The sequence below is a fragment of the Streptomyces roseirectus genome (assembly GCF_014489635.1).
Taxonomy (GTDB): domain Bacteria; phylum Actinomycetota; class Actinomycetes; order Streptomycetales; family Streptomycetaceae; genus Streptomyces; species Streptomyces roseirectus.
Genome location: NZ_CP060828.1, coordinates 3,499,625 through 3,612,349 on the forward strand (window position 1 = coordinate 3,499,625; position 112,725 = coordinate 3,612,349).

At 71.4% G+C, this 112,725-nt stretch carries 105 protein-coding genes and 3 pseudogenes (2 of these 108 only partly in view); 59 read left to right on the plus strand and 49 right to left on the minus strand.

Features of this window, described 5'->3' with window-relative positions; all coding sequences use genetic code 11:
• The 3 genes and pseudogenes from IAG44_RS14410 to IAG44_RS14420 form a co-directional block, all read left to right on the plus strand.
• Positions 1-736, plus strand: partial view of an MFS transporter gene (locus IAG44_RS14410; RefSeq protein ID WP_187747526.1) — the end only. Its footprint begins 800 nt before the window's first position; the window shows 736 of its 1,536 coding nt (coding positions 801-1,536); the start codon falls outside the window, past its left edge; it ends in the stop codon at positions 734-736.
• Between the two features lie 5 nt (positions 737-741).
• Complete coding sequence (locus IAG44_RS14415) at positions 742-1,386, plus strand: TetR/AcrR family transcriptional regulator (protein WP_187747527.1); 645 nt, start codon at positions 742-744, stop codon at positions 1,384-1,386.
• 19 nt (positions 1,387-1,405) lie between these two features.
• Positions 1,406-1,778, plus strand: a pseudogene (locus IAG44_RS14420) (Mut7-C RNAse domain-containing protein); the annotation flags it as partial.
• Positions 1,779-1,870: 92 nt separating this feature from the next.
• Here the strand turns inward: IAG44_RS14420 and IAG44_RS14425 are convergent.
• The 5 genes from IAG44_RS14425 to IAG44_RS14445 all read right to left on the minus strand — a co-directional run bounded on the left by IAG44_RS14425 (position 1,871) and on the right by IAG44_RS14445 (position 11,553).
• Entirely contained in the window at positions 1,871-4,288 is a 2,418-nt protein-coding gene (locus IAG44_RS14425; RefSeq protein WP_187747528.1) for a galactose oxidase family protein, read from the minus strand.
• A 954-nt stretch (positions 4,289-5,242) separates the two neighbouring features.
• Positions 5,243-6,424, minus strand: a complete 1,182-nt coding sequence (locus IAG44_RS14430; RefSeq protein WP_187747529.1) for a glycosyltransferase — start codon at positions 6,422-6,424, stop codon at positions 5,243-5,245.
• On the minus strand, positions 6,421-8,034 hold the full coding sequence (locus tag IAG44_RS14435) for an ArnT family glycosyltransferase (RefSeq protein WP_187747530.1): 1,614 nt from the start codon (positions 8,032-8,034) through the stop codon (positions 6,421-6,423). Before IAG44_RS14435 ends, IAG44_RS14430 begins: the two co-directional genes overlap by 4 nt.
• Positions 8,031-9,287 carry a glycosyltransferase gene (locus IAG44_RS14440; RefSeq protein ID WP_187747531.1) on the minus strand — a complete coding sequence of 419 codons (1,257 nt, stop codon included), beginning with the start codon at positions 9,285-9,287 and terminating at the stop codon, positions 8,031-8,033. The genes IAG44_RS14435 and IAG44_RS14440 overlap by 4 nt, the downstream gene beginning before the upstream one ends.
• Positions 9,288-9,525: 238 nt before the next feature.
• Complete coding sequence (locus IAG44_RS14445; protein WP_187747532.1) at positions 9,526-11,553, minus strand: thioredoxin domain-containing protein; 2,028 nt, start codon at positions 11,551-11,553, stop codon at positions 9,526-9,528.
• Positions 11,554-11,714: 161 nt separating this feature from the next.
• On the opposite strand from IAG44_RS14445, the gene IAG44_RS14450 reads away from it, so the two are divergent.
• Positions 11,715-12,704 (plus strand): trypsin-like serine peptidase, encoded by a 990-nt coding sequence (locus IAG44_RS14450; protein ID WP_187747533.1) that lies wholly within the window; start codon positions 11,715-11,717, stop codon positions 12,702-12,704.
• Here IAG44_RS14450 and IAG44_RS14455 read toward each other — a convergent pair.
• Positions 12,691-13,047: a hypothetical protein gene (locus IAG44_RS14455; RefSeq protein WP_187747534.1), complete on the minus strand. Its 357-nt coding sequence runs from the start codon at positions 13,045-13,047 to the stop codon at positions 12,691-12,693. The two genes, IAG44_RS14450 and IAG44_RS14455, sit on opposite strands and share 14 nt — an antisense overlap.
• Positions 13,048-13,275: 228 nt before the next feature.
• Here IAG44_RS14455 and IAG44_RS14460 point away from each other — a divergent pair, with 228 nt between their 5' ends.
• Genes IAG44_RS14460 through IAG44_RS14475 form a run of 4 tightly spaced genes read left to right on the plus strand, consistent with a single transcriptional unit; the run spans position 13,276 to position 20,880 of the window.
• Positions 13,276-16,476 (plus strand): tetratricopeptide repeat protein, encoded by a 3,201-nt coding sequence (locus IAG44_RS14460; RefSeq protein ID WP_187747535.1) that lies wholly within the window; start codon positions 13,276-13,278, stop codon positions 16,474-16,476.
• Positions 16,477-16,489: 13 nt separating this feature from the next.
• Entirely contained in the window at positions 16,490-18,682 is a 2,193-nt protein-coding gene (locus tag IAG44_RS14465; protein ID WP_187747536.1) for a tetratricopeptide repeat protein, read from the plus strand.
• Positions 18,683-18,685: 3 nt separating this feature from the next.
• On the plus strand, positions 18,686-19,933 hold the full coding sequence (locus IAG44_RS14470; RefSeq protein WP_187747537.1) for a CHAT domain-containing protein: 1,248 nt from the start codon (positions 18,686-18,688) through the stop codon (positions 19,931-19,933).
• A complete protein-coding gene (locus IAG44_RS14475; RefSeq protein WP_187747538.1) occupies positions 19,930-20,880 on the plus strand; it encodes an alpha/beta hydrolase family protein in 951 nt (316 codons plus the stop codon). Before IAG44_RS14470 ends, IAG44_RS14475 begins: the two co-directional genes overlap by 4 nt.
• Positions 20,881-20,913: 33 nt before the next feature.
• Here IAG44_RS14475 and IAG44_RS14480 read toward each other — a convergent pair whose 3' ends face one another.
• Together IAG44_RS14480 and mca are read right to left on the minus strand one after the other, a co-directional pair.
• Complete coding sequence (locus IAG44_RS14480) at positions 20,914-21,174, minus strand: hypothetical protein (protein WP_187747539.1); 261 nt, start codon at positions 21,172-21,174, stop codon at positions 20,914-20,916.
• The gene (mca, locus tag IAG44_RS14485) at positions 21,167-22,027 is read right to left on the minus strand and encodes a mycothiol conjugate amidase Mca (RefSeq protein ID WP_187752680.1); all 861 of its coding nucleotides are present in this window, start codon (positions 22,025-22,027) and stop codon (positions 21,167-21,169) included. Before mca ends, IAG44_RS14480 begins: the two co-directional genes overlap by 8 nt.
• A 193-nt stretch (positions 22,028-22,220) precedes the next feature.
• On the opposite strand from mca, the gene IAG44_RS14490 reads away from it, so the two are divergent.
• Together IAG44_RS14490 and greA are read left to right on the plus strand one after the other, a co-directional pair.
• The gene (locus tag IAG44_RS14490; protein WP_187747540.1) at positions 22,221-22,619 is read left to right on the plus strand and encodes a DUF4307 domain-containing protein; all 399 of its coding nucleotides are present in this window, start codon (positions 22,221-22,223) and stop codon (positions 22,617-22,619) included.
• Between the two features lie 141 nt (positions 22,620-22,760).
• A complete protein-coding gene (greA, locus tag IAG44_RS14495; protein ID WP_187747541.1) occupies positions 22,761-23,261 on the plus strand; it encodes a transcription elongation factor GreA in 501 nt (166 codons plus the stop codon).
• Between the two features lie 71 nt (positions 23,262-23,332).
• Here the strand turns inward: greA and IAG44_RS14500 are convergent, their stop codons facing one another.
• From IAG44_RS14500 to ilvA, 3 genes are all read right to left on the minus strand, one after another.
• A complete protein-coding gene (locus IAG44_RS14500) occupies positions 23,333-24,118 on the minus strand; it encodes an ABC transporter permease (RefSeq protein ID WP_246563996.1) in 786 nt (261 codons plus the stop codon).
• A 92-nt stretch (positions 24,119-24,210) separates the two neighbouring features.
• Complete coding sequence (locus IAG44_RS14505) at positions 24,211-25,197, minus strand: ATP-binding cassette domain-containing protein (protein WP_187747542.1); 987 nt, start codon at positions 25,195-25,197, stop codon at positions 24,211-24,213.
• Between the two features lie 211 nt (positions 25,198-25,408).
• Positions 25,409-26,638, minus strand: coding sequence for a threonine ammonia-lyase (gene ilvA / locus IAG44_RS14510; protein WP_187747543.1), 1,230 nt, complete (start codon positions 26,636-26,638; stop codon positions 25,409-25,411).
• A 163-nt stretch (positions 26,639-26,801) separates the two neighbouring features.
• Between ilvA and IAG44_RS14515 the strand changes: the two genes are divergently transcribed.
• From IAG44_RS14515 to IAG44_RS14525, 3 genes are all read left to right on the plus strand, one after another.
• Positions 26,802-27,308 (plus strand): MarR family winged helix-turn-helix transcriptional regulator, encoded by a 507-nt coding sequence (locus tag IAG44_RS14515; RefSeq protein WP_187752682.1) that lies wholly within the window; start codon positions 26,802-26,804, stop codon positions 27,306-27,308.
• A 71-nt stretch (positions 27,309-27,379) separates the two neighbouring features.
• Positions 27,380-27,829 (plus strand): sigma factor-like helix-turn-helix DNA-binding protein, encoded by a 450-nt coding sequence (locus tag IAG44_RS14520; RefSeq protein ID WP_187747544.1) that lies wholly within the window; start codon positions 27,380-27,382, stop codon positions 27,827-27,829.
• The gene (locus tag IAG44_RS14525; RefSeq protein WP_425508448.1) at positions 27,826-28,077 is read left to right on the plus strand and encodes a hypothetical protein; all 252 of its coding nucleotides are present in this window, start codon (positions 27,826-27,828) and stop codon (positions 28,075-28,077) included. The genes IAG44_RS14520 and IAG44_RS14525 overlap by 4 nt, the downstream gene beginning before the upstream one ends.
• A gap of 22 nt (positions 28,078-28,099) precedes the next feature.
• Here IAG44_RS14525 and IAG44_RS14530 read toward each other — a convergent pair whose 3' ends face one another.
• A complete protein-coding gene (locus IAG44_RS14530; RefSeq protein ID WP_187747545.1) occupies positions 28,100-29,254 on the minus strand; it encodes a cystathionine gamma-synthase in 1,155 nt (384 codons plus the stop codon).
• A gap of 123 nt (positions 29,255-29,377) precedes the next feature.
• Here IAG44_RS14530 and IAG44_RS14535 point away from each other — a divergent pair, with 123 nt between their 5' ends.
• The 4 genes from IAG44_RS14535 (at position 29,378) to msrA (IAG44_RS14550) (ending at position 34,406) form a co-directional block, all read left to right on the plus strand.
• Positions 29,378-30,496 (plus strand): hypothetical protein, encoded by a 1,119-nt coding sequence (locus IAG44_RS14535; protein ID WP_187747546.1) that lies wholly within the window; start codon positions 29,378-29,380, stop codon positions 30,494-30,496.
• Positions 30,497-30,733: 237 nt separating this feature from the next.
• Positions 30,734-32,341, plus strand: coding sequence for a M48 family metallopeptidase (locus IAG44_RS14540; RefSeq protein ID WP_187747547.1), 1,608 nt, complete (start codon positions 30,734-30,736; stop codon positions 32,339-32,341).
• 128 nt (positions 32,342-32,469) lie between these two features.
• On the plus strand, positions 32,470-33,570 hold the full coding sequence (locus tag IAG44_RS14545; RefSeq protein WP_187747548.1) for a DUF4034 domain-containing protein: 1,101 nt from the start codon (positions 32,470-32,472) through the stop codon (positions 33,568-33,570).
• Between the two features lie 170 nt (positions 33,571-33,740).
• Positions 33,741-34,406 carry a peptide-methionine (S)-S-oxide reductase MsrA gene (gene msrA / locus IAG44_RS14550; protein WP_187747549.1) on the plus strand — a complete coding sequence of 222 codons (666 nt, stop codon included), beginning with the start codon at positions 33,741-33,743 and terminating at the stop codon, positions 34,404-34,406.
• Here msrA (IAG44_RS14550) and IAG44_RS14555 read toward each other — a convergent pair.
• On the minus strand, positions 34,343-34,951 hold the full coding sequence (locus IAG44_RS14555; protein WP_246561714.1) for a hypothetical protein: 609 nt from the start codon (positions 34,949-34,951) through the stop codon (positions 34,343-34,345). The genes msrA (IAG44_RS14550) and IAG44_RS14555 overlap by 64 nt on opposite strands.
• Positions 34,952-35,917: 966 nt before the next feature.
• On the opposite strand from IAG44_RS14555, the gene msrA (IAG44_RS14560) reads away from it, so the two are divergent.
• From msrA (IAG44_RS14560) to IAG44_RS14585, 6 genes are all read left to right on the plus strand, one after another.
• On the plus strand, positions 35,918-36,565 hold the full coding sequence (gene msrA / locus IAG44_RS14560; protein ID WP_187752684.1) for a peptide-methionine (S)-S-oxide reductase MsrA: 648 nt from the start codon (positions 35,918-35,920) through the stop codon (positions 36,563-36,565).
• A gap of 98 nt (positions 36,566-36,663) precedes the next feature.
• On the plus strand, positions 36,664-37,893 hold the full coding sequence (locus IAG44_RS14565) for a serine hydrolase domain-containing protein (protein ID WP_187747550.1): 1,230 nt from the start codon (positions 36,664-36,666) through the stop codon (positions 37,891-37,893).
• 31 nt (positions 37,894-37,924) lie between these two features.
• A complete protein-coding gene (locus IAG44_RS14570) occupies positions 37,925-38,518 on the plus strand; it encodes a hypothetical protein (RefSeq protein WP_187747551.1) in 594 nt (197 codons plus the stop codon).
• Between the two features lie 156 nt (positions 38,519-38,674).
• The gene (locus IAG44_RS14575) at positions 38,675-39,742 is read left to right on the plus strand and encodes an ABC transporter substrate-binding protein (RefSeq protein WP_187747552.1); all 1,068 of its coding nucleotides are present in this window, start codon (positions 38,675-38,677) and stop codon (positions 39,740-39,742) included.
• Positions 39,739-40,728 carry a FecCD family ABC transporter permease gene (locus tag IAG44_RS14580; RefSeq protein WP_187747553.1) on the plus strand — a complete coding sequence of 330 codons (990 nt, stop codon included), beginning with the start codon at positions 39,739-39,741 and terminating at the stop codon, positions 40,726-40,728. The genes IAG44_RS14575 and IAG44_RS14580 overlap by 4 nt, the downstream gene beginning before the upstream one ends.
• Before the next feature lie 173 nt (positions 40,729-40,901).
• Entirely contained in the window at positions 40,902-41,855 is a 954-nt protein-coding gene (locus IAG44_RS14585; RefSeq protein WP_425508449.1) for a FecCD family ABC transporter permease, read from the plus strand.
• A gap of 81 nt (positions 41,856-41,936) precedes the next feature.
• Here IAG44_RS14585 and IAG44_RS14590 read toward each other — a convergent pair whose 3' ends face one another.
• On the minus strand, positions 41,937-42,977 hold the full coding sequence (locus IAG44_RS14590; protein WP_187747555.1) for an NAD(P)-dependent alcohol dehydrogenase: 1,041 nt from the start codon (positions 42,975-42,977) through the stop codon (positions 41,937-41,939).
• Between the two features lie 182 nt (positions 42,978-43,159).
• Between IAG44_RS14590 and IAG44_RS14595 the strand changes: the two genes are divergently transcribed.
• The gene (locus tag IAG44_RS14595; RefSeq protein WP_187747556.1) at positions 43,160-44,164 is read left to right on the plus strand and encodes a helix-turn-helix transcriptional regulator; all 1,005 of its coding nucleotides are present in this window, start codon (positions 43,160-43,162) and stop codon (positions 44,162-44,164) included.
• A gap of 249 nt (positions 44,165-44,413) precedes the next feature.
• Here the strand turns inward: IAG44_RS14595 and IAG44_RS14600 are convergent, their stop codons facing one another.
• Both IAG44_RS14600 and IAG44_RS14605 read right to left on the minus strand, forming a co-directional pair.
• Entirely contained in the window at positions 44,414-45,202 is a 789-nt protein-coding gene (locus IAG44_RS14600; protein ID WP_246561717.1) for a hypothetical protein, read from the minus strand.
• Between the two features lie 45 nt (positions 45,203-45,247).
• The gene (locus tag IAG44_RS14605; RefSeq protein ID WP_187747557.1) at positions 45,248-45,559 is read right to left on the minus strand and encodes an LAETG motif-containing sortase-dependent surface protein; all 312 of its coding nucleotides are present in this window, start codon (positions 45,557-45,559) and stop codon (positions 45,248-45,250) included.
• Between the two features lie 107 nt (positions 45,560-45,666).
• On the opposite strand from IAG44_RS14605, the gene IAG44_RS14610 reads away from it, so the two are divergent.
• The 4 genes from IAG44_RS14610 to IAG44_RS14625 all read left to right on the plus strand — a co-directional run bounded on the left by IAG44_RS14610 (position 45,667) and on the right by IAG44_RS14625 (position 49,869).
• On the plus strand, positions 45,667-46,011 hold the full coding sequence (locus IAG44_RS14610) for a hypothetical protein (RefSeq protein ID WP_187747558.1): 345 nt from the start codon (positions 45,667-45,669) through the stop codon (positions 46,009-46,011).
• Positions 46,012-46,260: 249 nt separating this feature from the next.
• Positions 46,261-47,526 (plus strand): L,D-transpeptidase, encoded by a 1,266-nt coding sequence (locus IAG44_RS14615; protein WP_187747559.1) that lies wholly within the window; start codon positions 46,261-46,263, stop codon positions 47,524-47,526.
• Positions 47,527-47,691: 165 nt separating this feature from the next.
• Entirely contained in the window at positions 47,692-49,149 is a 1,458-nt protein-coding gene (locus tag IAG44_RS14620) for an ABC transporter permease (protein ID WP_187747560.1), read from the plus strand.
• A 36-nt stretch (positions 49,150-49,185) separates the two neighbouring features.
• Entirely contained in the window at positions 49,186-49,869 is a 684-nt protein-coding gene (locus tag IAG44_RS14625) for an ABC transporter ATP-binding protein (protein ID WP_187747561.1), read from the plus strand.
• Between the two features lie 53 nt (positions 49,870-49,922).
• Here the strand turns inward: IAG44_RS14625 and IAG44_RS14630 are convergent, their stop codons facing one another.
• Both IAG44_RS14630 and IAG44_RS14635 read right to left on the minus strand, forming a co-directional pair.
• Positions 49,923-50,276 carry an ATP-binding protein gene (locus tag IAG44_RS14630; RefSeq protein ID WP_187747562.1) on the minus strand — a complete coding sequence of 118 codons (354 nt, stop codon included), beginning with the start codon at positions 50,274-50,276 and terminating at the stop codon, positions 49,923-49,925.
• A complete protein-coding gene (locus IAG44_RS14635; RefSeq protein WP_187747563.1) occupies positions 50,273-50,494 on the minus strand; it encodes a hypothetical protein in 222 nt (73 codons plus the stop codon). The genes IAG44_RS14630 and IAG44_RS14635 overlap by 4 nt, the downstream gene beginning before the upstream one ends.
• A 126-nt stretch (positions 50,495-50,620) precedes the next feature.
• On the opposite strand from IAG44_RS14635, the gene IAG44_RS14640 reads away from it, so the two are divergent.
• Positions 50,621-51,484 (plus strand): helix-turn-helix domain-containing protein, encoded by an 864-nt coding sequence (locus IAG44_RS14640; RefSeq protein ID WP_187747564.1) that lies wholly within the window; start codon positions 50,621-50,623, stop codon positions 51,482-51,484.
• Positions 51,456-51,662 carry a DUF397 domain-containing protein gene (locus IAG44_RS14645; protein WP_187747565.1) on the plus strand — a complete coding sequence of 69 codons (207 nt, stop codon included), beginning with the start codon at positions 51,456-51,458 and terminating at the stop codon, positions 51,660-51,662. Before IAG44_RS14640 ends, IAG44_RS14645 begins: the two co-directional genes overlap by 29 nt.
• 14 nt (positions 51,663-51,676) lie before the next feature.
• On the opposite strand, the gene IAG44_RS14650 is transcribed toward IAG44_RS14645, so the two are convergent.
• Entirely contained in the window at positions 51,677-52,969 is a 1,293-nt protein-coding gene (locus tag IAG44_RS14650; RefSeq protein ID WP_246561718.1) for a helix-turn-helix transcriptional regulator, read from the minus strand.
• A 187-nt stretch (positions 52,970-53,156) separates the two neighbouring features.
• On the opposite strand from IAG44_RS14650, the gene IAG44_RS14655 reads away from it, so the two are divergent.
• On the plus strand, positions 53,157-53,594 hold the full coding sequence (locus tag IAG44_RS14655) for a hypothetical protein (protein ID WP_246561719.1): 438 nt from the start codon (positions 53,157-53,159) through the stop codon (positions 53,592-53,594).
• Positions 53,572-53,952, plus strand: a pseudogene (locus tag IAG44_RS14660) (class I SAM-dependent methyltransferase); the annotation flags it as partial. The gene IAG44_RS14655 and the pseudogene IAG44_RS14660, both read left to right, overlap by 23 nt.
• A 99-nt stretch (positions 53,953-54,051) precedes the next feature.
• On the opposite strand, the gene hutH reads toward IAG44_RS14660, so the two are convergent.
• The 3 genes from hutH to IAG44_RS14675 all read right to left on the minus strand — a co-directional run bounded on the left by hutH (position 54,052) and on the right by IAG44_RS14675 (position 57,713).
• A complete protein-coding gene (gene hutH / locus IAG44_RS14665) occupies positions 54,052-55,590 on the minus strand; it encodes a histidine ammonia-lyase (RefSeq protein WP_187752686.1) in 1,539 nt (512 codons plus the stop codon).
• Between the two features lie 95 nt (positions 55,591-55,685).
• Positions 55,686-56,828: a GGDEF domain-containing protein gene (locus IAG44_RS14670; RefSeq protein WP_187747567.1), complete on the minus strand. Its 1,143-nt coding sequence runs from the start codon at positions 56,826-56,828 to the stop codon at positions 55,686-55,688.
• Positions 56,829-56,909: 81 nt separating this feature from the next.
• On the minus strand, positions 56,910-57,713 hold the full coding sequence (locus IAG44_RS14675; RefSeq protein WP_187747568.1) for an enoyl-CoA hydratase/isomerase family protein: 804 nt from the start codon (positions 57,711-57,713) through the stop codon (positions 56,910-56,912).
• Positions 57,714-57,902: 189 nt separating this feature from the next.
• Here IAG44_RS14675 and IAG44_RS14680 point away from each other — a divergent pair, with 189 nt between their 5' ends.
• Entirely contained in the window at positions 57,903-58,631 is a 729-nt protein-coding gene (locus IAG44_RS14680) for a hypothetical protein (RefSeq protein WP_187747569.1), read from the plus strand.
• Positions 58,632-58,653: 22 nt separating this feature from the next.
• Here the strand turns inward: IAG44_RS14680 and IAG44_RS14685 are convergent, their stop codons facing one another.
• Together IAG44_RS14685 and IAG44_RS14690 are read right to left on the minus strand one after the other, a co-directional pair.
• Positions 58,654-59,766: an adenylate/guanylate cyclase domain-containing protein gene (locus tag IAG44_RS14685; protein WP_187747570.1), complete on the minus strand. Its 1,113-nt coding sequence runs from the start codon at positions 59,764-59,766 to the stop codon at positions 58,654-58,656.
• A gap of 122 nt (positions 59,767-59,888) precedes the next feature.
• On the minus strand, positions 59,889-60,743 hold the full coding sequence (locus IAG44_RS14690) for a biotin--[acetyl-CoA-carboxylase] ligase (protein ID WP_187747571.1): 855 nt from the start codon (positions 60,741-60,743) through the stop codon (positions 59,889-59,891).
• Between the two features lie 143 nt (positions 60,744-60,886).
• On the opposite strand from IAG44_RS14690, the gene IAG44_RS14695 reads away from it, so the two are divergent.
• The 4 genes from IAG44_RS14695 to IAG44_RS14710 are packed head-to-tail and all read left to right on the plus strand — an operon-like array spanning position 60,887 to position 63,535.
• Complete coding sequence (locus tag IAG44_RS14695) at positions 60,887-62,491, plus strand: acyl-CoA carboxylase subunit beta (RefSeq protein ID WP_187747572.1); 1,605 nt, start codon at positions 60,887-60,889, stop codon at positions 62,489-62,491.
• A gap of 8 nt (positions 62,492-62,499) precedes the next feature.
• Entirely contained in the window at positions 62,500-62,703 is a 204-nt protein-coding gene (locus IAG44_RS14700; protein ID WP_187747573.1) for an acyl-CoA carboxylase subunit epsilon, read from the plus strand.
• A gap of 48 nt (positions 62,704-62,751) precedes the next feature.
• Entirely contained in the window at positions 62,752-62,880 is a 129-nt protein-coding gene (gene mmpB, locus IAG44_RS14705; RefSeq protein ID WP_425508523.1) for a morphogenic membrane protein MmpB, read from the plus strand.
• A gap of 52 nt (positions 62,881-62,932) precedes the next feature.
• Positions 62,933-63,535, plus strand: coding sequence for a Maf family protein (locus IAG44_RS14710; RefSeq protein WP_187747574.1), 603 nt, complete (start codon positions 62,933-62,935; stop codon positions 63,533-63,535).
• Here IAG44_RS14710 and IAG44_RS14715 read toward each other — a convergent pair.
• Positions 63,504-63,989 (minus strand): hypothetical protein, encoded by a 486-nt coding sequence (locus tag IAG44_RS14715; RefSeq protein ID WP_187747575.1) that lies wholly within the window; start codon positions 63,987-63,989, stop codon positions 63,504-63,506. The genes IAG44_RS14710 and IAG44_RS14715 overlap by 32 nt on opposite strands.
• A gap of 374 nt (positions 63,990-64,363) precedes the next feature.
• On the opposite strand from IAG44_RS14715, the gene IAG44_RS14720 reads away from it, so the two are divergent.
• Positions 64,364-66,139: an acetyl/propionyl/methylcrotonyl-CoA carboxylase subunit alpha gene (locus IAG44_RS14720; protein WP_187747576.1), complete on the plus strand. Its 1,776-nt coding sequence runs from the start codon at positions 64,364-64,366 to the stop codon at positions 66,137-66,139.
• 116 nt (positions 66,140-66,255) lie between these two features.
• On the opposite strand, the gene IAG44_RS14725 is transcribed toward IAG44_RS14720, so the two are convergent.
• The gene (locus tag IAG44_RS14725) at positions 66,256-67,233 is read right to left on the minus strand and encodes a DeoR/GlpR family DNA-binding transcription regulator (protein WP_187747577.1); all 978 of its coding nucleotides are present in this window, start codon (positions 67,231-67,233) and stop codon (positions 66,256-66,258) included.
• Positions 67,234-67,400: 167 nt separating this feature from the next.
• Positions 67,401-68,867, minus strand: a pseudogene (locus IAG44_RS14730) (NAD(P)H-quinone dehydrogenase); the annotation flags it as partial.
• Between the two features lie 205 nt (positions 68,868-69,072).
• On the opposite strand from IAG44_RS14730, the gene IAG44_RS14735 reads away from it, so the two are divergent.
• The 3 genes from IAG44_RS14735 to IAG44_RS14745 all read left to right on the plus strand — a co-directional run bounded on the left by IAG44_RS14735 (position 69,073) and on the right by IAG44_RS14745 (position 72,993).
• Positions 69,073-69,510, plus strand: coding sequence for a gamma-glutamylcyclotransferase family protein (locus tag IAG44_RS14735; protein WP_187747579.1), 438 nt, complete (start codon positions 69,073-69,075; stop codon positions 69,508-69,510).
• Between the two features lie 102 nt (positions 69,511-69,612).
• Positions 69,613-70,449: a purine-nucleoside phosphorylase gene (locus IAG44_RS14740; RefSeq protein ID WP_187747580.1), complete on the plus strand. Its 837-nt coding sequence runs from the start codon at positions 69,613-69,615 to the stop codon at positions 70,447-70,449.
• A gap of 912 nt (positions 70,450-71,361) precedes the next feature.
• The gene (locus IAG44_RS14745) at positions 71,362-72,993 is read left to right on the plus strand and encodes a phospho-sugar mutase (protein WP_187747581.1); all 1,632 of its coding nucleotides are present in this window, start codon (positions 71,362-71,364) and stop codon (positions 72,991-72,993) included.
• A gap of 96 nt (positions 72,994-73,089) precedes the next feature.
• On the opposite strand, the gene IAG44_RS14750 is transcribed toward IAG44_RS14745, so the two are convergent.
• Complete coding sequence (locus IAG44_RS14750; RefSeq protein WP_187747582.1) at positions 73,090-73,758, minus strand: PH domain-containing protein; 669 nt, start codon at positions 73,756-73,758, stop codon at positions 73,090-73,092.
• Between the two features lie 182 nt (positions 73,759-73,940).
• On the opposite strand from IAG44_RS14750, the gene deoC reads away from it, so the two are divergent.
• Genes deoC through IAG44_RS14765 form a run of 3 tightly spaced genes read left to right on the plus strand, consistent with a single transcriptional unit; the run spans position 73,941 to position 77,205 of the window.
• The gene (gene deoC, locus IAG44_RS14755; RefSeq protein ID WP_187752687.1) at positions 73,941-74,891 is read left to right on the plus strand and encodes a deoxyribose-phosphate aldolase; all 951 of its coding nucleotides are present in this window, start codon (positions 73,941-73,943) and stop codon (positions 74,889-74,891) included.
• Positions 74,892-74,897: 6 nt separating this feature from the next.
• Entirely contained in the window at positions 74,898-76,328 is a 1,431-nt protein-coding gene (locus tag IAG44_RS14760) for an aldehyde dehydrogenase family protein (protein WP_187747583.1), read from the plus strand.
• The gene (locus tag IAG44_RS14765) at positions 76,321-77,205 is read left to right on the plus strand and encodes an aldehyde dehydrogenase family protein (protein ID WP_187747584.1); all 885 of its coding nucleotides are present in this window, start codon (positions 76,321-76,323) and stop codon (positions 77,203-77,205) included. The genes IAG44_RS14760 and IAG44_RS14765 overlap by 8 nt, the downstream gene beginning before the upstream one ends.
• An 88-nt stretch (positions 77,206-77,293) precedes the next feature.
• Here the strand turns inward: IAG44_RS14765 and IAG44_RS14770 are convergent, their stop codons facing one another.
• Positions 77,294-77,701 (minus strand): hypothetical protein, encoded by a 408-nt coding sequence (locus IAG44_RS14770; protein ID WP_187747585.1) that lies wholly within the window; start codon positions 77,699-77,701, stop codon positions 77,294-77,296.
• A gap of 161 nt (positions 77,702-77,862) precedes the next feature.
• Here IAG44_RS14770 and IAG44_RS14775 point away from each other — a divergent pair, with 161 nt between their 5' ends.
• A complete protein-coding gene (locus IAG44_RS14775) occupies positions 77,863-78,504 on the plus strand; it encodes a uridine kinase family protein (protein WP_246561723.1) in 642 nt (213 codons plus the stop codon).
• A 265-nt stretch (positions 78,505-78,769) separates the two neighbouring features.
• Here IAG44_RS14775 and IAG44_RS14780 read toward each other — a convergent pair whose 3' ends face one another.
• The gene (locus IAG44_RS14780; RefSeq protein ID WP_187747586.1) at positions 78,770-79,507 is read right to left on the minus strand and encodes a SigE family RNA polymerase sigma factor; all 738 of its coding nucleotides are present in this window, start codon (positions 79,505-79,507) and stop codon (positions 78,770-78,772) included.
• A 336-nt stretch (positions 79,508-79,843) separates the two neighbouring features.
• On the opposite strand from IAG44_RS14780, the gene IAG44_RS14785 reads away from it, so the two are divergent.
• The 7 genes from IAG44_RS14785 (at position 79,844) to IAG44_RS14815 (ending at position 87,214) form a co-directional block, all read left to right on the plus strand.
• Positions 79,844-80,929, plus strand: a complete 1,086-nt coding sequence (locus tag IAG44_RS14785; protein ID WP_187747587.1) for a methyltransferase — start codon at positions 79,844-79,846, stop codon at positions 80,927-80,929.
• 107 nt (positions 80,930-81,036) lie between these two features.
• Positions 81,037-81,714: a two-component system response regulator AfsQ1 gene (afsQ1, locus tag IAG44_RS14790; protein ID WP_010352555.1), complete on the plus strand. Its 678-nt coding sequence runs from the start codon at positions 81,037-81,039 to the stop codon at positions 81,712-81,714.
• Positions 81,711-83,258 (plus strand): sensor histidine kinase, encoded by a 1,548-nt coding sequence (locus IAG44_RS14795; RefSeq protein WP_187747588.1) that lies wholly within the window; start codon positions 81,711-81,713, stop codon positions 83,256-83,258. The genes afsQ1 and IAG44_RS14795 overlap by 4 nt, the downstream gene beginning before the upstream one ends.
• A complete protein-coding gene (locus IAG44_RS14800; protein WP_187747589.1) occupies positions 83,255-83,875 on the plus strand; it encodes a hypothetical protein in 621 nt (206 codons plus the stop codon). Before IAG44_RS14795 ends, IAG44_RS14800 begins: the two co-directional genes overlap by 4 nt.
• A 769-nt stretch (positions 83,876-84,644) precedes the next feature.
• Positions 84,645-85,196 carry a VanZ family protein gene (locus IAG44_RS14805; protein ID WP_187747590.1) on the plus strand — a complete coding sequence of 184 codons (552 nt, stop codon included), beginning with the start codon at positions 84,645-84,647 and terminating at the stop codon, positions 85,194-85,196.
• 100 nt (positions 85,197-85,296) lie between these two features.
• On the plus strand, positions 85,297-85,497 hold the full coding sequence (locus IAG44_RS14810; protein WP_187747591.1) for a PspC domain-containing protein: 201 nt from the start codon (positions 85,297-85,299) through the stop codon (positions 85,495-85,497).
• A 19-nt stretch (positions 85,498-85,516) separates the two neighbouring features.
• Positions 85,517-87,214, plus strand: coding sequence for an immunity 49 family protein (locus IAG44_RS14815; protein WP_187747592.1), 1,698 nt, complete (start codon positions 85,517-85,519; stop codon positions 87,212-87,214).
• 61 nt (positions 87,215-87,275) lie between these two features.
• Here the strand turns inward: IAG44_RS14815 and IAG44_RS14820 are convergent, their stop codons facing one another.
• Together IAG44_RS14820 and IAG44_RS14825 are read right to left on the minus strand one after the other, a co-directional pair.
• Positions 87,276-87,629, minus strand: coding sequence for an ATP-binding protein (locus IAG44_RS14820; RefSeq protein ID WP_187747593.1), 354 nt, complete (start codon positions 87,627-87,629; stop codon positions 87,276-87,278).
• A gap of 158 nt (positions 87,630-87,787) precedes the next feature.
• Positions 87,788-88,951, minus strand: a complete 1,164-nt coding sequence (locus IAG44_RS14825; RefSeq protein ID WP_187747594.1) for an adenosine deaminase — start codon at positions 88,949-88,951, stop codon at positions 87,788-87,790.
• A gap of 113 nt (positions 88,952-89,064) precedes the next feature.
• Between IAG44_RS14825 and IAG44_RS14830 the strand changes: the two genes are divergently transcribed.
• The gene (locus IAG44_RS14830; protein WP_187747595.1) at positions 89,065-89,826 is read left to right on the plus strand and encodes a prolyl oligopeptidase family serine peptidase; all 762 of its coding nucleotides are present in this window, start codon (positions 89,065-89,067) and stop codon (positions 89,824-89,826) included.
• Positions 89,827-89,842: 16 nt separating this feature from the next.
• Here the strand turns inward: IAG44_RS14830 and IAG44_RS14835 are convergent, their stop codons facing one another.
• The gene (locus IAG44_RS14835) at positions 89,843-90,793 is read right to left on the minus strand and encodes a LysR family transcriptional regulator (RefSeq protein WP_187747596.1); all 951 of its coding nucleotides are present in this window, start codon (positions 90,791-90,793) and stop codon (positions 89,843-89,845) included.
• A 62-nt stretch (positions 90,794-90,855) separates the two neighbouring features.
• Here IAG44_RS14835 and IAG44_RS14840 point away from each other — a divergent pair, with 62 nt between their 5' ends.
• Both IAG44_RS14840 and IAG44_RS14845 read left to right on the plus strand, forming a co-directional pair.
• Entirely contained in the window at positions 90,856-92,121 is a 1,266-nt protein-coding gene (locus IAG44_RS14840) for an MFS transporter (RefSeq protein ID WP_187747597.1), read from the plus strand.
• A 187-nt stretch (positions 92,122-92,308) separates the two neighbouring features.
• Entirely contained in the window at positions 92,309-93,316 is a 1,008-nt protein-coding gene (locus tag IAG44_RS14845) for a sigma-70 family RNA polymerase sigma factor (protein ID WP_187747598.1), read from the plus strand.
• Here the strand turns inward: IAG44_RS14845 and IAG44_RS14850 are convergent.
• On the minus strand, positions 93,224-93,523 hold the full coding sequence (locus tag IAG44_RS14850) for a hypothetical protein (protein ID WP_343075735.1): 300 nt from the start codon (positions 93,521-93,523) through the stop codon (positions 93,224-93,226). The two genes, IAG44_RS14845 and IAG44_RS14850, sit on opposite strands and share 93 nt — an antisense overlap.
• A gap of 176 nt (positions 93,524-93,699) precedes the next feature.
• Here IAG44_RS14850 and galE point away from each other — a divergent pair, with 176 nt between their 5' ends.
• From galE to IAG44_RS14865, 3 genes are all read left to right on the plus strand, one after another.
• On the plus strand, positions 93,700-94,695 hold the full coding sequence (gene galE / locus IAG44_RS14855) for a UDP-glucose 4-epimerase GalE (protein ID WP_187747600.1): 996 nt from the start codon (positions 93,700-93,702) through the stop codon (positions 94,693-94,695).
• 208 nt (positions 94,696-94,903) lie between these two features.
• Positions 94,904-95,818 carry a helix-turn-helix domain-containing protein gene (locus IAG44_RS14860; RefSeq protein ID WP_187747601.1) on the plus strand — a complete coding sequence of 305 codons (915 nt, stop codon included), beginning with the start codon at positions 94,904-94,906 and terminating at the stop codon, positions 95,816-95,818.
• Entirely contained in the window at positions 95,815-96,084 is a 270-nt protein-coding gene (locus IAG44_RS14865) for a DUF397 domain-containing protein (RefSeq protein ID WP_187747602.1), read from the plus strand. Before IAG44_RS14860 ends, IAG44_RS14865 begins: the two co-directional genes overlap by 4 nt.
• A gap of 63 nt (positions 96,085-96,147) precedes the next feature.
• Here IAG44_RS14865 and IAG44_RS14870 read toward each other — a convergent pair whose 3' ends face one another.
• From IAG44_RS14870 to IAG44_RS14920, 11 genes are all read right to left on the minus strand, one after another.
• The gene (locus tag IAG44_RS14870) at positions 96,148-96,729 is read right to left on the minus strand and encodes a Uma2 family endonuclease (RefSeq protein WP_187747603.1); all 582 of its coding nucleotides are present in this window, start codon (positions 96,727-96,729) and stop codon (positions 96,148-96,150) included.
• 63 nt (positions 96,730-96,792) lie between these two features.
• Positions 96,793-98,076, minus strand: coding sequence for a thymidine phosphorylase (locus tag IAG44_RS14875; RefSeq protein ID WP_187747604.1), 1,284 nt, complete (start codon positions 98,074-98,076; stop codon positions 96,793-96,795).
• Between the two features lie 59 nt (positions 98,077-98,135).
• Positions 98,136-98,525: a cytidine deaminase gene (locus IAG44_RS14880; RefSeq protein WP_187747605.1), complete on the minus strand. Its 390-nt coding sequence runs from the start codon at positions 98,523-98,525 to the stop codon at positions 98,136-98,138.
• Entirely contained in the window at positions 98,522-99,784 is a 1,263-nt protein-coding gene (locus IAG44_RS14885; protein ID WP_187747606.1) for an ABC transporter permease, read from the minus strand. The genes IAG44_RS14880 and IAG44_RS14885 overlap by 4 nt, the downstream gene beginning before the upstream one ends.
• Positions 99,784-100,905: an ABC transporter permease gene (locus IAG44_RS14890; protein ID WP_187747607.1), complete on the minus strand. Its 1,122-nt coding sequence runs from the start codon at positions 100,903-100,905 to the stop codon at positions 99,784-99,786. The genes IAG44_RS14885 and IAG44_RS14890 overlap by 1 nt, the downstream gene beginning before the upstream one ends.
• Complete coding sequence (locus IAG44_RS14895; RefSeq protein ID WP_246563998.1) at positions 100,902-102,521, minus strand: ABC transporter ATP-binding protein; 1,620 nt, start codon at positions 102,519-102,521, stop codon at positions 100,902-100,904. The genes IAG44_RS14890 and IAG44_RS14895 overlap by 4 nt, the downstream gene beginning before the upstream one ends.
• 247 nt (positions 102,522-102,768) lie before the next feature.
• The gene (locus IAG44_RS14900; protein WP_187747608.1) at positions 102,769-103,824 is read right to left on the minus strand and encodes a BMP family lipoprotein; all 1,056 of its coding nucleotides are present in this window, start codon (positions 103,822-103,824) and stop codon (positions 102,769-102,771) included.
• A gap of 189 nt (positions 103,825-104,013) precedes the next feature.
• Positions 104,014-105,090, minus strand: a complete 1,077-nt coding sequence (locus tag IAG44_RS14905; protein ID WP_187747609.1) for a BMP family lipoprotein — start codon at positions 105,088-105,090, stop codon at positions 104,014-104,016.
• A gap of 217 nt (positions 105,091-105,307) precedes the next feature.
• Complete coding sequence (locus IAG44_RS14910; protein ID WP_246563999.1) at positions 105,308-106,822, minus strand: amidohydrolase; 1,515 nt, start codon at positions 106,820-106,822, stop codon at positions 105,308-105,310.
• Positions 106,823-107,025: 203 nt separating this feature from the next.
• A complete protein-coding gene (locus IAG44_RS14915; RefSeq protein WP_187747610.1) occupies positions 107,026-108,309 on the minus strand; it encodes an MFS transporter in 1,284 nt (427 codons plus the stop codon).
• Positions 108,306-108,890: a helix-turn-helix domain-containing protein gene (locus IAG44_RS14920; RefSeq protein ID WP_187747611.1), complete on the minus strand. Its 585-nt coding sequence runs from the start codon at positions 108,888-108,890 to the stop codon at positions 108,306-108,308. Before IAG44_RS14920 ends, IAG44_RS14915 begins: the two co-directional genes overlap by 4 nt.
• Positions 108,891-108,986: 96 nt before the next feature.
• On the opposite strand from IAG44_RS14920, the gene IAG44_RS14925 reads away from it, so the two are divergent.
• Positions 108,987-109,634 (plus strand): class I SAM-dependent DNA methyltransferase, encoded by a 648-nt coding sequence (locus IAG44_RS14925; protein WP_187747612.1) that lies wholly within the window; start codon positions 108,987-108,989, stop codon positions 109,632-109,634.
• 33 nt (positions 109,635-109,667) lie between these two features.
• Here the strand turns inward: IAG44_RS14925 and IAG44_RS14930 are convergent, their stop codons facing one another.
• The 4 genes from IAG44_RS14930 to IAG44_RS14945 all read right to left on the minus strand — a co-directional run.
• Complete coding sequence (locus IAG44_RS14930; protein WP_246561727.1) at positions 109,668-110,171, minus strand: MarR family winged helix-turn-helix transcriptional regulator; 504 nt, start codon at positions 110,169-110,171, stop codon at positions 109,668-109,670.
• A 71-nt stretch (positions 110,172-110,242) separates the two neighbouring features.
• A complete protein-coding gene (locus IAG44_RS14935) occupies positions 110,243-110,830 on the minus strand; it encodes an NADPH-dependent FMN reductase (protein WP_187747613.1) in 588 nt (195 codons plus the stop codon).
• An 80-nt stretch (positions 110,831-110,910) separates the two neighbouring features.
• Complete coding sequence (locus tag IAG44_RS14940; protein WP_187747614.1) at positions 110,911-112,020, minus strand: hypothetical protein; 1,110 nt, start codon at positions 112,018-112,020, stop codon at positions 110,911-110,913.
• Positions 112,021-112,068: 48 nt separating this feature from the next.
• Positions 112,069-112,725 carry the 3' portion of an N-acetylneuraminate synthase family protein gene (locus tag IAG44_RS14945; protein WP_187747615.1) on the minus strand. The gene runs 282 nt beyond the window's last position, so the window shows 657 of its 939 coding nt (coding positions 283-939); its start codon lies off the right edge, out of view — the gene reads right to left on this strand; its stop codon occupies positions 112,069-112,071.

Sequence of the window (112,725 nt, forward strand, 5' to 3'; positions counted from 1 at the left end):
GTTCAACACGCTCGCGGCGACGCTGGTGATGTTCGTGCTGTCCGGGCTGCTGTTCGTGCTGCCGCAGTACCTCCAGGCCGTCCTCGGCAACGACGCGCTCGGCACCGGGGTGCGGCTGCTGCCGATGATGGGCGGGCTGATCGTCGCGGCGCGCGGCGCGCAGCCGGTCGTGGCGCGGTTCGGGGCGCGCGCGGTGGTCAGCGCGGGCCTCGCGGTCCTCGCGTTCGCGGCCCTGCTCGGGAGCCGGACGACGGTGGACTCCGGGTACGGGTTCACCGCGCTGTGGCTGTCGATCACCGGCCTCGGCTTCGGGTTCGCGCTCGTCCCGGCCATGGACGGCGCGCTCGGCGCCCTGCCGCGCGAGCGGGCCGGCAGCGGCTCCGGGCTGCTGATGACGCTGCGGCAGGTCGGCGCCGCGATCGGCATCGCGCTGCTCGGCAGCCTCGTCGCGAGCGACTTCCGCGACCGGCTCGATGTCACCGGACTGCCGCCCGACCTCGCGCACACGGCCGGGGAGTCCGTCGTCGCCGCGCACGCGGTCGCCGAGCGGGCCGGGTCCGCCGCGCTGTCGGCGTCCGCGAACGGCGCCTACGTCCACGGCATGAACCTCGCGCTGCTGGTGTGCGGGGTGTCCGCGCTGGTCGCGGCGCTGCTGGCGGCGGCGTTCCTGCCGGGGGCGGCGACGGCCGGGAAGGCGGCGGACGTGGCCCCCGACCAGGTCGATGCACGACAATGACGCCCATGACCCCCGCACGGACCTCTCCCCCCACCGGCGCCCCCCGACTGGGACTCCGCGAACGGAAGAAGATCAAGACCCGGACGGCGATCCGCGACGCGACCTACGCGCTGATCCAGGAGCAGGGCTACGACGCGACCACCGTCGAGCAGATCGCGGACCGCGCCGAGGTGTCGCCGTCGACGGTCTTCCGGTACTTCCCCACGAAGGAGGACATCGTCCTCACGGACGAGTACGACCCGATCCTCCTGGCGGAGCTGCGGGAGCGGCCCGCGGACGAGCCGTGGCCGGCGTCGCTGCGGCACGTGGCGCGCGGGGCGCTGCTCGCCGCCACCGGGGAGGAGCCCGAAGTCCTGCGGCTGCGGTCCCGGCTGATGGTCGAGGTGCCGTCCGTCCGGGCCCGGATGATGGAGAGCATGGCCGTCACCAGCCAGATGTTCGCCGAGGCGGTCGCCGCGCGCACCGGGTGGCCCGCCGACAGCTTCGAGGTCCGCGTCCACACCCGCTCCGTCATCGGCGGCCTCGCGGAACTCACTCTCCACTGGGCCGAGAACGACTTCCGCGACGACCCCCTCGACCTCCTCGACCGCGCGCTCGACGTCCTGGAGCACGGCCTGAAACCCCTTGCGGGACGCCCCCAATCCCCTTGAGAGAAGCGCCCCTTGCCCTGTCGTGGAATCGGCCGGGGTGCCACTCACCGAGGTGGGGGCGTTGATCGTCAACGGCCGTGAGGTGGCCGCCACTTACGTCCCCGGCGCCGGGGACGCGGTGGAGGTCCGGGCGCACCGGCATCCCCAGCGCGTGCCGGGGGCGCCGCTGCGGTTCCTGCTCGACGTCCATCTAGGCACCCTGGCGCGGGGGTTGCGCCTGCTCGGGGTGGACGCCGCGTACGAGTCCACGGACCTCGGGGATCCCGCGCTCGCGGCGCTGTCGGCGGCGGGAGAACTGGGCGGGGGCGTATGTGTACGACACGTCGCCCGACGTCCAACTCCGGGAAGTCCTCGGGCGGTTCGCGCCCACGCCGGCTCCCTGGACACGATGCTGCGGGCGGCCGGCAAGGACGAGGTCGCCGATCGCCCCCAACAAGGGCGCATCATGAGCGGTTGGAGGCGATCGTGGCGGAGGTGTTGAGTTTTACCGGCGGTTGTTGACGTCCTTCTTCGTGTCGCAGGCCGTGCCGTTGCCGTCGGGGTCGAGGGCCAGGGGGTCGGCGCCGTTGACCTTCAAGGTGCCGTAGTCGTTCTTGGCGAGCCAGGTGCAGCGGGCGGCGGTCGTCTTCTTGACGTCGGGCGGGAAGGCCGTCGGGACGCAGACGTTGGCGGAGCCGTAGTGGCGGTCGCAGCCGGAGAGGGTCGGACTGACCTTCTGGGAGGGCTTCTTGACGCCGGGGCCGGTGAGCTTGCCGGTCAACTTGGCGGCGAAGTCGTGGACATGGGGCGCGGCGTCGGTCTTGGCGAGGGCCTTCGGGCCGGTGAGGTGGACCCACTTCGCCACGGAGGGAACCCCGTTGGCGTCGACCGCGAAGAGCATGTACCAGCCGGGGGGCGCGAGGTTCGGGTTGCTGGTGACGTTCAGGTCGACGTTGTTTCCGTCCACCGACAGCGGCAGGTCCACGAAGCGCTGGTTGGGGTCGGAGGAGTGGGTGACCGCGGCCGGGCGGATCAACTCGGCCTTGGCGATGGGCCGGTCGACGGTGATGCGCTGGGTGTCGCCGTACTGCCACTCGGTGTCGATCAGCGAAGTGATCTGCGGGCGGGGGCCCTTGAAGAGGTAGGGCGGGGAGTAGACGGACACGTCGTGGTTCCAGGTGCCGTTGCCGGGGTTGTCGCCGGTCGTCAACACCCGGCCGTCCGGCAGGAGTACGGCCGAGGAGTGGTAGCCGCGGGCCTCGGGGTCGGTGGCCACCTGGTCGAAGGTGCCGGTCGCCGGGTCGTACAGGGACGACTCGAACACCGGGTTCGCGCGGTTGTGGAGCGCGCCGCCGGTCTCCAGGACCTTGCCGTCGGGCAGGAGGACCGCGGAGACGTACATCTTGCCCTGGTTCCCGGTCTGCGGGACCGGGCCGTTCCCTAGGTCGACGGTGCCCTGCGGGATCGGCGGGCCGGCCACGTACGCCGGGTTCGGCTGCTTCAGGTCGATGACGTCGGTGAGGCGGTTGCCCTCCGGGTTGGAGTCGATGTTGCCGCCGCCGAGGGTCAGGACCCTCTGGTCCTGCGCCGGGGGCAGCAGGACGCTGGCCGACTGGTCGCGCTCGTCCTTGTTCCGCAGCCCCGGGACCTGGGTGACGGTGTTCGCGTCGTAGTCGTAGACCGCCGCGCCCGTGCCGGGGATGTTGTTGCCGAAGACGTGGCTGCCCGTGTAGAAGAGGCGGCCGTCCTGCATCAGCACCATCGACGGGTACAGGCCCCAGTACGACCACGTCTGGTTGACCCGCCACAGCGGCAGCCACCGCTGCTCGGCGTCGGACCAGCGCTCGGCCGTCACGGACCCCGAGGAGTCCTCGCGCAGGCCGCCGAAGGACAGGACGTCACCGTCGCCGAGGACCGTCGCCGAGGGGTACCAGTGGCCGTCGTTCATGTCGTTGGTCTTGCTGTACGTCTCGGTGACCGGGTCGAAGACGTACGAGTCCTTGAACCCCTCGTACCCGTGCGAGCCGTCCGCCGCCGGGTACGCCTTGTTCCCGCTCATCACCAGCACCCGGCCGTCCTGGAGCTGGACGTGTCCGGCGCAGAACATGTCCTTCGGCGTCGGGACGACCTTGTAGGTGCCGTTCTCCGGGTCGTACACGGCCGAGGTGAACGTCCCCGCCTCGAACTGCTCCTCGCTGTTCCCCGAGCCGGCGATCATCAGCACCTTGCCGTTGTTCAGCACGACGGAGTGCATCGACCGGACGGGGTTCTGCGTCGGCAGCACACTCCAACTCCCGTCCGCGCACTGGACGTCGGTGCCGGTGCAGGTGGCCGGCGGGGTGACGTCCGGGACCTGTTCCATCGTGTAGTCGTCCGTCGTCGCCGAACCCGTGCCGTACACGGAGACACCCCACGCGATCCGGTCCGTCCCGGCCGGCACCTCCGGCGTCCGCACACTCGCCTGCGCCCAACTCGCCGACACGTCCAGCGTCTTGAGGTCGGTCCAGTACTGCCAGCCGGCGGTGGCGTCGTGCCGGAACAGGGTGACGGAGGTGTCGGGCGTCGTCGACTTGTACCAGAGCGACAGGTCGTACTGCTTCCCCACCGAGACCGCCGGCGCACACGCCGCGGACTCGGTGATCAGCGCCTTCCGGTCGCCGTCGACACGCCGGGTCAACTCGACCTTCATCGCCTTGCTGCCACTGTGCGCATCGGAGGTCGTCGTGAACGTGAAGTCGTTGTCACCCCAGCCGGACTTCTCCCAGCAGTAGGGCATGTCGCCCGAACCGGCCGTCTCGAAGCCGGGGTTGAGGATCAGGTTGGCGGCGGACGCGGGCTGCGGCGTGCTCAGCAGCAGGCCACCGGCGAGGCTGCCGACAGCCAACAGAGCTGTTCTTCTGCGGTACTTGAGGGGCAGTTTCATGCGGCTCCCTTCGGGTCGGTACGGCTGTCCCCACGGCCACCGGACGGCTCGTGACCGGTGGAGTGGGGGTGTTGCGTTGTGGGGCTCAAGCGGGCCGGTCTCAGCGGAGGCCGGGGTCCGGCGAGTTCGTGACCGGGGTCGCGGGGCGTCCGCGCCCCGGCGGGTGGCGTACCGGCGGGTGGTGTACCGGCGGGTGGCGTACCGCCCCGTGGTGCGGGCGCTCGGCCGTCGCGGCTCCGCCGGTCGCGGCCGAGTTCCGCCCGTCGGCCCGGGGCCGGGCGGCCCCGCCGCGCCGACCGGCTCGCACGGCGACGCGGGCTTCGGCCGAACCGGCGATCGCAGCGCTCGGACGAACGCGGTCCGGACGGCTCCGCGCCACCCGACGGGAAGCCACCCCCCGGCACCGCGCGATGGTAAGGCCCCACCGGATGGTGCGGCAGCACGAAATCCGTACCCCGGCGAGACAACCGACTGAAGAACACCGCCGCACCGCACCGGAGCGCCGACACCGACGAACGACAGGAAAACATCCAAGCCACCGGGCCCCCGGCACCGCGCGATGGTGAGGCCCCGCCGGGTGGTGTGGTGGCGCGGAGTCCGTGCCCCGGTGGGACAGTCGGCTGAAGGGCACCGCCGCACCGGAGCGTCGGCGCCGGCGGGCGGCGGGCGGGTGTCCGAGTCGTCGGGCGCCGCACCGGCGCCGCGCGGAGTCGGCCGGCTCGGGGGCGCCGCCCCGGGTTGTGCCCCGCGTCGCGGTGGAGGGGGCCGGGCGGTGCGGCGCGCGGCCCGTGACGGTGCCGGTCGGGGCGGGCGCCCGTGCGGCGTCCTGGTGCGGTGGGCCGGATGCCCGTGGGAGCGGTGGCATCGTCCCTGGCCCGCGGGTTCCGGTGTGTGGACGCCGTGCGCCACTCGGCGGGACGCCGGCCCGCGATGCGCGACTCCGGCGCCCCGGCCTCACGCCGGCCCCTTCCCGCTCCCCCGCTTCCCCCGCTTCTTGCGCGGCAGGTACACCAGCGCCTCCGTCCCCGCGAACCGCAGCACGAACGTCGTCACCAGGGCGAGGGCGGTCGCGGAGAGCGCCCCCATGCCGAACCGGTGCACGAACAGGGCGATCAGGGGGATGCGGAGGACGAGGTCGGCGTTGGCCAGCAACGCGAACCTGCCGACCCGGTCCCACCACCGGCGGTGGGCGCGGCGGTCGCGGAAGAGGAGGTGTTCGATGAGGACGAAGTTCCAGGCCACGCCGAACTGGTTGGCGAGGATCTCGGCGGGGAGGTAGTGGAGGCCGGTGCGGGTGAGGGCCCAGAGCGCGAGGAGGTTGGGGAGGAAGCCGGTGAGGCCGATGAGGCCGAAGCCGATCATGCGGGCGACCGGGGACGCGGCGCGCAGGCCGAGGAGGTGGCGGAGGAAGCGGGCCCCCTCCGCGGCCGTCGACTTGGACTCGCCGGCGTAGCGGTCCTGGAAGACGAAGGGGACCTCGGCGACCCGCTCCGGCCTGCTGCGGACGGCGAGTTCGAGGAGGATCTTGTAGCCGAGGGGCTTGAGCGCGTCGGCGCTGACGGTGCTCCGGCGGATCGCGAAGAACCCGCTCATGGGGTCGCTGATGCGGTGCAGCCGGCGGGGGAAGAGGGACTTGGTGAGCCAGGTCGCCCCCTTGGAGACGGCGACCCGGTACCCCCCGGCGAGCCCGGCCCGGCTGCCGCCCTCGATGTACCGGGAGGCGACGACGAGTTCGGCCCCGGCCCGCTCCCCGGTGGCGACCAACTCCGGTACGAGGGACGGCGGATGCTGGCAGTCGCCGTCCATGACGACGACCCAGTCCGACCCGGCCGCCCGGATCCCCTCGACGACGGCCCCGCCGAGCCCGCCGACCGGTTCGTCCCGGTGCAGCACGGTCACCGGGAACGGGCAGTCCTTCGCGGCGTCCCGGATCACCTCGGGTGTGTCGTCCGTGGAGTCGTCGACGAAGACGACCTCGCAGGGCAGCCGCCTGGGCACGGACTCCCGGATCTGGCGCAGGAGTTGGCGCACGTTGGCGGACTCGTTGAAGGTGGGGACGACGATGGTGACGGCGCCGGGTTCGGGTACGTCGTCTTCCCTGATGTCCGGTACCGGCGCGGTGTACTCGTGGCTCAACGCTGGCCCCCGATACGGCGGATCTCGATGCGGTCGTCGCCGGCGCCGAAGACGGCGACGGGAGTGGAGTGGGTCAGCGCGGCCTTCACGGTGGGCAGGTCGCGCGCGTCCCGGCGTACGGTCGGCGAGGCGACGACGTAGTCGACGTCCTTCCAGCCGTTGGGGAGGGTCTTGGTGACCGCCGGGTCGAGGTCGGCCTTGTAGAACCAGATCGCCCCGAGCCCGGGTTCGTACCCGGCGTGGACGAGGTCGAGCCAGAGGGCGTCGTCGACGAGGACGCGGGTGCGCGCGGGGTCGTCCACCTCGCGCGCGAGCCAGGAAGAGGCGGACCGGTAGGGGCCGTTGGCGTCGGCGGTGACGGCGGTGCGGTCACCGTCGTACCAGCGCGGCACGACGTACACGGCGGCGGCGAGCGCGAGCCCGGCGGCGAGCGCGTACCGCGCGTCACGCACCCAGCGCCGCTCCCCCGGACGCCGCCCCTTGTGGACGACGGTGTGCGCGACCGACGCGACGGCCCCGGCGAGGACGAGCGCGAGGAACGGCAGCGCCTGGATGACGTACATCGCGGGCAGGTACCCGCCGGGCCGCAGCGCGACGGCCGCGAGGATCGCGACGGCGAGGGAGGGCCCGGCGAGCGCGCGGGCGGTGACGGACCAGCGCCAGGTGAGCAGGAGCAGCAGCGCGCCCGCGAGCCCGCCGACGATCAGGACGCGGTCGTAGTAGAGCCAGGACCGCAACACCCCGTGCGCACCGGACCCGTTGTCGAGGATGAACCCCGAACCGGGCCTGGTCATCTGGTACTTGACGCCGTCCCAGAGCGAGACGTGTCCGCTGCCCGGCAGCAACTCCCCTTTGAGGAGGGCGAAGAGGGGGTAGGAGACGCCGATCAGGACGCACGCGGTGACCGCGCCGGTGAGGGCGAACTTGCGGGTGTCGCGGTGGCTGTGCCGCCACATCGTGAGCAGCACGGCGGGCAGGACGAAGAGCATCGTCTCCTTGGTGAGGACGGCCGTCGCGGCGGCGATCCCGGCGCCGAAGTGGTGCCAGAGGTGGCGGCTCGGGGAGGCGGCCAGCGCGAACGCGAGGAGCGTCCACATGACCGCGAGGTTGTCGAGGAAGATCTCGCGCTGGAGGACGACGGACAGCGGCGAGAGCCCGAACAGGGCCATGCCGAGCCCGGCGGCCCAGCGGGGCAGGGAGAGCCGTCGTCCGAGGACGTAGAGCAGGACGGCGCTGGCGGCGGTGACCACGAGCATCACCGCGCGCATCGACCCGACGGTCATCGCGCCGGCGCTGAACGCCTTCGGGATCCAGGTGAGCAGGGCGAGTTGGAGCCAGCCGAGGGGCGGGTGGTCGTACCAGTAGGTGTAGTGGGCGAGCCCCTTGCCCTCCTGGACGGCCCACGCCTGCGCGAGGTAGGTGCCCTCGTCGTCGCTGAAGGTGGGGTAGGCGGCGATGTTCCAGCCCTGGACGGCGAGGATCGCGGTCAGCAGGGCGGCGCAGAGCAGCAGGTCGGGCCGGCGGGAGGGGCGTGCCGGGCGGGGTGCGGGCACGACGGTGTGTCGCGCGGTGACCTTCGGGGCGGTCACCGCGGGGAGGGTGGAGGTCACGCGGGGACGTCCTCTCGGGTGGTCAGGTGCGCGCCGGTGTGCTCGGTCAACTCCCATTCGTTGCGCCCGCGTTGCTCGCGCCAGACGGCACGGATCGCGGCGCCCGCGAGGAGGACCTGGTAGAAGGGGCCGCCCACGACGAGCTTGACGTAGTGGACGAACCGCACGCGCAGGCCGTACTGCTTGCCGAAGTCGTGCAGCCCGACGAGTTCGAAGACGAAGGTGACGAGCGCGGTGACGGCCGGCAGGAAGGTGACGAAGGCGATGCCGACGGGGACGTCGAGGAAGAGCGCGATGGCCACGTTCAGCGGGATGACGACGCCGGAGGCGGCCTGGAGGAACGGGGTCATGAGGGTGTAGCGGGCGAGCAACCGCTGTCCGAAGCCGGGGAGTTGCTTCCAGTCCTTCTTCCGGTAGACCTGAAGGAACCCCTGGTTCCAGCGAGTTCGCTGTTTGAGCAGCGACATGAGCGTGCCCGGGGTCTCCTCGCGGGTGACCATGTCGGAGTCGTAGGCGACGACGACCTTCTTGCCGACGGAGGAGAGCCGCACACCCAAGTCGCAGTCCTCGGCAAGGCAGTTGGAGTCCCAGCCGCCGGCTTCCCGCAGGGTGTCGGTGCGGACGAAGACGGTGTTGCCGCCGAGCGGGATGAACCCCTTCTGCGCGTGCAGGTGGAGGCGGGAGCGGAACCAGAAGAAATACTCCAGGCAGTTGCGCAGGCTGTACCAGCTGGAGTGGAAGTTGATGAGCTGGACGCCGCCCTGGACGACGTCGGCGCCGGTGGTGCGGAAGGCGTGGTCGACGTGGGCGAGGAGTTCGGGGTGGACCTGGTCCTCGGCGTCGAAGACCCCGACGACGCTGCCGCGGCAGTGCGGGAGCGCCGTGTTCATCGCCTTCGGCTTGTTCTTCTTCTCGTGGGTGTCGACGACGACGCGGACGCGCGGGTCGCGGGCGGCGGCGCGCTCGGCGACCTCGGTGGTCTCGGGGTCGTCGTGGCCGACGATCACGATGATCTCGAAGTCGGTGTGGCTCGACTCCAGGAGGCGGCGGATGGTGTGGTCGAGGACGGCCTGCTCGTGCCGGGCGGGCAACAGCAGGGAGAACGAGGTGTGTTGAGCCCCGTCCGGTTGTCCGAAACGGGTGGCGGCGAGCACTTCCGGCGTGCGCCAGGCGTGCATCTGCCACCAGAGGGTGAAGGCCGCCATCCCGAACAGGGCCAGCGAGACGGCGGATATGAAGACGGACGTGAACAAGAAAAGATCCCCCCAGATCTCAGGGCCCCCTGTCGCGACAGCGCGTCACGCGGGTCGCGTCATGTGCTGAGGCTAAGTGGAAACTGTGAACCCGGGGAGGTCTTCCGATAAATAGCTTGTTTCGGAACTGACTTGTTCTTGCCTGCCCATATCAGGACATGTGCTCACGCTTTTGACCATAAATGATCAAGAGGTGTGACCGTTCTCTCAGGTCAGCCCAGGTCGGCTCGGGTCGGCCTCAGGTCAGCGAGGCCCGCAGCCGGTCGGGGTCGGTCGTCGGGAGGTCGCACGTGAAGTTGCGGCAGACGTACGCCGTGGGTTCACTTCCCGAAAGATGGCGGTCCACGATCAAGGGAAACTCGTCACTGTCCGTCACACCGTAGGCCACGACCGCGCCGGGAGCGGTGGCCAGAAGTGCTCGCCGGTGCAGTTCCTTTCCGGCCGGATTGGCCAACTCCGGTGTCACGACGGCGACTTCGCGCGGTCCGTCGAGCAGTGCCTCGGCGGCGGCCAGGCCCCAGCCGATGAAGCGGGGGACGCGCGGGCCGAGCGCCTTCACGACGCCGAGGGCCTTCTCGGCGGCGGCGCGGTGGGGTGCGGCGCCGGTGTGGGCCGCGTACGACAGGAGCGCGGAGGCCGCCGCCGTCCACCCGGAGGGGGCCGCGTTGTCGGTGGGGTCCTGGGGGCGCCGGATGAGCTGTTCCGCGTCGGACGCCGTGTCGTACAGGTCGCCCGTCTCCGGGTCGGTGAAGCGGGCCAGGACGTGGTCGAGGAGGAGCCCCGCGAAGTCCAGCCACACGCCCTCACCGGTCACGGACGCGAGCGCGAGGAAGCCCTCGGCGACATCGCCGTAGTCCTCCAGTACTCCCGCGTTGGTACCGGCCTGGCCGTCCTTGCTGGTGCGGGAGAGGTGGGCGCGGTCGTCCAGGTGGACGCGGACGACGAGGTCGGCGGCGGCGACGGCGGCCTCGACCAGGTCGGGGCGGTCGAAGTAGGCGCCGGTCTCGGCGAGCGCGGCGACCGCGAGGCCGTTCCAGGCGGCGACGACCTTGTCGTCCCGGCCGGGCGCGGGGCGCTCGGCACGCTTCGCCAGCAGGAGGCGCCGGATGCGCTCGACCCGGTCGGCGTCGAAAACGCCCTCGGTCTGCGGGAGTTGGAGGACGGAGGCGCCGTGCTCGAAGGTGCCCTCCTCGGTGACGCCGAAGTACTGGGCGGCCAAGTCGGCGTCCGGGCCCAGGGTTTCGCGCAACTGTTCGGGCGTCCACACGTAGTACGCGCCCTCCACGTGCTTGCCGGTGCCGTCGTCACTGTCGGCGTCCAGCGCGGACGCGAAACCGCCCTCGGGGGTGCGCAGTTCGCGGACCATGAAGTCGGCGGTCTCCAGCGCGACGCGGCGGGCCAGTTCCGAGCCGGTGGAGCGCCACAGGTGGGCGTACACACGGCACAGCAGGGCGTTGTCATAGAGCATCTTCTCGAAGTGGGGCACGATCCACTCCCGGTCCACCGAGTACCGCGCGAAACCGCCCCCGAGCTGGTCATAGATCCCGCCCCGGGCCATCCGCTCACAGGTGTCCACGGCCATCTGCAGCGCGCCCTCCGCGCCGGTCCGCGCGTGATGCCGCAGCAGGAACTCGACGACCATGGACGGCGGGAACTTGGGCGCACCCCCAAAGCCGCCCCGTTGCGGGTCGTACTCCCTGGTCAGCCCCAGCAGCGCCGCGGCCGGCTCCTCCTCCCCCGGCGGCCTCTGATCCCCGAACGACAGCTCCCGCTCCCCCAGATCCCGCACGATCCGCCCCGCGACCTCCGCGACCTCCTCCCGCCGCCCCTCCCACGCCACCCGCACCCCTTCCAGCACCTGCCGGAACGACGGCGACCCATGCCTGGGCTCCGGCGGAAAATACGTCCCGAAATAAAACGGCTCCGCATCCGGCGTCAGAAACACCGTCATCGGCCACCCACCCTGCCCCGTCGCCGCCTGCACCGCCTCCATGTACACCGCGTCCACATCCGGACGCTCCTCACGGTCCACCTTCACACTCACGAAGTGCTCATTGAGGAAGTCGGCGGTCTCCTGATCCTCGAAGGACTCGTGCGCCATCACATGGCACCAGTGACAGCTCGAATACCCCACGCTCAGCAGCACCGGCCGGTCCACCCGCCGCGCCTCCTCGAACGCCTCCCTCGACCAGGGCCACCAGTCGACCGGGTTGTCGGCGTGCTGCAGCAGATACGGCGAGGTCTCGTTCACGAGGCGGTTCGACATGGGTCCATCCTCGCGCACGAGGGGGACGGCGGGGGTGCGCGGCGCAGTCGTACCGCCTGCCGCGGTCCGGTCAGCCCGTGCTTACACTTGCCGATTCGATGACCTCTCCAAGACGGGAAGACCTCCTCTTGCGTTTCAGACATGGATGGATCCCGGTTGTGGTGTTCGGCCTGAGTGTGGGGGCGCTCGGTGGGGGGCCGGCGGCTGCGGAGGCCGGTGGGGCGCAGGGGCAGCGGGTGTTGCGGGAGGAGGAGCGGTACTGGACGGCGGACCGGATGGCGGACGCTGTTCCGGCCGGTGGGGCGCCGGTGGTGCATGGTGGGCCGCGGGCCCATGTCGACGCCGGTGTGACCGCTGTGCGCAAGCCGCCGCCCGGGACCCCGGCCCCCGTACGCTTCGCGGGGCATCCGACGGTGGGGACGTTCTTCTTCGACAGCAAGCCGCTGGGCGGCAGGAGCACGTTCTGTACGGGCAGCGTCGTCCACACGGCCGCCAGGGACATCGTCCTGACGGCCGGACACTGCGCGGTGAGTCTGACGAGGGCCACGCACCGGGTCTTCGTGCCGAAGTACGTGAGCGGAAGGCCCGCCTCCGGTCAGCCGTACGGTGTCTTCCCGGTCACCCGGCTCTACATCGACCCCCGCTATGTGGCGAACACGAAGAAGGCGGTCTCCGATCTGGACCTGGCGTTCGCGCAGACCGGCCCGAACAGCCGGGGCAAGCGGGTGGAGGACGTGACGGGAGCCCTGACGTTCGCGCCGGCCACCGGGTACACCCACCGTGTCACCGTCCTCGGCTACCCCAGCGCCGAGAGCGTCAACCCCCGTCACAGCCTGGTCCGTTGCCCCGTCACCACCAAGCGGCTGACGGGGTATCAGCAGCTCAGCATGGCCTGCACCGGCTTCTACGGCGGCGTCTCCGGCGGGCCCTGGATCGAGGGCTACGACCCCGTCAAGGGCACCGGCAAGGTCATCGGCAGCACCGGCGGCTACAACGGCGGCGGCAACGACACCAACGACCACTGGGTGACGTACGCGCCGCTCTACGGCAAGGACGCCCAGGCCCTGTTCAACGACGCCGCAGCCCACCGCGCCGTGGCTCCGAGGCCGCCTTACCGCCCGTCGGCGCCCAAGCCCCTCACACCCCGCTGAGCAGCAGCGACGCCAGCACGAACTGACCGACCCACTGCACCGCGAGCGCGCCGTACCTGACGCCCGGCGCCTTGGCGCGCGGCCACACCAGCGCGGCGATCCCGGCGGCCGTCGCGAGGAGGAAGAGGGAGGGGAGCGCGCCGTCGGGCAGGGTGGAGCAGCCGACGCCGTTCATCAGGCACTGGGTGCCCCGCTCGGTGGCGAGGTGCGCGAGGTAGCTCAGGACGGTCATGGGGAGCAGGAGGCCGAGGCCCCAGCCGGCGAGGATGCTGACGTGGCGGTCGGTGGCGGTGTCCATGGGCCTATTCCAGCGTCCGGCGGGGCTGCGGTGATCGGCGGACATGCTCAACTTCCCTGAGTACACGCTCTCTGAGTACACGCACGCACCCTCACGCTCGTACTCCCCCTCACCCCCGCACGCGCCCTCGCCCCCTCAAACCCGTGCGCCCCCTGTTTGCCGCATCCCGGCAAGGAGTTGTGACAGGACGGTGCCAGTCCGCCCCTTCGCATCCGGCCGCCCCCACCGCACACTTGACCAAGGGCAGCTGTTGCCGCCGGAGGGGGACGGGACATGCGGGACAGTCATCGGGTGGAGGCCGAACGGTTGGTGGTTCGGGCCGTCGAGGAGGAGGTACGGCGCTCGGGGGGCCGTACGGACGGAAAGGTGCTGCTGGGCAGGGCACGCGCCGCGCTGGACGCGATGGCGCAGACCGCCGGCGCGGAGTACGAGGCGTACACGCGCGCACTGAACGAGGCCGAGGCCGCGCACATGAGCTTCGGGAAGCGGTACGCCGAGGAGGGCGGCCGAACTCCCTTGCTGGTGGCGGGGGTCGCCGCGATCACGACGACCGTCGCCGACCTCGCGCTGGGGACGGGGACGGGGACGGCGCTGGGCGCGGGCCTCGCCGTCGGGGTGGTCGGCGCCGCGGCGACGGTCGTGAAGGTCGCCGGCACGCATCTACCGGCCGCGCACAGAAGGGCCGGTGCCGCCGGACAGCCGGGCGGCGCCGAGCAGTTGAGGCTCCAGTGGCTGACGGCGCTGGAGGTGCGCGGCATCCGCCCGTTCCTCGACCAGCAGCGTGTGCTGAGCGCGTCGACCGGCCCGAAGCAGCCCGGCCCCAAGCTGCTGGGCGCCGACAAGAGCGCCGCCGCCCGGGGCCGTACGCTGCTGGAGCAGTCGTACGCCCAACTCCCCGAGGCGACGGGCGTGTTCGCGGGCCGGCGGCAGGAGCTGGCGAAGATCAGGCAGTGGGTCCAGGCGGGCCGCGCGAGCACCCGCACCCGCCCGACGGTGGTCGTCCTGCACGGCGAACCCGGCACCGGACGCACGACGCTCGCGGTCCGCGCGGCACACGATCTGCGCGACCAGTTCCGGGGCGCCTGCGTCGTCGACCTGCGCGGCGGTTCGGACGAGGCCCCGCTGTCGACGCGTGACGCGCTGCTGCACCTCCTCAACCGGCTCGGCGCACCCCGCGAACAACTCCTGTTCCGGGAGCGCTCGTCGGCGGACCAGCAGGTGAAGCGGCTGAGCGAGCTGTACTACCAGCACCTCACCAAGCTCCCGGTCACCGTCATCCTCGACGACGCCAGTGATCCGGCCCAGGTCCGCGCCCTGATCCCGGAGCGCTCGGACAGCCTGATCCTGGTGACGTCCCGCTCCCCGCTCCCCCTGCCCGCCGAACTCGGCGCCTGGGTCCACGAGTTGCCCGTCCGCCCGCTGGAGGCGGCCGGCGCCGAGGAACTGCTCGCCGCCACCGCGCAGGACAGCACGGGCCCCTACGACGCGGAGGCCACCGACCAGCTCCTCGACCTGTGCGACGGACTGCCGCTGGCACTGCGCGTCGCCGGCTCCGCGCTCGGCCCGCGCACCCCCCGCCAACTGGCCCAGGAACTCGCCGCGTACGGCCCCGTAGCGCCCACGGACCGTGCCCTGTGGCTGCGTTACACCGACCAGCCCGAGCAGACCCGTCGCCTGCTGCGCCGTCTCGCGCTCGCCGGACGCGCCTCGCTGGGGGCCGCCGCGGCGGCCGCGCTGCTCGCCACGGACCGCTCCGAAGCGGCCCGTCTGCTGGGCGAGTTGGCGCGCGCCGGGCTCGTCGACCGGGTGCGCGGCGACCGTTTCCGGCTGCACGACGTCGTCCGCGCGTTCGCCGCCGCCCGCCTCCACGACGAGGAGGACAGCCACGAACTCGCCGCCGCCAAGGAGCGGTTGATCGTCAGCTACTCCGAACTCGCCGATTCGGTGCTGCGGTTGGTGGACGGCAACATGTCCACCCGCTCCGACCGGTTCAGCCCGCACGGTTTCACCTCCCTCGACGAGGCGTTGCGCTGGCTCGACGACGAGACCAGCTTCATCACCGCGACGCTGCGGCACACCGACGGCGTCGACCGGGCGGCCGTGCTCAACCTGCTGGGCGCGCTGTGCGACTACTGCCTGCTGCGCGGCGACCTCTACCGGCTCGGTGAGATCAGCGAGTTGGCCCAGTCCATCGACCAGAGCCTGCTCGTGCGGTCCGTGCAGTGGCGCACCGGCATCGCCGCGCGGCAGCTCGGCGAGCTGGACAAGGCGCGCACGACACTGACGTCCGTCGTCGACCTGTACCTCCAGTCCCATCACGACGCCGGGGCGGCCCGCGCGCTGTGCTCGCTCGGGATCACCCTCCACCACCAGGGCAACCTGATCGAGGCGGCGGTGAAGCTGCGCGAAGCCCTCGACCTCCAGCAGGCGCCGGAGCTGGCGACGGACCGGGCGTGGACGCTGCACGCGCTGGCCGCCGTCGAACGGGACCGGGCGCGGCTGCCGGAGGCGCTGGAACTGCTCACGCAGTCGCTGGTGCTGCACCGGCGGGGCGGGTCCGTCCACGGAGAGGCGTGGGCGCACTACCAGTTGGGCCAGCTGAACCTGCGGCGCGGTGAACTCGACGCGGCCGTCGAGGAGTTGAACCGGGCGCTCGAACTGTACGGCCGCACCAGGGATTCCCGGGGCGAGGCGTGGGCGCTCACCCAGCTCGCCCGCGCCCGCCTCATCGACGGGGACGCCTCCCTCGCCGTCGAGGAGCTACGGGCGGCCGCCGCCCGGCACCGGGAGAACGAGGACGCGCGGGGCGAGGCGTGGACCGTCTACTACCTCGGGCTCGCCCTGGAGGAGACCGGTCAACTCGATCGTTCCGTCCGCGAGTTGGAGCGTTCCCGGACCATGTTCTCCCGGATGCGGGACGTGTACGGGCTCGCCTGCGCGCGGCACCAGTCCGCCCGTGTCACCCGCGACCAGCGGGCCGCGCAGACCGGGTCGCTGCGCAACTCCGGGTTCGCCCGGCAGCTCCTCGTCGACGCCCGCGCCGACTTCCAGCGCATCGGCGTCGCCCACGGCGAGGCGTGGACCTGCCTCGAACTCGCCGTCGTCGACGCGGGCAACGCCCGTACCGCGCAGGCGCTTTCGCTGTGCGACGAGGCGATCTCCCTGTTCGCGTCCTACGGGGACCGGCGAGGCGAGGACTGGGCCCGCTTCCTGCGCTGCACGCTCCTGCCGTACGCCTCGCCCGGCGGGGTCGAGGTCGGGACCGCCGTCGCCCAGGAGGAACTGCTCCAACTCGGGCGCGAAGGGCACGCGTTGCGGGACGAGAAGCTTGCCGACTTCGTCGAGGCGTACGGGCTCGCGCTGGAACGGGGGGTGAACCTGGAGGCCGGCTGGCAGGCTTGGCGCCTGCGGATGGTGCCGGGGCGGCATGCGCGGGAAGTCATGGGGGTGACGGTGTCGGCACAGGCGGCTTGAGGGGGGGGCGGGCATGGACGGTGAGGAGCTGGTCCGGCGCCGGTTCGTGGTGCTGGAGGGCGAGTTGAGCGACGTCCGGCTGCCCGCCGGGGCGACGGTGATCCGCGTCGAGGACATCGGGGTGTCCGAGCCGCCGGAGGTGACGTTGCTGCGGCTGCTGGGGGCGGAGGGGTTGCGGGGGCGGGTGGGTGAGGAGGAGATGGAGCAACTGGTGGGCTCGGGGGCGGAGTTCACGGAGCGGGTGGTGGAGCTGTGCGAGCGGGTGCTGCGGGGCGCTCCCGAGGACACGGTCCTGCTCTTCGACGGGGCGAGGCGGCCCCTGATCGACGTCGTACGGGCGCTGGCGGAGCGTACGGGGGTGGCGGTGCTGGCGGTCATCGCGCCCGCGCCGAGACTCCTCGGGCCCGTACAGGCGGACCGGCCGCGGACGTTGGCCGTCCTGGTGGCGACCGGCCCGCTCTTCCTGCCCTTCGGGCTGTTCCACGGCTCCCTGATGAGTTCCGCCCTCGAACTGCTCGACGCCGACCTCGCGTACGTGGTGGACGACGACGGCATCCGGCTGCGCGGGGCGGCTGCCGAGGTCGTCCGGGGCCGGCCGTCCGAGGGGGTCCGCGCCCAGACGATCGCCGTGCTCACCGAACTGCTGCGCACGCTGGGCCCCGGCTCGGTCGACCGGTACCCGTGGACGTACGTCCAGCTCGCCGGACGGCTCCACGCCCTCTCCCGGAGCAACGAGACCAAGACCCTGATCCGGTCCCTGGCCGAGGAGTTGGAGCGGGGGCGGCGGACACTGGAGCTGACGGCGCTGCGCCGGTACGCCGGTTCACCGCCCGTCGCCGTCCCGAGGCTGAGCCTCGCCATGGAGAAGCGGGAGCGCGGTCAACTCCGGGCCGCTGAAGCCCAGTTGTCCGCCATCCCCGAACGCCGCCCCGCCGACGGCTGGTTGCTGCACACCCGCGCCGCCGTCGCCTGCGACAAGGGCGACCTGCGCGGGGTGGGCCCGCTGCTGCGGCGCGCGATCGAGGCGCACCAGGTCGCCGGGGACCTGCGCGGTGAGGCGTGGGCGATGCTGCACTACGGGCGCTGGCGGCTGCTGAGCGGGGACTTCGACGAGGGGGAGAAGGTGATCGACGCCGCGCGGGTGGCGTTCCAGGACGCCGCCGACTTCGCGGGGGTGACATGGGCGGAGACCGAACAGCAGCGCCTGGCCCTGCTGTTGGCCGTCAGCGGGCTCGGCGGAAGCGTGACGCGCCCCAGGGAGCAGCCGCCCAGCAGTATGAGGAGCCGGCGCGCCCATGCCTGGCACGCCCTGTTCCACTCCGTCGCGCACGGTTCTCACCAGGGGCTCTGGGCCCGGTACATCACCCCGGACCTGTTGTGCGTGGCCTGGGTGAACCACTGCAGGGCCCTGCGGCTCTGGCCCTCCTCGACGCGCCGCGCCTCCGACCTGGTCGACGGCAGCATCTCCGAACTCTCCAAGAACCTCACCGAGTTCACCCGCCTCGGCTGCCCCCACGGCGAAGCCTGGACCTCCCTCGAACTCGCCGTCCGCACCTCCCTCCCGAACTCCTTCGCCAACGCCCGCACCCGTTTCGCGGACATCGGCGACGAGGCCGGCCTCGCCTGGACCACCCTCGCCCAGGCCCTCGCGAACAACGAGGACCCACCCCCCGAGGCCCTGCGGGAACTCGCCCGCCGCTACTCGCCCGCACTCCTCGCCGCCACCGAATGGCCTTGGGAGCACGGCCGTTTCCGCATCCCGTTCGCGGCGCGTCTCATGATCCCGGAGCCCCGTTACGAGCACGCCGAACTCCGCCTGCCCACAACGGAGTCGCACGTCCGTCTCACCCTGCACGACGACACCGTCCCGACCCGCCTGACCCTCCAGGTGATCCCGGGCCCTCGCCACCCGTGGTCCACGGCCCCCACCCTCCCGTGGCTGTCGGCACGGGCCACCCCCCTCACCCCGGCCGACGTGGAGCCGGAGCACGCCGTGACGGTCAGACCGGGCCCCGCCGACGACACGGACGCGGGCGCGGAGTTCCGGTTCACGCCGCGCAGGCCGGGCCGGCACCGCGTCCGCTTCACGGTGGAGCACCAGCTGACCGGCACGGTCCTGCAGGAGGTGGAGACGGAGTTCGACGTCACGGACACGACGGCGGCCGGTCTGACCGGCACCACCCCGACCGCCCTGCGGAGGCCGTGACCGGTGCCGAAGGAACTCCCTCTGCGCGTCACCCAGGACCCGAGCCACGGCTTCACGCGGCACCCGGCGCCGACGATCCGCCACCCTGACCTGGTCCTCACCCTGGACACGTACGCGGGTGACCACATCAGGGCCCGCGCGTACGGCACGGCGCTGCCGCCGTCCCCGCACGAGTACACGGCCCGCCTGGACGTCTCCCCGGCGGCGATCCGCGCCAGCGCGGCACGTCTGCGGACGCTGTGGAAGAAGGAGTTGGTCGCGTACGAGCCCGTCGACGCGCACGGCATCCCGGCGGGCGCCCCGTACGCGACCCGCACGGACCTGACCGACGAGTCCGAACTCGCGGGCATCCTGGAGGAGTTGGCGGAGCAGGGCGCCTACCTGCTGTGGCGGGAACTCCTCGGCGCGGGCGGCCGGGGCGCGGACCGGCTGCGGGCGGTCGTCCAGGGCGCGCTGGACAGCGAGAAGCCACTGCGGATCCGGATCGACTCGGCACTGTTCCTGCCGTGGCCGATGCTGGCCCTCCCGGCTCCGGACGCGGACCCGTTGCACCGTTTCCTGGGCTACCGCCACCAGTTGGAGCAGACGGGCGGCAGCTACGCCGACTTCCCCGACGAGGCCGAGCCCCAACTCGCCCCGCCCGTCCCGGTGGTGAGCCTGAACCATGACAGGAACATCGACCCGGACGGCCGGACGCGGGCGGCGGACGTGGCGGCGGCGCTGGCCGAGGGGACGGTGTGCGTGGAGCGTTCGCGCCGGGACGAGTTCCTGGCGGCGCTCAAGTCGGGCCGGTTGGACGACCAGTTGATGTACTTCTGGTGCCACGGCAGGTTCGAGGCGGCGCAGGACGCGGGTGAGCCGCTGCTCGTCGTCAGGCTGACGGACAGTCAGGACATCGACGCGCACACGGTGTTGGCGCGGCACCGGGCGGGTCTGCTGCCGCACCGGCCGCTCGTGCTGTTCAACGCGTGTTACGCGGGGCTGCCCGGCGGGGCCGATCTCACCTATCTGGGCGGGGCGTTGATCGCGGCGGGCGCGGGCGGGGTGCTGGGCCCGCAGATCGAGATGCCGCAGGTGTTCGCGGCGGAGTACGCGTACGCGTTCGTCACCCGCTACCTGGGCGGCACCGACACGGCCGGGGAGATCGCCCACACGCTGGCCCGGCACTTCGCGGACGCGTTCCGCAACCCCCTGGGTCTCGCGTACGCGTTGCACTGCGGGATGGACCGGCGACTGGAGCGGGCGGCGTGAGGATCGTGGACCTGGACGAGCGGGGCTGGCTGGTGCGGCCGGACGGGCGCCCGGTGCCCGCCGCGCGCCTCGGCGAGTACTTCGCGGAGCACCTGGTGCCGCCCGAGGGGGCGACGGACATCGTGGTGTACGTGCACGGCTGGCAGACGTCGGCGGAGGCGGCGCAGTCGGCCGTCCGGCGGCTCATGGGGCTGGTGGACGGCCGGATCGGCGCGTGTCCGCAGGCGTATCCGAGGGGTTTTACGCCGTGGCCGGTGCTGGTGCGGTGGCCGTCGCGCTCGCTGCCGTCGCTCGGCGGGTACCGCAGGATCCGGGAGCGGGCGCACGCGATGTCGCGGGAGGGGTTCGCGGGGCGGGTGCTGGGGTCGCTGCTGGGCTATCTGGACGCGCGGCGGGGCGATCCGGCGTCGAGGGTGCTGCGGACGCGGGGCGGGCAGTATCTGCACCTCGTCGGGCACTCGTTCGGCTGCCGGTTCCTGTGCGAGGCGGTGCTGTGGGCGGCCGGGGGGCCGCCGACGCTGGGCTGGAGCATGCCGGGGCCGGTGGGGCGGCCGTTCACCGTGGACTCGATGCTGCTGTTGCAGATGGCCGCGCCGCGCGACGCGTTCGCGACGGCGTTCGGGGCGCTCGGCACGGCACCGCTGCACGGCCCGGTCGTCGCGACGTACTCGCACCACGACCGGGCCACCGGTTTCTGGCATGTGCGCGCCGAGCATCGGGCGGGCGTCGGGTACGCCGGGATCGGCACCGCGCCCGCGCCGGTGTCGTCGATCCGGATGCGGGCCTGTGACGACCCGTATCCGGCCGGTGAGCTGGATCACCGGTTCGTCAGTGTCGACGCGAGCGAGGTGTTCACGCGGGGCCGGGGACCGGCGGGGGCGCACTCCGACCATCTGCGGCCGGAGACGGCCCATCTGCTGCTGTCGCTGGCCGCGGGCGCCCGGTGATTCAGCCCTTGATCAGCTCTTGGCCAGCTCTGGTCAGCCCTTGTCGGCGGACGGCTCCGAGGCGGCCTCGGCCTTCGCGGAACCGGCCTTCGCGGAACCGGTCTCCGGTTCCTTGAAGTCGACCCTGCTCATGTGCTTGTTCATCGACTTCATCAGGGCCCACACCGCCAGCGCCATGACGGCGAAGACGATGAAACCGAGGACGCCGGGGGTGACCTTGTTCTCGTCGACCTCCTTGGCGAGGGGGACGAGATGCGTCATTGCCAGGCTCACGCTTGCGCTCATGTCAGGCATTGTCGCGGATGCCCGCAAAGAGGTCGTCCTCGGGGATGGAACTGTCGACGAGGGACTTCGCCAGCTCGTACTCCTCGGTCGGCCACACCTCCTTCTGGATGTCCATCGGGACGCGGAACCAGCCGCCGTCCGGGTCGATCTGCGTGGCGTGCGCCAGCAGGGCCTTGTCGCGGATCTCGTAGTACTCGGCGCACGGGATGTGCGTGGTCAGGACGCGCTCGACGCGCTCGAACTCGTCCCACCGCTTCAGCCACTCCTCGTACGGGGACTCCATGCCGCGGGCGATCATCGCGTCGTGGAGCGCCTGGGTGCGGGGGCGGTTGAAGCCCTGGTTGTAGTAGAGCTTCTGCGGCTGGAACGCCGGGCCGTACTCGGACTCGGGGTACTTCTCGGTGTCCGCCGCCGCCTCGAAGGCGATCATCGAGATCTTGTGGGTCATGATGTGGTCGGGGTGCGGGTAGCCGCCGTTCTCGTCGTAGGTGGTGATCACTTGTGGACGGAACGAACGGATCTTGCGGACGAGTTCCCCGGCGGCCTTCTCTTCGTCCTCAAGGGCGAAGCAGCCCTCGGGGAGCGGGGGCAGCGGGTCGCCCTCGGGGAGGCCGGAGTCGACGAAGCCGAGCCATTCCTGCTTGACGCCCAGGATCTCGCGGGCCTCGTCCATCTCCTTCTTGCGCACCTCGTGGATGTGCTCCTCGATGTACGTGTCGCCCTGGAGCTTCGGGTTGAGGATGGAGCCGCGCTCCCCGCCCGTGCAGGTCACCACAAGGACGTCCACCCCCTCGGCCACGTACTTCGCCATGGTGGCCGCGCCCTTGCTCGACTCGTCGTCGGGGTGGGCGTGGACGGCCATCAGTCGCAGCTGGTCAGTCAAGACTCATCCTCAGTCGGTCGGCACCCCGGTCGCCTGGGGTGCATTCATGTGGGACCACGCCCCCGTGGGACCCCGTGGGAACGTCGTCGAGGGGCGGTGGTCGCGCTCTCGCGGGGGGCTTCTATAGTGACCGAATCGGGGGACGAATTGTTCCGGGGCCCGGAGGACCGACATGAGTACGGCAAGTGCGCGCACGCCCGAGGGGCGGTACGGCCGTACGTCGGACGCGCGGGCCGATCACCGGCTGAAGATTCTCGGCGGGGTCCTCGGGGTGCTGTTCCTCGGGCTGATCGGCTGGTTCGGCTGGCACTACGTCGGTGAGAACGAGATCAGCGGTGAGCTGATCGCCTTCCAGGTCTCCGACGACTCCGTGCAGGTCCACCTGGAGGTCCGCAAGGACTCCGGGGCGAGCGGCTACTGCACGGTGCGCTCGCAGGCCGAGAACGGCGCCGAGGTCGGGCGCGCGGACTTCCGCTTCTCCGGTTCGGACACGCGGATCGACAAGGTCGTCACGCTGCGGACGACGTCGCGGGGGACGACGGCCGAGCTGCTGGGGTGCCACCCCTCCTGAGCCGGGTCTGTGTCCGCCGGTGACTTTTGTCCTCCCCCTTCCGGCGTCGAATTGTTAGGCTCGTGGTTTCGCCCGTCCCTGAAGGAACATGCTTCGGGGTAGGGCGATGCTTTGTATTCCCAGTACCGACGAGGAGCACCTGTGACCCAGACCAGCGAGAACGTCACCTGGCTGACCCAGGAGGCGTACAACAAGCTCAAGGATGAGCTTGCGCACCTTACTGGTCCCGCGCGCACGGAGATCGCCGCGAAGATCGCGGCCGCGCGCGAGGAAGGTGACCTGCGCGAGAACGGCGGGTACCACGCGGCCAAGGAGGAGCAGGGCAAGCAGGAGCTTCGCGTGCGCCAGCTCACGCAGCTGCTGGAGAACGCGCAGGTCGGCGAGGCCCCGCGGTCGGCGGACGGCACCGTCGCCCCCGGCATGGTCGTCACCATCGCCTTCGACGGCGACGAGGACGACACCCTGGAGTTCCTGCTGGCCTCCCGCGAATACGCGAGCGCCGACATCGAGACGTACTCGCCCCAGTCGCCCCTGGGCTCCGGCGTCATCGGCCACAAGGTCGGGGAGGACGCCGAGTACGAGCTGCCCAACGGGAAGAAGGCCGCGGTCCGCATCCTGAAGGCGGAGCCGTACAACGGCTGACGCCGTCCCCCTCATCGCCCCCGACAGCCCCCGGCGCCCGCACGACGCCGGGGGCTTCGTCATGTGCGCGCTCACGCCGTCGCCGAGCGGTACTTGCGGACCGCGAGGGTGCGGAAGACGAGGACGATGAGGACGGAGTAGATGACGGAGGCCCACACGGGGTGCTGCATGGGCCAGGCGTCGGAGTGCGAGAGGCCGGGGTCGCCGAAGAGCTGACGGCACGCCTGGACCGTCGCGCTGAAGGGGTTCCACTCGGCGATGTGGCGCAGCCAGGGCGTCATCTGGCCGGAGTCGACGAACGCGTTGGAGATGAAGGTGACCGGGAAGAGCCAGATCAGGCCCCCGGAGGTGGCCGCCTCGGGCGTGCGCACGGAGAGCCCGATCAGCGCGCCGATCCAGGTGAAGGCGTAGCCCAGCAGGAGCAGGAGCCCGAACCCGCCGAGGATCTTGCCGATGTTGGTGGGCTGCGCGGTGCCGAGCCGCCAGCCGACGAGGAGGGCGACGACGGCGAGGACGACCAGGGTCAGCGCGGTCTGGACGAGGTCGGCGACGGTCCGCCCGGTGAGTACCGCGCCGCGCGCCATCGGCAGTGACCTGAACCGGTCGATGAGCCCCTTGTGCATGTCGTCGGCGATGCCCGCGCCGGCGCCCGCGGTCGCGAAGGTCACGGTCTGCGCGAAGATCCCGGCCATCAGGAAGTTCTTGTAGACGTCGGGGTCGGTGCTGTTGCCGATCTTCATGGAGCCGCCGAAGACGTAGGCGAACAGGACGACGAACATGACGGGCTGGATGACGCCGAAGAGGACCATCTCGGGGATGCGGGACATCCGGATGAGGTTGCGCTTGGCGACGATCATCGAGTCCCGGAAGGACTGCACGGCGGGGTGGGGCGGGGCGGGGACGACGTGCGTGTCGGTGGGGGTGGTGCCGGTGGTGCTGCGGCTGGTGGTCATTTCGCGGCCCTGCCCTTCTTCTCGGTGCCCGCCTCGTCCTGCTCCTCGGCGACGTGGCCCGTCAGGGAGAGGAAGACGTCGTCGAGGGTGGGCCGGCGCAGCCCGATGTCGTCGATCTCGATGCCCCGCGTGTCGAGTTCGCGGATGATCTCGGCGAGGAGTTTGGCGCCGCCGGTGACGGGGACGGTGAGCCTGCGGGTGTGCTCCTCGATGGTGACGGAGCCCTTGCCGGAGGCGGCGAGGAGTTCGGCGGCGGCGGACATGCGCCCCCGGTCGTGGACGACGACCTCGACGCGCTCGCCCCCGGTGCGCGCCTTGAGCTGGTCGGAGGTGCCGCGCGCGATGACGCGGCCGTGGTCGACGACGGCGATGTCGTGGGCGAGCTGGTCGGCCTCCTCCAGGTACTGCGTGGTGAGCAGGAGCGTCGTGCCGCCGGAGACGAGGTTCTTGATGACGTCCCACAGGAGCAGGCGGTTGCGGGGGTCGAGGCCGGTCGTCGGCTCGTCCATGAACATCACCGGCGGGGAGACGACGAGGGCCGCGGCGAGGTCGAGGCGGCGGCGCATGCCGCCGGAGTAGGTCTTGGCGGTGCGGTCGGCGGCGTCCGCGAGGTCGAAGCGGTCGAGGAGTTCGGCGGCGCGGTCCTTCGCCTGCCGGGCCGTCATCTGGTAGAGGCGGCCGACCATGACCAGGTTCTCGCGGCCGGTGAGGTATTCGTCGACCGCGGCGAACTGGCCGGAGAGGCCGATGGCTCGGCGTACCTCGTTGGGCTGCTTGACGACGTCGAGGCCGGCGACGACCGCGCGGCCGCTGTCGGGGCGGAGCAGGGTGGTCAGGCAGCGCACGGCGGTGGTCTTGCCCGCGCCGTTGGGCCCGAGCAGGCCCAGGACCGTGCCCTCCGGGACGTCGAGGTCGACGCCGTCGAGGGCTTTGACGTCACCGAAGGTCTTCACGAGTCCTTCGGCGTAGATGGCACCCGGCATTGGGCTCTCCACGTCTTCGGGGGTTCTTCGGATCGTGCGGTTCGTGCCTTGCGAGAAGCGTAGGTTCGTGGCTCGCGGCTCGCCCGGCAAACGTTCGAGCGGCGTGCGACTCACCATAACGCGATGTATCGCGTCTCTCAACACACTTCACCCTTGCGGGTGAGGGGGCCTTGCGTGAGCCGGGATTTCCCGACGGTTCCGGCTCGGTCTCCTACTCGATGACGGTGTAGCCCGCGTCCCGCAGGGCCCGCCCGACCTCGGTGCAGTGGGCCGGGCCCTTCGTCTCCAGGTGGAGTTCGACCTCGGCCTCGGCCAGCCCGAGCCGCGGGTCGGTACGGACGTGGCTGACGTCGAGGACGTTCGCGTCGGCCCCCGACAGCACCCCGAGCAGCGTGGCGAGGGCGCCGGGGCGGTCCGTGAGCCGCAGTCGTACGGCGAGGTATCGGCCCTGTGCCGCCATTCCGTGCCGCAGGACGCGTTGCATCAGCACCGGGTCGACGTTCCCGCCCGACAGGACCGCGACGACCGGCCCCTCGAACGCGCCGGGCTCGCTCAGCAGCGCCGCGACGGGGCTCGCGCCCGCCGGTTCGACGACCAGCTTGGCCCGCTCGAGACACAGCAGCAGGGCCGCCGACAGCGCGTCCTCGGAGACCGTGCGCACCTCGTCGACCAGGTCGCGCACGAGCGCGAACGGCACGTCGCCGGGGCGGCCGACCCGGATGCCGTCGGCCATCGTCAGCGTAGAGCGCACCGATACCGGCCGCCCGGCTTCGAGCGACGGCGGGTACGCGGCGGCACCGGCCGCCTGGACGCCGACGATCCGCACGTCGGGGCGCAGCGCCTTCACGGCGACCGCGATCCCGGCGGCGAGCCCGCCCCCGCCGATGCCGACGACGATCGTCCGCACCTCGGGGCACTGCTCCAGGATCTCCAGGCCGACCGTGCCCTGACCTGCGATGACGTCCGGGTGGTCGAAGGGGTGGATGAACACCGCGCCCGTCTCGGCGGCGTACTCCTGGGCCGCGGCCAGCGTCTCGTCGACCACCTGGCCGTGCAGGCGGACCTCCGCGCCGTACTCGCGGGTCGCGCTGATCTTGGGCAGCGGGGCGCCCTGCGGCATGAACACCGTCGCGTGCACGCCGAGCAGCGCCGAGGCCAGGGCGACGCCCTGCGCGTGGTTGCCGGCGCTCGCGGCGACGACCCCGGCGGCGCGCTCCTCCGGGAGGAGACCGGCGATGCGCACGTACGCGCCGCGCAGCTTGAAGGAGCCCGTGCGCTGAAGGTTCTCGCACTTCAGGTGGACGGGGGCGCCGACGAGCTGGGTGAGGTGCCGGCTGCCTTCCATGGCCGTCGCGCGGGCCACGCCCGAGAGCATCTTCTGGGCGCCCCGGACGTCGTCCAGGGTGACGGGCCGAAAGGAGTCAGCCGTGCGGTAGCTCATGACTCAAGCATCGCAGTTCACAGGCGGGAACGGGTCGTCCGACCGAGGCGCGGAACGGGTTTGCGCAGCGCCGGTACGGCTGCCCGCCCGGCCGCGTACCCTGTCCCCCAACCCAGCACCCCCATGATGGAGCGAGCCCCCGGCCATGCCCACAACACCTGAAATGTCGATGGACATGACGACCGTCGGTGACACCGGTCTTCTCGACGCCCTCCAGCACGAGGTCGCCCTCTTCGCCCGCCGCGCGGAACAGACGCGGCTCGGGGGCGTGGGCCAGGTCCGCAACTCCATGGACCGTGCGGCCTACCTGCTGCTCAACCGCCTCGACAAAGAGGGACCGATGGGCGTGAAGGCGCTCGCCGCGAGCATGGGCATCGACTCCTCGACGGTCACCCGTCAGGTCGCGCCCCTGGTCGACACCGGCCTGGTCAAGCGGACCTCGCACCCGGAGGACGGGCGTGCGGTGGTCCTCCAGCTGTCCCCGCGCGGCAAGTCCCGTCTGGAGGAGGTGCGTTCCTCGCGCCGCCAACTGATGGACGAGCTGACGCAGGACTGGCAGCCCGCCGAGCGCGAGGCGTTCTGCTCCCTCCTGACGCGCTTCAACACCGCGCTCTCCGCGCGCATGTCCCCGCAGGGGATGGCGGGGGCCGAGCCCGCGCAGGAGTCCTGAGCACGGGGGTTGACCGGCGGGGGTCCGCTGTCCTCAGATGAGGCGGTCGGGACCGTCGGGGGAGGTGCGGGGTGCGGGAGTTCGAGGTGTTCGTGGCGGCGGCCGGGGGGCGCCTGCTGTGGACGGCCACGCTGATCACCGGTGAGGTCGCGGACGACAATCCACGCGCGCGGAGACTGCTGGCGCTCGCGCTGGCGCGTACGTACGCGTACTGGGACCGCGTCCAGGGCGGCGACCCCTACGACCACGCGCGCGGGCAGCTCGCCACCCGTTTCGTGCACTCCGCCTGGCGCCACCACGCTACCCATCCGGACTCGCCGCTGGCCCGGCTGAGCCCCCAGGAGCGGCTGGTGCTGGTGCTGCGGCACCACGAGGGCGTCGCCGAGGAGCAGATCGCCGCCCTCCTGGGCCTGTCCCCCGAGCGCGCCCGCGCGATCTGCCACCGCGCCACGACGAACCTCCTGCACGCGCCGCGCGGGCCCGCGCCCGCGGTGTCGGGGGCGAAGGCGGTGCCGTCGTGAGCGCCCGCTCGAACCGGGAGCTGACCGTGGCCCGGCTGATGCGGGGGCCGACGCTCGTGGTGCCGCCCGAGGTGACGGCGGAGGCCGTGCGCAGGGGCGCGCGGCTGCTGCGGTGGCGCAGGGTGCTGCGCCGGGTGCTGTGGACGGTTCTGTTCGCGGCGGCCGTCGCGTTCGCCGTGTGGGCCGCGCTGGCGCACCCGTGGGTGGCGCCGCCGTCGGAGACGACGCCACCCGTCACGGGCTGGTGAGTCAGGCGAGGGCCTGCGTGAGTCAGGCGAGGGCCTGCTTCAGGTCCTCCAGCAGGTCCTCGACGTTCTCGATGCCGACGGACAGGCGCACGAGGTCGGCGGGGACCTCCAGCGCGGACCCGGCAGCGGACGCGTGCGTCATGCGGCCCGGGTGCTCGATCAGGGACTCGACGCCGCCCAGGGACTCGCCCAGGGTGAACACCTTCGCGCGGTTGCAGACCTCGACAGCCGCCTCCTCGCCGCCGGTGACCTGGAAGGACACCATGCCGCCGAACGACCGCATCTGCTTGGCGGCGACCTCGTGCCCCGGGTGGTCGGGCAGGCCGGGGTAGAGGACGTTCGTCACGCGCGCGTGGCGGGTCAGCATGTCGGCGACCTTCGTCGCGTTCTCGCTGTGCCGGTCCATGCGCACGGACAGCGTCTTCGCGCCGCGCAGCACCAGCCAGGAGTCGAAGGGCCCGGCGACCGCGCCCATCGCGTTCTGGTGGTAGGCCAGTTCCTCGCCCAGCGCCTCGTCGGCGGTGACCAGGGCGCCGCCGACGACGTCGGAGTGGCCGCCCATGTACTTCGTCAGGGAGTGCACGACGACGTCCGCGCCGAGCGCCAGCGGCTGCTGGAGGTAGGGCGTGGCGAAGGTGTTGTCGACGACCAGGCGCGCGCCCGCGTCGTGGGCGATCTGGGCGACGGCCGCGATGTCGGTGATGCCGAGGAGCGGGTTGGAGGGGGTCTCCACCCACACGGCCTTGGTCTTCGGGGTGATCGCGGCGCGCACGGCGGCCGGGTCGCTGGTGTCGGCGACCGACCATTCGACGCCCCAGCGGGCGACGACCTTCGCGAACAGCCGGAACGTGCCGCCGTACGCGTCGTTCGGGATGACCACGTGGTCGCCCGGGGCGAGGAGCGTGCGCAGCAGGCAGTCCTCGGCCGCCAGCCCCGACGCGAACGCGAGTCCCCGGCGGCCGCCCTCCAGCGCCGCCAGGTTCTCCTCCAGGGCGGTCCTCGTCGGGTTGGCGCTGCGGCTGTACTCGTAGCCGCCCCGCAGGCCGCCGACGCCGTCCTGCTTGTAGGTCGAGACCTGGTAGATCGGCGGTACGACCGCCCCGGTGAGGGGGTCCGCCGTGTTGCCCGCGTGGATGGCGAGCGTCTCGAAGTGCTGACTGATGTGCCTGTCGCTCATGGGTTCCGAGGGTAGTGCGCCGGGGGCGGTGGTGCGGCACGGGTTTCCACAGGCTGGGAAGTTGTCCACAGGCCGGAGGGAGGGGGTTGGCCTTTTGTCGGTGGGTTCTGGTTCGCTTGAGGCATGGAGATTCTGTTCGTCCTGATCGGGGCGCTGCTGCTGAGCTTCGTTCTGCTGCCGTATCTGCGGCGCAGGCGGGGCGGGATCGAGCTGGTCCAGCCGGGGCACCCGGACGCGGCGGACCCCGCGGACTACGGCTTCGTCCGCGAGGAGGAGCTGGACGTCCGGATGCCGGGCCCCGACCGGGACCTGGTGGACGTGCTGGACGTGGTCCAGCGCTCGCAGGAGTACCGCGCGGCACAGCAGTTGCTGGCGGGCACCGAGAAGGACGGCGAGGTCCGCTGGCAGCGGGTGCAGGCGTTCGCGGGGGCGGCGGCGCTGGAGCTCCAGCAGCGGCCGGGCGGGGTGAGCGACAACCCCGGCGGGCAGTGGCTGCGCGTGTGGCGGGCCGAGCAGCCGAAGGACGCGGGGGGCGCGGCGGTGCACGCCGAGTTCCTGGTGCAGCAGGCGTGGCGGACGTCCGCGCCGGGGACCGACGACTTCCGGATCATCATGGAGGAGGCGAAGGAGGCGTGCGGGCAGGCGGCGCTGCTCTCCCCCGGTGACCCGGTCCCCTACCTCGTCGAGCTGTCCATCGCGCGCGGGCTGAACTATTCGCGCGAGGAGTTCGAGCAGCTGTGGCTGAAGATCCTCGACCGCGCCCCGAACCACATGGGCGCGCATCTGGCGGCCCTGCACTACTGGTGCGAGAAGTGGCACGGCTCGCGTGAACTCGCCCAGTCCTTCGCGGAGGCCGCCGCCGCCCGCGCGCCCCAGGGTTCGCTGCTCTCGGCGATGCCCCTGTTCGCGGTCTTCGAGCACCTGCCCGAGGTCAACCTGGTGCGCGGCTTCTACCAGAGCGAGGTCGTCTCCAAGGCGATCCACGGCGCCCTGCACGCCGTGCACTCCGCGCGCCGCGACGACCCGATGCTCGCCCACGTCCGCCACCTCCTCGTCTTCTTCCTCGTCCGCAGCGAGCGCTGGGCCGAGGCGATGAACCAGCTCGTCCACGTCGACGGCCACGTGGGCGCCCTCCCCTGGACCCTCTCCGAGGACCCGGCCGGAGAGTTCGCGGTGTACCGGGCGCTGGCGGTCGCGGGGTACGAGGCGAACGGGGGGAGTCCGGCGACGTTGCAGGCGTGAGGGTGGGGCGCGGACGGCGCCGGGTACGCGGCCGCTTCTCCTGACGGCCCCTCCGCCGGCCCCTCTGACGCCCCTCGCGCACGACACCTTGAAATTGTCAGGAACATTCCACCCTTACCGGACCCCGGGATTGCCCATCTGACCTGCGCCGATGGATAATCCGCTGCCCCCCACTTCCACTGGACGGCCCGACCAGGCCGCCCGGTCTGTTGACGATCTCGTGGGGGGATCCGCCCGATGGGCCCAACTTCGCGCGCGCTGCGCGCCCTGATCCTGCTGGCCGGTTTCTATCTGCTCGGTGTGGTACTGCTGGCCGCACTCGCGGGCGTGGACGCGGCGGCGTTCGCGTGGCTGCCCGTCTCGGTCTCCGGGAAGCTCGCGATCGTGTCGTTGCTGCTGGCGATCCCCGTCGTGCGCGGCATGTTCATGATCCGCAGGCCGAAGGAGGACCCGCCGTCCGGGCTGCGGGTCGGCGAGGCGGACGAGCCCCGCCTGTGGGCGCTGGTCCGGGAGTTGGCGCAGGCGTCCGGCACGCGCGCGCCGGACGAGATCGTGCTGACGGCCGACGTCAACGCCGCGGTCGGCGAGCACCCGCGTCTGCTCGGCCTGCTGCCGGGCCCGCGCCGCCTCCTGCTCGGCGTCCCTCTGCTCACCGGGCTCAGCGAGGCCCAGCTCAGGGCCGTCCTCGCGCACGAGTACGGGCACTTCACCGGCGGCGACACCCGGCTGTCCGCGCTGGTCGTGCGGGGGCGCACGCAGATCGGGCGCACGATCGAGCAGTTCCACACCAAGGCCGACGCCAAGCGCGACAAGGAGCGCGCCCGGCAGGAGGAGGCCGACGCCAAGCGGCTCGCGAAGGGCAAGAAGGCGCGCGGCACCGACGTCTCCGGCACGGGCGCGACGTACCGGGCGATGGCCCGCGTCTACACCTGGTACGGCAACCTCTACCTGCGCGCTTCCCTCTCCACCGCCCGTGACCAGGAGTTCGCCGCCGACCTCGCGGCCGCCCGGATCGCGGGGCGCGACGCGGCGGCCTCCGCGCTGCGCGAGATCCCGGCGCTGGACTCGGCCCACGGCTTCTACCTGGACGCGTACGCCACTCTCGGCGTCCCCGCCGGACTGCTGCCGCCGCGCGGCGAGTTCTTCGGCGGCTTCGGCCGGCTGCTCAGCGCGCGTGAACTCCAACTTGCCGAGGCCCGCGCGGAGTTGCGCACAGAACCGGCCTCGCCGTACGACTCCCACCCGCCGATCGCCGAACGAGTCCGGCGCATCGAGGCCCTGCCTGCGGACGGCCGCACCGACGAGGCGAAGGGCGCCGCGATCGACGTCCTCACCGACCCGGCACGGACCCTCGCCGCGCTGGAGGACGCCACGCTCTCCGACGAGGCCGGCGCGCTGCGCCGTGCGGACGGCTGGCAGGAACTGCTCGACGCGGCCATGGCCGAACGCCTCACCGGCCTCGACACCCCACTGCACCGCGCCCTCGCCATGCACACGAAGGCCAGGCCGACGCTGGGTCGCCTGCTCACCGTCATCGACGACGGCCAGGTCTGGCGCATGGCCCGGCGCCTGCCGCTGTCCGACGAGGCGGTCGCGGCGAAGGGGCGCGCGTTCCGCGAGTTCGCCCGGCCGCCGCTGCACAGTCTGCTGACCACGATGGTCCTCGCCGAGCTGAGCGCGCAGTCCCTGCTGACCTGGGAGTTCTCCTGGGCGGAGGCGGCCGTGGTACGGCTGCCGGGGGACTCGGGCGGAGCGCTCGACGCGGCCGTCGAGGCGGCGCTCGCGGACCATCCGGACACGGGGCCGCTGCGGGCGCTGCTGCCGCCGACGGTGGCGACCGTGTGAGGGATACCCGCGGTGTACGGGACGCCCCGTAGTACCGGAGAGCCACCCCGCCAGAACCCGCCCGGGAGCTGCGGGAACCCCCGTACCCCTCAAGTCTTCACTGCTCACCCCCTGCAGAAAGCGACCCCATGACCGTCCTTCTCTGGATCCTCGGCATCCTCGCCACGCCCGTGCTCCTCGCGGGCCTCTGGCTGACCTGGGTCTTCCTGAAGGAATTCTTCTCGCCGAGCGCGGACGACGGCTCCGGCGACCTGGACGCCGCCGACACCGCGTACGTCGGACGGCTGGGCCTGCTGCCCGCCGAGCGGCAGAACACCGAGTACGCCGGTCCGCTCCCGGCCGACCAGCGGGCCGGCCTCGACGCCGCGCGCCGGGGCGACTGGCAGGGCGTCGCCGAGGTGATGACCGGCATCGGGCGGGACTGGGAACGGCGGTCGGGGTTCGCGGCGCTGGTCGGGGAGCAGGCCGCCGAGGAGGACGACTGGCTGCTCGCCTGGGAGCGGGAGCGCCCCGGGAACCCGGACGCGGCGGTCGTCCGGGCCCGTTCGACAGTGATCCTGGCGTGGCACATCCGGGGCGCGAAGAAGGCGAAGTACACGACGGGGGAACAGTTCGCCGGGTTCCACCGGACGCTGGAGAGCGCACGGGCGGAGATCGCGCGGGCCGCCGAGCTGAACCCCGACGACCCGACGCCGTTCGTCGCGGAGATCTGGGTGGCGCTCGGCCTCGGCTACCCCAACTTCGAGATGGACAAGCTGTGGGACGAGATCGTCGCGCGCGCCCCGCACCACTACGAGGCGCACTTCTCGGCGTTGCAGTACTGGTGCGCGAAGTGGCGGGGATCCGAGCGGCTGGCAATGGACTTCGCCGAGCGCGCCGCCGCGTCCGCGCCCCTCGGCAGCCTCCTCACCGCGCTGCCCCTCATCGCGCACTTCGAGCACGACGAGTCGGACGACGCCGCCGTCGACCAGACCCCCGAGATGGTTGCCCGCGTCAACGCGGGCCTCGCGGACGCGGCCGCCGCCGACCCCGGCCACCCCCGTCTCCCCGAGCTCCGCCACCTCCTCGCGTTCTACCTCGCGATGCAGGACCGCGCGGAGGCGGCGCTGGAGCAGTTCCGGCTGGTCGACGGTTACGTGGACGCGCTGCCGTGGCGGTACCGGAACGACATGGCGGCGTACTACTGCCGTATCAGGGACCTGGCGGCGACGGCGGCGCGTACCGCTTGAGAGGTAGGGGGCGTACGCCCCGCGCGGCTCCCACTCGGCCCTCATCCGGCCCCCGCCCGGCCCTCGTCCGCCCCGTCCTCCGCCCCCGGAATTCACACGGTCCCCCGGACGTTCTACGGGACGTCGCCCGCGCCGGCGGCGGATCCGCCCATGACCGACAGGGAGAAGCGATGCTCTTCGGCCGTACGCCCCAACTGCCCACCCCCGAGCAGGCGCTCCCCGGCCGGTCCGCGCCGGTGTTCCAGGTTCCCGAGCGGCACACCGTGCTGGGCACGGCGCTGCTGGGCCCCTACCCCGAGGGCTATGAGATCGCCGACTTCGGGATGGGCTGCTTCTGGGGTGCCGAGCGCAAGTTCTGGCAGCTCCCGGCGGGGGTCCACACGACCCTCGTCGGCTACCAGGGCGGTCACACCGAGCACCCCACGTACGAGGAGGTCTGCTCCGGGATGACCGGCCACACCGAGGTCGTCCGCGTCGTCTTCGACCCCGCGCGCATCTCGTACGGCACTCTCCTGCGGACCTTCTGGGAGTCCCACAACCCGACCCAGGGTTTCCGCCAGGGCAACGACGTCGGTACCCAGTACCGGTCGGCCGTCTACACCCACTCCCCCGCGCAGGCCGCCGAGGCCGAGTCCTCCCGGGTCTCCTACCAGAAGGTCCTCACCGAGGCCGGACACCCCGAGATCACCACCGAGATCCTTCCCGCCGACTCCCTCCCCTTCTACCCCGCCGAGTCCTACCACCAGCAGTACCTCGACAAGAACCCGGCGGGCTACTGCGGCATCGGCGGCACGGGCGTGTCCTGCCCGGTGGGAGTGGCGCGGACGGGTGACTGACCCGAGCGGTCCGGGGCCGGCGTGACGGGCTCGGCGGTGACGGGCACGGGGGTGACAGGCACAGCGAGATAGCGGAACTCCCCTCCCGGCCCGCCGAGTTGTGAGTACGGCCGCCAGTCGAGGTCGTACGTGCCGCGCAGCACGCAGGTGTTGCGCTCGTACGTCCCTCCAGCCCACAGCAACGTGCCGCTGAGCCTGCGCCCTTGGTGGATCCTGAAGTCCCGGTCACGCGTCTCCTCGTGACCGGGCGCGGGCGGGGTCCACAGGGACGCGGCATTGGTCACCATGACGGCGAGACCGTCCTGACCCGTCCCCCGGCAGAAGCGCTCCAGCCTCGCCACGTCCCGCACGAAGTGCAGCCGGGCCAGGTCCGTCGCGGCGTGGTTCTTCAACGCGTACTCCTCGGGCGGTACGCCCACGGTCCCCGTCCAACGCCGCGTGAAGTACTTGAACTCGATCGCGGTACGGGCCTCGCCGATGCACAGAAGATCCAGGTACCGCGTCCTCCCGGCATCCCGCTGCGGCACCTCCAGCCTGGACTCCACCCCCGGCGCCATCTCCCACAACACCCGGGCGAAGCCATGCTGCAGATCAGCCTCGGAATGAAAAACGGGCCTCCGCCGCCCGAGCCCCACCATGACGTCATCGAGCAGAACACATCCAGCCACGGCCCCACCACCGGCCAAGGGTGTCGCAGTCACCGGACCATTGAAGCCCTCACCCACCGACCCCCTCAACACCCCGCCCCTGCAAGGCCGTTCCCCTCACCGCCCAGGACCGGCACGAGGGAAGCCGCGGCGCGGCAGGAACGCATTGGCACCGCACGGGCGTCGCTGGTCACGGCCTCCGTCCGGTGGGCGGCTGGTGCCGTCGCGGATGTGGTGATCAGCAACGGCGCGCCGATGCCTGTCGCCGACGTGGAGCTGCTTGAGGTACGTGCGGAGGGAGCCGCGTCGGGTCATGGGTGGCGGCTCGATCCGAGCGTTCCGCCCGACGACGCGAAGGCGTGTGTCCTGCAGCCGCGCGAATCCCTGCGGTGTCGCGTGGAGTTGCTCGGCCCGTCGGGGGTTCCCGCGCCTCCAGGGCCGGGCATGGGGCTCGTGGTCACTTTCGGTTTCCGCGACGCGGACGGTCAGTGGTGGCGGGACATCGGCAGGCCCCCGCAGCGTCGCGAGGGTGGCGTCCCGCCGAGTGGTGTAGAGCCCTCCGGACCGCGCTCGCCGAGCGCCCCGCGATCGCCGGCTCGGCCGAAGCCCGCGCCGCCGCGTGAGCCGGTCGGCGCAGCGGGGGCCGCCCGGCCCTGGACTGACGGGCGGAACTCGGCCGCGAGCTGCGAAGCCGTGACAGTCGAGCGGCTGCACCACTTGGCGGGACGCCACCGTCGCGAGCGGTGGCCTGTGCGGGGTGACGGCTGAAAGGGGGCCTCTCGCGGCCGGTGGTGGTCTGGGCAGGGCGGGGAGTGGTGGGGGAGGATGGGAAGTTCGGGTTCGGGCGGGACGGGAGGGGGCGTTGTGGTGTTCGGGCGGCGGGAGTTGAGGTTGCCGGGGCGGGACGAGGCGCCGGTGGGGCGGGCTGGGTTGGCTTATGAAGTGCCGGAGCGGCACGCGGTGTTGGGGACGGAGTTGCAGGGGCCGTATCCCGAGGGGTTCGGGGTCGCCGAGTTCGCGTTGGGGTGTTTCTGGGGGGCCGAAAGGCGGTTCTGGCAGTTGCCCGCGGGCGTGTGGACCACCGTCGTCGGGTTTCAGGGCGGGTTCACGCCGTACCCGGTGGACGACGAGATCCGCACGGGCATGACCGGGCACGCGGAGACCGTGCGGGTGGTGTACGACCCGGCCCGGATCACGTACGACGACCTTCTGCGGACCTTCTGGGAAGGTCACGACCCCACCCAGGGGTTCCGGCAGGGCAACGACGTGGGCACGCACGTCCGTTCGCTGCTGTTCCCCCGAACTCCCGCCGAGACCAAGACCGCCGAGGCGTCCCGCGACGCCTACCAGAAGTGCCTCACGGAGGCGGGCTACGGCGCGATCACGACGGAGATCGTGCCGGCGGAGGAGTACCCGTTCTACCCGGCGAGTTCACTGCACCAGCAGTACCTGGCCCACAACCCGGGCGGATACTGCGGGCTGGGCGGCACAGGGGTGCTGTTCCGGGCGTGAGCCCGGCCGCAGGGCCACCCGCCGAAGATCACCAACTCCCTTTCCCCGCACGGTAATTCAGTTGCCACCGCCCCGCCCCACCCCCGCTAATGCCCTACATGGCTGACATCCAGGGCACCTACGACGACCTCTTCCTCGCCGTCCCCACCCTCCTCGCCCGCCTCCTCGACGAGGGCGACGCCGGAGGCTCCGTCGCGGTGTTCGTCGACGGGGAGCCGGTCGTCGACGTGTGGGGCGGCCACGTCGACGGCGCCCGCAGCGCCCCCTGGCAGCGGGACACGATCACGAACGTGTGGTCGGTGACGAAGACGATGACGGCGCTGTCGGCACTGCTTCTGATCGAGCGGGGACAACTCGACCCGGACGCTCAAGTCGCCCACTACTGGCCGGAGTTCACCGCCAAGGACGTCCTCGTCCGGCACACCCTCTCCCACACCGCCGGCCTCCCCGACTGGACCGGCCCGGTCGGCGAGCTGTACGACTGGACGGCCGCGACCGAACGCCTCGCGGGCCTGACCCCGCAGTGGAAGCCGGGCACGGAGGCGGGCTACCACTCCCTGACGCAGGGCTACTTGGTGGGCGAGGTCGTCCGCCGGATCACCGGCCAGACCGTCGGCGAGTTCTTCGCGACGGAGATCGCGGGCCCCCTGGACGCCGACTTCCACATCGGACTGGCGCCCGAGCACGACCACCGCGTAGCGGCGAGCGTGCCACCGCAGGGTGAGACGGAGAACTACGCGGCGAGCGCGCCGGGTGCGGGCAACGCGGAGGCGGACGGCGGTAGTTCGGCGACCGTCGACTCGACCACACCGTCCGGCGAACCGGCGAACGCCCCGACCCCGACCGGCGCGCCCTCGACCGGCGCGGCCTCGACCGGCACAAACCCTGCCGACACCCCGGCCGATCCAACCCCTCCGGCCACCCCCGGCACTCCCGCCCCCGCTCCCACCCCCATCCGAGTCCGCGACGGCAACTCCCTCCCCTGGCGCCGTTCCCAGATCCCCGCCGCCGGCGGCTACGGCAACGCCCGTTCCGTCGCCCTCGCGCAGACCCGCCTCACCGGCCGCGTCCTCGACCTGGCCCGCGAACCCCAATTCGCCGGTGAGGACAGCCGGTTGGGGATGCCGGTCCAATACGGCCTGGGATACGGCCTGTTCGGCAACACGCTGGGCTGGGGCGGCTGGGGCGGTTCCCTGGTCGTCGTCGACCCCGACGCCCGGATGGTCGTCGCGTACGTCACGAACCAGATGCGTGAACCGGCGCAGGACAACCGGGGGTTGGAGATCGTGGGGGCGGCATACGAGGGGGTGCAAGGGCTGACCCCCTGAGACGGCGGGCGCCCTGAGCTACCGTCCCTCCATGTCGCCCTCCACCAGCGCCCTCATCGTCGCCGTCGTCGGCGTCGCCGGCACGCTCCTCTCCGGCATCCTGGCCCACCGGGGCACACTGCGCTCCACGTCGATGGAGCTGGAGCACGCCCGCAAGGAGCGGGAGGAGGAGCGGGCCGCGGCGGAACGCCGGGAGAGCGCCGAGGCGCGCAGGGCGTCGTACGTCCAACTGAACAAGGCGATCAGGGAGTTGCACCTGATCCTGTGGCAGCACAGGGAGGCGTTGGCCGCTGCCGCGAGCAACACCGCTGACCTCGCGGCCCAGACCGCCGACCGCGCCGACGCCCTCCGCGAACTCCGCGAGGCATACGCGACGGCCCAACTCGTCGTCACGGACGATGTATTGGGCGCGGCAAGCAAAGTCGTCCACCAGCTCCAGCGCATCCACACCCACCTGGAGCGCCACGAGAACCCCTCCCACCGCACCCCGCCCTCCCTGGAAACCATCCTCGAAGAGCTGCAAAGCGCCTCCGAGGGCCTGTACGAGGTGCGCCAGCACATGCGCAGGGACCTGGGCATCACGAACCTCCCGATCGAGCGCCCCCGCAACCACGGCGCCGTCTGACCAGGGCACCCCGCGCCAGCCCCGCCCGCCGCCCCGCCCTTTTCCCCACAGAAAGGCAGGTTAAGGTAAGCCTTGCCTTAACAAGCCCCAGGGCCCCGAGGCACCCCAAGACCCAGCCAGACCCCGTAATACCCGTACCGCCCCCGGAGCCCCCTCGTGCGCACGTCCAAGCCGACCGCAGCCCTGACCACCCCCCTGGTCGCCACCCTGATCGGAGGCATCCTCCTCACCGGCTGCTCGACCGACTCGGACACCACCGCCGCCACCCAGACCCCCGGCACGGTGAACAAGGTCGCCGGCGCCCAGGAGGGCCCCGCATCGGCCCCCGCCGCCCTCGCCGACGGCATGGGCTCGAACGTCGCCACGGACGGCACCTTCCCCCGCACGGTCAAGCACTTCGAGGGCGCCACCACCCTCAAGGCCCAGCCGAAGCGCATCGCCGTCCTGAGCACGGGCCAGCTCGACGACCTCCTCACCCTCGGCCTCGTCCCCACCGCCTCGACCCGCGCCCAGAACGCGGGCCTGGTCCCGGACTACCTGAACGACGCGTTCCCGCAGTACAAGAGCGCGCTGAAGGCGATGACGGACGCGGGCACCCGCCAGGCCCCGAACCTGGAGTCCCTGGCGACGGCGAAGCCGGACCTGATCCTGGTCAACAAGTCCCTCGCGGACCTCTACCCCAAGCTCACGAAGATCGCCCCCACGGTCGTCACCGCAGGTCAGGGCATCAACTGGAAGCGGGATCTGCTGCTCGTCGGCGACGCGACCGGCAAGGGCCAGGCCGCCCGGAAGCTGCTCACCGCCCTCGCCGCCGACGCCAGGACCAAGGGATCCGGCGTCAAGGCGAAGGGCTCCCCCACCGTCTCCATGATCCGCTTCACCCCCGACCGCACCCGCATGTTCGGCGTCTCCTCCTTCACCGGCTCCCTCGCCGTCGACATGGGCCTCGCCCGCCCCGCGTCGCAGCGGTTCAAGGCCATCTCGCAGGACATCAGCAGCGAGAAGATCGACACGGCGGACGGCGACTGGATCTTCTACTCCGTCCAGGGCGACCCCGCGAAGACGGACGCCGCGAGCACGACCGCGGGCCCGCTCTGGAAGGGCATGAAGGCCGTCAAGGCGGGTCACGCGGTGCGGGTCGACGACGACCCCTGGTACCTGAACGCCGGTCCCACGGCCGCCCGCCTCGTCATCGACGAACTCGCGGAGCACCTGACCAAGTGACCCGGCGCCTGATCGTCTGGCCGGCGGCCGCCCTCGGGGTGGCCGCCGCCGTCGTGCTCAGCCTCGCGGTGGGGACGCGCGCGGTGCCGCCGTCCGCCGTCCTCGACGCGCTGCTGCGCGACGGCGGCTCGCCGGACGCCCTGGTCGTGCGGTCCCTGCGGCTGCCGCGCACCGAGATCGGGCTGACGGCGGGTGCCGCGCTCGGCCTCGCGGGGGCGGCGCTCCAGGCGGTCACCCGCAACCCCCTCGCCGACCCCGGCGTCCTCGGGCTGAGCCAGGGCGCGGCGGCGGGCGTCGTCGTCGCGATCGCGTTCGGCCTCGCGGACGGGTTCGGCGGCTACGTCTGGTTCGCGTTCGCCGGGGCGGTCGTCGCCGCGTGCCTGGTGTACGCGGTCGCCTCGCGCGGCCGGGGCGGGGCCTCGCCGGTCAAACTCGCCCTCGCGGGGACGGCGCTCGCCGCGATGACGGCGGGCGGGACGACCGTCGTCCTCACGTCGTCGTCCGCGACGCTCGACCAGTTCCGGTTCTGGCAGGTCGGCGCGCTCAGCGGGCGTGACGCCGACAGCGTCGTCCGGATGCTGCCGTTCCTGCTGGTCGGGGCGGTGCTGGTGACGGTGTGCGCGCCGGGGCTCGACGCGTTGGCCCTCGGCGACGACACGGCCCGCGCGCTCGGACACCGCGTCCACCTCGTACGGGGCTCGGCGGCGCTCGGGGCGACCCTGCTGACGGCCGCCGCCGTGGCCGCCGCCGGGCCGATCGTGTTCGTCGGCCTGGTCGTCCCCCACGTCGCCCGCCGCCTGGTCAAGGGCGGTCACCGCACCCTGCTGCCGCTGTCCGCCCTGCTGGGGGCGACGCTCCTGGTCCTCGCGGACACCGCCGGACGGGTGATCCGCCCACCCGCCGAGGTACCGGCCGGGGTGATGACGGCGGTGGTGGGGGTGCCGGTGCTGGTGGGACTGGTGCGGCGGAAGAAGGAGATCGCGTGAACGCGGGCTCCCCCGGAGGTCGTACGGGTACGGGGTCCCCCGGAGGTTCTACGGGTACGACGCCCCCCACGCCTCCCTCCCCTCCCTCCCCTCCCTCCCCCGTCCACCCTGGCTCCCTCCTCCTTCGTCCCACCCCTCACCTCTCCCTCCTCCTCCACCGGCGTTCCCTCGCCGTGGCCGTCGGCCTTCTCGTGCTGCTGGCCGGGGTGATGCTGGCCTCGGCCTGTCTGGGGCAGACCGTGGTGTCGCCGGCGGAGGTGTGGGCGACCCTGAGGGGGACGCCGGGGCCGTACGACCTGGTCGTAGGGGAGCTACGGGTGCCCCGGATCGTGCTGGGGGCGTTGGTGGGGGTGGCCCTGGGGGTGGCGGGGGCGTTGGTCCAGACGGTGACGCGCAATCCGCTGGCCAGCCCGGATGTGATCGGCGTCGGGCACGGGGCGGCCGCGGCGACGGTCGGCGCGCTGGCGACGGGCCTCGTGTCGGCGCCGTCCGCGCTGCCGGTCGTCTCCGTCGGCGGCGGACTCGCGGCGGCGGCTCTCGTGTACGCGCTGGCCTGGCGCAACGGGCTCCAGCCGAATCGGTTCGTGCTGACCGGCGTCGGCATCGGGGTGGCCCTCTCCGCCGTCGTCCAGATGTATCTCGCCGATACCGAGCTGGACGCCGCCGAGCAGCTGAAGCTGTGGCTGACGGGGAGCCTGAACGGGCGTGGCTGGGAGCAGGCGGGCCCGCTGGGCGCCGTCCTCGTGCTGGCGCTCCCGGCGCTGGTGTGGGCGAGCCGGGCGGTGCGTCCCCTGGGGCTGGACCCCGAGACGGCCTCGGGGTTGGGCGTCAGGGTCGACCGGGTGCGGCTGGGGCTGACGGTACTAGGGGTCGTACTGGCCGCCGCCGCGACCGGCGCCGCCGGACCGATCGGGTTCCTGGCGCTGACGTCACCCCAGTTGGCGCGGCGCCTGACCCGTACCCCGCACCTCCCGCTCGTCGCGTCCGGGCTGACCGGGGCGGTCGTCCTCGTGGCGGCGGACCTGGTCGCGCGGACGCTGGTGCCGCCGCTGGAGATCCCGGTGGGCGCGCTGACGGCGCTGGTCGGGGGTCCGTACCTGCTGTGGCTGCTGGGGAGACGACCATGAGGCTTGGCTCTCCGGTAGGGGATACCGGAGAGCCAAGCCTCATGGGGTGGTCGTACGACCGTCAGGGCCGGATCGTGGCCGTCAGATCGTGGCCGTGTCGATCACGAACCGGTACCGGACGTCGCTGTTCAGCACCCGCTCGTACGCCTCGTTGATCTCCGACGCGGAGATCAGCTCGATCTCGGCGCCCAGACCGTGCTCGGCGCAGAAGTCCAGCATCTCCTGCGTCTCGGCGATGCCGCCGATCATCGAACCGGCGAGGGTCTTGTTGCCGCCGATGAGGGAGAAGAGGTTGAGCGCGATGGGCTCCTCGGGCGCGCCGACGTTGACGAGCGCGCCGCCGGTCTTGAGGAGGCTGAGGTAGGCGCCGAAGTCGAGCGGCGCGGAGACCGTGGAGACGATGAGGTCGAAGGTGCCCGCGAGCTGCTTGAACGTGTCGGCGTCGCTGGTCGCGTAGTAGTGGTCCGCGCCGAGCTTGAGGCCGTCGTCCCGCTTGCTGAGGGTCTGCGAGAGGACGGTGACCTCCGCGCCGAGCGCGTCGGCGATCTTGACGGCCATGTGGCCGAGCCCGCCGAGGCCGATGACGGCGACGTTCTTGCCGGGGCCCGCGCCCCAGTGCTTGAGCGGGGAGTAGGTGGTGATGCCGGCGCACAGCAGGGGCGCGGCGACGTCGAGCGCGAGGCCGTCGGGGATGCGGACGACGAAGTTCTCGTCGACGACGACCTTCTCGGAGTAGCCGCCGTAGGTGGGCTCGCCGTCCTTGCCGATGGCGTTGTACGTGCCGACGTTGCCCCGCGTGCAGTGCTGCTCGATGCCGGCCTTGCAGTTGTCGCACTCGCGGCACGAGTCGACCATGCAGCCGACGCCGACCCGGTCGCCGACCTTGTGCTTCGTGACGCCGGAGCCGACCTCGGAGACGATGCCGGCGATCTCGTGGCCCGGGACCATCGGGAAGATGGCGGTGCCCCAGCCCTCCTGGGCCTGGTGGATGTCGGAGTGGCAGATTCCGGCGAACTTGATGTCGATCAGTACGTCGAACTCGCCGACCGGGCGGCGCTCGATGGTGGTGCGCTCCAGCGGGGCCTTGGCGGCGGGTGCGGCGTACGCGGCGACGGTGGTCATGCCGTGGTTCTCCTAGCGAGGGGGTGTGTCCCGGCCTGCCTTCCAGCCGGGGAACGTTCTCCACAGTGCCACGGGGCAGGACATCCGCCCAGGTCACCGCTTTGCCTACGCTCAGCGTGCCTACCACTGGCGGGGTCAGGCTCAGGGAGGTACGACGGCGGGAGCTCGCGGATACTGGGGGTATGGACGAGGAGAGGCGGACGGGACTCAGTGGGCCGACGCCGGGAGCGGACCGGCGGACGGCGCCCGGCGGGACGTCGGGCGAGCCCTCGGCCGAAGCGGACCCGCGTGCGAGAGTGCGCGCCGAGCCCGCGGCCGGGCTGGACCGGCGTGCCGAGCTGAGCGAGTTCCTGCGTACCCGGCGGGCCCGGCTGCAGCCGGAGGACGTCGGACTGTCCGGGTTCGGCCGACAGCGCCGCGTGCCCGGTCTGCGCCGGGAGGAGCTGGCGCAGCTCGCGGGCGTCTCCGTCGCGTACTACACGCGCCTCGAACAGGGCAACGGCCGCAACGTCTCGGCGGAGATCCTGGACTCCATCGCCCGCGCGCTGCGCCTCACGGACGCCGAGCACGCCCACCTGACGCACCTCGCGAAGCCGAAGCAGCACAAGAAGAAGGCGAGCGCCCGCGCGCAGTCGGTCCGCGCGCCCCTGCGCCAGCTGCTCGACGCCATGGACGGCGTCCCCGCGTACATCCTCGGCCGGCGCACCGAGATCCTTGCCTGGAACCGGTCCGCGTCAGCCGTCTTCGGCGACTGGTCCGCCCTCCCGCCCGCCGAGCGCAACTGGGCCCGCCTGGTCTTCCTCGACCCCGCCTACCAGCGTCTCTTCGTCCCCTGGGACCAGAAGGCCAGCGACATCGTCGCCATCCTCCGCTGGGAGGCCGGCTGCTACCCCGACGACCCCCGCCTCGCCGCCCTCGTCGGTGAACTCTCCGTCAAGAGCGAGGAGTTCCGCCGCCTGTGGGCCACCCACGACGTCAAGGAAAAGAGCCACGGCATCAAACACCTCGCCCACCCTCTGGTCGGCGAACTCTCCCTCTTCTGGGAGGGATTCCGCCTGGCAGCCGACGGCGAACAGACCCTCATCACCTACCACGCCGAACCCGACTCGACGAGCGCGGACGCACTACGCCTGCTGGCGAGCTGGGGAGCGGACGCGACGCGGGTGGAAACCCCGGAACACCCCTGAGACAAGAAAACCCGTCCCACTCCTCCAACACCCTGGGTTCACCGGGCCGCAGATGCCCCGCGCCGCCGTGCAACGGCCGGTCCCGGCGGTGCTTTCCCATGACGCCGATGGTGTCAGGCCGCGACGGGCGTCGACTCGGCATCGACGAAGTCCCTCACCCGCCCCCGGGGCCGCATATGCCGACGGGCTCGGAACGTGTCCGAGCCCGTCAGTGGCTGCGCGTATCTCCGAAGGCCCGTAGAGGGCCGGTTACTTCAGCTTGGTGAGCTGGCCCGTGACGATGGCCGGGGGGTTCATCGGCATCTTGCCGTCGCCGGCGAACGCGGCGAAGTTGATCGTGTAGAACGTGGCGACGGTGTTGCCCTTGCGGACCACCTCGCCGTGGACGGTGGCGGTCTGGCCTTCCATCTCCACTGTCTCGACGAAGGCCAGGGCCTCGTCACCGCCGCCGGTGCCCTTCTCCGAGGCGACCTTCACGACCTTGCCGTTGTCGGCCTCGCCGGAGCTGCTGGTCGCGGTGTAGCCGCCCGCGCAGGTGGTGATGGCGTCGGAGACCGACTTCATGGCCTTCTGCGCGCCGTCGCCGTCGTAGGAGGACAGGCCGATCAGCGTCCGGGTGGCGTCGAGCGCGGCCGCGAGGTCGGTCGGCTTGGAAGCGCCGCCCGCCTTCTTCTCCTCCTTGAGGGAGTTGCTGGCGGACACGGTGGTGTCACCCGGCGGCAGGGCGAGCGAGGACCAGACGAGCGGGCCGCACGCCGCCTTGTCGACCTTCTGCTCGTCCTTCGAACGAGGCACCAGGCCCTCGGTCGCCTCGACCGCGTACCCCGGCACATCCCCCGCCACCAGCAGCAGCTTCTTCAGCTCCGCTGCCGTCGACGCCTTCGCGGCGGGTGCCGCCGCGGCCGTCGGGGTGGACTTGCTGTCGGCGGCGGTGTCCTTCTTGTCCGAGTCGGAGGACGAGCAGCCGGTGATGAATGCGAGCGAGAGCGCGCTCGCGGCGGCCGTCGTGGACAGCCGCACCCCCCAAGATCTGTTCATGACAGCGAACTATGAAGTTTCAGCCAAGTCGCAGTCAAATGGCATTCAAAAATCGAGGCGTTCCCGGCGAACCGAATAAAGCACGAATCCCGCACCCAAAGTGAGGAAAACGCTCCCGCCGACGACGTACGGCGTGGTGTCGAAACTGCCAGTGTCGGCGAGCTGCGTGCCGTCGGACCCGGAGGAGTCCTCGCCCGCGCTCAGGGGCACCGCGCGCGCCTGCTGGGCGCCCTGCGAGACGGCGGTGTCAGCCGTGGGCACCTCCTGGGACGCCTTGGCGGACGGGACGAACCACAGGGCGCACAGGAGGGTGCCCGCGGCGGTGGCGGTCAGCAGGGGACGGCGAGCGGCAGACACGGAATATCGATCTCCTTGGGGCGCGGGAGAATTGGCCGTGGGGCGATGTTAGTGAAAGGCGTGGGTCACGGGAAAGTCACGGACGCGAGAGATCGTACGCTCCGGTCATGAGCACTGAAGAAACTTCGCGCTTTGTCCGCCTTCGCGTGGATATCGTGCTGGAACTGGACGACGAAGACGCCGTGACCGGCGCCGCGCTGCGGCACCTCGCCGAGGATCCGGAGCTTCCGGACGCCGAGCGCGCCCACGCCGAGAGCGCTGTGACGGAAGACACCGCCGAGGCGCTGGCGTACCTCGTCGACCCGTTCGGCCTGGTCAACGGGGTGCCGGGGGTGGAGCTCGTCCAGGCGTCCTGGTCCACGGAGCGGATCGACTACGACCCCGATTCGCCGGAATGGGACCTCGACGAGGATGATGACAAGGAGGACGACGCCATGGACCGCAACGGTTGAGCGTCCTGGGGAATTCGTGAGATCGCGGCCCCGGACGGAAACCGCGTCCGGGGTTTCGTCGTCTCAGGCAGTGCGCTGGCCACTGCCGCCCCGTGCCGCGTCGTCCGGTCGACGACGTGTTGTCGCCCACATGACGGGAACGTGTGGAACGGCGGGCGGCGGTTGGAGCGTTGATAGCGAAGAGGGCCCCGGGGCATGGGGAAACCCTCGGGGAAACGGGGACGTCCGGGTTCCGGCAATCGGCAACGTATGGAGAAGCGAGTGATAGCGAACAGTAAGCGGCGCAAGGGTCTGCGGGCCGCGTCCGTACTGCTCGGGGGGGTCCTGGTGCTCTCCGCGTGTTCCGGTGGCGACGACAGCGCCTCGGGCAGCGGCAGCGGTGACTCCTCGCAGGCCAAGGCCGACGAGGCGGCGGCCCAGAAGGCGTCCGTGGCGGACATCAAGATCACGCCGGCGGACGGCTCCGACAACGCCTCCATCAACAACTCCGCGGCCGTCACCGTCAGCAAGGGCACGCTCACGGCCGTCACGATGACGACGTCCGACGGCACCGCGGTCAAGGGCGAGCTGTCCGCCGACAAGCTGAGCTGGAAGCCCAGCGACCAGCTGGAGCGCTCGACGACGTACAAGGTCGCCGCCGAGGCCACCGACTCCGAGGGTCGCGTCGCCCACGAGAACGCGTCGTTCACGACCGTCTCCCCGGCCAACAGCTTCATCGGGAACTTCACGCCGGACAGCGGCTCGACGGTCGGCGTGGGCATGCCGGTCTCGATCAACTTCAACAAGGCGATCACCAACAAGGCCGCCGTCCAGAAGGGCATCACGGTCACCTCCAGCAGCGGTCAGGAGGTCGTCGGGCACTGGTTCGGTGCCAACCGCATCGACTTCCGCCCCGAGCAGTACTGGACGGAGAACTCCACGGTCACGCTGAAGCTCGCGCTCGACGGCGTCGAGGGCGCGCCGGGTGTCGTCGGCGTCCAGCAGAAGACCGTCACCTTCAAGATCGGCCGCAACCAGGTCAGTTACGTCGACGCGAAGACCAAGCAGATGAAGGTCACACAGGACGGCAAGACCATCAGGACCATCCCGATCTCCGCCGGTTCGCCCGACAACAAGACGTACGAGGGCACGATGGTGATGTCGGAGAAGTTCAAGGAGACGCGCATGAACGGCGCGACCGTGGGCTTCACCGACTCCGACGGCAAGGGCGAGTACGACATCAAGGACGTCCCGCACGCCATCCGGCTGACCAACTCCGGGACGTTCATCCACGGCAACTACTGGGGCGCGAAGTCCATCTTCGGCAACACCAACACCAGCCACGGATGCGTGGGCCTCTCGGACACGAAGGGCGCCAACGACACGGGGACGGCCGGGTACTGGTTCTACACGAACTCGATCGTCGGGGACGTCGTGGTCGTGCAGAACACGGGTGACAAGACCGTCGCGCCGGACAACGGGCTCAACGGCTGGAACATGAACTGGGCCGACTGGAAGGCCGGTTCGGCTGTCTGACGCCGGGACCTGACAGGCTGTCGACGCCTCGATGCCGCCTCCCTCACCGGGGGCGGCATCGGTGTTTTACGGGGTCTTGGCGGGGCCTTGGCTCACAGGGCCTTCTCATGCCGCTCTTATCCACGGCTTATGGAGTCATCACGCGCCGTCCCTAGCTTTCGGCGCATGTTCTTCACCTACCTGAGGCGCGAGTTGCGCCGCCGTAGAAAGGCGGCCCTCGTCGTCGCCTCCGGGCTCGCGCTGGGTATCGCCCTGGTCATCGTGGTCAACTCCGTCTCCTCCGGCATGGGCAGGGCCCAGGACAAGGTCCTCCAGTCGCTCTACGGCCTCGGCACCGACATGACGGTCACGAAGGCGGCCGAGGCCGGCGGCACCGGCGCCCAGCGTCCGCGCTTCCAGTTCGACGCGCAGGACGACGGCTCCGGCGCGGCGCAGAGCAGCGACGTCGTCATGGTGCGGGGGTTCCAGACGCTGGCGACGTCGACCGTGACGCAGGTCGGCAAGCAGAGCGGGGTCGCCGACGCGGCGGGCGGGCTCAGCGTCCAAGTCATCAAGGTGGACGGGCAGTTCACGCGGGGGCAGTTCCAGCAGAACGGGGGCGGGGGGACCGGCGGCCGGGGTGGCTACGGCGGTTCCGGCGGCCAGCCGCAGGGTGAAGTCCGGGGCGGGGGCGCCGACTTCGACGTCAACAACTACTCCGTGTTCGGAACGGACGTCACCAAGCCCGAGTTGGGGCCGCTGACCTCCTCGAAGATCACCAGCGGGCGGACGTTCACGACGTCCGAGACCGGCGCGAAGGTGGCCGTCGTCGACGCCGCCTACGCCAAGGAGAAGTCCCTCAAGGTCGGTTCGACGGTCACCATCAAGACCGTCACGTTCTCCGTCGTCGGCATCGCGACCGCCGACAGCGGGGACTCCGCCGCCAACCTCTACATCCCCCTCGCCCAGGCGCAGACCCTCGCCGACGCGAAGGACAAGGTCACCACGGTCTACGTCAAGGCGACCGACTCCCAGAAGATCGACGCGGTCAAGTCCGCGATCCAGAAGAACATTTCGGGGACGACGGTGACGACGTCGGCGGATCTCGCGGACACGGTGTCGGGGTCGCTGTCGACGGCGTCCTCGCTGGCGACGAGTGTGGGGAAGTGGCTGTCGATCGCCGTGCTCGTGGCGGCGTTCCTCGTCGCCGGGCTGCTGACGTCCTCCGCCGTTTCCCGGCGGGTGCGGGAGTTCGGGACGTTGAAGGCGCTGGGGTGGAAGTCGGGGCGGGTGACTCGGCAGGTGGTCGGGGAGGCGATGGTGAACGGGCTGCTCGGTGGGGTGCTCGGGATCGGGTTGGGGTTGGCGGGGGCGTATGCCGTGACGGCCATCAGCCCTACGTTGCAGGCCCAGTTGGGCGGGGGGAGTGGCGGTGGTGGCGGAGGCGGTGGTGGCTTTGGTGGTGGGCCCGGTCGGGCTGCGGCGGCCCGCACGCTTGATGTGACGCTCACGGCGCCGGTGAGTGTGGCGACTGTCGCGCTCGCTGTGGGACTTGCCGTGGCCGGTGGGTTGATCGCGGGGGCGTTCGGGGGGTGGCGGGCATCCCGGTTGCGGCCGGCGGACGCGTTGCGCCGAGTCGAGTAGCAACCACCCTTTATCTCTTGAGGAGTTGATCGTCCCATGTACGAACTCAGAAACGTCGTCAAGCGCTACGTCCGGGGCAAGGACGCCGTACTCGCCCTGGACGGCGTCGACTTGACCATTCCCGACGGGGACCGGCTCGTCATCCAGGGGCCCACGGGTGGCGGCAAGTCCACCCTGCTCCAGATGCTCGGCGGGCTCGACCGGCCCACCTCCGGTGAAGTCGTGCTGGACGGCACGGACTTGGCGCGGCTGCCCGAGGCCAAGCTGACGAAGGTGCGCAGCGAGAACATCGGCTTCGTGTTCCAGTCCTTCAACCTGATCCCGACGCTGACGGCTCAGGAGAACGTCGAAACGGCCCTGGTTCCTCTGGGGGTGAAGGTCAAGGGGCGTCGCGAGCGGGCCGCCGAGGCGCTGGAGTCGGTGGGGCTCGGCGAACGGCTCGGGCACCTGCCCTCGGAGATGTCCGGCGGCCAGCAGCAACGCGTCGCCATCGCACGGGCGTTGGTGAAGCGGCCCAAGGTGTTGCTGGCCGACGAGCCCACCGGCAACCTCGACGAAGGCATGCGGGACGAGATCATGGACGTGCTGGAGGGGCTGTGGAAGGAACACGGGCTGACCTTCATCATGGTCACCCATGACTCGTCCCTCGCGAAGAAGGCGCCTCGGTTGGTGACGATCCGCAAGGGTCGGGTGACGGTGACGGAGAAGGCGGCGTCCTGAGGTTGCCGGGGGCCGGTTCCGTGCGGGTCGCGGAACCGGCCGTCCCTGCCCTGTCAGTCCGTCGCCACCTCGCACCACACCGTCTTGCTGTTCACCCCCTGCTCCACGCCCCAGCGGGTGGCCAGGGCGTTCAGCAGGGCCAGGCCCCTTCCCGACTCGGCGGTCAAAGTGGCGTGCAGGAGGGTCGGGAGGGCCCTGGGGTCGGGGTCGGTGACCTCGACTCGGGTGTGGCCGTGGGCCGTTGAGCGGACCCTCACCGTCACCGGGGTGCCCTCGCCGACGTGGTCGATGACGTTCGTGATCAGTTCCGTCGCGCACAGGCGGACGTCGTACGGGTGCGCACGCAGGCGGTCCCTGAGTTCCGGCACCGCCTTCGCCGTCGCCAACAGGTCGTACTCGAAGCTCACTTGGCCGCGGCCTCGCGGAGGATCGCCGCAAGGGAGAGGGCGGTGGTCGTGGGGCAGTTGCCGAGCGACATGAGGTTCAGGGGCGGGGAGTAGGTACTCGCGTAGCTGACGATGTCGAGGCCGAGCGAGGGGAACTGGAGGTTGTGCAGGGCGAGGGCGGCGCGGAGTTCTTCGACGCAGGCGGGGATGTCGTTGGGGGAGGGGGAGTTGTGAGGCATGTGGGGGAGTCGCTTTCTGTGCGGTGTGTGACGAATGCCTCACAGGGTGTCGTGTCGGCCGCTACCGTGAAAGAGGTTTCGGGTTCGCAAGGCACGCTGCGAAGGGCCAGTCAAGGGGTGAGGAACATGGGACGAGGCAAGGACATCGACGGTTCCGAGGGGGTTCCGACCTTCTACGGCAAGGAGTTGCGCTGGAAGCGGGAGCAGGCGGGGATGTCCCTGGACCAACTGCTCGTCGGCAGCTACTACGGCAGGACGCACCTCAGCGACATCGAGCGTGGGGAGCGGAGCATGCCGCTCGATCTGGCGCAGCATGTGGACCGGAAGCTCGGCACGGACGGGTACTTCGAGCGGAACTGCGAGGACGTGCGGAAGTCGAGGCGGAAGGGTCACGCCAAGTACTTCGAGAAGGTGCTGGAGGCGGAGAAGCAGGCGCTGACGATCGAGGAGTGGAGTTTGAGCACCTTTCCCGGGCTGCTCCAAACTCCTCCGTACGCAAGGGCGTTGGTCTGGGCATCTCACCCCACGGCCACGGACGAGTGGGTGGAGGAGAAGGTGCAGGCCCGGCTTGGTCGTGCTCGGCTCTTCGACGACGACCATGCCAAACCGGAGTACTGGGCCATCCTCCACGAAGCGCTCCTCACGGATTCGATCCTGCCTCCCGAGGAGATGGCTGATCAGCTCGACCGGATCGTGGAGTTGGCCGAGCGGCGCCGAATTGTTCCGCAGATCGTTCCGCGGAACTGCGGGGCGTATCCGTTGATGCTGTCCTCCATCATGGTCATGACGTTCCCGGACGCTCCGCCGCTGGTTTACACGGAGTCCTCTTACAGCGGAGACACCATCGATGATCCGGCCCTCGTGAAGCAGTACCGCAAGGCATACGATCGGCTCAGGGCCGTCGGGCTGGCACCAGCAACGTCCCTGGCCATGATCAAGGCGGCGGCAGAGGAATACCGAAATGGCAAGCGACCGGATCGACTTGAGTGACGCCCTGTGGCTCACGAGCAGCTACAGCAACGGCGACGGCGGCAACTGCGTAGAACTCGCCACCAACCTCCCCACCCTCGTCCCCGTCCGCGACACCAAGCTCCCCGCCAGCCCCGTCCTCCTCCTCACCTCCACCGCCTGGGCCCCCTTCCTCGCCCACCTGAAGCAGGACACCTGAGAGGCGCCCGTCTCTCAGGTGCGTTCCGGGGCCGACACCGCGGCGTGCAACTCCCGCACCCCGGCGGCCCGAGGGTGTCGCTGGGCCAACTCGGTCACGATGCCACGGATCACGGGCCGGTCCCGCACCTCGCCGGGGCTCGCGCGGTGGGCGTCGAGGAGGGCGCGGGCGGTCTGCTCCGGGCGGCCCCAGGCCCACCAGGCACGGGCCATGTCCGTGCCCAGGCGGGCCTTCCGCTCGGCCGTGGGGAAGTGTTCCGGCCGGAGGTTCCGCCCGGCCTCCAGGGCCGCGCCCGCGTCCCCGAGGGCCCAGTGGACGCCGACGGCGTAGAGGTCCACGGCCGCAGGGCTGATCGGGAAGAGACGGCCGGCGGGCGCGATGACCGGCAGCCGATGAGCAGCGCGCCGGGCCTCCTCGACCATGGCCAGGGCCTCGGCACGCCGGCCACCCCGGGCGGCGGTGTAGGCCAGGGTGCACAGCATCTGCGCGTAGGCCGAGGACGCCGCGTCCGTCCGCAGCCCCGTCGCTTCCACCCGGGCCGCGGCCGACTCCATGAGGGTCTGGGCTTCCTCGCCCCGGCGCTGGTGGCGCAGCACGATCGCGAGCTCGCGGGAGGCAGCGGCGGCGGCGAGCGGGGAGCCGGACACCTCGGCCCAGGTGCGCGCGCGGTCGGCGGTGAGGCGGGCCTGCTCGTACGAGCCGACCTTGCTGAGCAGGGCGGTGCTCAGGCTGTAGACGGAGGACAGTTGAGCCTGGTCCAGCTCGCGGCGCGAAGAGGCGGCGGCGTGCCCGTCGGCCAGGAGGCCCGGCAGCAGGCCGAGGAGCTGCGCGTGGGCTCCCTTGTCGTACAGCTCCCGGGCGGAGGCCACGCGGGCACCCAGGGCGCCTCTGCCCGTGGGTGGCGGGGTGTCGGCCAGGGCACGGTCCATGCCGAGCAGCGTGGCGGCCGGGACGGTCGCCGTGGCGGCGAGCAACGAGCGGCGGCGCATCGGGTCCTCCTCGGCGTGCGGACTGGCCGACACTCTAGTGCCGGCCGGTCCGGAAGAGGCTGGGGGCGCCAGAGAACTCACCAGGACGTGTCGGGGAACACCCACCGTGGACGCGGCCCGGTGAATGAGCGTCAGGTCGGTCACCCGGACGCGACGCTCCATCCGCGAGACCGTCGCCGCCGAGCACCCCAGATGCCCGCCGAGTTCGGCGAGCGTCCATCCTCGGTGCTCACGGCCCAGCCGTACGAGCCCGCCCGGTTGTCGCCGGACGACCAACTCCCTGGCCTTCGCACTGTTCCAGAGCGGGTCACCGGGCACTGGCCCCTCCCCTACCGCACGACCGGGGGTCACCACGGTACGGACGCGGGACGGCACCCGTCGAGACCGTTTGCATGACGCGCAAACGCCTTGCGCGGAAAGCCAGTTGATCACTGCCGGGGTGCCGGGTGCGGTGTTCTCGTCACAGCGCCCCGCACCTCGTGGGGCACCGTCCGAGGGAGGCACCATGGCAACCTCAGCCGAAACCCCCGTCACCCCCGACCCGGTGACCGGACCAGCCCGCTCGCCCCGTACGGCCACCCGCGTCCTCGGCCAGGGCTACGCCCACCTGCTCACCGCCATGGCCCTCCGGGGCGAGGGCCTGGGGCTCGCCCCGAGCGAGCTCGTGGACGTCGGCGTCCACACGATCATCCTGGCCACCGTCGCCTACGCCGAGCTGTGCGGCAAGTACGACGGCGGGCACTTCCCGCACCACGTGCCGAAGGTACAGACGGACAACGACGGGTCGGCCGTCAAGACCGTCCACCTCGTCGCCCGCGCCGGCTGGGAGGTGGACCTTCCGCTGCGGGAGGACGCCGCCGAGGCACGCCCGGGTGACGTTCGCCCGAACCGGCTGCAGCCCCCCGCGCGGTGCCGCGCGGATGGGCTGGGTGACGACTACTGACCTGTGGCACGACTACGGCCGGGCCCGCGCCGAACAGGACGACGCCGTCCCCGACTCCTTCCGCTGGACCTGGAGCCAGCGGGACGGTCCGGGCCCGGAAGCCTCGGCGACCTCACCGGCAAGACCGTGGCCGACCTCGGCGCCGGCGCCGCCGGCCACGCCGCCCACCTGGCCGTGCACCACGCCCCGGACAGGGTCGACGCCGTGGACGCCTCACCCGCACAGCACGGCATGGCCACCGCCCTGTACGCCCCGCGAGCTGCTACCGGCCGCGGCCTTCGCGCTCCGTCCCGGCGGGCGACTCGTCTTCTCCACCCTCGCCCACTACCTGTCCGGAGCGCCCGCGCGGCCGGACGTCACCGAGCCCGCCGCCACCTTCCTCATCACCGCCGCCCACCTTCCGCGCTGAGATGAGGGGCCCCTGTCTCACACAGGGGCCCCTTTGCGCGCCAACTGCCTACCGCAGCGGCCCTGTTACCTTCTCCACCGCCTCGACGAGCCCCCCGCCGCGCACGAACGCGTCCGCCGCCGCGAGGTCGGGGGCGAGGAAGCGGTCGGGTCCGGCGCCCTGGACGCCTGCCGCGCGGACGGCGGCGAGGACGGCCTGGGTCGCGGGTGCGGGCGTGAGGCCCGCGCGGAGTTCGACACCTCGCGTCGCCGCGTACAGCTCGATCGCGAGGACGCGGGTGAGGTTGTCGACGGCGGTGCGCAGCTTGCGCGCGGCCGACCAGCCCATGGAGACGTGGTCCTCCTGCATCGCGGAGGAGGGGATGGAGTCCGCCGAGGCGGGGACGGCGAGCCGCTTCAGCTCGCTGACCAGCGCCGCCTGCGTGTACTGGGCGATCATCAGACCGGAGTCGACGCCGGCGTCGTCCGCGAGGAACGGCGGCAGACCGTGGCTGCGGTTCTTGTCGAGCAGCCGGTCGGTACGGCGCTCGGCGATGGACGCGAGGTCGGCGGCGGCGATCGCGAGGAAGTCGAGCACGTAGGCGACCGGCGCGCCGTGGAAGTTCCCGTTGGACTCCACCCGGCCATCCGGAAGGACTACGGGGTTGTCGACGGCCGACGCCAGCTCGCGTTCCGCGACGAGGCGGGCGTGCGCGAGGGTGTCGCGGCCGGCGCCGGCGACCTGCGGGGCGCAGCGGACCGAGTACGCGTCCTGGACGCGGGGCGCGTCGTCCTGGTGGTGCCCGGTCAGGCCCGAACCCTCCAGTACCGCGAGCATGTTGGCGGCGGAGTCGCCCTGGCCGGGGTGCGGGCGGATGGCGTGCAGCTCGGGCGCGAGGACCTTGGCGGTGCCGAGCAGCGCCTCCAGGGAGAGCGCGGCGGTGATGTCGGCGGCCTTGTAGAGGGCGTCGAGGTCGGCGAGGGCCATCAGCAGCATGCCGAGCATGCCGTCGGTGCCGTTGAGGAGGGCGAGCCCTTCCTTCTCCCGTAGCTCCACGGGGGTAATACCGTGCGCCGCGAGCAGTTCGCCGGCCGGGCGGACGACGCCGTCTGGGCCCTCCGCGTCGCCCTCGCCCATCAGGGTCAGGGCGCAGTGCGAGAGGGGGGCGAGGTCGCCGGAGCAGCCGAGGGAGCCGTACTCGTGGACTACGGGGGTGATACCTGCGTTGAGGATGTCGGCCATGGTCTGCGCGACCTCGGGCCGTACGCCCGTGTGTCCCGAGCAGACCGTCTTCAGCCGCAGGAACATCAGCGCGCGGACGACCTCCCGCTCGACGCGCGGGCCCATCCCGGCGGCGTGCGAGCGGACGATGTTGCGCTGGAGCTGGGTGCGCAGCTCCTGGCTGATGTGCCGGGTGGCCAGGGCGCCGAACCCGGTGGAGACCCCGTAGACCGGCTCCGGCTTCGCGGCCAGCGCGTCCACGATCTCCCGGGCCGCCGCCAGCGCCGCGACCGCCTCCGCCGACAGCTCGATCCGGGCCCCGCCGCGCGCCACGGCGAGCACGTCGGACGCCGTGACCCCGGCGGTCCCCACCACCACAGTGTGCATATCCATATTCAGGAGCGTACGCACTGAAGACAAGGAAGTCACGAGTGGGGACCGGTTTCACCCCTTACCCGTACTACCTCCCTGCTCCTCTCCCCCTACCCCCCTCCCCCACGGAACCGGCGCCGCTCGCCACCGGCCGGGGGCGGGGTGTCCACCAGGAGTACTACGGGATCCTCAGGGCCCTTGCGCCCCGCGACCACCGGGTACGGGGTGCGCTCCGCCTTCGCCCGGTACTGGGCCGCGTCGGCGAGCCGGAAGAGGCGGCGCGCGGTGCGGATCGGTCCGATGGGGTCCGCCGTGGACGCGACCCCGCAGGCCACCCCGTCCCCCAGCTCCAACTCCCCCGCCCTGCGGCAGAGTTCGGTCGCCACCGCGACGACCTCGTCAGCCGTCGGACCCACCGCGAGGAGGCAGAACTCGTCACCCCCGAGACGGGCCGCGAGGGCGCCGGGGAGCATGGCTCCGCAGAGGGACAGGATCGAGCCGAACCGTTCCAGCAGACGGTCACCGACCGCGTGCCCCATCGTGTCGTTGACCCGCTTCAGCCCGTTCAGATCGCACACGACGAGGCTGACGGCCACCCCCTCCGCCCGGTGCCGCTCGATCGCCTCGTCCAGCCGGACGTCGACCGCGCGCCGGTTGGCCAGGCCCGTCAGCGCGTCCGTGAAGGCGAGCCGGCGGGCCTCCTCCAGCCGCTCCGTCTGCGCGAGGCCCGCCGCCACGACCGACGCGAGCACCGTCGCGAAGTCCGCGTCCGCCCGCTCGAAGGGGGGCGCCTGCGTCGCCCTCGCCACGTACAGCTCGCCCCACGCCCGCCCGTGCAGGACGATCGGGGCCACCACGCACGAACCCCGGCCCCTGCGGCGCAGCGCCGCGACCCGCTGGTGCACGTAGCCGGGACCGGCCGTCGTCGGGCCGTCCGCCGTCTCCACCCACGCGTTCGGCTCGCCGCCGGTCGCCCAGCGTTCGTGCAGGAACTCCGTGATCTCCGGGAACTGGTGGACCGGGTACGACTCCGACTCCGGGTACCGCTCCTCGTCCGGGGCCCGGTCCCCCACGTTCACCAGGACCCGGAGCCTGCCCCGCTCCCGCTCCCACACCGACAGGGCCGCGAACGTGCCGTCCAGGGCGTGACACGCTCCCGTGGCCGCGGCGGTCCAGGTGTCCCTGGGGGTGCGTGCGGCTGCCATGCCCTGCGCCAGCGTCACCACCGCCGCGAGGTGTCTGTCGTCGCCCATTACCTCAGGCTAGGGATGTTCGAGGGGAAAGGGGCGACGGGGCGGTCCGAGTGGGGGGACCTGAGAGGTACGGGATGCCCCCTACTCCCCCGGCCACACCGGCTTCCGCTTCTCGTTGAACGCCCGCACCCCCTCCGCCCGGTCCCCCGAGAACGCCACCGTCCGCCACGCCGCGTCCTCCACCTCAAGACCGGCCCTGATGTCCAGCCCCTGCCCGAGCCGCAGCGCCTTCTTCGCGGCCCGCAGGCCCACCGGGGAGTTCGCCGCCATCCGCGCGCCCAGGGCCAGCGCCTCCTCCCGCGCCCGCCCCTCCTCCACCAGCACGTCCACCAGCCCCAACTCCCGCGCCTCCGCCGCCTCCACGCGCCGCGCCGAGAAGATCAGCTCGGCCGCGCGCGCCGCCCCCACCCGGCGCGGCAGCAACTGGGTACCGCCACCCCCGGGAATCACCCCGACCGACACCTCCGGCAACCCCACCACCGCCGTCCCGTCGGCCACGATCACATCGCAGGACAGCGCCAGTTCGAAGCCGCCGCCGAGGGCGAACCCGTGCACGGCGGCGATCGCGGGCACCGGGAGATCGAGGACGGCCGTGTACGCGCCACGGCTCGTCGGCCGCTGCGCACGCAGGTCGGCGTCCGTGAACGAGTCCCGCTCCTTGAGGTCGGCCCCGACGCAGAACGCGCGCTCGTGGGTGGAGGTGAGGACGACGACCCGGACGCCGGGGTCCTCCCCCAGAGCCACGCAGGCGGCGGTGATCGAGCGGGCCATGCCCGTCGACACCGCGTTCATCGCCTTCGGCCGGTCCAGCACCAGCTCCGCCACGTGCCCCTCGCCGTGCCGGCGGACCATGACGTACTCGCCGAACCGTTCCTCGCTGCTCATGACACCCTCCGGGCACGCCGTTAACGCCGGTTAACACTTCCTCCGGTGTCGATCATCGCAGTACCTCCCCCATCGTGTGAAGGGCGGCGAGTTCCACGAACGGGCACCCGTTCGAGTGATTTCCCCCCGCTCTCCCGGCCTGTCGCCCACCCCCGCGCATACCGTCACTGCGGCCCATCGGGAGGGGACATGCACGAGGAACACGAGGGATACGAGGGATACGAGGGAAACGATCCGGCGACGGCACACCCGGGCGGCCACCGCCCCCGAGGACGCCACCGACGCCCCCGCCCCCGCAAGGTCTTCCTCGCGGCCGGCGGCCTCGCCTTCGCGGCGGGCGTCCTGGGCCTGCTCCGGATCGTCCCGGAACCGGGCGGCGCCGGCCCGGTGGCGGGGGCGTCGCTGGGGGACGGTGGGAGTACGGGTACTACGGGATACGGGGACGGGGACGGCGTCACCGACCGCGCGACCAACGCGGCGGCTGCTGTACCGCCCGCCTCGGGCGAACCCGGCGGTCCCGGCACCGGCTCCGGCGCCGACCCCGGTGATACCCGTAGCACTTCCGGCGGCGCCGCTTCCTGGGGGCCCGACCCCCGTCATACCCCTAGTACCTCCGGCGTCCCCCGCCCCACGGCTCCCTCCCAGGACTTACGGGTATCCCCGAGGCCAACCCCTAGTACCCCCGATGCCCCCGACGCCCCTCATACCCCTAGTACCCCTGGCAGCCCCCACACCCCCGGCACTCCCAGTACCCCCAGACCAGCCCCTACCCCCACAGCCGTACCTCCCGCGAACCACCCCGCACCGCCGCCCCGCCCCACCACCCCGAGCCCTGCCCCCGACACCCCCGACGACCCCTACGAGATCTGCGTACCGGCCATCGGCCTGTGCGTGGACACCCCGTTCACCGGTCCCTGACAGGACCCCTACCCCTCCGGAGCTACGACGCCCCGTCCCCGTCCCGCCGACTCAGCAACCACGGCTCCACCACACCCAGCCCCCGCACCGGCCGCTGCCACATCGGCTGGAGGGCGAACCGGTACGCGGGCGGCTCCTCCCCCTCCTTCTCGGCCGTCGCCGCCTCCTCGGCGGCCTGCGCCTCGGAGGCGGGCGCCTCACCGCTGCGGATCAGGTCCTCCGCGAACGCCGAGTCGACGAGGACCGCGTCGCGGGGGGCTATGGAGGTGAGACGGGAGGCGAGGTTGACGGTGGTGCCGAAGACGTCGCCCATCCGGGTCGTGACCGTGCCGAAGGCCATGCCGACGCGCAGTTCGGGCATCGTCTCGTCGTTCGCCATCGTCTCGATCAGGCGCAGGCCGATCTCGGCGGCGGTGCCGGCGTCGTCGGCCGCGTACAGGACTTCGTCGCCGAGGGTCTTGATCAGCCGGCCGCCGTTCGCGGCGACCAGGTCGGCGGCGGTCGTCTCGAACGCCTCGACCAGTTCGCCGAGTTCCTCCTCCTCCATGCGGCGGGTCAGCCGCGTGAAGCCGACGAGGTCGGCGAAGCCGACGGCCAGCCGCCGGTCCACCATCTCCTCGTCGTCGGCGGTCTGCACGACGCGGCCCGCCGACGCGGCGAGCTGGCGGCGCCAGACGTACACAAGGAACTCCTCCAGTTCGGGCAGGAGGAGTTCGACGATCGGGTACGTGACCTCGGTGCGGGTCATCCCCGGCTCAGGGGGCTCGGTCAGGCCCTCCAGGAAGGAGTCGATCTGCCACTCGGCCAGCCGGGCGGTCGTCTGGCCCGTCGAACGGGCCACCTGCACCGCCATCGCCTCGCTCAGCAGGCCCGCCTCGACGAGGCCCGCGAGGCGCCTGAGCGCGAGGACGTCGGCCTCCGTCAGGGCCTTCGCCTGGCCGATGTCCGCGAAGCCCATCGCCCGCCAGAACCTCGACGCCAGTTCCATCGAGACACCCGCGCTGCGGGCCGCCTGGAACGGGGTGTAGCGGCGCTCCGCACCCAGGATCAGGCCCTCCAGGCGCAGCGCGAGGGGGTCCTCGCCGGGGTCGGCAGCGTCCGCGCCCACGTCGGAGCCGGTGTCGTCGACGGTCACGCCTGCTGCCCTTCCGGTCTGCCACGGTCAGGTATCGACCGGGGTCAACTTTACGGCAGATGTGCGGTAGCTCACGCTGGGAAGGGGAACCGGGCGCATCAACGCCGTGGGGGCATCGAGCACTACACCGGCCTCAGATGAACGATGTCGCCCGCCCCTACGGGTTCCCGTACTCCCTCCTCCGTCGCCAGTACCAATCTGCCGTCTCCGTCCACCGCCACCGCTTCCCCTACTACCGACCTCTCCCCCGGCAGTTCCGCCCTGACCGTTCGTCCCAGCGTCGCGCAGCCCGCCGCGTATGTCTCCTGGAGGCCGCTCGTCGCGGGGTCGCCTTCCGCCTCGCGCCACTTGCCGTACCACTCCTCCAGGGAGCGCAGGACGGCCCTCAGCAGCGGGTCGCGGTCGGTGCTCACCGCTCCCGCCAGCGCGAGTGAACCCGCCTGAGGTACGGGGAGTTCGTCGGTCTTGAGGGTGACGTTGATGCCGACGCCGATGATGACCGCGTCGGCGCCCGCGCGCTCCGCGAGGATGCCGCCGGCCTTGCGTTCCTGGCCGTCGACGGTGACGAGGAGGTCGTTGGGCCATTTCAGGGACGTGTCGACGCCGGCGGCGCGCGCGAGGCCGGTCGCGACGGCGACGCCGGTGAGGAGGGGGAGCCAGCCCCAGCGGTGGACCGGTACCTGAGAGGGACGCAGGAGGACGGAGAAGAAGAGTCCCGAGCGTGGCGGAGCCGTCCAGCGCCGGTCGAGCCGCCCGCGCGCGGCGGTCTGCTCCTCGGCGACGAGGACCGTGCCCTCGGGGGTGGTACCGGCGGCGGACGCGAGGTCCGTGTTGGTGGAGCCGGTGCTGCGGACGACCTTCACCTCGCGCCACAGCCCCCCGTCCCGGACGAGTCCGCGCCGCAGGGCGACCGCGTTGAGCGGGGGGCGGTCGAGGTCGGACCAGGGGCTGGGGTCTGAGGCGTCTCGGGGTGTCATGCGGCAACCCTAAGAGTCATGCGGCAACCCCGAGAGTCCCCCTAGGGGTGTGGCCAACACCGCACCGCCGACCCCTAGGGGCACCACTACTCTACGAACGAGTAACCGTCCCCCCTTTTGAGCAGGCAGGGAGCCGCATCCCGATGTCCGAGCCGGAAGAGCGTCACGAGACCGACATCCACACGACCGCGGGGAAGCTCGCGGATCTCAGGCGCCGCGTGGAGGAAGCGACGCACGCCGGGTCGGAGCGGGCCGTCGAGAAGCAGCACGCGAAGGGCAAGCTGACCGCCCGTGAGCGGATCGAACTCCTCCTGGACGAAGGGTCGTTCGTCGAGCTGGACGAGTTCGCCCGGCACCGTTCGACCAACTTCGGCCTGGAGCACAACCGCCCGTACGGCGACGGCGTCGTCACCGGGTACGGCACCGTCGACGGCCGTCCGGTCGCCGTGTTCTCGCAGGACTTCACCGTGTTCGGCGGGGCGCTCGGCGAGACGTACGGGCAGAAGATCGTCAAGGTGATGGAGTTCGCGCTCAAGACGGGCTGCCCGGTGATCGGGATCAACGACTCGGGCGGCGCCCGCATCCAGGAGGGCGTGGCCTCGCTGGGGGCCTACGGGGAGATCTTCCGGCGTAATACCCTCGCCTCAGGGGTGATCCCGCAGATCAGCCTCGTCGTCGGCCCGTGCGCGGGCGGCGCGGTCTACTCCCCCGCGATCACCGACTTCACGGTGATGGTCGACCAGACCTCGCACATGTTCATCACGGGCCCCGACGTCATCAAGACGGTGACCGGCGAGGACGTCGGCTTCGAGGAGCTGGGCGGCGCGCGGACCCACAACTCGGTATCGGGCGTGGCCCACCACATGGCCGGGGACGAGAAGGACGCGGTCGAGTACGTCAAGCAGTTGCTGTCGTACCTGCCGTCCAACAACCTCTCCGAGCCGCCGGTCTTCCCCGAGGAGGCCGAACTCGCCGTCACGGACGAGGACCTGGAGCTGGACACGCTGGTCCCGGACTCCGCGAACCAGCCCTACGACATGCACACGGTCGTCGAACACGTCCTGGACGACGCGGAGTTCTTCGAGACGCAGCCGCTGTACGCGCCGAACATCCTCACCGGGTTCGGACGGGTGGAGGGGCATCCGGTCGGGATCGTCGCCAACCAGCCGATGCAGTACGCCGGTTGCCTCGACATCAAGGCGAGTGAGAAGGCCGCGCGGTTCGTGCGGACGTGCGACGCGTTCAACGTCCCGGTCATCACGTTCGTCGACGTCCCCGGCTTCCTGCCCGGCGTCGACCAGGAGCACGACGGGATCATCCGCCGGGGCGCCAAGCTGATCTACGCCTACGCGGAGGCGACGGTCCCGCTCATCACCGTCATCACCCGTAAGGCGTACGGGGGCGCGTACGACGTGATGGGGTCCAAGCACCTCGGCGCCGACCTCAACCTCGCCTGGCCGACCGCGCAGATCGCCGTGATGGGCGCCCAGGGCGCCGTCAACATCCTGCACCGGCGGACCCTCGCCGAGGCCGAGGCGAGCGGGGAGGACGTCGAGGCGGTGCGCGCGCGGCTCATCCAGGAGTACGAGGACACCCTCCTCAACCCGTACATCGCCGCCGAGCGCGGGTACATCGACGCGGTGGTCATGCCGTCGGACACACGCCGGCACGTCGTGCGGGGGCTGCGGCAGCTACGGACGAAGCGGGAGTCCCTGCCCCCGAAGAAGCACGGCAACATCCCTCTCTAGGAGTCGTGATGAACATCAGGGTCGTACGGGGAAACCCCACCCCGGAGGAGTTGGCCGCCGCGCTCGCGGTGGTGAGAGCGAGGGCGTCGGTAGCACCGGAGACCGACGCCCCCCGGCCGAGGGACGCGTGGTCGGATCCCGCCCGGATCGCGCGCGGAAGGCTCCCCCAGCCGGGACCCACAGCTTGGGCTCGGACGTACTGGCGGACTTGAGTACTAGTACTCAGGCGCTCTTCACTCTTCCGTCGCATGCTGGATGCCATGCTGTGGTCCGACCCCGAGAACGAGCCTCCCAAGGAACTCCGCGACATGCAGGTCATGTTGCGGAGACTGGGCGTTCTCATGGCGGCGGCCATGGTCCTGGCGATGTTCGTGATCGGCCTGAAGTGAACCCGGGCGGCTCGGGAGGAGTCCCTGAGCCGCCCCGACTACCCTGGCCCCCATGACTCGCCGCCTCATCCTCGCCTCCCAGTCCCCGGCCCGCCTCGGCCTCCTCAAGGCCGCCGGCTTCGCCCCGGACGTGATCGTCAGCGGCGTCGACGAGGACGCGGTCACCGCGCCCACCCCCGCCGAGCTGGCGCGGGCGCTCGCGGAGGCGAAGGCGTCGGTGGTGGCCGCCCGCCCGGAGGCGAGGGACGCGGTGGTGATCGGCTGCGACTCGGTGCTGGACCTCGACGGCCAGGCGCTCGGCAAGCCGGCGGACGCCGAGGAGGCCACCGCCCGCTGGAAGTCGATGCGCGGCCGCGCGGGCACTCTCCAGACCGGCCACTGCGTGTACGCCGACGGCCGCTGGACCTCCGCCGTCGCCTCCACGGTCGTCCGCTTCGGCGAACCGACCGACGCCGAGATCGCCGCGTACGTCGCGACCGGTGAACCCCTTTACGTCGCCGGGGCGTTCACGCTCGACGGCCGTTCGGCGCCGTTCATCGACGGCATCGACGGCGACCACGGCAACGTGATCGGCCTGAGCCTGCCGCTCGTTCGCCGACTGCTCGCCGAACTCGGCGTCGGCATCACGGAGTTGTGGGCACCGACGGAGGCGTGAGGGGCCCCGGCCCGCTGCCGCCGCGCGGCTGCCCCTCGACGCCCGGCGCGCCGTCCTCGTCCGCCACCGGGTCGTGCGTCATCAGCAGGAGCACGATCAGGGCCATGGCGGCGATCAGCGCGACGAAGGCCGTGGCGCCGGCCAGGCCCCAGGCGACGGCGGCCAGCAGGCCGTGCACGACGGCCGCGCTGACCAGCAGGACCCGGCCGAGGCCCGCCGGGCGCTGGCCGCGCACGGCGACCAGGAGCGCGACGAGGGCGCACAGGGCGAAGTAGAGGCCGAAGACGACGCCGGCGATCTTCGAGGAGTTCGCCATCACGTCGGGGTCGAGGCCGGCGAGGGACATGTGCTGGCGGCCCACCAGCGTCCCGAGTATCCAGTTCAGCGCGGCCACGCCCAGCGCCTCCGCGAAGAGGACGACCGCCACGGCCCACGCCACCGGTCTGCGGACCATCGTCGCCACCCATCTTTCGACCCGCGCTGGAGCGATTCTGCTCCTACCCGAAGTACGTTCGGGTCACCGGGAACGCTACTGACTGGTAAAGCTCAGGACAATGGTTCGTGCCGGCGCAAAGATCCGGAGCGACGTTCGTAGGAATCCAACAAAGAAACGGAGTGGGCCGCAGCACGCCTTCACAGAGACCTTGACCACATCAGAGGGCTAGGGTTTTCCGAGGAGTCCTGCGTACGGCCGTACGACAAGGGATTTCACGGGTCGAGCGAGCCTGGCGTCACGCTCTGTGTGGGCAAGCTCACCTTTGGGGACGGGTCGATGCACCGTGTCGGCAGTCCCTAAACTCGGCTTGTTTCCAGGAGGGAGCCTCAATCGTGCGCAAGGTGCTCATCGCCAACCGTGGCGAAATCGCAGTCCGCGTGGCCCGCGCGTGCCGGGATGCCGGTATCGCCAGCGTGGCCGTCTACGCCGACCCGGACCGGGACGCGCTGCATGTCCGCGCCGCGGATGAGGCGTTCGCCCTGGGCGGTGACACCCCGGCGAGCAGCTATCTCGACATCGACAAGGTCCTGAACGCGGCGCGGGAGTCCGGCGCGGACGCCGTCCACCCCGGGTACGGGTTCCTGTCGGAGAACGCCGACTTCGCGCAGGCGGTCCTGGACGCGGGTCTGGTGTGGATCGGACCGCCGCCGCAGGCCATCCGTGACCTCGGTGACAAGGTCGCCGCCCGGCACATCGCCCAGCGCGCGGGCGCCCCGCTCGTCGCCGGCACGCCCGATCCGGTCTCCGGCGCGGACGAGGTCGTCGCGTTCGCCGAGGAGCACGGGCTGCCGATCGCGATCAAGGCCGCGTTCGGCGGGGGCGGGCGCGGGCTGAAGGTCGCCCGCACCCTCGAAGAGGTGCCCGAGCTGTACGAGTCCGCGGTGCGTGAGGCCGTGGCGGCGTTCGGGCGCGGGGAGTGCTTCGTCGAGCGCTACCTCGACAAGCCGCGGCACGTGGAGACGCAGTGCCTGGCCGACACCCACGGCAACGTCGTGGTCGTCTCCACGCGTGACTGCTCGCTCCAGCGCCGGCACCAGAAGCTCGTCGAGGAGGCCCCGGCACCGTTTCTGACGGATGCTCAGGTCGCGGAGCTGTACGCGTCGTCGAAGGCGATCCTGCGCGAGGCCGGCTATGTCGGCGCGGGCACGGTCGAGTTCCTGGTCGGGCTGGACGGGACGATCTCCTTCCTGGAGGTCAACACCCGTCTGCAGGTGGAGCATCCGGTCACCGAGGAGGTCGCCGGCATCGACCTCGTCCGCGAGATGTTCCGCATCGCCGACGGGGAAGAACTCGGCTACGGCGATCCCGAACTGCGCGGCCATTCCTTCGAGTTCCGCATCAACGGCGAGGACCCGGGACGCAACTTCCTTCCGGCGCCGGGGACGGTGACGCTGTTCGCGCCGCCGTCCGGTCCCGGGGTCCGTCTCGACGCGGGCGTCGAGTCCGGGTCGGTGATCGGGCCGGCGTGGGACTCGCTGCTGGCGAAGCTGATCGTGACCGGCGCGACGCGCGAGCAGGCGCTGCGGCGGGCCGCCCGTGCGCTGGAGGAGTTCCAGGTCGAGGGCATGGCCACGGCGATCCCCTTCCACCGCGCGGTCGTGCGCGATCCGGCGTTCGCTCCCGAACTCGCCGGTTCCGACGGGCCGTTCACCGTCCACACGCGGTGGATCGAGACCGAGTTCGTCAACGAGATCCCCGCGTTCGCGGCGTCCGCCGACACGGATGCCGAGGACGACGAGAAGGACCGCGAGACCATCGTCGTCGAGGTCGGCGGCAAGCGGCTCGAGGTCTCCCTGCCGGTCTCCCTGGGCATGTCGCTGGCCCGCACGGGTCTCGCGGCCGGGGCGAAGCCGAAGCGCCGGGCGGCGAAGAAGTCGGGCCCGGTCGCGTCCGGCGACACCCTCGCCTCCCCGATGCAGGGCACGATCGTCAAGGTCGCCGTCGAGGAAGGGCAGGAGGTCCAGGAAGGTGACCTCGTCGTCGTCCTCGAAGCGATGAAGATGGAACAGCCGTTGAACGCCCACAAGGCGGGCGTGATCAAGGGGTTGTCGGCGGAGGTGGGCGCGTCGCTCACGTCCGGGGCGGCGATCTGCGAGATCAAGGACTGAGCAAGTAGTGGGCATCCGCGGGTAGTTGGCTGGTTGCTCGCGCAGTTCCCCGCGCCCCTGAAGAACGCTGCACAGCAGCCGTTCTTCAGGGGCGCGGGGCTTTGTCCGATGTGCGCTTACCGCCTGCGCAGGTCCGCGACCCGGGCCCGTTCGTTGCCCGGGGGTTGCTCGCCCAGGACCGCCGCGGCCCTCAAGCCTCCGGCGGGGCCGGGGAGTTGGCCGCGCCGGGGGGTCGGGAGCGGGACGTCGCGGCGCTGGGGTGGGTGCTGGCGTGCCGGCACCGCATCACCCCCCGCCGACCCGGAACCGCCGGCGGAACCGGCGACGGCGATCTGCACGCCCTGGTCCGCCAGCGCCTGCAACTCCGTTGCCGCGCGGTCGTCGTGGGCCGGTGGGTCGTCCGTGACCAACCGCGTGATGAGATCCGTCGGCACCGTCTGGAACATCGTGTCGGTGCCGAGCTTCGTGTGGTCCGCGAGGACGACGACCTCGGCGGCGGCCTGCACGAGCGCGCGGTCGACGGACGCGGAGAGCATGTTGGACGTGGACAGCCCCCGCTCGGCGGTGAGCCCGCTCCCGGAGAGGAACGCCCGGGAGACACGCAGCCCTTGGAGCGACTGCTCGGCCCCGCTCCCGACGAGCGCGTAGTTGGAGCCACGCAGGGTTCCGCCGGTCATGACGACCTCGACCCGGTTGGCGTGGGCCAACGCCTGGGCGACGAGGAGGGAGTTGGTGACCACCGTGAGCCCGGGGACCCGCGCGAGCCGGCGGGCCAGCTCCTGCGTGGTCGTCCCCGCCCCGACCACGATGGCCTCGCCCTCCTGGACGAAGCCCGCGGCGAGATCGGCGATGGCCGTCTTCTCGGCGGTCGCGAGATGGGATTTCTGCGGAAAGCCGGATTCTCGCGTGAATCCACCCGGCAGTACCGCACCGCCATGCCGGCGGTCGAGGAGTCCTTCTGCCTCCAGCGCGCGCACGTCCCGCCGTACGGTCACTTCGGAGGTCTGGACGACGCGGGCGAGCTCACGGAGCGACACGGCTCCGTTCGCTCGCACCATTTCGAGGATCAATTGGCGACGTTCAGCAGCGAACACGAAACTGACAGTAACGCGGTCGACCGTCTGTTTTCAGGTGTTTGCGTCGAATAACAGAAGTTGTTCGCACAGGAGTGGGTGAAGTGGTATAGGGGCTCAGCTACCCGTCCTATGCCCCGAGCAAGCCTGGCAACTCCCCGTGACCGGCGGGGAGTTGGTTTCGGCCGTCAGACCTCGCCCGCCGCCTTCCTCGTGTGCAACTGGCGTGCCACCTCGGCGATCGACCCCGACAGGGAGGGGTACACGGTGAACGCGTTCGCGATCTGTTCGACCGTCAGATTGTTGTCGACGGCGATCGAGATGGGGTGGATCAGTTCCGAAGCGCGCGGCGCGACGACCACGCCGCCGACGACGATCCCCGTCCCCGGCCGGCAGAAGATCTTGACGAAGCCGTCGCGGATGCCCTGCATCTTGGCGCGCGGGTTGCGCAGCAGCGGGAGTTTGACGACGCGCGCGTCGATCTTGCCCGCGTCGACGTCGGCCTGGCTGTAGCCGACGGTCGCGATCTCGGGGTCGGTGAAGACGTTGGAGGAGACCGTCTTGAGGTTGAGGGGGGCCACCGCGTCGCCGAGGAAGTGGTACATGGCGATCCGGCCCTGCATCGCGGCGACCGAGGCGAGCGCGAAGACGCCGGTGACGTCGCCGGCCGCGTATACCCCCGGAGCTGTAGTGCGGGACACCTTGTCGGTCCAGATGTGGCCGGACTCGCGGACCTTGACGCCCGCCTCCTCCAGGCCGAGGCCCGCACTGTTGGGGATCGCGCCGACGGCCATCAGGCAGTGGCTGCCGGTGATGACACGGCCGTCCGCGAGGGTCACCTCGACGCCGTCGCCGATCCGCTTCGCGGACTCCGCGCGCGAGCGGGCCATCACGTTCATGCCGCGCCGCCGGAAGACCTCTTCGAGGACGGCGGCGGCGTCCGGGTCCTCGCCGGGCAGGACGCGGTCGCGGGACGAGACGAGGGTGACCTTGGAACCCAGCGCCTGGTAGGCGCCGGCGAACTCAGCGCCGGTGACGCCGGAGCCGACGACGATCAGTTCCTCGGGCAGCTCGGTGAGGTCGTAGACCTGCGTCCAGTTGAGGATGCGCTCACCGTCGGGCTGCGCGTCGGGCAGCTCGCGGGGGTGGCCGCCGGTCGCGATGAGGACGGCGTCGGCGGTGAGGGTCTGCTCGGTGCCGTCGGCGGTCGTCACGACGACCTTGCGGGAGCCGTCGAGGGCCTGCATGCCCTCCAGCCGGCCACGCCCGCGCATCACCTTCGCGCCGGCGCGCGTCACCGACGCGGTGATGTCGTGCGACTGCGCGAGCGCGAGGCGCTTCACACGCCGGTTGACCTTGCCGAGGTCGACCCCTACGACCCGGGCGGCCTGCTCCAGGGGCGGGGTGTCGTCGGCGACGATGATCCCCAGCTCCTCGTAGGACGAGTCGAAGGTCGTCATCACCTCGGCGGTGGCGATGAGCGTCTTCGACGGCACGCAGTCGGTGAGCACCGACGCGCCGCCCAGACCGTCGCAGTCGACGACGGTCACCTCCGCCCCGAGCTGCGCGGCCACCAGCGCCGCCTCATAGCCGCCGGGCCCACCACCGATGATCACGATCCGAGTCACGTACTCCATTGTCCCGTACGCGACGGAGTGAGTCGGATTCGGGGGGCTGGGTGGGGGACGCCGGAGGTATCAGGGGAGGTGGGGGCGGTAGGGGGAGAGGGGGTGCGAGTACTACGGGTAGTAGGGGTGCGGGAGGGGGCTTCGCGAGTACTACGGGTAGTACGGGTCTACGGGTACTACGGGCCCCCGGATACGGAAGTGACCGGTGTGCGGGCTGCCGTACCCTCTCTGCATGTCGCTCTACGCCGCGTACGCCGGCAACCTCGACGCGCGGCTGATGACCCGCCGCGCCCCGCACTCCCCGCTGCGCGCGACGGGCTGGCTGAACGGCTGGCGGCTCACCTTCGGCGGCGAGCAGATGGGCTGGGAGGGCGCGCTGGCGACGATCGTCGAGCAGCCCGGCTCCCAGGTGTTCGTCGGCCTCTACGACATCGCCCCCATGGACGAGGACTCCCTCGACCGCTGGGAGGGCACCGGCCTCGGCATCTACCGCCGGACACGCGTTCGCGTCCACACCCTGGACGGGGAGGAGGGCGCGTGGACATACGTGCTGAACGGCTACGAGGGCGGCCTCCCCTCGGCCCGCTACCTCGGTGAGATCGCCGACGCGGCGGAGTCGGCGGGCGCGCCCCACGACTACGTGATGGAGCTGCGCAAGCGCCCCTGCTGACCGCACGCGACCGCCTTTGGCGGGAAACGACAAGACAACGATCGTCCCGCCGTCAGGTCTGTCATCTACGCGCGTAGGCACGGACCGGCTACGCTCATCCGCGTGAACGCATCTCTTCTGCCGGACGACATCCCGGACGACATTCAGGGCAACCCCTACACCGCAGCCGACACCGCCGCCGGACGCCTGCGTGAGCTGACGGGTGCCGAGACGCATGACGTCGCCCTCGTGATGGGCTCCGGCTGGGCGCCGGCCGTCGACGCGCTGGGCGCGCCCGACGCGGAGTTCCCCGTCACCGCGCTCCCCGGCTTCCCGCCGCCGGCCGTCGAGGGCCACGGCGGCAAGGTCCGCTCGTACCGGATCGGGCAGAAGCGCGCGCTGGTCTTCCTCGGCCGCACCCACTACTACGAGGGCCTCGGCGTGGCCGCCGTCGCGCACGGCGTCCGCACGGCCGTCGCCGCCGGCTGCAAGACGATCGTCCTGACGAACGGCTGCGGCGGCCTGCGTGAGGGCATGCGGCCCGGTCAGCCGGTCCTCATCAGCGACCACATCAACCTCACGGCCACCTCCCCCATCGTCGGCGCCAACTTCGTCGACCTCACCGACCTCTACTCCCCCCGCCTGCGCGCCCTCTGCAAGGAGATCGACCCCACCCTGGAGGAGGGCGTCTACGCGCAATTCCCGGGCCCGCACTACGAGACGCCCGCGGAAATCCGCATGGCCCGCGTAATCGGCGCCGACCTCGTCGGCATGTCCACCACCCTCGAAGCCATCGCCGCCCGCGAAGCCGGCGCCGAGGTCCTGGGCATCTCCCTCGTCACCAACCTCGCCGCAGGTATGACAGGGGAACCCCTGAACCACGAAGAGGTACTCCAGGCGGGCCGCGACAGCGCGGCCCAGATGGGCGAACTCCTGACCCAGGTCCTGGACCGCCTGTAAGCACCGGGCACCACCGCCCGAACCCGCTCCCTGAGAAAACCGAGCGGACGTCCCCTGAACGGGGTCCTTGGCCCGGGGTCCTTGGCCCGGGGGCCCTGACCTGAGGGCCCTTGACCCGGGGCTCTGACCCGGGGGTTCTGACCCGGGGCGCCTTGAGCCGGGGGGCTCTGACCCGGGGCGCCTTGAGCCGGGGGTCCCTGAGCCGGGGCGCCTTGAGCCGGGGGTCCCTGAGCCGGGGCCCTAGCCCAGGGGGGCTTGCCCCCCCCTGGGACCCTGACCTGGAGGCCCCTGCCCCAGGGGCCCCTCGCTCGGGGGCCTGCCCCGGGGCCTTGGTCCAGGGGTCCCCGCCCCGGGGCCTAGCCCAGGGGGTCTTGGTCCAGGGGTCCCTGACCCGAGGCTCTGGCCCAAGGGGGTCCTGGCCCAGGGGTCCCCGTCCCGGGCCTAGCCCAGGAGGGCCTTGGCCCAGGGGTCCCTGACCCGAGGCTCTGGCCCAAGGGGGTCCTGGCCCAGGGGCCCCCGTCCCGGGCCTAGCCCAGGAGGGCCTTGGCCCAGGGGTCCCTGACCCGGGGCCTAGCCCAGGGGGTGCCTGATCCGGTCGGAGCCAGGCGGGGGCCCGCCCCGGTGCTCCTCTCGACGTCGGTCGGTCATGCCGGCCCGTCCGGCGTTCGAGGACGAGGCCCGCCCAGGGCCGATCCCCACCCACAAACCGCACCTGCCCACCCACCCCGGCCGCCTCCAGCCCGTCCGGCGCTTGAGGACGAGGCCCCTTGAGGGCCGAACGGGGTCCAGGGGCGGAGCCCTTGGCGGGGTGGAAGGGGCGGAGCCCCTTCAGGATGGGAAGGGTAGGGGCGGCGGGGGCGAGGAACCTTCGAGCCGGACCACCCACGACGTACAACGAAAGGCTGACCCGCAGTGCAAGACGACCTCATGTCCCGGGCCAGGACCTGGCTCGCGGAGGACCCCGACCCCGAAACCCGGGACGAACTCGCGAAGCTGATCGAAGCCGGCGACGTCACGGAACTCACCGCCCGCTTCACCGGCACCCTCCAGTTCGGCACGGCCGGCCTGCGAGGCGAACTCGGCGCGGGCCCGATGCGCATGAACCGCACGGTCGTCATCAGAGCCGCAGCCGGCCTGGCCGCCTACCTCAAGAGCAAGGGCGACCACAACGCCCTGGTCGTCATCGGCTACGACGCCCGCCACAAGTCCGCGGACTTCGCCCGCGACACCGCCGCCGTGATGACCGGCGCGGGCCTGCGCGCGGCCCTCCTCCCCCGCCCCCTCCCCACCCCCGTACTGGCCTACGCCATAAGGCACTTGGGCGCGGCGGCCGGCGTGGAGGTGACGGCCAGCCACAACCCCCCGAGGGACAACGGCTACAAGGTCTACCTGGGCGACGGCTCCCAGATCGTCCCCCCGGCGGACGCCGAGATCGCGGCCGAGATCGCGGCGATCGCCTCCTTGACCGACGTCCCCCGCCCGGCCGACGGCTGGGAGACCCTGGACGAGGCAGTACTCGAGAGCTACCTCGCCCGTACCGACGAGGTCCTGGCCCCGTCCTCCCCCCGCACGGCCCGCACGGTCTACACCCCGATGCACGGCGTCGGCAGGGACGTCCTCCTGGCCGCCTTCGCACGGGCCGGCTTCCCGGAACCCATCCTCGTCCCCGAACAGGCCGACCCCGACCCGGACTTCCCCACGGTCGCCTTCCCCAACCCCGAGGAACCCGGCGCGATGGACCTCGCCTTCGCGAAGGCGAGGGAGACCGCTCCCGACCTGGTCATCGCCAACGACCCCGACGCGGACCGCTGCGCGGTGGCCGTCCCCGACGCCGGCGACTGGCGCATGCTCCGCGGCGACGAGGTCGGCGCCCTCCTCGCCGCCCACCTGGTCGACAGGGGCGCGCGCGGCACGTTCGCGGAGTCCATCGTCTCCTCCTCCCTCCTGGGCCGCATCGCCGAGAAGGCGGGCCTCCCCTACGAGGAAACCCTGACGGGCTTCAAGTGGATCGCCCGCGTGGACGGCCTGCGGTACGGGTACGAGGAGGCCCTCGGCTACTGCGTCGACCCGGACGGCGTCCGCGACAAGGACGGCATCACGGCGGCCCTCCTGATCACGGAACTCGCGTCGGAGCTGAAGGAGCGGGGCCGCACCCTGCTGGACCTCCTGGACGACCTCGCGGTGACCCACGGCCTGCACGCGACGGACCAACTCTCCGTCCGCGTCCAGGACTTGACGCTGATCGCCGACGCGATGACCCGTCTGCGCGAGACCCCGCCGGCGGCGCTCGCGGGCCTGCCCGTCACCCTGGCGGAAGACCTCACCCAGGGCACGGACAAGCTCCCGCCCACCGACGGCCTCCGCTACACCCTCGACGGCGCCCGCGTCATCGTCCGCCCCAGCGGCACCGAGCCGAAACTCAAGTGCTACCTGGAGGTCGTCGTCCCGGTCGCGGACCACTCCGCGCTCCCGGCGGCCCGCGAGAAGGCGGCAGCGCTCCTGACCGACCTCAAGCGCGACTTCGCGACGGCGGCGGGCATCTAGGCGACGCGCATCCAGCGGGCACCTAGGGGACACCCCTGAGGCGTACGGGTACTACGGGCCCGGCCTCAGGGGGCTACACCCCCGTCATACCGCCCCTCACCCCACCAACAGCAGAATCCCCAGCACCACGGCCCCCGCGACGATCGGCCCCAGCACCTCCCAGGCCCACCGCACGCTCACCTCCGCCGGCTCCCCCTCGCCCTCTTTCCCGGGCCGGTACCCCTCGTGCAGGTCACGCAGCTCGGCCATGGACCGGTCGCCGGAGGCGAGGTCGTCGCCGGGGCCGGCGTCGGGGTTCGTGGGGCGCCAGCCGGAGCCGAGCCCGGAGAGCGCGCCGCCCCCGGAGGAACCCCGCGCCACCCGCCGGGCCGCCTTCTTGCGCCCCCGCAGCGAGACCGGAATGGCCCAGAGCTGGAACTTCTCCCCCGCGTTGCTGACCACTTCGTTCGTATAGGCGGACCGCACCACCGCGACCTGCGACCAGGGCAGGACGATCACCCGGAAGGGGTTGCGCACCCGCAGCCGCTCCTCGTTGGCGTACACCGCGGGGCGGATCGTGAAGGCGGTGACCAGCGGCACGGCGAACAGCAGCAGGGCGAGCGCGAGCCAGGGCGTACGGCCGTGCCCGACGACGACCGCGTCGATACCGAGCCAGCCGCCGATACCGAGCAGCAGGACGCCGCCGACGATGCCGGCGGGCGAGCGGTAGACACGGTCCGGGTACGCGGGACCGGAGGGCTGCGGCTCGTGTGCGGGGCTCGTCATGTGCCCGATTCTGCCCGAAGGGCTCCCCCGGACCACCTCAGACCCCCGTCAGGGACACCCGCAGTCACCTCTCAGGGATACCCGTAGCCCCTGTCAGGGATACCCGTAGTCCCCGCGAGCCCCTGTAAGGCCCACCGGCCCTATACATCCGCTACGCGCGTAGATATGCTCATCTGGTGACCATGCCCACCACTGCACCCCCCGCTCTCGCCGACGTCGCCGCGTCCGACAGCACCTTGCGGCGCTTCCTGCACGGCCTCCCCGGTGTCGACGCGGTCGGCCTGGAGGCGCGTGCCGCCTCGCTCGGCACCCGTTCGATCAAGACCACCGCGAAGGCGTACGCCATCGACCTGGCCATTTCCATGGTCGACCTGACGACGCTGGAAGGCGCGGACACCCCCGGCAAGGTCCGGGCGCTCGGCACGAAGGCCGTCCACCCCGACCCGACCGACCGGACGACGCCGGCGACGGCGGCCGTCTGCGTCTACCCGGACATGGTCGCGACGGCGAAGGCGGCCGTCGCCGGTTCCGGCGTCAAGGTCGCCTCCGTCGCCACCGCGTTCCCGGCCGGCCGCGCCGCGCTCGACGTCAAGCTGGCCGACGTCCGCGACGCCGTCTCCGCCGGGGCCGACGAGATCGACATGGTCATCGACCGGGGCGCGTTCCTCGCCGGGAACTACCTGAAGGTGTACGAGGAGATCGTGGCCGTGAAGGAGGCGTCCGGCGCCGCGCGGCTCAAGGTGATCTTCGAGACCGGCGAGCTGTCGACGTACGACAACATCCGGCGCGCGAGCTGGCTGGGCATGATCGCGGGCGCGGACTTCATCAAGACGTCCACCGGCAAGGTCGCGGTCAACGCGACGCCCGCGAACACCCTGTTGATGCTGGAGGCGGTCCGCGACTTCCGCGCGCTGACCGGCGTCCAGGTCGGCGTGAAACCGGCGGGCGGCATCCGGACGACGAAGGACGCGGTCAAGTTCCTCGTGCTGGTGAACGAGACGGCCGGCGAGGACTGGCTCGACAACCACTGGTTCCGCTTCGGCGCCTCCTCCCTCCTCAACGACCTGCTGATGCAGCGTCAGAAGCTGGCCACCGGCCGCTACTCCGGCCCCGACTACGTGACGGTGGACTGATCCCCCATGGTTTTCGAGTACGCACCCGCACCCGAGTCCCGCTCGGTCGTCGACATCGCCCCGTCCTACGGCCTGTTCATCGACGGCGAGTTCGCGGACGCGGCGGACGGCAAGGTCTTCAAGTCCATCTCCCCTGCCACGGAAGAGGTGTTGGCGGAGGTCGCGCAGGCCGGTGAGGCCGACGTCGAGCGCGCGGTCAAGGCCGCCCGCAAGGCGTTCGACAAGTGGTCCGCGCTGCCCGGCGCCGAGCGCGCCAAGTACCTGTTCCGCATCGCCCGCATCATCCAGGAACGCAGCCGCGAACTCGCCGTCCTGGAGACGCTGGACAACGGCAAGCCCATCAAGGAGACCCGCGACGCCGACCTCCCCCTGGTCGCCGCGCACTTCTTCTACTACGCGGGCTGGGCCGACAAGTTGGACCACGCGGGCTACGGCGCGAACCCGCGGCCGCTGGGCGTCGCCGGTCAAGTCATCCCGTGGAACTTCCCGTTGCTGATGCTGGCGTGGAAGATCGCCCCGGCGCTGGCGACCGGCAACACGGTCGTCCTGAAGCCGGCGGAGACAACTCCCCTGTCCGCCCTGTTCTTCGCCGACATCTGCCGCCAGGCCGGCCTGCCCAAGGGCGTCGTCAACATCCTCCCCGGCTACGGCGACGCGGGCGCCGCGCTCGTCGCGCACCCGGACGTGAACAAGGTCGCGTTCACCGGGTCGACGGCCGTCGGCAAGGAGATCGCGAGGACGGTCGCCGGGACCCGTAAGAAGCTGACGCTCGAACTCGGCGGCAAGGGCGCGAACATCGTCTTCGACGACGCCCCGATCGACCAGGCCGTCGAGGGCATCGTCAACGGCATCTTCTTCAACCAGGGCCAAGTCTGCTGCGCCGGAAGCCGGTTGCTGGTCCAGGAGTCGATCCAGGACGAGCTGCTGGACTCCCTGAAGCGGCGTCTGTCGACGCTGCGCCTCGGCGACCCGCTCGACAAGAACACGGACATCGGCGCGATCAACTCCGCCGAACAGCTCGCGCGGATCACGGCGTTGGCGGAGCAGGGCGAGGCGGAGGGCGCCGAGCGCTGGTCGCCGGCGTGCGAACTCCCGTCGTCCGGCTACTGGTTCGCGCCGACGCTGTTCACGAACGTCACGCAGGCGCACACCATCGCGCGCGACGAGATCTTCGGCCCGGTGCTGTCGGTGCTGACGTTCCGAACGCCGGACGAGGCGGTGGCGAAGGCCAACAACACGCAGTACGGGCTGTCCGCCGGGATCTGGTCCGACAAGGGGTCCCGGATCCTCGCCGTCGCGGGCAAGCTGCGCGCGGGGGTCGTCTGGTCCAACACGTTCAACAAGTTCGACCCGACCTCGCCGTTCGGCGGGTACAAGGAGTCGGGTTACGGCCGCGAGGGCGGTCGGCACGGCCTGGAGGCGTACCTCGATGTCTGACCGCCTGTCTGTCTTCAAGACCTACAAGCTGTACGTCGGCGGGAAGTTCCCGCGTTCCGAGAGCGGCCGGGTGTACGAGGTGACGGACTCGAAGAACAACTGGCTGGCGAACGCGCCCCGTTCGAGCCGCAAGGACGCGCGTGACGCGGTCGTCGCCGCCCGCAAGGCGTTCGGCGGCTGGTCCGGTGCGACCGCCTACAACCGGGGTCAGATCCTGTACCGGGTCGCCGAGATGCTGGAGGGCCGGCGCGAGCAGTTCGTCCGCGAAGTGGCCGAGGCGGAGGGGCTGTCGAAGTCGAAGGCGGCGGCCCAGGTCGACGCGGCGGTCGATCGCTGGGTCTGGTACGCGGGCTGGACGGACAAGATCGCGCAGCTCGCCGGCGGCGCGAACCCCGTCGCGGGCCCGTACTTCAACCTGTCGACCCCCGAACCCACGGGCGTCGTCGCGGTGTTGGCGCCCCAGGAGTCCTCGTTCCTGGGCCTGGTCTCGGTCGTCGCGCCCGCGATCGCCACCGGCAACACCACGGTGGTCGTCGCCTCCGAGCGCCACCCCCTGCCCGCCCTCTCCCTCGGCGAGGTCCTGGCAACCTCCGACCTCCCGGGCGGAGTTGTGAACATCCTCTCCGGCAGCGCCCGGGAGATCGCCCCCACCCTCGCCGCCCACCAGGACGTCAACGCGATCGATCTGGCGGGCGCGGACGAGGAGTTGGCGAAGGAGCTGGAGATCGCGGCGGCCGACAACCTGAAGCGCGTCCTGCGCCCCCAACCCACCGACTGGACCGATCCCCAGGGCACGGACCGCCTCACCGCCTTCCTGGAGACGAAGACGGTCTGGCACACGACGGGTTCGCTGGGCGCGTCGGGCTCCGCCTACTGACGGGCCCGGACGACCACAGGGCCGCGCGACCGTCCACCCGACGGCGCGCGGCCCTTCGTCATGCCTATTCACCCCTTCGTCATCCCCCTCACCCCTTCAGCAGCCCCGCCACCTCCCCCACCACCGGCATCGACCCGATCGACTGCGCCTGGGCCACCGGGCCGGTCAGGGCCTGGGTCGCGATCGGCTGGAAGTCGGCGAGCTGGGTGCCGGCGCCGTTGTCGAGGGGGTCGACGCCGGTGCCGGCGAGGGGGTTGGGCTTGAGGCCGGTGACGGCGCCGGTGGCGTGCGGGAGGGCGCCCAGCGCGCCCTGGAGGCCGGCCTCGGCGTCCATCTGGCCGAGGCTGGAGGGGTTGGCGCGGACGGCGTCGACGACGGGCGCCTCGGCGGCGACGGCGGCCCCCGCGCCGGCGCCGAGGGCGACCCCGGCGGTCGCGAGGGCGGCCAGGGCGCGGCGGCCGGTTGAAGAGGAGGGGACGTTCTGGTGCTGAGGCATCTCACTGCCACCTTTTCATCGCGGGGAGTAATCGAATCGACGCAGAGGGTAGTTGAAGTGCGCCGCGCGCTTCAAAGGTGACCCGCGCAGGTGTGACGCACGCTTCAAAGGCCCCCCTCGGACTCGTCCCGATCCCCTCACATGCCGCACACTGGTGTCCCGTGAGTTCCCATCCCATCCCCACGCGGGTCGTGCTGCTCTGCGGCCCCTCCGGCTCCGGCAAGTCCCTCCTCGCAGCCCGCTCCGGCCTCCCGGTGCTGCGGCTCGACGACTTCTACAAGGAGGGCGACGACCCGACGCTGCCGCAGGTCGAGGGGAGCGCGGACATCGACTGGGACCACCCCGGGTCGTGGGACACGGAGGCCGCCGTCGCGGCGATCACCGACCTGTGCCGCACCGGCCGCACGGACGTCCCCGTCTACGACATCTCGCTCAGCGCCCGCACGGGCAGCGACACGGTCGACGTCGGCCGGACGCCCGTGTTCATCGCGGAGGGCATCTTCGCCGCCGAGATCGTCGAGCGGTGCCGTGCGGAAGGGGTGCTCGCGGACGCGCTGTGCCTGAGCCGGGGCCCGGTGAAGACGTTCCGGCGCCGGTTCCTGCGGGACCTCAAGGAGGGCCGCAAGTCGGTGGCCTTCCTGCTGCGCCGGGGCTGGCGCCTGATGCGCGCCGAGCGGGCCATCGTCGCCCGCCAGACCGCCCTCGGCGCCCACGCCTGCGACCGCGACGAGGCGATGGGCCGGCTCGCGGACGCGGCGGCGGGACGGCGGGTGCGGGCGGCGGCGCCCGTGGTGACGCCGTAACCGTCACGGCACACGGAGAAACGGGACTGGACGGACCCCCCGGCCCTCCAGCCCCGCTCCCTGATTCCCCCGTTGTTTCCCCCGTGATCCCCCCGTAGTACCCAGGTATGCCCACCCCCATGGTCATCCCTGGTGTAACCCCCCAGCGGTACCGCTCCCCTCGACGCTCCCCCGAACGTGTCCCCCGAAGGTCCCCCCGGTACCGCCCCCCGTGTTCCCCCGTTTCCCCCCTCCCGGCTTCCCTGAGCGAAGCCGGGGTTCACCCTCAGGCGACCAGCTCCCCGAAGGCGTTCTCCTCGTCACGGCCGAAGCTGAGGACCTGGTCCTCGCGCAGCCGGCGGAGCGACCGCCAGATGCTGGACTTCACCGTGCCGACACTGATGTCGAGGATCTCCGCGATCTCCGGGTCGGTACGGCCCTCGTAGTACCTGAGGACCAGCATCGTCCGCTGGAGTTCGGGAAGGCGGGACAGCGCCTGCCACAGGACCGCGCGCAGTTCGGTGCCGCGCATCGCGTCCGTGTCGCCGGCCGTCTCCGGCAGCTCCTCGGTGGGGTACTCGTTCAGCTTGCGGCGGCGCCACGCGCTGATGTGCAGGTTCGTCATGGTGCGACGCAGGTATCCGCCGACGGCGGCCTTGTCGCTGATCCGGTCCCAGGCCCGGTACGTCGAGAACAGCGCGCTCTGCAGCAGGTCCTCGGCCTCGAACCGGTCGCCGGTCAGGTGGTAGGCGGTCGCGTACAGGGAGGCGCGGCGCTCCTGGACGTAGGCGGTGAACTCCGCCTCGCTGAGGGAACGGCGCTCCCCCGTGTCCTCCCTGTACGAGGCTCCCCCCGGAACCTTCTCCCCCGTTTTCGCGTCAACCACCGTGATGTACGTGGTGTGTTGACGCCCGATGCCGCGAGCGCACCCCCGCCCGCTCACGACACCGGACTTCTCCGAGCTCCACCGGACGTCGTGGAGGCGTGTGGCAACCGCGCTGGTGTTCATGCTGTGCAGCGACATGTCGCGCCTCCCGTCGTGGACTTCTCGTGCTCTTGCGCTGTGCTCCAAGGCTGCTTGCCCTGTGCCGAAAAGCTTGCCCGGGGACCTTCATCGGTCTGTCCGCCGACTGTCACAGACCTGTCACAGGGGCCCCTCACGGCGACACCACGGCGGGCCCACAGGCGTCGGCGGTAGACCTGCGGTTTTGGGCTTCGGACGGGGCCCATGGGACCCTTGGCGACATGGTGTACGGATTGGTCCTCGGCGACCCGCTCCCCCGCGCTTCGGCGCGGCGGTGACAGCGGGTCCCCAGCCATTCCCCTCTGCTCCTCGCCCCGTCGAAGTGCCTTCGCTCTCATGGCACTTACGACTCCCAAGAGCATCCGCATGTCCGCGCAGCACGACCGTGTCGTCACGGTCGACGACACCCTCCGCGCCGCCACCGCCCACCGCCTGACCGCCGCCGGCACCGCCCTGCTGTGGCGCGGCGACTACGTCAACGCCCGCCAACTGCTCGCGGCGCTGGCCCGCCGCATCCCCAACTCCGCTTACGACACGGCGAGTTCACCGGCGGAGATCTACGCCCGGCAGCGTGACGACCGCGCCCGCCGGGCCCTCCTGCTGAACCGTCTCCTCGTCGAACTCGACGCGGACCACGCCCTGAACCTGCGCCGCGCCCCCGACGTCCGCGCCGCCTGCCGGGCCGCGTACGGGCCGCCGGACGGCGCCCGGCTGGTCCCGCTGCGTGAACTCCTGGGCGTGCTGGGCGCGTTCCAGTGGCAGCTGAGGGGCGTCGAGGTCCCGGCCCTCGGCGCGCGGATCCATCCCGCGTACGGCGTCTTCTCCCCCGTGCGCGGCGAGTACGTCGACCTGGTCGACTCGGCGCCGCTGCCCCGGAGTTGCCGTACCGCGTTCGACCTCGGCACCGGAACGGGCGTGCTGGCGGCGGTACTTGCCCGGCGCGGTGTGGAGCGGGTCGTGGCGACGGACGTCAACCCGCGCGCGCTCGCCTGCGCCCGGGACAACGTGCGGCGGCTCGGGTTCGGGGAGCGGGTCGTCGTCCAGGGGCCGGGGCTGTATCCGCGCGGGCGCGCCGATCTCGTCGTCTGCAATCCGCCGTGGCTGCCGGGGCGGCCGAGTGCCGGGCTCGAACTGGGGGTGTACGACGAGGACAGTGTGATGCTGCGGGAGTTCCTGGCGGGGCTCGGGGAGCGGCTGCGGCCGGGCGGGGAGGGGTGGCTGGTGCTGTCGGACCTCGCGGAGTTGCTGGGGCTGCGGACGCGTAAGGAGTTGACGGGGTTGTTCCGTAGGGGTGGGCTGAGGGTCGTGGGGCGGCTCGACGCGCGCCCCCGGCACCGGAGGTCGCGTGACCGCAGCGATCCTCTGCACGCGGTCCGCAGCGCGGAGGTCACCTCACTGTGGCGGCTGGCCATCAGGGAGTGACCCCCTAAGGGGTCTACGGGTACTACGGGGCGCGGATGGGGGCTCGTAAAGGTCTTATAAGCCCCCACCTGTCGAACCTCACCCCCTGTATGGGCCAGAATGAGCCCGTGCCTTCCCTGTTGCTGATCGAGGACGACGACGCCATCCGTACGGCCCTGGAGCTCTCACTGACGCGCCAGGGGCACCGGGTCGCGACCGCTGCCAGCGGTGAGGACGGTCTGAAGCTCCTGCGTGAGCAGCGGCCGGATCTGATCGTGCTGGACGTGATGCTGCCCGGCATCGACGGGTTCGAGGTGTGCCGGCGCATCCGGCGCACGGACCAGTTGCCGATCATCCTGCTGACCGCGCGCAACGACGACATCGACGTCGTGGTGGGCCTGGAGTCCGGGGCGGACGACTACGTCGTCAAGCCCGTCCAGGGGCGGGTGCTGGACGCGCGGATCCGGGCCGTGCTGCGGCGCGGCGAGCGCGAGTCCAGCGACTCGGCGACGTTCGGGAGCCTCGTCATCGACCGTTCGGCGATGACGGTGACGAAGAACGGCCAGGACCTCCAGCTGACGCCGACCGAGCTGCGGCTGCTGCTCGAACTGAGCCGGCGTCCGGGTCAGGCGCTGTCGCGGCAGCAGTTGCTGCGGCTGGTGTGGGAGCACGACTACCTCGGTGACTCGCGGCTGGTGGACGCGTGTGTCCAGCGGCTGCGCGCCAAGATCGAGGACGTGCCGTCGTCGCCCACGCTGATCCGTACCGTCCGGGGTGTCGGCTACCGCCTGGACGCGCCTCAGTGACCCAGGCCGCACGGGCTTCACGCGGCTGGTCCGCGTTCCGCAAGCATGTCCTGTCCCGGCTGCGTTTCACGAGCTTCCGGCTCCGGCTGATCGTCGTCTTCGGCGCGGTCGCGCTGGCGACGGCCGTCTCGTCGTCCGGCATCGCCTACTGGCTCAACCGAGAGGCGGTGCTGACGCGCGCGCAGGACGCGGTGCTGAAGGACTTCCGGACGGAGATGCAGAACCGCGCGGGCGCGCTGCCCGAGCGTCCCTCGCAGTCCGAACTCCAGCGCACGGCCGCGCAGATGGCCAACAGCAGTCAGCGTTTCAGTGTGCTGCTGGTCGCCACCGACGACGTCGGGCGGACCGTGTACGGCAACTCCGGTGGGCTGAGCGGGTTCTCGCTGGACGACGTGCCTCAGGCGCTGCGGCGCGCGGTGAACCGGCAGCAGACGGTGACCGGTTCCAACCGGGCCTCGTACCACCTCTTCTGGCAGCGCGTCGTCGATCACGGGACGCCGTATCTGGTGGCCGGGACGAAGGTCGACGGCGGCGGGCCAACTGGGTACATGCGCAAGTCCCTTGAGCCCGAGGAGAAGGATCTCAACTCCCTCGCCTGGTCGCTCGGGATCGCCACCGGGCTCGCGCTGATCGGGGCGGCGCTGATCGCGCAGGCCGCGTCCACGACGGTACTGAAACCCGTGCACCGGCTGGGAGTTGCCGCCCGGCGGCTCGGCGAGGGCAAGCTCGACACGCGGCTCCAGGTGTCGGGGACCGATGAACTCGCCGATCTGTCACGGACGTTCAACCGTGCCGCCGAGGCGCTGGAGAAGCGGGTCGCCGACATGGCCGCGCGGGACGAGGCGTCGCGGCGCTTCGTCGCCGACATGAGCCACGAACTGCGCACGCCGCTCACCGCCATCACCGCCGTGACGGAGGTGCTGGAAGAGGAACTTGAGGCCGAGACCGGCAGCATGGACCCGATGATCGAGCCCGCCGTACGGCTCGTGGTGAGCGAGACGCGGCGGCTCAACAACCTCGTCGAGAACCTGATGGAGGTCACCCGCTTCGACGCGGGCACGGCCCGGCTGGTCCTGGACGACGTCGACGTCGCCGACCAGATCACCGCGTGCATCGACGCGCGCGCCTGGCTGGACGCGGTCGAACTCGACGCGGAGCGCGGGATCCACGCGCGCCTGGATCCCCGGCGGCTCGACGTGATCCTCGCCAACCTCATCGGCAACGCCCTCAAGCACGGTGGGTCGCCGGTGCGGGTGTCGGTGCGGGAGAGCGCCGACGAGGTCGTCATCGCGGTGCGCGACCACGGGCCCGGCATCCCCGAGGAAGTCCTGCCGCACGTCTTCGACCGGTTCTACAAGGCCAGTGCGTCCAGGCCGCGTTCGGACGGCAGCGGGCTCGGGCTGTCCATCGCGCTGGAGAACGCCCACATCCACGGCGGCGCGCTCAGCGCGGCCAACTCGCCTGAGGGCGGTGCGGTGTTCACGCTGCGGCTGCCCCGGGACATCGACGCGGTGGAGCGGGAGAACGGGGGCGAGGTCTCATGAGTGTCCGTCAACTCAAGGGCGGGCGGCTGGTGTTGGTCGCCGGGCTGGGGCTGGTGCTCGCCGGGTGCGGGATCCGGGCGACCGAGGTGCCGACCGACTTCGGGGCGGCGCCCTCGCGGGTGCGGTGCTCGCTCTCCGACTCCGGGACGACGGCGGCCCAGTTGTCGGGCAAGGTGCCGGTGCGGGTGTTCCTGCTGTGCGGGGCGTCGCTCGTCGCCGTCGACCGCGCGGTTCCCGTGCCGGACGGGGCGGTCGGGGCGAAGCGGCGGGTGCTGGTCGCACAGGGTCTGCTGGACGAGTTGGGCGCGAGTCCGCCGGCGGTGGAGAAGGAGGCCGGGTACACGACCGACGTGCGCGCCGGGGCGACCGTCCTGCCCCCGCTGTCCGGCGCCGACCCCGACGACGCGCTCCGCCTGAGCATCGCGCCGAACGACCTCTCCTCCTACGCCCTCTCCCAGGTCGTCTGCACCCTCTCCGACTCCGCCGCCTCCGACGGCGGCGACTCCGTCGTCCTCGGCGGGCCCGGCGGCGGGGAGTTGAGGCGCTACGAGTGCACGGACGAGGTCAAGCAGCGACCGGGCGACAAGACACCACCGTCGTCGAACGTGACGAAGTGAACGGGGAGTTGACGTAACGGCCTTCGGCGGGGGCGAGTTGGAGCGCGGGCACGGTGACGGCTGTACCGGAGGGCGAGTTGGGGCACGGGCTCGGTAACGGCTGTACCTCGGGCCGAGTTGGGGCACGGGCTCGGTGACAGCCGTACCTCGGGGCGAGTTGAGGCACGGGCGGTGTTGGCTGTTTCGCGCGGGGCGAGTTGAGGAGAACCGGCGCCATGTCGGCTTCCTGCGGGGCTCGTTGAGGTGGCGGGCGCTGTGACCACCGCCCGCGCGGACGAGTCGCCGGGCCGCCCCGCGCGACGGTCGCGCCCCGCAACACCCGCGCTCTACAGGCACCGAATCGCGTCGGCCCCTCGCCGGGAGGCGTGTCCCCACCGTCGGTCGAAGCCGTGCCGAAGCCGTCGGCCCCCGCGTGCGGCCCCGGCGTCGGCGGGGAGGTGCATGGCGTCGCAGACCAGGTCGTCGGCCCCCGCGCGCGGTCCCGGTGCCAGGGCCAGCGCCAGGCCGCCGCCCCGCCGCCCGCCGCCCGCCGCCCGCCGCCCGCCGCCCGCCGCCCGCTGGCCCCCGCACGCCGGACGCCGACCCCCGCATGCCGCCCGCTGCCCCTCCGCCCTCCGCCCTCCGCCCTCCGCCCTCCGCCCTCCGCCCTCCGCCCTCCAACCCCCGCGCGGTCCCGGTCGTTCCGGGTGTGCGGGTGTGGTGAAGGACTCACTCCGGTCGTGGGGCGGTCGCCGGAACCATTCGCGGCGGGGGGCGCGTCTTGGGGGGCGTGCAGCGTCAAGGCTTCATCGGCGGCAGCGCCGCGATCCGTTTCCGTGTGGCGGGAGGTGTCCTCCTCGCCGCACAGCTCGTCTTCGTCGCCTGGTACTCGCTGCGGCCGCTGGACGTCCCCTGGGTGGTGCCGGCCAACCTGCACCCGCTCGACGGGATCCGCGCCGACCTGGAACTCGGCGGCCCGGAGGCGGCGAGACGGATCGGGCGCGGGCTCGCGCTGCTGGCCCCGCTGGGGGTGCTGCTCCCCCTGGTCCACGGCCGCCTGAACGTTTCCCCGTTCGGCTCGCTGGTACGGACGACCGCCGCCGGGACGATGCTGTCGCTGACGGTGGAACTGCTGCAGACCGGCGTGCCGGGCCAGGTCGTGGACGTCGACTCGATCCTCCTGAACACCGCCGGGATCGCCCTCACGCACGTCCTGGTCGTGCCCGCCGGGCGGGCCTGGCTGCGGTGGCGTACGACGCGGCGACGACGGACCCCCGTCCGTCAGGAGGAGCCGTCTCAGGGTCGGACCCCGACGATTCCCAGGGTCGGAATAGCTCCGTAGAGGGACGCTTCGTCCGCTTCGTCCTCGTAGCGTGGAGGTCAGTGAGGGACCGGCCGACAGGGGCCGCGCACCCCGCCCGACGCTCGTGAAGGAGCCCCGGATGTCCCGCCTCGCCCGACCCACCCAAGGCCGCATGATCGGCGGCGTCTGCGCAGCCCTGGCCCGCCGCTTCGGCACGTCGGCCACGACGATGCGCGTCATATTCCTCCTCTCCTGCCTCCTGCCCGGCCCGCAGTTCCTGCTCTACATCGCGCTGTGGATCCTCTTCCCGTCCGAGGACAAGGCGCGGACGGCCTGGTGAGCCTCATAGAGTCAGCCGGGTGACTTTCGACGAAGCGCCACAGCCCACCCCCGACGCCGAACTGCCCATGCTGACGGCGGCGCAGGCCGACCACCTGCGCTCGCTCGCCGCCCCGCACGCCCAGGAGGGACACCGCTACTCCCTGCACAATCTGGCCCGGCGCTGCCTCAGGGCCCCCGAGGAGCAGTGGCCGGCGCTGGTGGACACCCACTTCGCGCACCTGCGTGAGGCGAGCCGGGGCGGCGAGAGCGCCGGGGAGCTGCTGGCGGACGCGCACATCCGGCTGCTGCCCGCCGAGTCGGTCGGCCCGGACGTCGCCGCCGACCTCACGTACGCCCGCGTCGTGGCCGACGGCCTGCTCTTCGCGTACGCCCTCGACGCCCCGACGAGCGTGCGGATCCTGACCGACGGGGACGTCGAGCGGACGGGCCTGGAGGAGATGGGCCGGGCGGGGTACGAGAACCTGATGCGGGTGCCCGTCGAGCACGACACCGTGCGGGTCGGCGAGGCCGCGACGCTGCACAGCCTGTACGGCGACTCCCCGTTCGTCGCGAGCAAGGCCCTGTACCTCGGCGAGACCGCCCGCCGCGTCACCGGCGAGCCGCTGCCGGAGCACGGCGCGCTGGTCGCCGTCCCGACGCGCGACAACCTCGTCTACCACCCGATCGCGGACGGCACGGTCGTCGAGGCGCTGAACGCGCTCGCGCAGTACGCGCTGGGGGCGTACGAGAACGGCGAGGGACGGCTGTCGCCGCGCGTGTACTGGTGGTACCGGGGCAAGCTGACGTCGCTGACGGTCATCGACGAGGAGCGGCGCGCCTTCTCGCTGCAGCCGCCGCCGGAACTGCTCGCGGCGATGAAGGGCCTGGTCCGGCTGGACGGCGCGGGCCGGCTGCGCAGCACGCTCACCGAGCGCGCCCCGGACCTCGGTGAACTCACGCGCGAGACGGCCGGGTTGCTCCAGCGCCTCGGTGACGAGCCCGCGCTGCTGGCGGACGCCTTCGCCGCGTCCCTGACGCTGGCGCACGCGCGCTGCGCCGTCGACCCGAAGGCCGCCGAGCTGGACACGTGGGACGCCTGGTCGGCCGCCGTGCAGCTGGGCACCGCGCTGTTCACGGGGGCCACGCCCCGGGAGTTCCTGTTCGGCGAGGACCTGACGGTACGGCTGCCCGCGTTCCCCGCCGAGCCGCCGGCCGACGCGCGGGCCTGGCTCGACGCGTGCTACCTCGCGCTGGTGTGCCGGGAGTGGGAGCGGCTGGCGCGGCTCGCGGAGGTGCCGCTGGAGCGGCTGCGGGAGGACGATTCGGTCGACGAGTACGTCCTGCACTGGATCGACACGCTGCGCACGTACGTCACGCGCGGGCCGATGGACGACATCGTCCAGAAGCTGATCGCGACGATGCAGGCGGCCCACCCCGAGGCCGTCGCCTACACCCCGGCCGGCTTCTCCGACCAGGTCGACTACCAGCCGGCCGCGCTCTTCCACCGGATGATCGCGAACGACGACGCGGAGTTCGCGAAGACGCTGGCCGAGGGGCTGAACAAGCACGCCGCGTACTGGGACGGCTCGCCCGCGCCGCGCGCCCAGGTGTCGCTGGGGCTGCTGGCGCTGGCGAGCCTCGCGCGCTCGCAGGAGTTCGAGGTGCCGGAGAACGAGCGGCTGCTGCCGCTGTACCTGCTGAACGGGGAGCGGATCGAGGCGATCCCGGCGCCATGAGAAACGGGGCGCCCCCTGAGTACCCGTAGTACTCAGGGGGCGCCCCGGCTCCGCGGAAGGCTCAGCCCAGCGGGATCCCGTTGACCGGCAGGCCGTGCGTGGGCAGGCCCTTGAGGGGGAGGCCGCCGAGGAGACCGGCGACGGGCTTGGTGGGGCCGTCGGCGAGGGCCTGCTGGGCGACCGGGGTGGCCGCCGCGAGGCTCGTGGCGACGGCGGGCTGGGCCTGCTTGACGGCCTCGCCGGCACCCGGCAGCGCCTGGGTGACCTTCTCCGCCGGGAGCGCCTTGGTGACGCCGTCGAGGGCCTGCGTGGCGTCGGGCAGGTTGGGGGCGGCGCTGGCGGCACCCGCGCCGACGGCGGCGATGGCGGCACCGAGGGCGGCGACACCGAGGGTCTTGGCAGCAGACTTCTTCATGGAAATTGCGTCCTCGAACTCGAATGGGACAACGGGGAATGTACGGGGAAACGAGCGGTCCCAGACCGTAGACACGGGGAGGGGCCGACCGCAAACATCGAAATGCGGACGGATGGTGAACACCCGTCCGCACCCCGCACGCCCGCTACCTCTGCTAATCAGCCCTGTCCGGCCGAAGAACCGCTGGTGGAGGCGGTCTGCTGGAACAGCCATTCGGATTTCAGCTCGGCGTATCCCGGTTTGACGACGTCATTGATCATCGCGAGTCGTTCATCGAAAGGAATGAACGCGGATTTCATAGCATTGACGGAGAACCACTGCATGTCGTCGAGCGTGTAACCGAATGTCTCGACCAGTTGCTCGAATTCCCGGCTCATGCTCGTCCCCGACATCAGACGATTGTCGGTGTTGACGGTCGCCCGGAAGTGCAGCCGCCGCAGCAGCCCGATCGGGTGCTCGGCGAAGGAGGCGGCGGCGCCGGTCTGGAGGTTGGAGCTGGGGCACAGCTCCAACGGGATCCGCTTGTCGCGGACGTACGCGGCGAGCCGGCCGAGGGTGACACTGCCGTCGTCCGCGACCTCGATGTCGTCGATGATCCGCACCCCGTGCCCGAGCCGGTCAGCGCCGCACCACTGGAGGGCCTGCCAGATCGACGGCAGCCCGAACGCCTCGCCGGCGTGGATCGTGAAGTGGTTGTTCTCCCGCTTCAGGTACTCGAAGGCGTCGAGGTGCCGGGTCGGCGGGTGGCCCGCCTCGGCGCCCGCGATGTCGAAGCCGACGACGCCCGAGTCCCGGTAGCGGTTGGCGAGTTCGGCGATCTCCAGGGCGCGGGCGGCGTGCCGCATCGCGGTGAGGAGGGCGCCGACGCGGATGCGGTGGCCGTTCGCGCGGGCCCGGCGTTCGCCTTCGCGGAAACCCTCGTTGACGGCCTCGACGACCTCTTCGAGGGAGAGCCCGCCGTCGAGGTGCTGCTCGGGCGCGTACCGGACTTCCGCGTAGACGACGCCGTCCTCGGCCAGGTCCTCGGCGCACTCGGCGGCGACGCGGACGAGGGCCGCGCGCGTCTGCATCACGGCGACGGTGTGCGAGAAGGTCTCCAGGTAGCGTTCCAGCGAACCGGAGTCGGCGGCCTCGCGGAACCAGATGCCGAGCTTGTCGGCGTCACTCTCGGGTAGCCCCGAGTACCCCGACTCACGGGCTAGGTCGACGATGGTGCCGGGGCGCAGCCCGCCGTCGAGATGGTCGTGCAGCAGAACCTTGGGCGCCCGGCGGATCTGGTCCGGAGTCGGCGTGACGCCCCCTTGGATGCTCTGGCTCGTCATCTGCGCACCATAACGCCTACGCGCGTAGACGGCCTGGCGGAGCGCACCGTCGATACGCAACGGTGACCGCACGGACGGGTGGAGTACACCGGCGCTTCTGACACTGTTCTGCCATGGCACAGCATGTGACGCCGCTCCGAACCCCCCACCTGGGCAAGGCGATCGGCCCCGAGCCGACCTCCGTCAGCGGAGCGGTACTGCTCCTTCCCGCCGGGGAGGAGGTCTCCGAGCGCAGACCGTCCCCCATGTGGGCGACCGCCTCCGTGCGCGCCCTCGGCCGCCGGCTCGCCCGCGCCGGGCGCGCGGAGGGGCTGGTCGTGCACGCCGTCCACTACCGCTACCGGGGGTGGAACGGGACGGAGGCGCATCTCGCGGGCGACGCGGACTGGGGCGCCGACGAGATCGTCCGGCGCTACGGCGACGTCCCCGTCTGTCTCGCCGGGGTCGGGATGGGGGCGCGGGCCGCGCTGCGGTCGGCCGGGCACGGCGCCGTCAACTCCGTTCTGGCGCTGGCTCCTTGGCTGCCCGAGGAGGACGTCGCCGCCGACCCCGAGCCCGTCAAGCAGCTCGTCGGGCGGCGGGTGTTGATCGTCCACGGGACCAACGACGACCGTACGGACCCGGAGTTGTCGTTCCGGCTCGCGACGCGGGCGAAGAAGGCGAACCGGGACGTGTGCCGGTTCGAAGTGCACTCCGACGGGCACGGGTTGCAGCAGTACCGGGACGAAGTCCAGGCGCTCGCCGAGGACTTCGTGATGGGGACGCTGTACGGGAAGTCGTTCGCGCGGCCGTTGGAGGACGCGTTGGCCGCGCCGCCGCCGCTGGGCTTGCGGATGCCGTTGGCCGTGGGGTTCGGGGCGTCGCTGCGGAAGTGACCCAGGCGGAAGTGACTCAGGTGAGCAGATTGCCTCGCCTCGACAGCAGGAACTTCTTGAACGCCGCCACCGGCGGGGTGTCCGGGTGGCCGTCCAGCCAGGCGACGCCGATCTCCCGGACCGCGCGCGGTGAGGTCACCGTCAGCTCTGATACCCCCGGACGGCGTACCGCCGGAGGGGGAAGGAGGGCTACCCCTAGACCCGCCGCGACCAGTCCCCTAAGGGTTTCCGCCTCCTCGCCCTCGAAGGCGATGCGCGGGCGGAAGCCGGCCTGCTGGCACAGGTCGTCGGTGATGCGGCGCAGGCCGTAGCCGGGCTCCAGGGTCACGAACGTCTCCTCGGCCGCCTCGGAGAGCCGTACGCGTCTGCGGCCCGCGAGGCGGTGGTCGGCGGGGACGACGAGCCGGAGTTTCTGCTCGTCCAGCCTGCGCGCCACGAGGTCGGGCGCGTCCGGCACGGGAGAGGTGAGGCAGAGGTCCAGTTCCCCGGCCCGCAGGCGCTCGATCATCGCCTCGCCGTAGTTCTGGACGAGGCTGAAGCGGACCCGGGGATGGTCGGCGCGGAAGGCGTGGATGAGGGCCGGGACCGTCTCCGCGCCCATGGTGTGCAGGAAGCCGAACGCGACTTTGCCGGTCGCGGCGTCGGCGTCCGCGCGGACCTCGTCGGCGGCGCGCTGGATCTCGGACAGGGCGCGCTCCACGGACGTCAGGAAGGTCCGGCCGGCCGGGGTGAGGGAGACCGTGCGGCCCCGGCGGGCGAAGAGGTCGACACCGAGGTCCTGTTCGAGGCGGACCATCGCGCGCGACAGCGTCGACTGCGGGACGTTCAGCTCTCGCGCGGCCCGGGTCACGTGCTCGGTACGGGCCACCCCTGCGAAGTACGCCAATCGGGGGGCGAGCGACATGGTCATGTCTTCTGTGTCACCGGTCGGTGACAGTTGAGCCCCTGACCTCTGCTGATGCACCATGGGAACGATTATGACGAGTCCATGCATTGGACGCATGAATCTCCCGCGCCTACCGTCGAGGCATGCCTTCCGCCAGTACCGAGGCGCCCGCCACCACGGGCGCCCGCGCAGCCGTCCCCACCTCCGACTCACGTATGACACCCGGCGGTCCCGGTTACCGCCGGATGAGCCTCGCCCTGTTCCTCGCGGGCGTCGCGACCTTCGCGCTGCTGTACTCGACGCAGGCCCTTCTCCCCCTGATCTCAAGCGAGTTCGGCGTCGCGGCGAGCGAGGCGAGCTGGACGGTGGCCGCCGCGACCGGGGGCCTCGCGCTGTTCGTCCTGCCGATGAGCGCGCTCTCGGAGCGGTTCGGGCGGCGGACGGTCATGACGGCGTCGCTCGGCGTCGCGGTGACCCTCGGGCTGCTGGTGCCGTTCGCGCCGTCGCTGGGGGCGCTGGTGGTACTACGGGGTCTACAGGGCGCGGCCCTCGCGGGGCTGCCCGCGTCGGCGACGGCGTACCTCGCGGAGGAGGTCAGGCCGAAGGCGCTGGTGACGGCGATCGGGCTGTTCGTCGCCGGGAACAGCGTCGGCGGGATGAGCGGGCGCGTCATCACCGGGTGGGTCGCGCAGGAGTGGGGCTGGCGGGTCGCCGTCGGGGTGATCGGGGGGCTCGCGGTGGTGTGCGCGGTCGCGTTCCGCGCGCTGCTGCCCGCGCCGCGCCACTTCGCGCCGGGGTCGTTGCGGCCGCGCGTGCTGCTCGGCACCGTCCGCGATCACCTCGCTAACCCGTTGCTGCGGCGGCTGTACGCGATCGGGGCGCTGTTCATGACCGTCTTCGGCGGGGTCTACACGGTCATCGGGTACCGGCTGACCGAGGGGCCTTTCTCGCTGCCGCAGGGCATCGTGGGGTCGATCTTCCTGGTGTACCTCGTGGGTACGGTGTCGGCGTCGACCGCCGGGCGGCTGGTCGGGCGGGTCGGGCGCCGGGGGGCGTTGTACCTCTCCGGGGGTACTACCGCGGCGGGACTGTTGCTGTCGCTCGCCGGGTCGCTGGCGCTCGTGCTGGCCGGGCTGGTGCTGATCACCGCCGGGTTCTTCGCGGGGCACGCGGTGGCGTCGTCGGCGGTGAGCAAGACGGCCGTGCGGGGGCGGGCGCAGGCGTCCGCGCTGTACCAGTCGGCGTACTACATCGGGTCGAGCGCCGGGTCGACCGTCGGGGCCGTGGCCTTCCACGCCGGGGGCTGGGCGGGGACGGTCGCGGTGGGGCTGTGCGCGGTCGCCGGAGTCGTGGCGATCACGGTGGCGGGGACGCGGGCGGCTCGGCGGGCGGTGCCGGCGGTGGCGTAGGGGCGCGCGGGGCGGCGTGGGGGGTGCGCGGGGTGAGTGGGGCGGGTGTTGTCATGGCCGTCTCACTGCCTCACTGACCTGCGGATTTGTCAACTCCGGGGGTGATTGTCAGTGGGGTGCGGTAGCTTCCGAGGAGGTGGGACGCGACGGTGCGTGACACGGAAGCCACAGGGGTGGGTGGACGAGGATGAGTGACGGTACGACGGCGGTGGCCGACCTCGACATGAGGCTGGAGAAGCACCGGGTCGAACTGACCGGGTACTGCTACCGGATGCTGGGATCGACCTTCGAGGCGGAGGACGCCGTCCAGGACACGCTGGTGCGGGCCTGGCGCAGCTACGAGAAGTTCGAGGGGCGGTCCAGCCTGCGGTCCTGGCTGTACCGGATCGCGACGAACGTGTGCCTGGACATGCTGAACGCGGGCAACAAACGCGCCCGCCCCGTCGATCTCAGCGAGGCGACACCGCTGGCGCAGGCCGCGCTCTCGCCCCGCCCGGAGAACACCTGGCTCGAACCGATCCCGGACGCCCGAGCGCTGCCCACCGTCGAGGACCCGGCGGAGGCTGCCGTGGCCAAGGAGTCCATCCGGCTGGCGTTCATGGCGGCGCTCCAGCAGTTGCCGCCGAAGCAGCGGGCCGTGCTGATCCTGCGCGAAGTCCTCTCCTGGAAGGCCAGCGAGGTCGCCGAACTGCTCGACACGTCGGTCGCGTCGGTCAACAGCGCCCTCCAGCGCGCCCGCGCGACGCTCGCGGAGCAGCCCGCCGACAAGGGCGCCTCGGCGGACGTCTTCAACTCCCTCGACGAGGAGCAGAAGAAGCTCCTGGAGCGCTACGTCGCCGCGTTCGAGGGGTACGACATGACGGCGCTGACGGCGCTGCTCCACGAAGACGCGATCATGACGATGCCGCCGTTCGACCTGTGGCTCACCGGCCACGCGGACATCACCGGCTTCATGACCACCATCGGCAAGGGCTGCGAGAACTCCCGCCTCTTCCCCGTCCAGGTCAACGGGCTGCCGGGCTTCGCCCACTACAAGCCCGACCCCGACAAGGGCGGCTGGTCCCCCTGGTCCGTCCAGGTCCTGGAGATCTCCGACGGCCGGCTAACCGGTTTCCACTTCTACCTCGACACCGCCCGCTGGTTCCCCCTCTTCGGGTTCCCCCTCCACCTCAAGGACGAGACCGACCAGCCCTAGCAGCGCGGTGAGCGCCGGGTCGGGGGCGCGCAGCCGTACGCGTCCCCCGGCCCGCTTGGCCGCGAGCTGCATCCGCGCGATGGCGTCGACGTGCGCCAGCTTCGGCGGTCCCAGCCCGCCCACGTCGACGACGACCACATCAACGCCGGCCACCTCCATGAGCCCCTTCACCTCTCCCGGGGTGAAGGGGCCGGGCAGCGTGATCACTGGCAGCTCTTCAGGGTCCACGTGCGGTAGACCCCGGGGGCGGGCCCAACTCATCGGCGCGGGTCCCGTTCACCCGAAAGTGGGCGAGGGTCCCGGCTCCGCTCGGCTTCTCGCTAGCCTGCCGTCCGTCGGCCGCCGAGGCGGGAATGCTGGAAATTTCGGGAATGAGGGGTGCCGTGTCCGTCCTGATCGCCGGGGGAGCCGGGTACATCGGAAGTACCGTCGCGTCGGCCTGTCTGGACGCGGGGATCACGCCGGTGATCCTCGACAGCCTCGTCCGGGGCCGGCGGGAGTTCGCCGAGGGGCGGGTCTTCTACGAGGGGGACATCGCGGACGGGGCGCTGGTCGACCGGATCTTCGCGGAGCGGTCGGAGATCACGGCCGTCGTGCACTGCGCGGCGCTGATCGTGGTGCCGGAGTCGGTGGCGGATCCGGTCGGGTACTACGAGGCGAACGTCGCCAAGAGCCTCGCGTTCGTCGGGCATCTGCGGCGCAACGGGTGTGACCGGCTCGTCTTCAGCAGCTCGGCGTCGATCTACCGGGCCGAGGACGGGGGTCCCGTCACCGAGGAGTCGCCGCTCGCGCCGCAGAGTCCGTACGCGCGGACCAAGGCGGTCTGCGAGGGGATGTTCTCGGACATCGCGGCGGCCGGGGGGCTCCGGGTGCTGTCGCTGCGCTACTTCAACCCCGTCGGCTCCGACCCCGCCTTCCGCACCGGCCTCCAACTCCGGTATCCCACCCACGCGTTGGGCAAGCTGATCCAAGCCCACCAGGACGGCACGGCCTTCACCGTCACCGGCACGGACTGGCCCACCCGTGACGGCTCCGGCATCCGGGACTACGTCCACGTCTGGGACCTCGCGGCGGCGCACCTCGCGGCGATCGAACGGTTCGACTCGATCCTCTCCCCGTCGACTCCGTCCCTCGCGATCAACCTCGGGAGCGGGTCCGGGACGACGGTCCGCGAACTGTGCGCCGCCTTCAACAACGTCGTCAGCCCGCCGCTCACCACGCTCGACGCCGGGCCGCGTCCCGGTGACGTCGCCGGCGGCTACACCGCGAGCGACCGGGCGTCCGCCCTCCTCGGCTGGACCCCCAAGCTCTCCCTTGAGGAGGCGATCCGCTCCGCCCTCGACTGGATCCCGGTCCGCGACGCGCTACTGAAGGAGTGAGCCGTGATCGCCAAGTCGCGGACAGGGCTGTTGAGTTCACGGAGTTTCACCGTATCGGCCACCGCCGCCCCACCGCTGGCGTAGCGTCACGACCGGTGACGCACTGACGCGGGCCCTCCTTTGTACGCGTGGGTGTCGGCACGTGTACGAGGCGTGCGGCGTGACCACGTTCCCTGCGGGGGCGTTGGTCCGGAGAGGTGGTGATCCCATGACTGAGCTGGCGGGTACGGGGGCACAGGAGCCCCAGGGCGACGAGGTCGAGGGCGCGTTGTTGGCGTTCGGCGATGGTTGGGACGAGGACGCGGGTCCGCAGCCTGCGGACGAGGCCAGCAAGGGCCTCGTGATCGCGTTCGGGAAGACCCTGAAGATGGTGCGCGAACGGGAGGGTGTGGACCGTCCGACGCTGGGCAGGGCGATCGGGTACTCGGCGGCGACCGTCGCCTCGTATGAGCAGGGGCGCCGGATCGCGAGCGGCAGGACGATCGACAAGGCGGACAAGTTCCTCAACGCGGGCGGGTTGCTGAGCGTCTGGAAAGAGCAGATGGAGCAGGCTCAGTACCCGACGTTCTTCCAGGGAATGGCCTCGCTGGAGAAGCAGGCGGTCGAGCTGCTGTCGTACAACATGTACGTCTTCACCGGTCTGTTGCAGACCGAGGAGTACATGCGGGCACTGCTGGCGATGCGACGTCCGATCCTGGACCCCGACCTCATCGAGCAGCGCGTGGCGGCGCGTCTGGCCCGGCAGGTCATCTTCGACCGTCAGCCGATGCCGATGCTGAGCTTCGTGATCGACGAGTCCGTCCTGAGGCGCCCCTACGGTGGAAAGGACGTCCTGCGCGGGCAGTTGGAGCACCTGCTGCTGCTCGGCCGGAAGCCGAACGTCGAGCTTCAGATCATGCCGCAGGACCGCGAGGAGAACGCCGGAGTCGACGGTCCGTTCACCATCGTCATCCGCAAGGACGGCAAGCGGTTCGTGTACACGGAGACGCAGGGAACCAGCGCCTTGCAGACCAACGCGGAACGCACGACTCTCTTCGCCACCCGTTATGGGATCATCCGATCGCAGGCTCTCCCTCCACGGGAGTCGATGAAGACGATCGAAGGAGTACTGGGATCGCTATGAACAACTCTGAGTCCTCGACCGCTGCTTCCGGTCTCGTCTGGTTCAAGAGCAGCTACAGCGGCGCCGAAGGCGGCCAATGCGTGGAGGTCGCCTGGCGCAAAAGCAGCTACAGCGGCGCCGAAGGCGGCGAATGCGTCGAGGTCTCAGCCGGCACCACCGCCGTCAACGTCCGTGACTCCAAGGACACTTCCCTCCCCCACCTCTCCGTCTCCCGCACCGCCTGGACCGGATTCGTGGAACTGGCCTCCGCCGAGCCGCGCGTCTGACGGCCGCAGCACCACGACAGCCCCGCCGTACCCGACAGGCGGGGCTGTCTGCTGTCGATCAGCTCACCGGTGTGGGAAGTCCGAGGTGTCGAGCGTGAGGTCGAAAGGCTCGGGCAGGTCGATCGGGTCGCCGAACTTGCCCGCCTTCAGGACTCGGTAGACGTCGTTCCGCGGCTCGCCGTAGAGGGTGATGGTGGGGCCGCCGTCCGCCCAGCGGTCGACGAGCAGGTACAGGGGGATGCCGGCGGCGGCGTAGGCCGCGGGCTTGCTGACGCGGTCGTGGCGGGCGTTGGACTGGGAGGTCACCTCGACGACGAGTTCGGCGAGGGCGGCCGGGAGATACGCGTCTGTCTCAGGGTCCTCCTGTACCGGCATCACGAGAAGGTCGGGGATCAGCATTCCCCGGCGCGACGGCACGGCGATGGCCTGTGTCTGGTAGATACCCCAGTCCTCGGGGATCACTGAGTAGAGGCGGCGCTGGATGCGACCGACGATCACATGGTGGCTCACGGCGGGCGGAGGGGAGACCGTGACGATCCCCTCGATGATCTCCGTCCTGCTGTCCTTGGGAGCGTCCGTGCGTTCCCAGAGTCTGACCGCTGTGGCCCACTCGCTGTCGGCCAGGCCGTAGTCACCCTCGTTCATAGCCCCATCGAACACGCAGAACGGGACCGGTGGCGGTCCACCGGTCCCGTTCGCTCGAAAGGGTCAGGCGATGCGCTCCAGCACCACCGGCGACGCCGAGAAGGCCGTGCCGGGGGCCGCGATGTCGTAGGAGCCGGTGATCGCTTCGAGGGCGTAGGCGAAGCGGTCCGGGGTGTCGGTGTGGAGGGTCAGGAGGGGCTGGCCGGCGGTGACCGTGTCGCCGGGCTTGGCGTGCAGCTCCACGCCGGCGCCTGCCTGGACCGGGTCCTCCTTGCGGGCGCGTCCCGCGCCGAGGCGCCAGGCGGCGAGGCCGATGTCGTAGGCGTCGAGGCGGGTCAGGACGCCGGAGGACGGCGCCGTGATCACGTGCTGCTCGCGGGCCACCGGCAGGGCCGCGTCCGGGTCGCCGCCCTGGGCCGAGATCATCCGGCGCCAGACGTCCATCGCCGAGCCGTCGGCCAACGCCTTCGCCGGGTCGGCGTCGTGGATGCCCGCAGCGGTCAGCATTTCCTGGGCCAGCGCGATCGTCAGCTCGACGACGTCCGCCGGGCCGCCGCCCGCCAGGACCTCCACCGACTCGCGGACCTCCAACGCGTTGCCGGCCGTCAACCCCAACGGCGTCGACATGTCCGTCAGCAGGGCGACCGTCTTCACGCCGTGGTCCGTGCCGAGGCCCACCATCGTGGAGGCCAGCTCGCGGGCGTCTTCGATGGTCTTCATGAAGGCGCCCGTGCCGACCTTGACGTCCAGGACCAGCGAGCCCGTCCCCTCGGCGATCTTCTTGGACATGATCGAGGAGGCGATCAGCGGGATCGCCTCGACCGTGCCGGTCACGTCACGGAGCGCGTACAGCTTCTTGTCGGCGGGGGCGAGGCCGTCGCCCGCCGCGCAGATCACCGCGCCGGTGCCGTCCAGCACGGACAGCATCTCCTCGTTCGACAAGAGGGCGCGCCAGCCCGGGATGGACTCCAGCTTGTCCAGTGTGCCGCCCGTGTGGCCGAGGCCGCGCCCCGAGAGCTGGGGGACGGCCGCGCCGCACGCGGCGACCAGGGGGGCCAGCGGGAGCGTGATCTTGTCGCCCACGCCGCCCGTGCTGTGCTTGTCGGCCGTCGGGCGGGACAGGGACGAGAAGTCCATACGCTCGCCGCTCGCGATCATCGCCGCCGTCCAGCGGGCGATCTCGCGGCGGTTCATGCCGTTGAGGAGGATGGCCATGGCGAGCGAGGACATCTGCTCGTCGGCGACCTCGCCACGGGTGTACGCGTCGATGACCCAGTCGATCTGCTCGTCGGTGAGTTCGGCGCGGTCCCGCTTGGTGCGGATGACGGAGATGACGTCCATGGCCATGGGTGGGTGCCTTTCAGACAGCGACCCCTCCCGATCAACCGGGAGGGGTCGCAAGGGAGTTACTTGGTGAGGTGTCCGGGGCCGAATGCCTGCGGAAGCATCTCGGCGAGGGTGAGGACCCCCTCGGGGGTCTCCAGCGACAGGCCGGGCCCGCCGTGCTCGTACAGCAGCTGACGGCAGCGCCCGCAGGGGACCAGCACGTCGCCGTTGCCGTCGACGCACGTGAAGTGGGTCAGCCGGCCGCCCCCCGTGCGGTGCAGCTCGGACACCAGCCCGCACTCCGCGCACAGGCCGATGCCGTACGACGCGTTCTCGACGTTGCAGCCGGAGACCGTGCGACCGTCGTCGACGAGGGCCGCGGCCCCTACGGGATACCCCGAGTAGGGGGCGTACGCGTGGGTCATCGCCTCGCGCGCGACCGCCCGCAACGCCCCCCAGTCGAACGTCACTTGCCCTGCCCCTTCCGGTACGGCAGCCCGTCGGCCTTCGGCATCCGCAGGCGCTGCGCGGAGAAGGAGAGGACGAGGAGGGTGACGACGTACGGCGCGGCGGTGACGAGCTGGCGCGGGACCTCGTCCGTGTTGGCGTACCAGACGAACATCACCACGGAGATCACCAGGGAGATGGCGGCGGAGACGTACTTCTTCCTCCACACCTGGTAGGCCGCGGCGGCGACCAGCACCAGCGCGAGCAGCAGGAGCAGCGCGTGCACGTTGGTCGTGCCGCCGCGCAGGTTGAGGCTGTCGGTGTAGCCGAAGAGGCCGGCGCCCAGCGCGAGGCCGCCCGGCATCCAGTTGCCGAAGATCATCGCCGCGAGGCCGATGTACCCGCGCCCGGCGGTCTGGCCGTCCAGGTAGACGTTGGACGCGACGATCGACAGGAACGCCCCGCCGAGGCCCGCGAAACCACCCGAAATGATGACCGCGAGGTACTTGTACTTGTAGACGTTGACGCCCAGGGACTCGGCGGCCACCGGGTTCTCGCCGCAGGACCGCAGCCGCAGCCCGAACGCCGTCCGCCACAGCACCCACCAGGTCAGCGGGACGAGCGCGACGGCGATGACGGTCAGCGGGGACAGGTTCGTCACCAGACCGCCGACGAGGCCGGCGATGTCGGAGACCAGGAACCAGTGCTTGCCGTTCAGGGTCTCCAGCCAGCTGGACAGGCCCGGAATGTCGAAGCTGCCGAGCGAGTCGATCGGCGGGGACTGCTTGGAGGAGCCCTGCGGCGCGTCCTCGAAGGTGAACTTCGACAGGTAGCGGGTGAGGCCGAGGGCAAGGATGTTCAGCGCCACACCGGAGACGATGTGGTTGACGTTGAAGGTGACGGTGGCGATCGCGTGCAGGACGGCGCCGAGCGCGCCGCCGATGATGCCGAACACGACACCCGTCCACGGACCCCACTGGTAGCCGGCCCACGCGCCGAACCAGGTGCCGAGGATCATCATGCCTTCGAGGCCGATGTTGACGACGCCCGCGCGCTCGGCCCACAGGCCGCCGAGCCCGGCGAGGCCGATCGGCACGGCGAGGCGCAGGGCCGTCGACATCTGGCCGGTGGAGGTGATGCCGTCGGCGCCGGAGATCAGGCGCACGATCGAGGTCAGGACCAGCACGCCCGCGATGATCAGCAGGAGCACCGGCAGGGAGATACGGCGGCTGCCCTTGCCGGGCTGCTTCGCCTGGGGCTTGGCGACGGTCGCGGTGGCCATCAGACCGCCACCTCCTTCTTGACGTTCTGAGCGGCTTCGGCGGCGAGCTGCGCGCCGACCTGCTTCTGCTGACGGCGCAGGCCCCACTGCCGTACGGCCTCGTAACTGATGACGACGGCGAAGACGATCAGGCCCTGCATGATCGTGGCGATCTCCTTCTCGTACGCCACCGGCATGGCGTAGTCGAGCGCGGGGGACGCCTTGTCGAGGAAGGCCCACAGCAGCGCGGCGAGCGCGATGCCGCCGGGGTTGTTGCGGCCGAGGAGGGCGATGCCGATGGCGGTGAAGCCGAGGCCCGCCGGGAAGCTCAGGCTGTAGGTGTGCGCGTCGCCGAGCAGCAGCGGGAGGCCGGAGATGCCGGCGACGGCGCCGGAGACCAGCATCGCCGTGACGACCATCTTCTTGGCGTCGACGCCGGACGCGGCGGCGGCCGTCTCGGACTCGCCGGTGGCGCGCAGGTCGAAGCCGAAGCGGGTGCGGTTGAGGACGAGCCAGTAGGCGACGCCGAGGGCGATCGCGAGGAAGACGAGGCCGTAGATCTCGCCGACGTCCTGGCCCATGTCGATGCCGGGCATCCAGCCGGAGTCCTTCATGACGCCGGTCGTGACGTTGTCACCGACCAGGACGCCGAAGTTGTCGCGCAGGGTGAGGTAGCCGATGAGGCTGGTCGCGATCGAGTTCAGCATGATCGTCGCGACGACCTCGGAGACGCCCCGGGTGACCTTCAGGACGCCCGCGATACCGGCCCACATCGCGCCGGTCAGCGCGCCGACCAGGAGCAGCAGCGGGATCTGGAGGAACGACGGCAGCGCGACGTGCGCGCCGACGATCGCCGTGACCAGCGCGCCGAGGCGGTACTGGCCGTCGACGCCGATGTTGAAGAGGTTCATGCGGAAGCCGAGGGCGACCGCGAGGGCGGCGATGTAGTACATCGACGCCTGGTTGATGATCAGGACCTGGATGTCGGAGTAGGGGATCTGCTCCAGCATCAGCCGGTACGGCTCGATCGGGTTCTTGCCGGAGGCGAGCAGCACGACCGAGGTCAGCAGGATCGCCGCGACGAGCGCGATGACCGGGCCGGCCACCGCGAGGAGCACGCGCTCCTTGTCGAACTTCTTCATCGGGCGTCGCTCTCCCCTTCGGTGGCTTCGACGGCTTCGGTGCCTTCGGTGCCTTCGGCGTCTTCCGTGTGCTCCAGGTGTCCGCTCGCCGCACCCGTCATCGCCGAGCCCAGTTCCTCCGGCGTGATCGTCGCCGGGTCGGCGTCCGCGACCAGCTTGCCGTCGTAGATGACGCGGAGCGTGTCGGACAGGCCGATCAGCTCGTCGAGGTCGGCGGAGATCAGCAGGACGGCCAGGCCCTCGCGGCGGGCCTCGCGGATGCGGTCCCAGATCTGGGCCTGCGCGCCGACGTCCACGCCGCGCGTCGGGTGCGCGGCGATGAGGAACTTCGGGTCGTGGCTCATCTCACGGCCGACGATCAGCTTCTGCTGGTTGCCGCCGGAGAGGGAGGCCGCGGTGACGTCGATGCCGGGCGTACGGACGTCGTACTCCTCGACGATCCGGCGCGTGTCGGCCTGGGCGCCCTTGGGGTCGAGCCAGAAGCCCTTCGCGTTGGGCTTCTCGGTGACGTGCCCGAGGATGCGGTTCTCCCACAGCGGGGACTCCAGGAGGAGGCCCTGGCGGTGGCGGTCCTCGGGGATGTAGCCGACGCCGGACTCGCGGCGCTTGCGGGTGGGCCAGGGGGTGATGTCCTCGCCGAGGAAGGTGATCGTCCCGGAGTCGGCGTGCTTCGTGCCGATCAGGGCGTCGATCAGCTCGGTCTGGCCGTTGCCCTCGACGCCGGCGATGCCCATGACCTCGCCGGCGTGGATGGTGAAGGTGACGTCGTCCAGGACCTTCTTGACCTCGCCGGTCGCGGGCTGGCCCTCGACGCCGAGGGAGGCGCCGCCGGCCGCGTACACCGTCAGGCCCTCGACACTGAGGACGGCCCTGTCGGTGACCGTCGACTCCGAGGTCTCCGGCGTGGGCAGCTCGCTGCCGACCATCAGCTCGGCGAGCTGGCGGGGCGTCGTCTCGGCGGGGACGGCCGTGCCGACGGTCGTGCCGCGCCGGATGACGGTGATGTCGTCCGCGACGGACAGGACCTCGCCGAGCTTGTGGCTGATGAAGATGACCGACAGGCCCTCGGACTTCAGCTCGCGGAGGTTGCCGAAGAGGGCGTCGACCTCCTGCGGGACGAGGACGGCCGTCGGCTCGTCGAGGATCAGCGTGCGGGCGCCGCGGAAGAGGACCTTCAGGATCTCGACGCGCTGGCGCTCGGCGACGCCGAGGTCTTCGACGAGGGCGTCGGGGCGGACGCCGAGGCCGTAGCGGTCGGAGATCTCGCGGATCTTCTTGCGGGCGCCGGCGCCGATCCCGTACAGCTTCTCGCTGCCGAGGACGACGTTCTCCAGCACGGTGAGGTTGTCGGCCAGCATGAAGTGCTGGTGGACCATGCCGATGCCGCGGGCGATGGCGTCGCCGGGGCTCGCGAAGGCGACCTGCTCGCCGTCGACCGTGATCGTGCCCTCGTCCGGCTTCTGCATGCCGTAGAGGATCTTCATCAGGGTCGACTTGCCGGCGCCGTTCTCGCCGACCAGGGCGTGCACGGTGCCCTTGCGGACGCTCAGGTGGATGTCGTGGTTGGCGACGACACCGGGGAAGCGTTTGGTGATGCCCGCCAGCTCCACCGCGATCTGCGACGCTGCGGTGAGCGGAGGGCTGCTGGACGCGTCGATGGCGCACTCTCCTTGAGAAAGGGGCCATCTACGCGCGTAGCGCCCCTACTTTAAATAGAGCCCGGACCCGATCGAAACTTTTCGGCCTCGATCCGTTCCGAGCATTGTGCCGCGCGAACGGGGTACGGAGAGGCGATCCTCCACGTACCCCGTTCTGAGGCGGTAACGGTGTCATTACGACGACCGCACTCGACCCTGGGTCGACTCAGACCGTCGTCTTGACGGTGATCGTCCCGGCCTTGATCGCGTCCGCCGCCTTCTTCACCGCGTCCTGGATCGCCGTATCGGAGGCGAACTTCGGGTTGGAGTTGGAGAGGGAGACGCCGCCGTTGGAGAGCGAGCCGCGGACCTCGCCGGACTGCGGCTTGCCGTCGTGGACGGACTTCGCGAGGTCGTACACCGCGCCCTCGACGTTCTTCATGGCCGAGGTGAGGATGGACGCCTTGTACGCGGCCAGCGCCTTCTGGTTGTACTGGTCGGAGTCGACGCCGATCGCCCAGATCTTCTTCGCGGCGGCGGCCTTGATGACGCCCTGGCCGGAGAGGCCGGCGGCGGCGTAGATGACGTCCGCGCCGCCGTCGATCTGGCCGTCGGCCGCGGACTCGCCCTTGTCGGGGCTGGAGAAGCCACCCTCGGCGGCGGTCTCGGTCAGGTACTGCGACTTGACCTTGATGCTCTTGTCGGTGTCCGCGACACCCTGCCGGAAGCCCGCCTCGAACTTCTGGATCAGCGGGACGTTGACGCCGCCGACGAAGCCGACGGTCTTGGTCTTGGTCGCCTTCGCGGCGGCGACGCCCGCGAGGTAGGACGCCTGCTCCTCGTGGAAGACGAGGTCGGCGACGTTCGCGGCCTTGATCGTGTTGTCGTCGACGATGCCGAAGGTGACCTTCGGGTACTTCGCGGCGACCTCCTTGACGGCGGGCGCGTACGCGTAGCCGACGCCGATCACCGGGTTGTAGCCCTGCTTGGCCAGGCTCTCCAGGCGCTGCACCTTGTCCGCGTCCGCCTCGCCGTCCTGCGGCTCGACGGCGTTGGACTTGTAGCCGAACTCCTTGTCGGCCTTGTCCATGCCGGCGGTCGCGGCGTCGTTGAAGGACTGGTCGCCCTTGCCGCCGACGTCGTACGCGAGCGCGAGGCCCAGGTTCTTCTTCTCGCCGGCGGAGGACGAGGTCGACGTGGACGAGCTTCCGCAGGCGGAAACGGTCACGGCGAGCGCTGCGGTACAGACACCCGCGAGCGTGAGACGGGACACCCGGCGCATGGTGCGAGACTCCTTTGTGCAAGCGCCCTATACCAGGCGCTGGTTCCGCGGCAGCGTAACGCGCGTAGACCGGTAGGAAAAACCCTTCTGTCCGGTCCGTTACCGAGCTGTGGCCACATTCTGGTTTCAGATTACGGACAGCAATACGCCCCTCGCTTCATGCGAGGGGCGTACGGGTGAAAAGCAAGATCACTTGGTGGTCTTGACCGTCACCTTTCCGTCGATGATGTCCTTCTTCGCCTGGTCGACGGCCGCGACGACGTCCGCCATCGCCTTGTACTTCGGGTTCGTGTCGGAGAAACCGACCCCGTCGTTGGAGAGCGAGCCGCGCACGACCCCGCTCAGCGGCTTGCCGTCGACGACGGACTTCACCAGGTCGTAGACCGCGCCACCGACGTTCTTGGTGGCGGAGCCGAGGATGGAGTCCTTGTACGCGGCCAGCGCCTTCTGGCTGTACTGGTCGGAGTCGACGCCGATCGCCCAGACCTTCTTCGCGGCGGCCTCGCTGATGATGCCCTGCCCGGACAGGCCCGCCGCGCCGTAGATGACGTCCGCGCCGGCCTCGATCTGGCCGCTCGCGCCCGCCTTGCCCTTGTCGGGGCTGTTGAAGCCGCCCTCGGCGGGGGTCTCGGTCAGGTACTGCGTCTCGATCTTGATGGTCTTGTCGACGGACTGCACGCCCTGGACGAAGCCCGCCTCGAACTTGTGGATCAGCGGGATGTTGACGCCGCCGATGAAGCCGACGTGCTTCTTCTTGGTGGCCTTGGCCGCGGCGACGCCCGCGAGGTAGGAGCCCTGCTCCTCGTGGAAGACCAGGTCGGCGACGTTCTTCGCCTGCGCGGTCTCGTCGTCGACGATCCCGAAGGTGGTGTTCGGGAACTTCGCGGCGACCTCCTTGACGGCCGGCCCGTAGATGTAGCCGACGCCGATCACCGGGTTGTAGCCGGCCTGCGCGAGCTGGGTGAGGCGCTGGACCTTGTCCGCGTCGGACTCGCCGTCCTGCGGTTCGACGTCCCGGCCGGGGATCTTGAAATCGGTCATCGCCTTCTGCATACCGGCGTACGCGGCGTCGTTGAAGGACTGGTCGCCCTTGCCGCCGATGTCGTACGCGAGGCCGATGCCCTTGCCGGAGTAGCCGGCCGCCGAGGAACCGCTCGCCTCAGGCGTCTTCGTGCTGGTGCTGGACTCGCCACAGGCGGTGGCGGCGAACGCGAGGGCGGCCACGGCGGCGGCGACCTGGGTCCCTCTGGATATCCGATGACGCATGACGAGTCCCCTTACTTGCCCAGCGATTTCAGCGGACAGTAACGCGCGTAGAAGGGGAGGGGAACGGGGTTTCTCCCCGCCGTTATCGATTCGTGCCGAGGGCGCGTTACGACTGCTCGCGCCGGGTTACGCGAAGGTGACACGGCACGACAAAGGGGCGCTTTCCGGAATTCCGGCGCGCCCCTTCGCTCCATCGCTGTCTGTCGCTGGGAAGCGGTTATGCCGTCCGCGTCGCCGCGTCCAGCAGCGCGGCGGCGGTGAACAGCTCGACGCCGACGGTGATGGCGTGCTCGTCCGCGTCGAAGTTCCCCTGGTGCAGGTCGCGCACGGTCCGCTCGCCGGGGGTGCGCACGCCGAGGCGGGCCATCGCGCCGGGGACCTGCTCCAGGTACCAGGAGAAGTCCTCGCCGCCCAGGCTCTGTTCGGTCGACTCGACGGAGTCCGCCCCGCGCCGCGCGGTCATCGCGTCCCTCAACAGGCCGGTGACCTCGGGGTCGTTGACGACCGGGGGGACGCCGCGCACGTAGTTGATCTCCGACTTGGCGCGGTGCAGGTTGGCGATCTCGTCGATCGCGGCGACGACGATGTCCGGGGCCTGCCGCCACGCCTCGATGTCCAGACAGCGGACGGTGCCCGAGAGCTCCGCGTGCTGCGGGATCACGTTCGGGGCGTGGCCGCACTCGATCCGGCCCCAGGTGACGGCGAGGCCCGCGCGGGTGTCGACGCGGCGGCCGACCAGGGCCGGGACGTCCGTGACGACCCGGGCGGCGGCCGTGACGAGGTCGGTGGTCAGGTGCGGGCGGGCGGTGTGGCCGCCGGGGCCGTCCAGGGCGATCTCCAGCCGGTCGCAGGCCGAGGTGATGGCGCCGGCCCGCAGTCCGATCTTCCCCGCGTCGACCCTCGGGTCGCAGTGCACGGCGATGATCCTGCCGACGCCCTCCAGCACACCGTCCTCGATCGCGTCCGCCGCGCCGCCGGGCAGGATCTCCTCCGCCGGCTGGAAGATCAGGCGCACGGGGCGGGGGAGGCGGCCCTGCCGGTGCAGTTCCGCGAGGACGAGGCCGGCGCCGAGGACGACCGTCGTGTGGACGTCGTGGCCGCAGGCGTGGGCTCGGTCGGGGACCGTGGATCTGTAGGCGCAGGTGGCTTTGGTGTCGGGGATGGGGAGGGCGTCGATGTCGGCGCGGAGGGCGAACATGCCGGGGTTTTCTACGCCGGGGGCGGTGGCGAGGGCCTTTGCGCCGGGGGCGGTCAAGCCGGGGGCCGGGGCGGCGGGGGCCTTCACGCCAGGGGCGGGCGAACCGGCGGCCGGGGTCGCGGGGGCCTTCACGCCGGGGGCCGGCGGAGCGGCGTTCAGGGAAGCCCTCGCGCCGGGGGCGACCGCAGTGGCGGTGGCGGGAGTCCGCGTGCCGGGCTCGGTGAGGGGGGCGGCCGGGGTGCCGGGTGCCCTCTTCGTGCTCGCGGCCACCGCCTCCGCTCTGCCGCCTGAGCCGTCCTCCTCGACGCCGATGTCACACACGAGTCCGGTCCCCCCCGACAGGACGCGCGGTTTCAGGCCCGCCTTCTCCAGGCGGGCCTTGATCGCGGCCGTCGTGCGGAACTCCTGGTTGCCGAGTTCGGGGTGCATGTGGACGTCGCGGCGGAAGGCGACGAGCTCGGCGAACAGGGCCTCCGGAAGAACACCGGGGAGCTGCGGTTCCCCGGCGGGGTCGGCCTCGGACTCTCGGGACATCAGTTGCTTCACCCTCTGAAGGGTAGGACGCCGGGGTGGTCAACTGACCCGCGATCCAGAAAACTTCAGCCCGTCAGGCGAAGAAAAGTGGCCGCGCGGCGCATGGCTGGCAGGGCGGATGGGTAAACTCGCCCGCTCGTGCGAGGGGTACCGCAAGGGGCGTTCCGCAAACCCGTCCGGGGTTACCCGGACCTCCACCCTTATCACGCCGGACCACTGCCGCGCTGGCCTTGTCCACCTGCTGAAACCGGTTCCCGTACGGTCACTTCGCGTAGCGACCGCGCCCACAGCAGCGCCATGACCAGCACGGACCCGAACGGCAGCAGCCACGGCAGCACCCCGCCCCCGGCGACCGCCCCCGCCACCAACCCGCTGACCGCACCGGCGAGTTGAAGCGCCAGTGACTCCAGGGACAGCGCGGTCGCCCGCCGGTCGTCCGGCACCCGGCGATGCAGCAACTCATTGAGATTCGGGTTGGCCACACCCAGAGCGACGTAGAACAACCCGTACCCCGCGAGAGCTACGGCGTTCGGACCGGCCCCGAGCAGTACCAGCGCCCCCGCCGCGACCCCCGTCCCGAGCAGTACCGCCCGCCGCCCGCCCCACAGCACCGGCGCGAGCCGGCTCCCGCACGCCGAGGCGAGGAACCCGGCGGTCGCGAGCCCGGCGTACCCGACCGCGCCGGACTCCGCTGCACCGGTCAGCGCGGCGACCCGTCCCGGCGTGAGCAGTTCGATCACCGCGAGCGCGGTACCGGCCGCCGCCGAGGTGAGCAGGACCCGGCGGACGACCGCGTCACGGCCCGCGAGCCGGACGCCGTCGGCGACCGTGCCGGGGACTCCGCGCAGGACGGCCCCGAGGGTCGTCCTCGGACGGGGCGGCTCGCGCAGAGCGAGGAGGGAGTGGGCGGTGAAGGCGAGCGCGAGGAGCGCGGCGAGCAGCATGGGGAGGGAGAGCGGGATCACGGCCCCACCGGTCGCCTCCTTCAGGCCGTCGCCGTGCCCGTCGAGGGCCCAGGGCAGGACGCCGCCGACGACCGTGCCGACGGCCAGCGCGACGGACGACGCGGTGGCGCCGTGCGCGAGGCCGGTGCGGAGGTCGGCGTCGGGGCCTTGGCGGGCGCGGACGGAGTCGACGTACCAGGCTTCGGCGGGGCCGCTGGAGAGGGCGCGGGCGGCGCCCTTGAGGCCCATGGCCACGCCCGCCGCGACCGGGGCGGTGGCCAGGCCGAGCAGCAGGAACCCGGCGCACATCAGGATGCCCGCTGCGGCGAGGATCACCCGGCGGCCGAGGACGTCGGAGAGGCCCCCGGTGGGGAGTTCGAGGCCGGCGGCGGTGAGGGAGTGGACGGCGACGAGGCCGGCGATGGCGGCGGGGGTGAGGCCGCGTTCGGTGAGGAGGAGGACCTGTGGGGCGACGGCCAGGCCGATGGGTAACCAGAACAGGGCGGTGTTGGTGACGTAATGGCGTCTGACGGTGTCGCTCACGCGTCGGCCCTCGGCAACCCCGCGATGATCAGGGCGACTTGGCGGGCGCGGGGGTCGTCGGCGTCGCGGCGCTCCAGCTCTTCCACCTTGTCGTCGACGAACTCCAGGAGTTCGCCGAGGGATTCGGGGGTCAGCCGGGGCAGCAGGTCCGAGATTCCGGAGACCCCGCGCCACTCCTCCCCCAGCAGGCCGAGGGCGGCGTCGTTCTCGTACCGGCTCACGGAGTCGGTCAGGTACTCGACCTGGCGGCGTCGCGCGAGCCCCACGAACTCCCGTCCGGCCGCGTCCCCCTCCATCGCCGCGTTGTCCCAACTGGTCACCCTGTGCACGGACTTCCACCTCCGCTCACGCCCGTCGCGGTGCTCGGCCTCCTCGATGAACGCGTACTTGGCGAGCACGCGCAGGTGGTAGCTGGCGGACGCCGAGGACTCCCCCGTGCGGGCGGCGAGTTCGCTGGCGGTGGCGGGGCCGAACTGGCGGAGCAGGCCGAGGAGTTGGATGCGGAAGGGGTGGGTGAGGGCCTTGAGGGCGGCGGCGTCGCGGGCGGGGTCGAGGACGCGCTGGCGTTCGTCACTGTCCATGGGGGGACGGTAACCACGCCCGGCGACTTCGCAAAAGAGTTTTTGGAAAACTTCTTTGGGAAAGTGGCCGTCGGGTCAGGCGGATAGGGTCCCCCCGTGACGGACGCGGACTTCATACAGAACACCCGGGACTCCTACGACAAGATCGCCGAGGAGTACACGCGGCAGCTCCCGAACGGCCTCGGCGGACGCGTCGTGGACCTCAAACTCGTGGAAGCCTTCGCGGAGTTGGTGAAGTCGAGGGGCACCGAGCCGGTCGCGGACCTGGGCAGCGGCCCCGGCCACGTGACGGCCTACCTGCACAGCCTCGGCCTCCAGGTCTTCGGCGTCGACCTCTCCCCCAGAATGGTCGCCCTGGCCCGCCAGACACACCCCCAGCTCCGCTTCCACGTAGGCTCGATGACCGCCCTCGACCTCCCCGACGAGACCCTGGGCGGCATCTTCTCCCTGTTCTCGGTCATCCACATCCCGGACGCCGAACTCCCCTCCCTCTGCAAGGAGTTCGCCCGCGTCCTCGCCCCCGGCGGCTACCTGTTCCTCTGCTTCCAGACCGACACCACCACCCGCCTCCGCATCACCGAACGCTACGGCCACGACATCACCCTCGACTACCACTGGCACGACCCCACCCACGTCACCACCCTCCTCACCGAGGCGGGCCTGCACGTCGAGGCCCACTGCGTGCTGGAGCCCCCGGAGGGCGCGAACCGCCCACGGGCGATCCTGCTGGCCAGAAAGGGCTGAGGAGGCCCGACAGGGGCCGGTGGACGCCTCGTCTCAGCCCGCCGCTTCCCGGAACTCCTCCGGCACCCCCGGAATCACGATCGACCGGTCGCCCGCGTGCTCCAGCAGCGCCCGCAGGCCGTTGACCAACCCGGCCCGTGCCTCCGGCGGGACGCCCTCCACCAGTCGCTCCACCTCGCGGCGCCGGTGGGCGAGCACCTGGCGGACCAACTCCTCGCCGCGCGGGGTGAGTCGGAGGACGACTTCGCGGCGGCTGACCTCGCTGGCGCGGCGGTCGACGAGGCCCGTCTGTTCGAGGCGCATGACGGAGCGGAGGGCGGTGGAGGAGTTCACGCCCAACACCTCGGCGAGGAGGGCGAGTTTGACGGGTCCGCACCCCTCCAGCGCGACCAGTGTGCGGAGTTGGGGCAGGGTCAGGGAGTCGTCGACGGAGGTGAGAGCCCGCGCGGAGATGCCCATCACGAGGCGGGAGGCCGCCATGACGATGGACACGACGTCCTCGGACTCCACAACAGGCCCGTCCGCTGCCTCGCCCATCACGTCCTCCTGCCGAACCGACCGTTCGACCCTACGTCGCCGGCCGTCACGCGCACACCGCGGCGACGTGATCAGGCCGCGTAGGGGCGCGCGCCGCGTCCGTCCCTCAAGGTCGCGCCCCACCAGGCGAGTTGGTCGAGGAGGACGGTGGCCGCCTTCTCGGCGGGCTCGGGGTCGAGGAGCGCCCCGGCCTCGTCGAACTGCTGCCACGCGTTGTGGAAGCTGACGGTGTCGCGGAGCGTGACGGCGTGCAACTCGGCGAAGACCTGGCGGAGTTGTTCGACGGCGCGGTGCCCGCCGGCGATGCCGCCGTAGGAGACGAACGACACCGGCTTGGCCCGCCACTCGCCAAAAACGTAGTCGATGGCGAGCTTGAGGGAGGCGGGGTACCCGTGGTTGTACTCGGGCGTGATGACGACGTACGCGTCCTGCGCCCCGATCCGCGCGGCGAACCCCGGTTCCCCTTCGGGCCGTTCACCGGCGTCGAGGCTGAGCTTCAGCTCGGCGACGAGCGCCGGTTCACAGAGATCGACGACCTCGATCTCCATGTCCTCCCTGAGCCGCGCCTGCCCGACGAACCAGTCGGCGACGGTACCGGCGAACCGCCCGGTACGGACACTGCCGACGATGACGCCCACCTTGAGCGGACTGTTGGACATGAGGCTCCCCATCCTGTTCCCGGGTCTGTGCCCGGCGTTCGCCGGCGCCTTCCGCACCGGCACCACAGGAACGTAGGACCTCAACTAACCTTCAGGTCAAGCGAGTTCGCCAGCCGGTGCACATCGCGTGCCGTCCCCGTCACCCCCGAGAGGAACCCCTGGGCGCGCGGCGAGGCACCGGCCGTCAGCCACGCGGGGTCGATGTCGCAGACGGTGACGCGGACGCCGGTGCCGGCGAGCGCGAGCGGCAGGGTGTGGACGACGGTCGAGGGGAAGCTGAGGACCGTGCTGCCGATGGGCCCCCGGCGCGCGATGAGTTCGAGGGGCAGTTCGGGGCGGACGATTTCGAGGCCGGTCTCGGACTGGAGCCGGTGGAGCTTGTCGGTGGCCTCCCGCCGGTGGGCGAAGTAGCGGGCGACCCCGTGCGTCCGCGCGAGCTGCCGGACGGCTTCGAGGTAGCGCTCCGCGTCGACGACTCCCGTCTCCACGAGGGACGTTCCGACCATGTCGGCGCCCTTGGTGACGGTCGGCGGCCCGAACCGCTCCCGGGTCCAGGCGAAGGTGTTCGCCACGACGTGGACGTCCTTCGGCGCGTCCTCGATGGGCATCGCCGAGAACACCTCGACGCGCCGGCTCCCCGTCGGGGTCAGCCGGCGCCGGGCGGCGGAGGAGACCGGCGCGAAGACGAGGTCGCGCGGTCCGGGCCGGCCGCCCTTGCGGTGCCAGCGCACCAGCCGTTCCCCGCGCGCGAGTTGGCCGACGAACTCCATCGTCGCCGTGCCGTCGTCGACGACCACCAGTTCACCCGCCCTGGTGATCGTCAACAGCAGTTGTACGTACCGGGAGAACGGATCCCCCATCACGACCCGCTCCGCCTGCCGCAGCAGCCGCGAGAGCCCGCCAACTGTCCGGAACGGCGCGGCGGTTCCGCCCCGCGCCTCCTCCCAGCGCACGACATGCCCTTCCTCGCGCGCGAGTTCGGACATCCGCCGCAGTTGACCCCGGGTCATGGGGTCGATGGGAGCCAGCACGACGAGCACGAGCCCGTCCGCCGACCCCGCACCAACTCCGCCGCCGGGCGGCGGAGTCGAACCGATTCCCTGAGCATGCGCCCACTCCAGGACGTTGAGCAGCTGCACCGGGCTCTCGACGAACGCGAGCGTCGTGGGTGTGTCGGCGTGCGGGGTCATCCTCGTACGGCCATCCCGTCGTAAGGCGTAGCGGGTCACGGTGGTGGGTCAGACGGTGAGCGGTTCGCCCGCGGCGTCCGCGATCTCGGCCTCGGCGACGACGCCGGCGACGCGGCGCAGCTTCTTCATCGGGCCGAGCTCGGAGTCGTAGACCTTCTTGACGCCGTCACCGAGGGACGCCTCGATGGTGCGGATGTCGCGGACGAGGCGCGCGAGGCCCTGCGGCTCGACGGAGGCGGCCTGGTCGGAGCCCCACATCGCGCGGTCGAGGGTGATGTGGCGCTCGACGAAGGTCGCGCCGAGGGCGACGGCGGCCAGCGTGGTCTGCAGGCCCGTCTCGTGGCCGGAGTAGCCGATCGGGACGTTCGGGTACTCCCGCTCCAGGGTGTTGATGACGCGCAGGTTCAGCTCCTCCGCCTTCGCCGGGTAGGTCGAAGTGGCGTGGCAGAGAAGGATGTTGTCCGAGCCCAGGACCTCGACGGCGTGCCGGATCTGCTTCGGGGTGGACATGCCGGTGGAGAGGATGACGGTGCGGCCGGTGGCGCGCAGGGCGCGCAGCAGCTCGTCGTCCGTGAGGGACGCGGAGGCGACCTTGTGGGCGGGGACGTCGAACTTCTCCAGGAAGGCGACGGCCTCGGTGTCCCACGGGGAGGCGAACCAGTCGATCCCACGCTCCTTGCAGTGCTCGTCGATCTTGCGGTACTC

What these genes read in the sequence shown, in the direction of transcription:
- IAG44_RS14635 (WP_187747563.1), bottom strand. Translation starts at nt 50,494, where the DNA reads ATGCCTCACAACTCCCCCTCCCCCAACGACATCCCCGCCTGCGTCGAA.
- ilvA (WP_187747543.1), bottom strand. Translation starts at nt 26,638, where the DNA reads ATGAGCTACCGCACGGCTGACTCCTTTCGGCCCGTCACCCTGGACGAC.
- IAG44_RS14785 (WP_187747587.1), top strand. Translation starts at nt 79,844, where the DNA reads ATGGCACTTACGACTCCCAAGAGCATCCGCATGTCCGCGCAGCACGAC.
- IAG44_RS14610 (WP_187747558.1), top strand. Translation starts at nt 45,667, where the DNA reads ATGAGCACTGAAGAAACTTCGCGCTTTGTCCGCCTTCGCGTGGATATC.
- IAG44_RS14565 (WP_187747550.1), top strand. Translation starts at nt 36,664, where the DNA reads ATGGCTGACATCCAGGGCACCTACGACGACCTCTTCCTCGCCGTCCCC.
- hutH (WP_187752686.1), bottom strand. Translation starts at nt 55,590, where the DNA reads ATGCACACTGTGGTGGTGGGGACCGCCGGGGTCACGGCGTCCGACGTG.
- IAG44_RS14910 (WP_246563999.1), bottom strand. Translation starts at nt 106,822, where the DNA reads ATGTCCCGAGAGTCCGAGGCCGACCCCGCCGGGGAACCGCAGCTCCCC.
- IAG44_RS14885 (WP_187747606.1), bottom strand. Translation starts at nt 99,784, where the DNA reads ATGGCCACCGCGACCGTCGCCAAGCCCCAGGCGAAGCAGCCCGGCAAG.
- IAG44_RS14445 (WP_187747532.1), bottom strand. Translation starts at nt 11,553, where the DNA reads ATGTCGAACCGCCTCGTGAACGAGACCTCGCCGTATCTGCTGCAGCAC.
- IAG44_RS14600 (WP_246561717.1), bottom strand. Translation starts at nt 45,202, where the DNA reads ATGAACAGATCTTGGGGGGTGCGGCTGTCCACGACGGCCGCCGCGAGC.
- IAG44_RS14760 (WP_187747583.1), top strand. Translation starts at nt 74,898, where the DNA reads ATGGTTTTCGAGTACGCACCCGCACCCGAGTCCCGCTCGGTCGTCGAC.
- IAG44_RS14870 (WP_187747603.1), bottom strand. Translation starts at nt 96,729, where the DNA reads ATGAACGAGGGTGACTACGGCCTGGCCGACAGCGAGTGGGCCACAGCG.
- IAG44_RS14905 (WP_187747609.1), bottom strand. Translation starts at nt 105,090, where the DNA reads ATGCGTCATCGGATATCCAGAGGGACCCAGGTCGCCGCCGCCGTGGCC.
- IAG44_RS14930 (WP_246561727.1), bottom strand. Translation starts at nt 110,171, where the DNA reads ATGGGCGAGGCAGCGGACGGGCCTGTTGTGGAGTCCGAGGACGTCGTG.
- IAG44_RS14515 (WP_187752682.1), top strand. Translation starts at nt 26,802, where the DNA reads ATGTCGATGGACATGACGACCGTCGGTGACACCGGTCTTCTCGACGCC.
- IAG44_RS14425 (WP_187747528.1), bottom strand. Translation starts at nt 4,288, where the DNA reads ATGAAACTGCCCCTCAAGTACCGCAGAAGAACAGCTCTGTTGGCTGTC.
- IAG44_RS14570 (WP_187747551.1), top strand. Translation starts at nt 37,925, where the DNA reads ATGTCGCCCTCCACCAGCGCCCTCATCGTCGCCGTCGTCGGCGTCGCC.
- msrA (WP_187747549.1), top strand. Translation starts at nt 33,741, where the DNA reads ATGCTCTTCGGCCGTACGCCCCAACTGCCCACCCCCGAGCAGGCGCTC.
- IAG44_RS14890 (WP_187747607.1), bottom strand. Translation starts at nt 100,905, where the DNA reads ATGAAGAAGTTCGACAAGGAGCGCGTGCTCCTCGCGGTGGCCGGCCCG.
- IAG44_RS14530 (WP_187747545.1), bottom strand. Translation starts at nt 29,254, where the DNA reads ATGAGCGACAGGCACATCAGTCAGCACTTCGAGACGCTCGCCATCCAC.
- IAG44_RS14545 (WP_187747548.1), top strand. Translation starts at nt 32,470, where the DNA reads ATGACCGTCCTTCTCTGGATCCTCGGCATCCTCGCCACGCCCGTGCTC.
- IAG44_RS14675 (WP_187747568.1), bottom strand. Translation starts at nt 57,713, where the DNA reads ATGAGCAGCGAGGAACGGTTCGGCGAGTACGTCATGGTCCGCCGGCAC.
- IAG44_RS14620 (WP_187747560.1), top strand. Translation starts at nt 47,692, where the DNA reads ATGTTCTTCACCTACCTGAGGCGCGAGTTGCGCCGCCGTAGAAAGGCG.
- IAG44_RS14590 (WP_187747555.1), bottom strand. Translation starts at nt 42,977, where the DNA reads ATGACCACCGTCGCCGCGTACGCCGCACCCGCCGCCAAGGCCCCGCTG.
- IAG44_RS14505 (WP_187747542.1), bottom strand. Translation starts at nt 25,197, where the DNA reads ATGCCGGGTGCCATCTACGCCGAAGGACTCGTGAAGACCTTCGGTGAC.
- IAG44_RS14625 (WP_187747561.1), top strand. Translation starts at nt 49,186, where the DNA reads ATGTACGAACTCAGAAACGTCGTCAAGCGCTACGTCCGGGGCAAGGAC.
- IAG44_RS14645 (WP_187747565.1), top strand. Translation starts at nt 51,456, where the DNA reads ATGGCAAGCGACCGGATCGACTTGAGTGACGCCCTGTGGCTCACGAGC.
- IAG44_RS14780 (WP_187747586.1), bottom strand. Translation starts at nt 79,507, where the DNA reads ATGTCGCTGCACAGCATGAACACCAGCGCGGTTGCCACACGCCTCCAC.
- IAG44_RS14465 (WP_187747536.1), top strand. Translation starts at nt 16,490, where the DNA reads ATGGACGGTGAGGAGCTGGTCCGGCGCCGGTTCGTGGTGCTGGAGGGC.
- IAG44_RS14540 (WP_187747547.1), top strand. Translation starts at nt 30,734, where the DNA reads ATGGGCCCAACTTCGCGCGCGCTGCGCGCCCTGATCCTGCTGGCCGGT.
- IAG44_RS14640 (WP_187747564.1), top strand. Translation starts at nt 50,621, where the DNA reads ATGGGACGAGGCAAGGACATCGACGGTTCCGAGGGGGTTCCGACCTTC.
- IAG44_RS14670 (WP_187747567.1), bottom strand. Translation starts at nt 56,828, where the DNA reads ATGGGCGACGACAGACACCTCGCGGCGGTGGTGACGCTGGCGCAGGGC.
- IAG44_RS14500 (WP_246563996.1), bottom strand. Translation starts at nt 24,118, where the DNA reads ATGATCGTCGCCAAGCGCAACCTCATCCGGATGTCCCGCATCCCCGAG.
- IAG44_RS14680 (WP_187747569.1), top strand. Translation starts at nt 57,903, where the DNA reads ATGCACGAGGAACACGAGGGATACGAGGGATACGAGGGAAACGATCCG.
- IAG44_RS14595 (WP_187747556.1), top strand. Translation starts at nt 43,160, where the DNA reads ATGGACGAGGAGAGGCGGACGGGACTCAGTGGGCCGACGCCGGGAGCG.
- IAG44_RS14655 (WP_246561719.1), top strand. Translation starts at nt 53,157, where the DNA reads ATGGCAACCTCAGCCGAAACCCCCGTCACCCCCGACCCGGTGACCGGA.
- IAG44_RS14935 (WP_187747613.1), bottom strand. Translation starts at nt 110,830, where the DNA reads ATGTCCAACAGTCCGCTCAAGGTGGGCGTCATCGTCGGCAGTGTCCGT.
- IAG44_RS14690 (WP_187747571.1), bottom strand. Translation starts at nt 60,743, where the DNA reads ATGACACCCCGAGACGCCTCAGACCCCAGCCCCTGGTCCGACCTCGAC.
- IAG44_RS14490 (WP_187747540.1), top strand. Translation starts at nt 22,221, where the DNA reads ATGAGTACGGCAAGTGCGCGCACGCCCGAGGGGCGGTACGGCCGTACG.
- IAG44_RS14845 (WP_187747598.1), top strand. Translation starts at nt 92,309, where the DNA reads ATGAGTGACGGTACGACGGCGGTGGCCGACCTCGACATGAGGCTGGAG.
- IAG44_RS14810 (WP_187747591.1), top strand. Translation starts at nt 85,297, where the DNA reads ATGTCCCGCCTCGCCCGACCCACCCAAGGCCGCATGATCGGCGGCGTC.
- IAG44_RS14710 (WP_187747574.1), top strand. Translation starts at nt 62,933, where the DNA reads ATGACTCGCCGCCTCATCCTCGCCTCCCAGTCCCCGGCCCGCCTCGGC.
- mca (WP_187752680.1), bottom strand. Translation starts at nt 22,027, where the DNA reads ATGGCCGTCCACGCCCACCCCGACGACGAGTCGAGCAAGGGCGCGGCC.
- IAG44_RS14765 (WP_187747584.1), top strand. Translation starts at nt 76,321, where the DNA reads ATGTCTGACCGCCTGTCTGTCTTCAAGACCTACAAGCTGTACGTCGGC.
- IAG44_RS14820 (WP_187747593.1), bottom strand. Translation starts at nt 87,629, where the DNA reads ATGAAGAAGTCTGCTGCCAAGACCCTCGGTGTCGCCGCCCTCGGTGCC.
- IAG44_RS14865 (WP_187747602.1), top strand. Translation starts at nt 95,815, where the DNA reads ATGAACAACTCTGAGTCCTCGACCGCTGCTTCCGGTCTCGTCTGGTTC.
- IAG44_RS14535 (WP_187747546.1), top strand. Translation starts at nt 29,378, where the DNA reads ATGGAGATTCTGTTCGTCCTGATCGGGGCGCTGCTGCTGAGCTTCGTT.
- mmpB (WP_425508523.1), top strand. Translation starts at nt 62,752, where the DNA reads ATGCTGTGGTCCGACCCCGAGAACGAGCCTCCCAAGGAACTCCGCGAC.
- IAG44_RS14750 (WP_187747582.1), bottom strand. Translation starts at nt 73,758, where the DNA reads ATGACGAGCCCCGCACACGAGCCGCAGCCCTCCGGTCCCGCGTACCCG.
- IAG44_RS14830 (WP_187747595.1), top strand. Translation starts at nt 89,065, where the DNA reads ATGGCACAGCATGTGACGCCGCTCCGAACCCCCCACCTGGGCAAGGCG.
- IAG44_RS14480 (WP_187747539.1), bottom strand. Translation starts at nt 21,174, where the DNA reads ATGCCTGACATGAGCGCAAGCGTGAGCCTGGCAATGACGCATCTCGTC.
- IAG44_RS14695 (WP_187747572.1), top strand. Translation starts at nt 60,887, where the DNA reads ATGTCCGAGCCGGAAGAGCGTCACGAGACCGACATCCACACGACCGCG.
- IAG44_RS14415 (WP_187747527.1), top strand. Translation starts at nt 742, where the DNA reads ATGACCCCCGCACGGACCTCTCCCCCCACCGGCGCCCCCCGACTGGGA.
- IAG44_RS14460 (WP_187747535.1), top strand. Translation starts at nt 13,276, where the DNA reads ATGCGGGACAGTCATCGGGTGGAGGCCGAACGGTTGGTGGTTCGGGCC.
- IAG44_RS14455 (WP_187747534.1), bottom strand. Translation starts at nt 13,047, where the DNA reads ATGTCCGCCGATCACCGCAGCCCCGCCGGACGCTGGAATAGGCCCATG.
- IAG44_RS14825 (WP_187747594.1), bottom strand. Translation starts at nt 88,951, where the DNA reads ATGACGAGCCAGAGCATCCAAGGGGGCGTCACGCCGACTCCGGACCAG.
- IAG44_RS14715 (WP_187747575.1), bottom strand. Translation starts at nt 63,989, where the DNA reads ATGGTCCGCAGACCGGTGGCGTGGGCCGTGGCGGTCGTCCTCTTCGCG.
- IAG44_RS14860 (WP_187747601.1), top strand. Translation starts at nt 94,904, where the DNA reads ATGACTGAGCTGGCGGGTACGGGGGCACAGGAGCCCCAGGGCGACGAG.
- IAG44_RS14900 (WP_187747608.1), bottom strand. Translation starts at nt 103,824, where the DNA reads ATGCGCCGGGTGTCCCGTCTCACGCTCGCGGGTGTCTGTACCGCAGCG.
- IAG44_RS14800 (WP_187747589.1), top strand. Translation starts at nt 83,255, where the DNA reads ATGAGTGTCCGTCAACTCAAGGGCGGGCGGCTGGTGTTGGTCGCCGGG.
- IAG44_RS14700 (WP_187747573.1), top strand. Translation starts at nt 62,500, where the DNA reads ATGAACATCAGGGTCGTACGGGGAAACCCCACCCCGGAGGAGTTGGCC.
- IAG44_RS14920 (WP_187747611.1), bottom strand. Translation starts at nt 108,890, where the DNA reads ATGGACAGTGACGAACGCCAGCGCGTCCTCGACCCCGCCCGCGACGCC.
- IAG44_RS14875 (WP_187747604.1), bottom strand. Translation starts at nt 98,076, where the DNA reads ATGGCCATGGACGTCATCTCCGTCATCCGCACCAAGCGGGACCGCGCC.
- IAG44_RS14615 (WP_187747559.1), top strand. Translation starts at nt 46,261, where the DNA reads ATGGAGAAGCGAGTGATAGCGAACAGTAAGCGGCGCAAGGGTCTGCGG.
- deoC (WP_187752687.1), top strand. Translation starts at nt 73,941, where the DNA reads ATGCCCACCACTGCACCCCCCGCTCTCGCCGACGTCGCCGCGTCCGAC.
- IAG44_RS14940 (WP_187747614.1), bottom strand. Translation starts at nt 112,020, where the DNA reads ATGACCCCGCACGCCGACACACCCACGACGCTCGCGTTCGTCGAGAGC.
- IAG44_RS14735 (WP_187747579.1), top strand. Translation starts at nt 69,073, where the DNA reads ATGTCGCTCTACGCCGCGTACGCCGGCAACCTCGACGCGCGGCTGATG.
- IAG44_RS14835 (WP_187747596.1), bottom strand. Translation starts at nt 90,793, where the DNA reads ATGGTGCATCAGCAGAGGTCAGGGGCTCAACTGTCACCGACCGGTGAC.
- IAG44_RS14770 (WP_187747585.1), bottom strand. Translation starts at nt 77,701, where the DNA reads ATGCCTCAGCACCAGAACGTCCCCTCCTCTTCAACCGGCCGCCGCGCC.
- IAG44_RS14840 (WP_187747597.1), top strand. Translation starts at nt 90,856, where the DNA reads ATGCCTTCCGCCAGTACCGAGGCGCCCGCCACCACGGGCGCCCGCGCA.